Here is a 115,343-nt window from a genome sequence, read left to right on the forward strand (position 1 = left end):
ATGGCCAAATTAGAACTAGCGACTCTGCTTGATAAATATGACTTGATACAAGAGAAGTTCGTAGAACTTGATAATAAGATTGATAACCTAATTGAACATATCCCTGGCGTTCAACAAATGTTAGCTATTAAGGGAGTAGGGAGAGATACGGTTGCCGGCTTCTTTGCGGAAGTTGGAAATCTTCAAGACTATAATCACCCTAGACAAATCATAAAGCTAGCTGGATTGAGCTTGAAGGAGAACACCTCTGGCAAGCATAAAGGACAAACAAAAATCACAAAACGAGGTAGGAAGAAGCTGAGGGCTCTCCTCTTCAGGGTTTGTATGATCATAGTCGCGAAGAATTCGGCCTTTAAAGCATTGCATACCTATTATACTCAACGCCCGGATAATCCACTGAAGAAAATGCAGTCTCTGATTGCCTTATGCAATAAGTTAATACGTTTATTCTTTGCCATTGGTAAGAAACAATTTGAGTTTAGTGAAGAGCGAATGTTAAAGGATATTCCTCATATGAGAGCAAACATAGAAGTTGAAAAAGCAGCTTAATTCAGTTGAAACAGTAAAGTAGAAAAGAGTTTTAGTTTTAAAAGTCTCGTACATTTGAAGCACGGATTAGTCAGCAAAGCAACTAAACTTCGGGCAATGACCCTGTGGGGCAGCATGACTGACATCCACCTCATGGAAAGGTTGGACGAAGGAATTTGAGAGCGAAGACTCTGTGAGACATGGGAGGGTTGACCTCCATGAGATATGTGGACATCCACCAGTGCGATCATATTTTTACTCATTTACCATTTTTTGCAAATGCGTGGCTAAAGAGCAACAGTCTTTTTTTCTTCGAAAGCCCAAATTTATCCTTACAAGATAAATCCAACCATAGTAGCGAGCATTTACTCAAAAATAACATTCTATAAAATACTGAGAAAGCTGGAGAAAACGTGAGTTTTCACTTTGTTTATTGAGGGAGTTTAGTTCAATAAGGATTTTCTAAAAATAAAATGCCCGACCGATTTGATATGCTCCCGGTAAGGTAGACAGATTAAAAAATAAAAATCTGTTTGCCTTCAAGGGGAGTTTTTTTTTATGTCAAAAAGAGTGCATTCTTTAGAGGATAAAATCAGGATAATAAAAGCATTAGAAGAAAGAAGTCATTCCATTTCCGAACTAGAATCTATATATAACGTCCATAAAGTCTCCATTTATGATTGGATATATAAATATAAAAAATACGGAGTTGATGGATTAAAAGAATCCTCTACCTGGAGGAGGTTTTCAAAGGAACTTAAGCAGGACGCAGTAAAGGACTATCTTAGCGGCGAATACTCCATTCGGGAGGTAACTAGAAAGTATGAAATTCCTAGTACTTCCACCCTTCGTTGTTGGATAAAGAAGTATAATAGTCATAGAGAATTAAAGGATACGTCAAAAGAAAGGACGAGCTCTATGACTAAAGGGAGAAAAACTACTTGGGATGAAAGGATTCAAATAGTACTTGATTGTCTAGGGAACGGAAAAGATTATCAAGTAACATCTGAGACCCATAATGTCTCTTATCAACAAGTGTACCAGTGGGTTAAGAAATATGAAGATGGCGGAGAAGAAGCACTCAAAGATAAAAGAGGAAGGAAGAAAGAAGAAGTAGAGCTGACCTCAGAAGAGAAAATGCAGCTTCAAATGAAAAAGTTAGAACGAGAAAATGAGCGGTTACGTGCGGAGAATTTATTCTTAAAAAAGTTAGAGGAGATCGAAAGGAGGCGAAAATAAGCCAAGTCCGATTTGAAGATAAGTACATTGCTATTCAGGAGCTTCATCAGGAAGAGAATTTGAGCATTCTTTTACTTTGTGAAATAGCCGGTATTTCACGCGCTGCTTACTATAAATGGCTTAATCGCATACCTACAGATCGAGAACTCCAGAATAGAAAGATTATAGAAGAAATGAAAGCTCTTCAAGAGAAAGTAGATGGAACTTTTGGTTATCGACAAATGACGTTACATATGAATCGGAAATTTGAAGAGGACATCAATCATAAAAGAATCTATCGATTAATGGGAATCGGAAATTTACGCTCGGTTATTCGGATAAAGAAGAAATATTCATACAAAAGTTCTACCCCTCAGCATGTGGCAGAAAATGTACTAAATCGCGATTTTACAGCAGAAAAGCCTAATGAAAAATGGGTTACGGATGTCACTGAACTTAAATATGGGGCAAAGAAGGCTTATTTAAGCGCCATTCGTGATTTATACGATGGATCGATTGTTAGCTATGTCCTCGGGCATTCCAATAATAATAAACTTGTATTCAAGACACTTGACCAAGCTACAGCACTTTTGAATGGAGAACGCCCTCTTATCCATAGTGATCGTGGATTTCAATATACCTCGAAAGGTTTTAAACGAAGAATAGATGCAGTAAAGATGAAGCAAAGTATGTCCCGAGTGGGCAGATGTATTGATAACGGACCAATGGAATCCTTTTGGGGAACACTTAAATGTGAGAAGTATTATAGGCGTAAGTATAATACATTTGAAGAACTAACTTTAGCGATAAATGAATACATACATTTTTATAGACACGATAGATATCAAAAACGACTAAACGGCCTTAGCCCTATTGAATATAGAGCTAAAGCCGCCTAAATCATTTTTATTATTTCCACTGTCTACTTGACGGGGGGCAGTTCAATTTGGAAGGGCATTTCTTGTTAATTTTGTTTTACAATTTCTGTTCTATTAGGTGCAAGTGGAGGCTGTTCTAACCATTTATTTTTTACCATAATATTAAACCAATTTTTTATAACCATAAGATTTTGTAAAATAGTAGCCTCAAAAGTGGTAACAAGGTCTGTTCGCATGGCTGCTGCAAGACCTGCCCCATGATAGGTTTGTGCATTTTGAAACAAAAATCCCATGTGATACATTAATAACTTATCAGAAAATGGAGAGTCAGTTGAAATTGTCACTTCAGTTTCCAATGATTTTGGAACTGGTAAGTTATCAGCTTGGAGTATTTTTGCGAATGCTTTTATTTGTCCATCAGCAGTATTCTCAGATTCAGTTAAAAATTTTCTTACTTCTTTGGATTCCGCCACCTGGCTGAATGCAATAGAAAGGGTTTTAGCCATAACACTTTTTTTCAGGTTAAAAGAAATAGAAATGATTTCTGTAGCAGCAAGAGTTCTACCCTTCCCCAAAAAACCGTCTTTGAAATCATTGCTTGAAATATATTGAGGGTGTTCATATGCATAAAATAATGGGTCTCTCTGAAAAAGTCCTTTATCAAGCAATAATTCTATCGTTTGGTGGTAAAACTTTTTCGCATCGTTATCACATGAGTCGTAAAAATCCCTTAGGTCTTTTCTAACAGAAATGCTTAATGCAGTGATATGCCCAAATAATCCATGTAAAGTCATTACATGTAAATAATTTATGCAGAATGCATCTGAAAACAATCTCTGTTTGCCTAAATACAAGTCGGATTCATTAAATCCAATTGGAACAGGAAACCCCTCATTCTCAAAAAAAGCCATAATTTGTCTCTTTTGTTTTTCGAATGTCTTGATAGCATCATTAAAAACCGCTTTTATTGCTTCATCTTCAATAATTGAGTACATATATTTATTTACTACATCTATCGCTGTTCCGCTTACATACTCGCCCCACAAAGAACCAATTTCGGAAGATGTCAATTTTAATTTTTCGGTTTCCATATTTTCACCTCCCTTGTATTATTTCCTTATTTTAGAAAATATATGATTTTCTGGTTTTTAATGTGAGAAAATAATTTTCTTATGAATTAACGAATACGATACTCTAAAAAAGTTATTACTGATATTAGTTGTATGGACAAATTAGATTGTGAAGAAGTGTACTTAAAGTAAAGGGGGCGTTTGTTCAACAGTGGGGTTTGCTGCTGCATTCAGTTAGAGAAGCGGTAAAGGTGAAAAAGGGATTATGTATCTAGTTGTCGAATTGTTTAATTTACATAATCAAGCTGTTCATTTAAGGTGCTTCGTTTACGGTCCGAGTTGTTCATCTTAGTCGGAAACGACTAAAGTAAAAATTAAATTAATAGAAATGAAAGAAGTGAAGGTTTTGATTGAATATAAATGCCTCCATCATGTAAGTCTTACTGTCACAAATTTGAAAAGAGCAAAAGATTTCTATGGGAATACTTTATGTTTAAAAGAAATACCTCGTCCTGATTTTGATTTTGCGGGTGCCTGGTATGAAATAGAGGGAAAGCAAATCCACTTGATAGTCGATCCATCTTCACAGACGATTCGGCAGGATAAAAGCTTATCCAGCAGAGAAGGTCACTTTGCTCTTAGAGTCGAGAACTACTATGACACTCTTAGATGGTTAAAACAAAATGAAGTTGAAATCATTGAAAAACCGTACGGAAAAAGTGGATTCGCTCAAATTTTCTGTGCAGACCCAGATGGTAATTTGATTGAACTAAATGTTGACCAAAAAGATTTACAAATAAAAAGATAAAAGGCTTCCAATACTGGAGGCTTTTCTTATTGAAGTAACGAAGCAGGTTAGCTGAAGAAGGAAATGTTTAATTTGATATTGAATTAATAAGAAGCAAATGATTTATGGTGAAGGAGTTTTATCTAATGCAGAATGTTAGATATTTAATTGAAACAAAGAAACCTGGTGGATGAATCGGATATAAAGTTGACAGAGGAAAAGTTAGGAGCGATTTTTCCCAAACAATACAGAGAACTTTTTAAGCTAGTAAATAATCCCGAATTCGGTGAATGGATTCTCTATCCTATTCAAACCCCAAAAAATGCTAAAAAGACTTGGGATGATGTTGTTAGACAAAATAAGGAAGTAAGAGATGAAAGAATGTCTGAAGACCTTATTTCAATTGGTGATGATGGTTCGGGAGATAAACTGTGCTATAAAAAAATAAACGGCAAAATGGGCGATACCATTTATCTGTGGAATCACGAAACGACAGAATTAGATGAATATACATCTAGTTTAGAGGAGTTTATTATTCTAATTTCTGAAGAAAATGATGACTTTGATGAAGAGTAAAAAGTAAGAACTTTGTTGAGCAAACGGGGACAATAGTTAAAGATGAGATCGCTGCGGCGGTCTTTTTACTTGTTCAGCTAACGGGCAGTTTAATTGAAGAAGATGAGAATCTAGTACAAATCTGATTTGGAACGCATATTTATCGAAAAAAGTCTCCAATCTAATTATGTCTTCTCAAACAAGAAAGGTTGGGATATATTTGTCGTACAATTGGAGTCCAGATAACAACTTATCATGGAGAGATGAACATGCTGCGCACTTTTAAGATGTTCCATGGCGGCAACGGAACGACGCCGGTTGATAGTGGGTTACCCCTGCAGGGAATCTTCTATGGTTTGAAGGGTGAAAGCAAGCTCGAATGGAATAGGTATCTTGGCCAAGGTGAGCCATGGTGGCACTCGGCGAATGAGCGTAATTGGGATTTCAAAACTGGAAACTTGATTCACAATGACTTCGGTAATATTTATGCGCATCATGTGTTTGGATGCGGTGATGGTGAAATCATGGCAGTCCGCCCGAACGGGAATCTGCACTGGTACCTCTACCTTGGCAATGGCGAGGAAAATCCTTCAGGGTCCCTTGGCTGGCATCCCAATTCCGGAAATGTAATCGGCAACGGCTGGCATCACTTCCGCCATATCTTCGTTCGTCCATATTCAGGACGTTCCAGCACGGCCCGGCTCGCAATCTATGCTGTCAATGAGTACGGGAATCTGCTCTGGTTTTCATACAATGGCAATGGCGAGGGGCGCAATCCTTCAGGGTTCCCTGGCTGGCATCCCAATTCCGGAAATGTAATCGGCAACGGCTGGGCGAGGTACAGGCACATTCTCGGAACGGGAAGAGACATCTTCGCGATTAATGAATATGGGGATATGGAATGGTTCCAATATAATGGCAATGGCGAGGGGCGCAATCCTTCAGGGTTCCCTGGGTGGCATCCCAATTCCGGGCGTGTGATCAACCCTGTCTGGCCCTGGCAAGACATGAAGTATATTTTCGGAAGCGCAACCGATCTTGGTGGATACGGTAGTGTGATTATGGCCGTTGACAATTATGATAATCTGTTCTGGTTCAAATACACTGGCCAGGGCGAGGGGCCCGACCTTTCATTGTACTGGCATCCGAATTCTGGAAATCGCATCGGCAGAGTACCATTTGTGAAAGCCATCCACAGTGTTGTTGTACACTTTAAGTCCTTATTACCCCTTTCTGTCGAGAGAATGAATTGGATTGAGGAACAGTTTAGAGAGATGCATAATCTTTTCGCACAAGGCGGTATAGCCGTTTACCGAGGTTCAACAGAGGATCTTAGTAATAATCCAAACTTGCAGCATCTTAGAAATATCTACGTGGGCCAATGCAGAAGAAATGAGCCTTCAGCGCAAATAATTGAACTTTTTAACAATCGTAATTATGTTGGTCCTAGTCCTAATGAATTGGTGGTCTATTTAGTTGATAATATAACCACAGACTCTCCGGAGTTCCCTGGAGGATGTGCGGTTCATCCACGCGAAAAGCCGGGAGCGGTCGTAAATAGTAATTTCGGTCCTCAAGGGACCGGCGATGCTAGGAGATTTGCATGGTTGGTGGCTCATGAGGTGGCACACGTTCTAGGGTTAAATCATTCTACAAATCAAGATAACTTGATGTTTGAAGGGTTGAGGTTTACGAATTTTCCACCTAAACTCACCTATACGGACTTCAATCATATGCACGGAAGCCCTTATTGCCGCCAATGCCATACAATAGTCGGGACCAACCAGGTTCCATCCTGTTGCTAAAACGAACTTGCGAGAAATGTTTGGAGAAAAAGACATTTAAAAAGTTTTTTATCTTGGGCAATATTGGTGATTTTTGTTGTTATTTTCATAAAAGACTAATGATAAAAAGTAATAATTGTGAAGAATTATACTTAAACAAACGGGTGCAAGAGTTGAAGAGCAGCAGTGTTTCGGAGGTTCTAATGTTTGGGGAGAGCCTCAATATTATTAAAAGCCCTTCTCTTTATCGAGAGGGGCTTGTTTTATTTTATTGAGCAATTTTACCTTTTGATATTTGCAAATATTGCCCATTGGTAACATTCGTCGTATATCGACCATTAAAATTCTCATTATCTACTATATCGCTTTTTCCAACAGGTCCTGCCATTACTGCTACGTATCCTTGTCCATAACTTTCAATTACATATTGACCTGGAGGAATGTCTACCCCAACTTTATACCATGCAGAATCCTTATAATCTTGAACATTATTTACTATTTCATAAATTTGTTTCGCGCCACTTACACCTAATGTTCCAAAGGCAGCTATATTTATTAATACTCCTTGGGTCTCTATGTTACCTGCATCATTCACGTATACATATCCAAAACTATCAAAGTTTTCATTATCAATAATATTTCCTGCAGGATCCTTTTCAGCATAGTATTTACCACTTCCGGAAAATGAAATAAATGCATACTCACCTGCTGGAATGTCGCCTTTAATATATGATCCGGTATCGAAAGCTTGTTTTAAAGCAAATAACCCAGTTATATTTTCAATCATTTTTTGTTGAGGTGTTTTTTCAGCTTCTTTTTTAGCTTCTTCATCAGCTTTTTTCTTGGCTGCTTCTTCATCAGCTTTTTTCTTGGCTGCTTCTTCATCAGCTCTCTTCATAGCTTCAGCAGCTTCAGCTTTTCTCTCAGCTTCTTTTTTAGCTTTCTGGTCTGCTTCAATTTTTGCTTTTTCTGCATTTTCAGCTTGTATTGCGGCTTGCTCTGCTTTTTCAGCATCACTTTCTATGAAACCGTCAAATACGGCAGATATAATAAATAAGTACCCTATCACTGCAACAACCATTTTCCACTTATTCTTAGAACGAAATCCTAATATTTTGTTATACCATTTCCGTTCAAGGAAAGTTACAGGGATGTCGTGTGATTGTAATTCTTCAGTTAGGTCATTTGAAGCATCAACCTTTAAAGTGAAACCTGTGTTAAATTGATACAAAGTCGAAAGTGCAAACTTATCAACCGTTACAGAAGAAAAATCGTTCCACGAAAACGAATATTTAAGTTCCACTTTTTCTAAAACCTCTTCTTCGCCAGATACTGTTTTCTTAGCAAAATAGATTTCGAATCCCTCAGGTGTTATGAGCATAAATAGCGGCTTGTTTTCAATAGTAACCCTGTAGATCTTATTCTTTTTATAAATCCTCTCCTCAAAATATTTTGCAAGCAATACTTCGTGTGCTACGCTTTTCACTTTCTTTTTTTCTTTTGACATTATGGCTCCCCCTTCTATACAAATTAATAATTCGATAGATATTTCCATTTACCTGCAAATTTCAAATCTGTGACAAAATATCCATTAATAAAAGCCCTTATCATTCGAGAGGGGCTTTCTCTAATTCTTTTACCTGTTCAGTCATATCTTTTAAGTTGCATTTTACCTTTACAATCTCTCCACCAAAAGGCATTTCTCTTTTAATTATTTTCACCATTTTTCCATTGGTGTCAAAACTTAAAAGTTTTGACACTAAAAAATGGAAGTGATAAAATAAAGGTATCGAATGGTGTCATAACTTATATTCATAAGTGAGGTGATAAAATTGAAGTTTGGGTACTGCCGTGTTAGCACTTTAGGACAGGATTTGGAAGTACAGATAGAAAGGTTGCAGGCAGAAGGCTGCGATAAGATTATCGAGGAAAAATTTACTGGAACAAAGTTGGAGAGACCGAAATTTAGTAAATTACTTGAAGAGGTAAAAGAAGGGGACACTTTAGTAGTAACTAAGCTAGATCGACTAGCCAGAAATGTCCGAGAAGGAATTGATGTGGTTGAGGAATTATTCAACAAGGGTGTTCGTGTACATGTATTAAACGTGGGGTTACTCGAAAACACAACCATGGGAAGGTTCTTCCTGCAAACGATGTTAGCGGTAGCGGAAATGGAAAGAAATATGATTGTAGAACGAACCCAGGAAGGGAAAGCATTAGCTAGGCAACGTGAGGATTTTAGAGAAGGTCGACCGAAGAAGTTTAAAAAGGCACAAATAGAGCATGCGCTGAAGCTCCTGGAAACAAATTCTTATAAGCATGTAGAGGATATTACGGGGATTAGTAAAAGTACGTTAATAAGAGCTAGGAAACGTTAGTTGTAGTTGAATCAATATAGCGGGAACAGAGCAAAAAAAGGTCGACCATCATGGTCGATTTTTGATTTGAGGCATATAATTACAACCATTTGGTGGCAGCATCTATACACCATATAATAATGGTTTGAAATTCCGTTTCCCATTGAAATTACGGTCGCGGGAGTTAGGAATCCAATTGCCATGGCTGTTGCAGCCCTCGTTATTGAACTAACGAAGCAGGATAGTTGAAGAGGTTTATGGAATTTTTAATTATAGTTAGCGTTATATAGTTCATAAAATGTTTATTAAACGATGAAAGGAGAATGATACTAGTGGAAAAACCAAGGTTTAAAGATACAGGAAAAGGAATTTACCATTTTCTTGATTGTGTACTTGTAGAATGCCCCCGCTGTCATCGTTGTGCTAAGATAATTGGAAATCCACGGAAATACTATCCAAAGTTGGTTTGTGAAATGTGCGGTTTAACGCGTTCTAAACAATCTGTAAATATCGGATCAGAGAAGTATGGTGAATTTATCTTATGGTTAAAGACGGATTGCTGTGGTAATACTCTTTGGGCTTATAATGAAGAACACCTCGACTATTTAGAGAGTTATGTCTCAGCGTCCTTAAGAGAACATATACCTAATATTAATAATAATAGTTTGGCGAGTAGACTTCCTAATTGGATAAAGAGTGCTAAAAACAGAGAATCTATTTTAAAGTGTATTCTGAAACTAAGACAACGATTGAATTCCAAGTGAATTCCTTTTTTCACTACCATGAAAATTAACTTCTGTTAGAACCGAAAAATGGCAATACTTAAATAAACGCAGCTCATTCATCTTTTTAAAAGGGGAGAGCGTCTGATCTTTGGCGGTTATATACTTGTTTAATGGATTAGGAAGCTTCTGTTATTGTAACCGAATAGCCTAAGTTTTCTAGCCTACGAACCGAATGGCGTACAATAGATACCTGTCTTTGTTTATCAAAGTAGTCTTCGCCTAAGTCTACATACATTTCTTTTCTAATTAACAGGTAATATGCAATCCGCAATATTGCATGTGCAACTACTATTGCTGCTCTTTTGTTTCCTTTTCGTCCTGCTGTTCGTCGATATAGTGCACCTAGATAGTTTTTAGAACCTCTCACTGATTGAGCTGCTTCAGTTAATGCTGATCTTAAATACTTATTTCCTTTTTTCGATCTAGTTGATTTTCTTTTTCCAGCACTTTCGTTATGTCCAGGTACGAGAGCTGCCCACGAACAAAGATGTGCCGCAGTTGGAAATTGTTTTTTAACATCAGTACCGATTTCAGCTAGAATTTGTTCAGCCATTCTTCTGGCGATTCCAGGTATCGAATCTAGTCTTTCAATATCTTCTTCATAAGTGCTAACTCGTTCGGCTATTTCTTGATCTAGCATTTCAATTTGCTCAGTTAGAAAATCAATGTGGGTTAAAATCGTCTTGAGCATTAAGCGTTGATGTGGGTTTACATAGCCCTGAAGTGCTAATTCAAGTTGTTCTTTTTTCTTTTTCATTGTACGACGAGCGAAGTTTGCTAGTTTCTCAGGATCATCTTCGCCATCAGCGATAGCTCGAAGCATATCCTTTGAGGAAACCCCCATAATATCAGAAACGTCAGAGCCTAGTTTGATGTTGGCTCCTTCTAAAACTTTTTGAATCCGATTATGTTGTCTTGCACGTTCTTCTATAATACTACGGCGATAACGAACAAGTTCTCGCAGCTCTCTTTGAGTTCGATTTGGAATGAAACTCGCTTTGAGTAGACCATGGCGAAGAAGTTGTGCAATCCATTCGGCATCTTTAACGTCGGTCTTACGACCTGGGAGTGCCTTCATGTGTTGGGCGTTTACAACTAGAAACTCAATCCCTTCAGATTCTAGTAAGTTGACTATAGGTTTCCAATAAACACTCGTGCTTTCCATTGCTACATGTGTACAACCATGTTCTTTAACCCAGTCGATTAACTTGAGTAGAAAAACTGTTTTAGTAGAAAACGTTTGAATCTCCTTTCCATCAGGTGTCATAATACACGCAGTGATATTATCTTTATGAACATCCATACCACATGCTCTTTCAATGATTACATCCATTGAAATTCTTCCTTTCTAGGCTTATAAATTGGAGGCTGGTGCAACAATCAGAATAAGGATTAATCTACCATGAGTGCTTCCCGTAAGGGAGCGACAGTTTGTGGTGCACCGTGGTCGTTGGAGTCAGACTAACGGATGGGCTCTATGGCACCATAGTACATCGACCTTCCTCTCCAGCCTTAGGACAAGTATGGACGGATTCAATACATTTTCATTCTTTGTGGTGAAGAGCTGTTTTTTAGTGATTCATGGATGGCTAACGGGTAGCTTTAGTTGAAGAAAGACAATCAATAAATGGTCTTTTTTTATTACTGTTCAGGTTCACCCTTGTTCGTAAAAACCTGCTGGTTCTGAATGGGGTCCGTAGAAAGCCTTATTGCAGTGATATAATTAAATAAATCTTATTTAAGGAGACTTATAGTTTTGGATGCAAAATATATTAAATTCTACGAATTTGGCAGTCCTAAAGATGTGTTAAAAATTGAATATAAAACTATTCAACCACCAAAAGACAGTGAAGTTCTTGTTCGAATGCTGGCACGACCTATCAATCCTTCTGATTTAATTCCAATCAGAGGGTCGTATGCTCATCGAATCTCTTTACCTAATATTCCTGGTTATGAAGGAGTAGGTATTGTAGAAGATGTAGGTCCTTTCGTTTCAAAAAAACTTATTGGTAAGCGAGTTTTGCCTTTGCGCGGGGAAGGTACATGGCAAGAATTTGTTAAGACATCCGCAGAATTTGTCGTTCCTATCCCTGATTCGATTGATGATTTTACGGCATCCCAAATGTATATTAATCCCGTTACAGCGTGGGTGGTTTGTACGGAGGTTTTAAAATTAAGATCAAATAATGTTTTATTGGTGAACGCATGTGGTTCATCGATTGGGCATATTTTTGCTCAATTATCAAAGATTTTAGGTTTTCGATTGATTGCAGTAACGAGAAATAATAAATATACAGAGGATTTACTTCATCTCGGTGCTTCTTATGTGATAGATACCTCTAAAGTTTCGCTGCATGAAACAGTTATGGAATTAACAAATGGAAGGGGTGCAGATGCTGCGATTGATTCCGTTGGCGGTTCATCTGGAAACGACTTGGCTTTTAGTGTCCGACCTAATGGGAATTTTATAACCATCGGTCTTTTATCAGGAATACAAGTAAATTGGGCAGATATTGTAAATCAAGCAAAGGTGAATGCGAATATATTTCATTTACGGAATTGGAATAAAAATGTCTCAGCAGATAAATGGCAAGGAACGTTTAATCATCTAATTAGGCTAGTAGAAGACAAGAAATTACGCTTGATGATGGTAGATTCTAAGTATGACTTGTCGGATGTAAAAAAGGCTATTGAGGTTGTTGAATCTTCTAAAATCACTATAGGGAAAGTATTTTTAACAAGCAATTGAGTTATACTTGTTCAACTAAGGGACAGGTTAGTTGAAATATTAACTTCCTAATGATTCTATTAATGATCGGTCATTGTTTGGAATATATTGAGAATACCCCTAAATAAGATCAATAAAAGGAGTGAGGATAGATGCTAACTATTGTCATGCAAGTATTTTTAGCATTATTTATTTTAGTAGGAGGATTCATAAAACTTTTACGTATGCCGTTTCAGGTTGAGCATTGGCGGCATTATCAATATCCATTATGGTTCATGTCTGTAATAGGATTGATTGAAATTATTGGAGCAATAGGTATGATTAGTGGTATATGGATTAGCTACTTAACGGTTGGATCAAGTGTATTATTTGTACTCCTCATGTTAGGAGCCATACATTCTCATATTTTTCGAGCCCATCAATCAATTGTAATGATTATTCCTGCGACGATCTGTTTAATACTATCTATTGTATTGATTATTAAAAACATAACCTTAGCTTAAACTTGTTCACAATTTTGGGGAAGATTAATAAAAGACTTACAGACTACTCTTCTATTATAATATTATGTTATTTCCTCCTGTACATTAAGAGGGGCTTTTGGTTCGGTACTTCAAAAATGACAGTGTCGCTTTTTATTTATCGAGAATCAGTAAAGATTGCGAGACTTTATACTTAAACTATCTAGGGTTCAATAGTTAAAGTGAGACCGCTGCGGCGGTCTTTTTGCTTGTTCTGCTAACGAGGCAGGTTAATTTAATTAAATTTAAAACCAAACAATATTATTAATCGTCTAATATTTGAATAGGTGCTATTAGTAATTTTGCAAATACATACCAAGAAAGAACAATGGAGGAGAAAATGTAAAAAGGAATGAAGGTTGTTATTAGTTTGAGTTTGGTGTTTTATTTATTCGCATTGGTAGTTCTATTATTCTTTGGTACAAGAGGTTATATATGGACAGATTTGACATTGATAGAATATATCAAGAGTTCTTCAAATTTTGTTCCATTTAAAACAATAAGTACATTTATTAGGGTGTTTTTTGACGGAAGTATGAATATGGATATACCAATAAAAAACCTAGCTGGTAATTTTATTATGTTTTTACCAATGGGTATTTACCTCCCTTACTTTATAAAAAGAATAAACAAAGCAAGTGTATTTTCAATTTCAATGATTATATTATTATTTGTAATTGAAGTAACACAATTGGTTATAAGAAGAGGAAGTTTTGACATTGATGATTTTATTCTTAATATGTTTGGTGCTTTGATTGGATTTGGAATTTGGAAAACAAAATTTGTTCAGAAATTACTAAAATAGCATTTTCAACTAACGAGTGCGATGCTTCAATTTAACGAAGGATCGCATTTTCTTTATTCAAGTAAACGGGCAGGTTAGCAGAATTAGAAAGGAATTAGGGACTAAATTAGAAGTTCATTTAAAAGCGAAAATAGGAATAACCAGTCCAAAGCGGACTGGCTGCTATTCTAGTGCGTGATACATTCAGCGTTTTTGGTTGTTATTTAAAATTTCTTCTCTCTTTTGAACCTACTTTTACTCATTTGTTATTTTTAAAAAAAAGCAGGAGAAAAGTCTACATCCTCTATCCAAATACCTGCTTCTTTCTGCTTGTCATGCTTTATCCATACATCACCATTTTGAATTTCGTCTTGTCTGCGTAACCATGTGAGATAGGAACCAACAGACTGGGGATCTTCATCTAACTCATTTTCTTTTGGAAATGTGATTTGTTTTTGATTGTCTGATCCTATATCTATTTCATATAGAGATGTGAACATTGTAGGGACTGGACCTTCTTTCCACACTTTGTTTTCCTGTGACCGTGCGACAATCACTTTGGAAGGTGTCCACCATTCCAAATCTAGGTCTACATACCCTTTAGGTGTATATTCAACCTGTTTGGTGAATGCCTCTATTTCAGCAATTTTTGTGATCTTATTCTCAACAAAAAAACGTCCTTCTCCTGAAATATAAGCTAATTGGTTTGATTGTGGAGCCCACTTAAACCAGTCACTAAATCCTAACATCCTACCAATATCTTTGAACACTTTTCCATCTGAAGATAAAACACATAAAGGATTACTGTCCATAGCCCAAGAAGGTGTTGGGGTGCCAAGAAAGCTAATCCACTTTCCGTCATGACTCCACTTAAAGTTACCTACATCAACGGCGAATAAATCATTTTCATCGATTCGGATTGAGTACAAAAGGACCGCCTTTTTCTCATTTAGATTCATATCCTTTGGAATTCGATACAACTTAATTGGCTCCCAGCCTGTTGGAAGACGGTTAGAGCTAGCAGAAACAATAAACTCTCTCCCATTTGGATACCACTCAAATCCACTAACTCCTAACGACACATTTTCAAATCCATAAGGTCTGTCATCTTTTGTCTTTGTAACGTTTAGTACCCATCCTGATATGTATGCTAGCTCATTTGCAACAGGGGACCAATTAAAATAAGAAGTCTGAATGCTATGATATGGTTCGTAGTTTTCTTTCCTTTTTGTATCATAAACCCACAGGTTAGACTTCTCTCCCTTTTCATCACCGTCGATATACGCAATAAATCTTCCATCATAGGACCACTGTGGTGAATAGACATATTTATCTTTAGTAAGCTGTATTTCTTGATTTCCCTCTTTTATCCATAACTGGTGATTACGAACAAACGCAGCCTTCAATGACACTTCTGACTTTGTCACAGTTGAGTAATGAAAGAAGAAAAGCATCAAAGATAATAAAATTTTTATTGGCACAACAATCCCTCCTGCTCCTGCATTATTTAGCCTTTTACCTTTATTGATACTAGCATTCGTTTTAAGGTGGGTTCGCCAAATCAAAATAAACAGTGATATTCAAGTTGAACAAAATAAACAGATTATCTCTATTTTGCAAAAAAATGAAAAAGTTAAATGATGACGGAGGTGTAAGAGAATGGACATGAGGAGTTTTATTTTACATGGAGATATTCTCTCGGTTGAAGTTAAAATAAACGGAAGTGATTATAGGTTAGGTGTACAATGGAAAGCACCTACAAAGCCTTATGGTGATACTTGGGTATTAAAATCTTATGCTAACGTGTTGACTGGAGAAAAGGATTTATCAGAGGATAAAATCGCAGAGTTTTTAGACACTATCAATGCTAATTGGAATTGGAATATGGATGATTTTAAAAAATAGATTACTGAAATAACGGGTAGCAATTGTTGAAGAATGGGGTTGCTGCGGCGATCCTTTTTGTTCTTGAACTAACGTGCAGGATAGTTTAATAAGAGGTGTAAAGATATATGTTAAAATTGTAATAAAAAAGGGGGAGATATGGTGAAATTTTATATAGCATCTAGCTTTAAAAATATAGAAAAAGTTAGATATGTTAGTAAAAAGTTAAAAGATAAAGGATTTATCCATACATATGATTGGACTGTAAATGGCAACGTAACAACCTTGGAAGAACTAAAGGCGATTGGTCAAAAGGAGAAAAATGCTGTAATAGAATCTGATTTTGTTGTAGTTTTATTACCAGCAGGAAAAGGAAGCCATATTGAACTAGGTATTGCTATTGGGAATAACAAAAAAATTTATCTTTATTCACCAAACAAAGAAGTAGACAACCTTGAAACAACTAGTACATTTTATCAATTACCTGAAATTGAAAAGTGCTTTGGAACCATAGATGAGTTGGTAGATATTATAGACTTAAAATCAAAAATGTTATTAAGCTAACGGATACGAGAGCTGAGGAACCAGCTGCCATTTCGGTGGTCATTTTTCATATTGTGGTTACTGTGAACAGTAAAAGCCAGGAAGTGGTTCCCTGGCTTTTACGTTTGTAATCCTAATTATTCATTAGGCAATCAGGCATAGTAGCACATTCGGAAACGCCCTTAGTCATTTCCTTGGCTTTTTGTGAAATTCCCTTTTCTCCCATTTGGGCACAATGGGCGACATCACTTCCAGCAGCAAGTGCTGAGCTGCTAAATGCCAGAACAACTAGAAACCCAGTAGTTGCAATGATTTTCTTCATCTTGATTCCTCCAAATTGTTATTTACAAAGATGATTATAGAAAGAAAATGTCCAAAAAGTTTGCAGAAAAAAAGAACAAATTATGACTTCGAAGGATGAAATATGTCATTGAGATTTTAAATCAGTCCTCGAAAATGAGCGAGTTCTTGGTCATCAAACCCATTACCAATTATTTTTAAATTATTTAGCTCTTCTTGAGAGTAATCACGTGTCTGGCTAAAGTCTAAGCCAAATTTGATAAAAAATCCTTTGGAGTTGTAATTAGGGCTTTTTTGACGAAAAGTTTTATTGACAAGTGACGCTAATTGGTAATACTATATACTAGTAGTCAGTAATACTAAATATCAGTAACACAAAATACCTGTGTTACAGAGTACTGAAAAAATATAGGTAAAATATAAATGGAGGTAAAGAATGGAAAACATCACTGAAATGCTGAAAGGGGTGCTTGAAGGTTGTGTGCTTGAAATCATCAGCCGTGGCGAAACTTACGGCTATGAAATCACGCAACAGCTGCGAGAACTTGGCTTCACTGATGTGGTTGAAGGCACAGTTTATACGATCACCATGCGGCTTGAGAAAAACAATCTGGTGGACATCGAGAAAAAGCCATCCACTATGGGACCGCCAAGAAAATTTTACACACTAAACTCAGCAGGTCAAGAGCAGCGTGAGATTTTTTGGAAAAAATGGGATTTCATCTCAAGCAAAATTAACGAACTTAAGACTAAAAAAATAACAAAAGGAGAGAAGTAAAATGAATATTTTTGAAAAAATTATCGGAAGTCTGGATGACAAGCGGGAATGGAGGGAGATGGAGGCACGTGCGAAGGCACTTCCAAGTGAGTACCGCAACGCTTACAAAGCTATCCAAAAATATATGTGGACTGCTGGTGGTGGTCCCACCGACTGGAAGGACAGCAGCCGTATCTTTGTCGGCATTCTCGACCTCTTCGAGGAAGGAGCAGCGGAAGGCAAGAAAGTCATTGACCTTACGGGAGAGGACGTGGCTGCTTTCTGCGACGACTTGGTGAAGGATGAGCAAACATGGAAGGACAAATATCGTAAGAAGTTGAACGATACGATTGGTCGTGGCTAACGGTGAATTCCAAGTGGAGTTTCGCCTAGCATCGACACTAACCACGCAAACCGTCACTGGGGACGACTTGGCTCCCTTTCCGACGAAATAGTGGCTACCGCTAAAACGTATGTCGACAAGTATCGTGAAGATTTGAATCAACGTATCATGAAGCGATTGGAAAAAAGTAAATTCAATAGATAATTTCGACTGAATAGCTGGTTACAAATGAAATGTGTCACCTTCACTATTCAGTTATATTTTTAATCCAGTAGTAAGTAATACAGAATATCAGTCAGACAGAGTAGTGAAGTATAGTCGATCTAGCGCCTTGCTGCGCTTATTAAAAGGAGGAAAAAAGTATGAGCAATGCAGCGATTTCTGTAAAAGGGTTAAAAAAATCCTTTAAAGATAAGGAAGTCTTAAAGGGGGTGGATTTTGAGGTGCGGCGTGGTGAAATTTTCGCCCTGCTGGGCTCAAATGGAGCGGGCAAGACGACGACGGTCAACATCCTCTCGACGCTGATGAAGCCCGATGGCGGCGAAGTCGGTATTTGCGGCTTTGACGTCCAGCGTCAACCGGATCATGTTCGCCAGAGCATCAGCCTGACAGGACAGTTCGCAGCTTTAGACGGCATGCTCACAGGAAGGGAAAACCTGATGATGATCGCCAAGTTGCGAGGAGTTTCCAATCCCGCTCAAGTCGCTGACAATCAGCTAGCAAGATTCAGCCTGACCGATGCGGCCAACCGGCGGGCGGATAAGTATTCCGGCGGGATGAAGCGCCGGCTTGACATCGCCATGAGCCTGATTGGGACGCCAGAAGTCATTTTTCTCGACGAACCGACGACAGGGCTTGACCCCGAAGCGCGGATTGAAGTCTGGGATACCGTCAAGGAGCTTGCCGGCGGAGGCACGACCATCTTGCTGACGACCCAGTATCTGGAGGAAGCCGAACAGCTGGCTGACCATATCGCCATCCTGCATGGCGGAAAAATCATCACGACCGGTACCCTTAAAGAACTCAAAGAGATGTTCCCGCCAACGAAAGTGGAGTATATCGAGAAGCAGCCAACATTGGAGGAAATTTTCCTCGCGATCATCGGCAAAAAGGAGGATATGTAAATGAAAAGCAAAACAGGGGTAATACTAGGACGATTAATGCGCAACATCATGCGCAGCCCGGATACGATTATTACGGTGGCGATTACGCCGATTATGATGATGCTGCTGTTTGTCTTCGTATTTGGCGGCGCCATAGAGACAGGTGCGGATAACTACGTCAATTATTTATTGCCGGGAATCTTGCTGATGGCTATCGCTTCCGGCGTCGCTTACACTTCCTTGCGGCTGTTTAACGATGTAAAGAGCGGACTGATGGCGCGTTTCATTACCATGCCCATCAAGCGCTCATCGGTATTGTGGGCTCACGTGTTGACTTCGCTTGTTTCCAATGCGCTTACTGTCGTGGTGGTTATCCTTATAGCGCTCTTGATGGGCTTCCGTTCCAGTGCTGGTATCCTGGATTGGCTCGCAGTAGCTGGGATACTCGGGTTGTTTACGCTGGCGCTGACATGGCTGGCGGTCATTCCCGGATTGACAGCGGGGTCTATGGAAGGGGCGACAGCCTACTCGTATCCGCTGATTTTCCTGCCGTTTATCAGTTCGGCCTTTGTCCCTACCGAAACCATGCCTAAAATTGTCCGTGCGTTCGCTGAGAACCAACCCGTGACTTCAATCGTGAATGCGATTCGAACCCTCTTGTATGAAGGGTCTGTTGGCAACGATATCTGGATCGCGCTTGCCTGGTGCGTCGGTATCATGGTCATCGCTTACTTCTTCGCCAGTAAAGCATTTAAACGACAGTTAGGGTAAGTACACCATTAAGGGATTAGCCCCTATCAATAGTCAGCCCCTACGATGAATGCATTTGCTCCGTTATAAGTTATTTTATTCCATCTTATCCAATGAAATGATTTCCTTGGCAAAGGGTAGTTGGGAATGTAAATGAGTTATGAGCGAATATAAAAATCTCTGTTTCTTAATGAACAAACGGAACAGTATTTCTGAAATAAAAGTTAAGTATGTGAAGAAATGTAATTAAAGTAACGGGGGCGTTAGTTCAATATGAGTTATTTGATAACCATTTCTATATTTAGAAGTTAATCACATATACTAGTTTGAGTCACAGAAGTTTATTTTCAAGGTAGATCAACAGAATGGCTCAGCTTAATAAGGATGCCAAATTATAGAAAATGTTGAACTTTGCTCATTTATCACTTATCATTTGACTATATAAAAGCATAAATCGATTGTATAACCTCATTGATATGGTATGAGGGTCTCTACCAGGAACCGTAAAATCCTGATTACGAAAAAAATGTATTTTTTACATTTTTCTTCGTAATCAGGATTTTTTTTTGAAAAATCAACTTATTTTAATGTTCAAAAACGATTTAGGAGGAAATTAAAATGAAAACAATTTATGTTAACGCTACTTTTTTTACTATGGATAAGGAGAATCGAATCTTTAAAAACGGTATGATGGTTGTACAAGATGAACTTATTTCCTATATAGGCGAACGTTCTGAAGAGCTACTGACGGATGTAGACCAAGTAGTCGATCTTGCAGGTAAATGGGTTATGCCTGGTCTCGTGAATACCCATTCTCATATTTTAATGACTCTTTTACGTGGTATTGGAGACGATATGCTGCTAAAGCCTTGGCTTGAAACTAAAATATGGCCAATTGAAAAACAATTTACAACGAAGATTGCCTCAGTGAGTGCACAACTTGGCATTTTGGAGATGTTAAAGTCGGGAACAACTACATTCTCAGATATGTTTAATCCTATCGGTATTGAACCGAGCGCTGTAATGGAAACAATTAGTGAAACAGGAATTCGTGGAGCCTTTTCTTATTCGATTTTTAGCTTCGGCACAGAAAAAGAGCAGAAAATGAATCTTATGAGTGCAGAGCAGTTTTCTAAAAACTATAAAATGTTTGCTGGTGGGCGTCTAACAACTATGGTTGCACCTCATAGCCCTTATGCTTGTACCCCGGAAACACTTATAGAAACCGCTCGAATTGCAAAGGAAAATGAGTTAATGATACACATCCATGTATCAGAAACTGATTTCGAAATCTTAGACATCGAAACTCGTTATGGAAATCGACCTGTCGAGCATCTTCGCAAATTAGGTATCTTTGATCAACTAACAGTAATGGCTCATGGTGTAATACTTAACGATGAAGAGAGAGCAATTTTAAAGCAATATGATGTACGAGTTGCTCACAATCCAATTAGTAATTTGAAGCTAGGTTCAGGTATTGCGGATGTTGTTAGTCTTTTACAAGCTGGGGTTAAAGTAGGTATTGCAACAGATAGCACAGCTTCTAATAACAATCTTGATATGTTTGAAGAAGTTAGAACTGCTGCATTACTACAAAAAGGGATTTATAAAGATGCTACTAAATTCTCTGCACAAACTGCGTTAACCTTGGCTACTCGGGGTGGGGCTGAAGTCATTGGTATGGAGCATACGGGCTCTCTTGAAGCAAATAAGAAGGCAGATTTTATAACAATTTATCCTTATGATAAGGAGCATCTACAACCAATTAGTACAGCATATTCACATTTACTTTATGCGGCACGCGGAAGCGATGTATGCGATGTCTATATTGATGGGAATGCAATTGTAAAGAACGGCAGATGTTTAACGATCGATGAAGAAAAAGTGATCGCAGAAGCAAATCGCCTCCAGAATACACTAATTAGTAACTAAATATTTACTTATTATCATTTTTCTGTAAGTGACGGTGGACCTTGCTTCGTAACCATATATAACACATAAATTCTTAGAGGTTCTTCGACTTGAAGAACCTTTCCATTTCTTATTAAACTTCATCTTCCTCTAATTATCGAATAGATAGGTCAATTAATAAAATATGATTAACATCTCAGTCTACAGTAAACTTTAAGTTAAAATAATGATTGATCTGCTACCGCAACTTTTTTTAATCGGGTAGTTTAGTTGAACAAGTAAAGTTTGTCAATAAATCATTACGATATAAAATTAAATTTTCTTATTCAACTAACGCATGCGTTAGCTCAATAATGATTTCGCTGCTTCGGCAGCCTTTTTTCGTTGTTTCACTAACGGTTGCAGTTTAGTTGAATAAGGAATCATAAAAGGAGCTTGACCTGGATTATTATGAAACCAATTGCTTACTAAAAACGTAAATAAGGCTAAGGAGAACTAAACAAAGTGAGGTGTTACCATTGAAAATTGACAAATATAAAATGGAAACATCAAGAGGGAAGTTACAATATAATATTAGTGGGAATGGGAAACCAAATATAGTTTTGATTAACGGTGGTTCGGGACCAATAGAAGGTTGGATGAAAATAATACAAAAAATTTCAGAATCATCATCAGTATTTTCATATAATCGATTTGGTGTTACTGGTAGCGATAAACCGAAAGAACCCCAAGATGGGTTAACGATTGTTAGAACTCTACGTGAAGCATTAACAATAGCGGGATTTGAACCTCCATTCATTTTAGTTGGACATTCGCTAGGTGGCTTATATGCAAATTTGTATGCCCGACTATACCCAAACGAAGCAGCAGGTATTGTCTTCCTAGAATCCAGTCATCCGAGAGATTTAAGTCTTAATGAATATCAAGGTAGAACAATAAAGGCAATTAATAAGGTATTCACAATGTTTGATTCCTTGTCTTCCCATAAACAATTGAATGAAGTTAATTTTGTCAAAGAAACTGTGAATCAAATTTATCAATTAGACGATTTTCCTGAAATACCTGTTTATGTAATTACAGGTGGACAAGAAAATCGAATGATGCCAGAGGAAGTTAGAAAAAAGCGACTAGAAAATCAATTAGAATTACTATCGTTGTCACGAAATAGCAAACATATTGTTGCAGAAAACAGCGGTCATTTCCCGCAATTATCAGAGCCAATGGTAGTCATTGATACTATTAGGGATTGTATTAAGCAAATAAATAACCTATAACTATTTAATTTACAGCGGTGGAAAATATTTCTGTGTCTAGAATCTTTTCAAAAGATAATGCAGTATTACACTTAATTTAACGGGTGCAAGAGTTAAAGATGAGGTCGCTGCGGCGATCTTTTTTCTTGTTGTGTTCGGTGCAGGTTATTTCAATAAAAAATAAACGCCAATTAAACTTTTGGCGTTTATTTTTTATTGAAGACTCACTAATTTCTTTGTGCTAATGTACCTAAGATTCCTTGGCACGATATATAAATTTTAAAAGCATATATCTCAAAAAAATTCCAATCAGTATTCCGAGGGGTAATGACAACATTGGTAACCAAATAGGTCCGAGTAACATTCCGTATACTTTAAATGTTGCTGAGTAAATAAGCCCTACTGTAACTAAATAAGCGGAAAACACGAACGGAAGAAACGCTAAGGATACTTTTTTACCGTTTGCATCACTATAAGCATCCCATATCGCAAAAAAATAAAGACAAGGATAAAACATCAACCATTGGTAATTCGTTTGTCCAATGGCTCTTTCAATTTCCCCATGAAAACTCAGAATAATTACATCATTAAAGTTGGATTGGACATTAATCAATATTTCTAATCCAATCAAAAGTAATCCCTTGAAAAATTTCTTGTTCAGAATTTGAGCAAACCCAGGTAAAGCAATACTCCAAAGGATTTTTTCAAGCTCATCTTTTGTTATCATTGGTATTCACTTCTATCACTTTTTCTTTTACTATTTTATATCTATTTAGGGAGGGGGTAGTTCTTACATCCCTCTATCAAAATTTCTTCCAATTTTCTTCAATGAATTTTTCCAGGTAAGTTTATTTTCCTAAATACAACATTGAAATATTCTAGCTAAAGGAAATAATAATATTACAATAATTAGATCAAATTGGTAAATTACGGGAACCCATTTTCGGATATTGTATCATTTGTAGAGCAAAATAAAGAAGAAAAAATATAGGAGGAATGCCGCATGCCTGATAAAGCTGCAATAACTTCATCCGAACTAGGAGTTCTATGGCTTACATACCAAGAGAAAACGATGATTTTGCGAATGCTTGAATACTTTATTGAAAAAGCTGACGACGAAAAAGCCAAAAAAATCATGACTGATGTGTACAATGAAATCGACATTTATGTTGGCAAAATAACAAACATTTTCAAAAGTGAAGGGGCTGTAATCCCAGTGGGGTTTACTACTGAAGATGTTAACAAAGATGTACCCAAGTTATATGATAATGGTTTTGACATCATGTTTGTACGGTTACTAAAAGAAATTAGTATGGGGTTGCATACACTAAATATAAACATGGTATATCGTGAAGATATTGTCATGCTTTTTAAGGAACTTACCGCAATTACCCAAGCATATTACAATTCTTGTACACAATATTTGATTGAAAAAGGGATGTTGGCTAGGGCTCCATATGTTTCTATGCCCAACTCAGTTGAGTTTGTTAAAGAAACAAACTATTTGGGTGGACTTAACCCATTTACTAAAATTGGTAACAAGAGAACCTTAAATACGGTAGAGGTTGCTTATATTTTTCATGGTATTGAATCAAATGTGACTGGGTTACAAATGATTACTGGTTTTGCTCAATGTGCCAATAAATCAGAAGTGAAAAAATTTTTTACAAAAGGTGCAGAACTCGCCAAAAGTATTATTAAAGAGATGAGTGAAACATTTTTAGAGGATGGGATTCAAATTCCTTCCCCCTCAGGTGGAAATGCGACTCGTTCAACAGTTCCTCCGTTTTCCGATAAGCTCATGATGTATTGTACCAGTCTGTTTTGTAGTTTTTCTATGGGAGGCAATGCCTTAGGAACTGCTTTTAGTTTACGGAATGATTTGGCAGCAAAAAATACTGCTTTTACTAAAGATATTTTCGAATATGCCCATGAAGGTGCAAAGATTATGATTAATAACGGATGGATGGAAGAACCGCCTCAAATGGTAGAACGAAAAGAAATAATTAATAAATAAAAAGTTATGGAAAAGTCACGATTTGCTCATGACCTTTATGCAAATAGTTAATAAGAACAAGCATTAGGTAGTGCGTTTGCAAATAACATCTGAGTTTCTTCTTCAACAAAAGGGTGCGATGTTTTGACATGGCATCGCCCTATTTTAGTTTGATTAACGAAGCAGATTGTGAAGTGTTGTACTTAAAGTAACGGGTGCAAGAGTTAAAGATGGAATCACTACGCCGACCCTATTTTAAATGGGCTGGTAATTCAATGGAACGAATTTGTGGTCCTATCAACAAAATAAAAAGGTCGGTTAATAATTAACCTTCCTTCTATGTACATATTCAATTAGGGTTTAGGTTTTTTGGATTTTGTTAGCGGATTGTTTACTCAATTATTACGAAAGAAGAACCGGTGGATACATTGGCACCGGAATACTCAAAACTATCAGTGGTCTTACCAGCAACGGTTCCGGAAACCAAGACATTATTGTAATTTTTGAAAGTACCCTTAGAAAGTTTGATGTACTGGTCGAAATCGATCTGTACATTTTTATCAGAGTATTTAGAGGTAGAATAACTCTTTGGATTGAATGCCCAGGCAAGATTGATAGACTTAGTACCGGCTGGAGTTTCATCGCCATTGCAATTTCCTTCTTCATCGCAAGTGAAATCAACTTTATAAACATCTACTGTCGTATTAACTTTAGCCATACCTTTGTTAACGTCAAAAATCGCATTGGTGGCTGGTACTATAGCGCTGCCATAATAGTATTCGTCTTTTTCATAATCGTAGGTTTGGTAATAGAGGATGTAAGAATCCTTATCTTCAAAGTTAGTAGAAAGGTCTACAGAGGTATCGAAAGTACCTTCTGAACCATAGAATGAAGCACCTTGAAAAGAGCCTTTGTATACAGAAGAATTGCTTTGCGCCATTGCTGGCAGAGCCATAGTCAAAAGAAACACAACCGTCAGAATCAATACTTTCACTTTTCTCATTATAAACCTCCAGATATTGGGAACCTAAACCTTGTCCTAATTGTACAATATGGAAGTAAAAGTGTACTCAGTAATCGTTCGACAATTTTTACACTTTTGAGAAAATTTTTATCTATTCTAGTGACTATTCATCTTGAAAATCATAACTAATTAAACTAACGGGTGCGTTTATCCAAGAAGGACTAACGCTTCTTTTTGTTGGCGTGCCCAGGCAAGCCGTTAATTGCTAACTGGTGGAAGTCCAGTCTAGGTAAGAACCAAGTCGCCTAGTAGCTGACAGGCAGCTGGTGGAGTAATCCTAAGGTTGAAGCCCTGTGCCAGCAACTTTACAGGTTGTAACATAAAGTGAATCCTGCCGCCTCGTCAAGAGCAACCTGGAAACAGGACAAGGAGAAGTCGAGCCTTGCGACAAAGGGCGAAGACCATGGAAGGTGTGTAGAACTTGGAACAACACTCAAGAATCTCTCGGGGTATGGGGAACGACATGTAAAGAAAGTAAGTTTCGGAACTGGGGAGACCCTACTTTACCCTTACGGTTAAGGAAAGAGAAAGCCTATAAGCAATTGCGAAATGGTGGACTGTAAAGAGGGAGTCGGAGGAGGTCATAGTACCAATGATTATCATGACAACACAACATGATGTAGGGAAGGACCTCTACTTTGTTCATGTGTTTAAAGGAGGTAAGAGTAAGTGAATGCTATGAAATTAGCTAACTACACCGATGTAAAAGCTCAAGAACTTTGGAAAACACTATATCTATGTGCCAAGGAGAATCCGAAACGTAAGTTTCATGCTTTATATGATAAAGTTTATCGACCTGATATATTACTAGAAGCCTGGAAGCGTGTAAAAAGAAAGAGAGGTAGTGGAGGAGTAGACGGACAAACGATTGAAGAAATCGTTACTAACTACGGGGAAAGAAAATTCTTAAATGAGCTGTATACTCAGCTAAAAGAGAATAAATATAATCCAAGCCCTGTACTAAGAACGTATATTCCAAAAGAAAATGGAAAGAAGAGACCATTAGGGATTCCGACTATAAAAGATAGAGTGGTACAAATGGCAACAAAGTTGGTTATTGAACCGATATTTGAAGCTGATTTTCAAGAATGTTCTTTTGGTTTTCGCCCAAAAAGAAATGCACACCAAGCAATGGCTAGCATAAGAGAGGCAAGCAAAAGAAGTTCATGGGTAGTGGACGTTGATATTCAAGGGTATTTTGACAACATAAACCAAGAAAAGTTGTTAAAATTAATAGAACAGAAAATCAATGACCGCAGAATCCTAAAGTTAATTCGAAAATGGCTACGTGCTGGGATAATGGAGGAAGGTAATGTTAGAAATCCCCTAACGGGGACACCACAAGGAGGAGTGATTTCTCCTTTACTAGCGAATATTTATCTAAATACATTGGACAAGCTCTGGTTAAAGAAATTCCATCACCTAGGAGAACTAGTTCGTTATGCAGATGATCTTGTAATATTAACAAGAACAAAACAACAAGCGATTGAGAGTATACAAGTATTACAGGCTATTATGAAAAAGCTAGACTTGACTATTAATCGGGACAAATCAAGACTAGTCCACTTGTTTGATAATAAAGAGGGGTTCGATTTCCTAGGTTTCCACAATCGTAAATTCGAAGTACATAATAAAGGGGGAAGACCCTTTTACGCTATGGCTCATATTCCGAAGAAGAATGCCATGAAAAAGATGAGAGCAAAGATAAAGGCATTTACAGAGCCAAGAACCAAGTTATATTTAGACATTAAGGAATTGGTAAAAGGATTAAATAGAATACTGCAAGGGTATAAGAACTATTACAAGATTTCACCAATCGCATTTAAGTGGCTAAATCAGATTGACTGGTATGTGCTTGAAAGGCTCACACTCTTTTACAATAAGAAAAAGAACAACAGAAGAAAACATGGTAACTTAAAGACTATTCAGGATGAAGTAAATTATTTAATCGTAAAGCTAGCACGGAATTAACCGTAAAGCACAAGAAAGAAGAACATCGGAAAGCCGTATGAGGGAAAACTTCACGTACGGTTTGATGAGGGGGAGCTGAAATTAAATGAGGATAGCGTAAGCTATCTCATTGAAATCAGTTCTCTACTCTACAACTTTATTGAAGTAACGGGTCAGGATAGCTGAATAAGAAAATTCAAAGAAACATAGTATCAGATGTGGTAAAATATGTTATTAGTACAAGCTAGAAAATCTTAGGAGGTTTTATGATGAAAGGGAAAATAGTTTTGACTACTGTTTTTGCAGGAGCTTTAGCATTATCAATCGGTTTTACGAAAGACCTGGAAAGCACAAAGGTATTCGCACAAACTGAATTATCAAAAGGAAAAATTGGACAAACAGCTACTAAAAACGGCGATCAATACAGAGTCATTTCAGTTGAAGAGCAAAATCGTAGAGAAGGTTCCGTAGCTGAAGGAAAAAGTCTTACCACAAATATTTCAGTTGAAAAACAGAATATGGTGGAAAAGAGTTCAGCTAAACAAGGTTTTGTTCCACAAGAAAATGGAACAGGTTTCTATTTTACTAAAGTAAATTAGAATTAAAGCTCTACTATTCACCAAGGAGTGCATGATGTAACAAAGGAGCTGTCAATTATGACAGCTTTTCTTGTTTCACTAACGTGGCAGTTTAGCTTAAGAAGATTCACTGTATCTTTTAATTGGTTTATTATGGTAAATTCGATTTATAGAGGAGGAGAGCACAATTTCAAAAGAAAAATTAATCAGCTTTATTGTGGTAGGCTTTATTTTAGTCATTGGCGGACTTGTTATGATATTTTCAAGTGTTAACCTTGGAACATCAGTTGCAGACTCATGGTTAATAAGTCGTGGTGGGGCAGATACAGGTATTTACCAGATTATTCTTAAAGGCTATATAAATAACTTTTTAGTAACTGGAAGTATTTTATTTGGATCTGGATTGATGGTAGTTATCTTAATCTTTTATAAGTTTCAAAACATGAAAGGAAAAACTATCTAATAAAATGTCTTTTTTTAAGAAAGTGCTTTACTTTAAGATGAGGTTGCTACGGCAGCCTTATTCTTATTGTGCTAACGAAGCAGGTTAATTTAATAAGGATTATTTTTTAAAATAAAATTATAAATGATAACGGGGTGGTAGAATGCTTGAAAAAGAAATACCTGAACATCTGAAAAACACATACAGTCTACTAACAAGAGCTTTTCCTAATGGTGTAACTGAAAGTCAGTATTTGCATATATTAGGGATTTTGTATGAGCATATGTCAGATAGAAATTTATCTGAAATTGTTTCTTTGTTTACAAATAAAAGTTCTAGCGTAGTGAAGAATGATATTTACAAAGTCAAAGCCAATAATAATTTATTAATGAATAAAGGTAAGACAGAAGATATTTTAAAAGTATATGGTTTTATGGATTGGATAAACGAAGATTGATTAAAATGATAGCCGCTTGTTGTTCAACTAACTGGCAGGTTACTTGAAGAAGGATTTATTATGAGCGTTGCAGAATATGAATCCCAAGACCATACATTTGGGGGTAATTTTGTGAATAAGGACCAATTAGAAGTTATTAAGGTAGGGAGTTTAGCGGTAATAGCAATCAGCTTAGTAATAATTGCTTGGAAAATGGAAAAAGTGGTGAAATTGCTGCACGATTTAGTTATTGTGTCAGGAAATCAATAATAAATGCCTTACATCTAACAGGGCTTGAGATGGAGTGGAGTTGCGGCGGAAGCTCTTTTTTGTTGTTCAACAAACGTGGCAGATTAGTTGAATAAGAAAGGATAAATTTCTCTATTGTTACTAAACCTCTTTAATTTTATAGTATAATTTACTCCATACTACAAAATTAGAAATTTAAGGAAGTGTAAAGGTTTGAAGGAACGTATAATAACGGGAATTATTATGGCGATTTTATTTTTAATTCCTTTTTACTTAGGGAATTATTGGTTTTCAGCTTTTTCCTTAATTCTAGCAATATTAGCCTATAATGAATTTACTGCGATTATTAAAGTTAGGTTTAGGATTAAATGGTTAGTAGGTCTTATAGGAGTTATTTTTTTATTTTTACCTCTTTTTAATTTTGGTATTGAACAGTTACAAATTAAAGTCCTGATTGCCCTTGTTCTCTTTTTTATTACAGCGACTGTTTTTAATGAGGAATTTTCAATTGATAAGGCAGGGGCATTACTAATTGGTGTTTTATATATTGGATTTGGGTTCGTATCATTAGCAGAAGCACGAATAGATAAAGGAGTATTTTGGACGTTATCTATATTACTAACCATTTGGACAACTGATTCAGGAGCTTATTTTATAGGAAGAAAATATGGTAAAAGGAAACTTGCTCCAAAAATTAGCCCTAATAAGACCTTAGAGGGTGCAATAGGAGGTATTGTAACAGCAATTATTATTGGAACAGTTCTCCAATTTACATTAAACCCCTTTTCAAGCTACTTTGAAGCTTTAATTATAACTATAGTTGTATCTATTGCGGGTCAAGTTGGTGACTTGGTTGAATCTGCTCTAAAACGTAATTTTGGTGTTAAAGATTCGGGGAAAATATTACCTGGTCACGGTGGAGTTTTAGATAGGTTGGATAGTTGGATTTTTGTTTTTATCGGACTGTATATAATTGGTTTGATATAAGAAATAAGAAAATTTATCTTTAACTAACAAGGTGCTTGAATTAAAGAAGGCTAGGTTGCTGCGGCAGCCTTTTTTTGTTTGTTCCACTAACGGGCAGGTTAGTAAAAGAAGAATAATTCACCAAATAAATAATGATAATATGGTTGATATTGTTGTTTTTTAATAATGAGGTGTTCCTCTTGGTGAAGCTATTTATAGTGACAGTTATATTAGTTCTTTTAGTTGCCCTCAAAATGCCCAGAAAAAGAACTAGGCACGAGTTACTAGCTACAATACAGTTTGCATTGTTAATGAATTTTGTAACTGATTTGTATCTTGATTTAAAGTATAAACTTTACTTGTATTTTAATAAAGAACAAATAGAGTGGTTGTACCTAGTTGTAGTCCTTGGTGAGATTGCTGTACTGGTTATTATTTTTAATTATTTTCCCCTGAAATCTAATGCCATTAAGAAATTTATATATATCTTGGGATGGACCTGCATTCTTGTATTACTTGAATTGTATGCAGTTTATATTAGAGTTTTACATTATGGTGAATGGAATATAATCTATTCGGCGGTGGTTTATTTTATTTCAATGTACATCCTTTATTTCGTATTAGACTACACGGCGGATAGAAGAGAAACTCAGTAATAAAGTCGCAATTTCTTCTTGAACTAACTGGGTGCTTTCCTTCAAGAAGGAGAATAGTTTATATTTATCGTTTTAACGGGGGATTTTAATGATAGATATTGAACGGTTGATTTTAGAAACTTTTATTTATGAAGAGAATACTATTTTTCACGTTGAAAACTTTTTAAAGCATAAAAATATAAAATTAACGAGGAAAGAAATAAAGGAACGGCTAAACGATATGCTTCAAACTGGGTTTATAAAATTTCACGATGACCCATCAAATGGACAAGTAAAGTTTATGGATAGTAGTGATGAATTTGAGGAAGACTATTGGTTTGTTCTGACTGAAAAAGGAAAACGTAAATTATATTTTTAAATCCTTATTATAGTAAAAGTGGCGATGCTTCAATAATGGAGGATCGCTATTCTTATTCAAGTAACGGAACAGGTTAGTGAAATAAAGGGAAAAAGTTAATGCGAATAGAATAATGTAGGATAATAAATATGAGGTGTGATTTTTAATGAAGACTACTGATTTGTGTGAAGCCTGTAAAAAAAATGAAATTAATGTGGTAGAATCGTCCGATGACCCCGGCCATCCTTATAAAGTTTGCAATCAATGTCACGAAAGGCTATTAAAATATTCATTACGACCTATCGAATGGTACAACCTGGCAGTTATCCATTCTCCTAATCAACCTTTATTACACGATGATCTTTACGATGAAGACGGAGAGGCTTGTCAACCAGAAGAAGATGTTATTGTAACTAAAAAAGACAAAGCACCAACTTTAAAAAATGTTCAAAATGATTTGGAATCTTTATTGGACTTTTCTATAACGAGGTGGTTTCTTGAGGATGATGTAATAAAAGCCCTCAATAAACACGATAACCAAATGACTTTGAGTTCAGTAAAATCCAGGTTTTATGAAACAGAAAACTACGAAATAAAATCAAGAATGTTGGAAATTGTAGCTGATGTTTTAGGTAGCTCAGCTTCGGAATGGGTAAGGGAACTTTGGAAGAATTATGACGAAAATTTACTATATCCAATTTCTTGGGCAACAGCCAGCAGTTTACCAATCGAAGAGGGATTAAATAATGTATTTGAGAAATTGAAATTGGTAAGTGAAAAAGAAATGCCGATAGCCGCTTTTACCAGCCTATACCGTTTCCGTTCCAACGTTATCCTTGATTGGATTGAGTCAACTTGCACAATTTTTAACGATAATTGGGGAAGGTTGGCAGCGGTATGTTTTCCTACCTGGGAAAGAATGAAATCTTGGCTAAACGGAGGAAGACCTTTAAGTTTAATTGCACTTGATACAATGGAGAACTGTGTTAAAGGACATGGAGACTATTATGTTAAGCAACTTTCTCCTAAGATACTTGGAACAGTCAAAAATGAGGTTGAACAAGTATTAAATGGTTATTATCAAAAAGATGGTGTTCCTCGTGTCAAAATGAAAGTAGAAAGAATAACGGAGAACAAAAAAGAAATATTTGAATTCAATCGAATTATTTTCATTAAACGAGGTAATTTGTGAAGAACTGTACTTAAGCTAAACCAGCTAATAGTTTGTCAACATTTTTCAATAAAAAGATTAATAATCTCATGATATACTAAAAATGTTCATGCCAAATAACCTTCCTAAATTCTCTTTTTGGAAGGTATTGTTGTATTTAGTTAGATATAGGTCCTATGCTATATCTTGGAAAGTGGTTCTGCTTTTTAGTAAGGCATAAATCCAATGTAAGAGTTTGTTTACACAAGCAATAATGGCTACTCTAAAGGGTTTTCCTTCTTCTCGTTTCTTATCGTAAAACTCTCGTAGTCTTCTATTGCGTGGAATGATCTCATCCGTCGTTTTCTTTTTACGGGAATCCCGAATTCCACTTTGAACAGCCATATACAATGCGTGGCGAAGCCTACATGAGCCACGTTTGGTTATTCGGTTTACTGATGCAGTAAACTTTCCAGAAGAGTACACACTAGGATCTATTCCAGCGAAGGCAACTAACTTCTTGGCATCATTAAACCGATCTATCTCTCCGATTTCAGAAATAATCGTTGCAGCGATTTTCTCTCCGACTCCAGGGATAGATTGAAGGATCTCATATTCTTCAATTTCACTAGCGAGGGCATCTATTTCATTCGCAATATTGGATAGATGCTCTTGGTATTGAAGAACAATCTTAACCAAGATTTCAAGGTTAAAAATATGACTATCGTAGAGATTGTTTGAAAAGGATCACGAATAGCTGCTTCTCTTAACTTCTGTGCTTTTTCCTTTGCCCATGACTCCGAACGACTCATGCATAACGAACTTATCTTATCAGTTAATTCTTTTTCACTTACATTTAATACTGCCTTAGAAGTAGGGAATTCTAGTAAAGTAAGCAAAGATACCTTTGAATAGAGGCTTCCAAAAACCCCTCGATACTCAGGAAAGACCTGATCAATTAAGGAATGTAGCTGTATCTTTGTTTTTGCTGATATTTCTGCAATACTCTCTTGTTGCCTTGTTAGATTACGAAGGTTTAAGAGTTGAATACCACGCTTCTTGTAAGGCTCTAGGTCCTCTTTATAAAACAGTTCACAAAGATGATAAGCATCAATCGCATCAGTTTTTACCTTTCGGAGGCTTGAGCTTTTGGCTCTATGTGAGATAAGTGGATTAACGATGATATAAACATAATTTTGTTCCGCTAGAAACTGAATTACGGGAATATGATAGTGCCCAGTTGATTCTAAAACGACCGAAGGTTGATAACCATCAGCTGCCTTTTCCACCTCTTGAAGGAATTCTAATAAACCTTCTAACCCTTTAAGATCATGTTTAATACTAAAACTCTTACGATATGGTTTACCTTTATCTAAAAATGCTTGAACTTGGCTTTCTCCTTTTGATACATCCAGACCAATCACTGGATTCATTTTTATTTCTCCTCCTCCTAGAAATACATATTAGTCGGTATCCCCTAAAGCTGCTTGTAATGTCATAGGTTCGCTTGTTAAACGGGATCATGGTCCCAACCAGCCTGAAACATGTTTATACAAGTAGGGGGTGAACAGTTTAGCTGACGGGATCTAGTCCCACGGGGGCGACGTTCTACCCCGACTACCGTAATCATATGACCATATAGAAAAAGGTCAACCAGAAAAATCTGGCTACCCTTATATTACGAACGGGTGCTTATGTTAAAGGCGGGATGGCAGCAGCGGTCCCATTTTCTTACTGTGCTAACGTGGCAGGTTAGTGAAAGAAGGAGAGTCTAGTCGAAACGTAGAAATTATTATCAATATGTTCTAAGAATATGGTGATTTTAATGACAGGAAAGAAACGTAAACGAATCAAAATTGGGGATGTATATGCTATTCCTTTACCTAATGGTAAATATGCTTTTGGAAGAATATTTAAAGATGCTGGCATAGGTATTTATAAATATATCGGAGTAAGTATTGATGATATTCCAAGGGTTGAGGAGTACCAATTTATTGTTGGTGTATATGAATATGTACTAAAATCAGGAGTTTGGACATTTGTAAAATATCGCCCTTTTAAAAGTGATGATGAAGCATTTCCACCTCCTTCTTGTATCGTTGATAACATCTCAGGTGAATTTTCAATTTACCATAAAGGGGAAATCCGAAGTGCAACTAAATTGGAATGTGAAGGTTTAGAAGTAGCGGCAGTTTGGGCGGATAATCACATCATTGATAGGATTATGGGAGTTGATAAGTGGCACAAAGATGATGAAAAATAATTTTCCTTTTTCAACTAAGGGTACTTATGCTTAACGTTGGGGTGACTACTGCGCTGCCAGTTTCTTGTTGTGCTAACGAAGCAGCATTCCTGTAATGAATGAAAATGAGGTTTGAATAAAAAAGAACCTCTTGGTAGAATGAGAGAGTCCTAAAGCTGGCCAGCAAAAATGGACAATCCCCAATACCAGGAGGTCTTAAAATGAATTATAACCAAAATGAAAAGATTGCTCAAATTACTTCTCAGACTCTTATTATAGGCGTGGATATTGCGAAATTCAAGCATGTCGCACGAGCACAGGACTACAGAGGAATAGAATTCAGATCACCTTGTTATTTTGAGAATACCAAGCAAGGATTTCAACTGTTTCTCGTGTGGATCTTTCAATTAAAGAAAGAACAAGTAATGGAAAAAGTAATAGTAGGTATGGAGCCTACGGGCCACTATTGGCTAAATCTAGCTCATATATTAAAAGAAAATAATATAAAGTTTGTCGCAGTAAATCCTTTACACCTTAAGAGAAGTAAGGAACTCGATGATAACTCACCAACTAAAAACGATGTGAAAGACGCTAAAGTCATTGCCCAGTTGGTCAAGGACGGGAGATATGCTGAACCAACGATTCCACAAGGTGTTTATGCAGAACTCCGTGTGGCGAAAAAATACGTGATCTCCTAACTGATGATCTTCAAACGGTGCAAGGCCAGATTCACAACTGGCTAGATCGGTATTTTCCTGAGTTTTTAACCGTCTTTAAGAGTTGGGAAGGAAAAGCAGCCTTGCAATTTTTAAAGCTAGGAGCCTTACCACATGAACTGATTCATTTCACTGATCAGTACTTATTGGATCATTTACGAAAAGCAGTTAGTCGAAGTGTAGGACTAAACAAAATAGTAGAGTTGAAACAAGCAGCTAGAGAGTCCATCGGACTGTGTCAAGGTTCTAATATGGCCAAATTAGAGCTGGCCACTCTGCTTGATAAATATGACTTGATACAAGAGAAGTTCGAAGAACTAGATGAGAAGATAGATAATTTAATTGAACAAATCCCTGGTGTCCAGCAAATGTTAGCCATTAAGGGAGTGGGAAGAGATACTGTTGCCGGCTTCTTTGCAGAAGTGGGAGATCTTCAAGAGTACTCGCACCCTAGACAGATCATAAAGTTAGCTGGATTGAGCTTGAAAGAGAACACTTCTGGAAAGCATAAAGGGCAAACGAAGATCACAAAAAGAGGGAGGAAGAAGCTAAGAGCTCTCCTCTTCAGGGTGTGTATGATTATGGTAGCGAAGAACTCGGCCTTTAAAGCGCTGCATGCCTATTACACGCAGCGTCCGGACAATCCTCTAAAGAAAATGCAGTCTCTGATTGCCTTGTGTAATAAACTAATACGCATATTCTTTGCGATTGGAAAGAAACAATTTGAGTTTAGTGAAGAGAGAATGTTAAAGGATATCCCTCATATGAGAGCAATCATAGAAGTTGAAAAAGCAGCTTAATTTAGTAATAAAAGTAGAGTAGAAAAGGATATTTAGTGTTATGAGTCTCGTACATTTGAAGCACGGATTAGTCAGCAAAGCAACTAAACTTCGGGCAGGGATCCTGTGGAGCAGCATGACTGACATCCACCTCATGGAAAGGTTGGACGAAGGAATTTGAGAGCGAAGACTCTGTGAGGCATGGGAGGGTTGACCTCCATGAGAAATGTGGACATCCACTAGTGCGGTCATAATTTAACTCATCCACCATTTTTTGTAAGTGTGTGGCTAATGAGCTATCAGTCTTTTTGCTTTAAAAGCCCAAATTTATCCTTAGGAGATAAATCCAACCATAGTAGCGAGCAGTAACTCTATAATTAACATCCTATAAAATACTGAGAATACTGGAGAAAACGCGAGTTTTCACTTTGTTTATTGAGGGAGGTTAGTTCAATAAGAAATCACAAAAGTAATGAGCATTTACTTTAAAATAAGATTAAACGGAGGTTGAGATGCGAAAAGTTTATCTAGATAGAACAGAATTAACTGGAGCCATAAATGTAAATTTAAAAGATACCGAGGTTATACCAGCAGGTACAACAATTTATCCTATGAGTGTTTATCATAAAAATGAGGAGTATCAAAAATATGCTAACGATTATGATATTCAATTTATCTTTGACGATGATATTCCACATTTAGAATTTTATACGGTTCCATATGTAGATATTATGGCAAAAGATAGTAAAGGTGGATTTATCGGAACTGTTGGTCAACAATGTGATTTGAAAAGTAACGCACCAATTTGTTATATCAATAGGCATTTAGAGTGCTTGATAATTTCTGAAAACGGAGAAGATTTTCTGAGTAATATAGGATCGTGGCAAGACAACTTGAAACCCTATGGTAAAATTACCGTTTATCGTTCGAAAGCAGAAGCAGAAATGGAACTAGAATTTATCGATTTGTCTGTCTGATAGTCCTCCATCATTTTAAATTCATATTGAACTACCATGAAAATTAACTTCTGTTAGAACCGAAAAATGGCAATACTTAAATAAACGCAGCTCATTCATCTTTTTAAAAGGGAGAGCGTCTGATCTTTGGCGGTTATATACTTGTTTAATGGATTAGAAGCTTCTGTTATTGTAACCGAATAGCCTAAGTTTTCTAGCCTACGAACCGAATGGCGTACAATAGATACCTGTCTTTGTTTATCAAAGTAGTCTTCGCCTAAGTCTACATACATTTCTTTTCTAATTAACAGGTAATATGCAATCCGCAATATTGCATGTGCAACTACTATTGCTGCTCTTTTGTTTCCTTTTCGTCCTGCTGTTCGTCGATATAGTGCACCTAGATAGTTTTTAGAACCTCTCACTGATTGAGCTGCTTCAGTTAATGCTGATCTTAAATACTTATTTCCTTTTTCGATCTAGTTGATTTTCTTTTTCCAGCACTTTCGTTATGTCCAGGTACGAGAGCTGCCCACGAACAAAGATGTGCCGCAGTTGGAAATTGTTTTTTAACATCAGTACCGATTTCAGCTAGAATTTGTTCAGCCATTCTTCTGGCGATTCCAGGTATCGAATCTAGTCTTTCAATATCTTCTTCATAAGTGCTAACTCGTTCGGCTATTTCTTGATCTAGCATTTCAATTTGCTCAGTTAGAAAATCAATGTGGGTTAAAATCGTCTTGAGCATTAAGCGTTGATGTGGGTTTACATAGCCCTGAAGTGCTAATTCAAGTTGTTCTTTTTCTTTTTCATTGTACGACGAGCGAAGTTTGCTAGTTTCTCAGGATCATCTTCGCCATCAGCGATAGCTCGAAGCATATCCTTTGAGGAAACCCCCATAATATCAGAAACGTCAGAGCCTAGTTTGATGTTGGCTCCTTCTAAAACTTTTTGAATCCGATTATGTTGTCTTGCACGTTCTTCTATAATACTACGGCGATAACGAACAAGTTCTCGCAGCTCTCTTTGAGTTCGATTTGGAATGAAACTCGCTTTGAGTAGACCATGGCGAAGAAGTTGTGCAATCCATTCGGCATCTTTAACGTCGGTCTTACGACCTGGGAGTGCCTTCATGTGTTGGGCGTTTACAACTAGAAACTCAATCCCTTCAGATTCTAGTAAGTTGACTATAGGTTTCCAATAAACACTCGTGCTTTCCATTGCTACATGTGTACAACCATGTTCTTTAACCCAGTCGATTAACTTGAGTAGAAAAACTGTTTTAGTAGAAAACGTTTGAATCTCCTTTCCATCAGGTGTCATAATACACGCAGTGATATTATCTTTATGAACATCCATACCACATGCTCTTTCAATGATTACATCCATTGAAATTCTTCCTTTCTAGGCTTATAAATTGGAGGCTGGTGCAACAATCAGAATAAGGATTAATCTACCATGAGTGCTTCCCGTAAGGGAGCGACAGTTTGTGGTGCACCGTGGTCGTTGGAGTCAGACTAACGGATGGGCTCTATGGCACTCTAGTACATCGACCTTCCTCTCCAGCCTTAGGACAAGTATGGACGGATTCAATACATTTTCATTCTTTGTGGTGAAGAGCTGTTTTTAGTGATTCATGGATGGCTAACGGGTGCTTTAGTTGAAGAAGCCAAAAGGACCTAAATGGTCATTTTTATATTTGGTAATAAAATACGAATTTCATTTATTGTATTGGAAATACTATCTGTCGAGGTGAAATAAATGAGCAGATTTAAAGTTGTGTTTGAGAATACAATCCAAAGTGGTGGGTTTTCATTGGAGCAGTATTTGATAACATTACATCAAGAAAAGATATGTTGGATTCATTTGATGGTCATGATGATTACGAGTTGGACATGAGGTTATTTGAAGGGGAGATTCAAAAAGTTAACCGATTGTTGGAGAGCTAAGGCTCTCTTTTTATTTATAAAATAAAGATTATATTTTCTTCTTCAACTAACGTAAGCAGGTTAGTGGAAGAAGGAATGATATAATTTGGTATTAATATGTATAATTTGAGTATCAGTTCAAGGGGCTACAAAATGATTCAAATAAATAAAAAGTCTGGTACTGTTATCATTGTTATACACGAAATTTATGGAATTAACCAACATATGAAGAGTTTTTGTGAATTACTATCAAAACAGAGTTTTGATGTCATTTGTCCAAATTTTTTAGAATCAGAGACACCTTTTGATTATTCTCAAGAGGAAGATGCTTACTGTAATTTTATGGAGAATGTAGGATTCACTCAAGCTATACATAAAATAAAAGATATATTATCAGATGTTAAAGATGAATACAAAAAAATATTTATCGTTGGGTTTAGTGTAGGGGCAACTGTTGCTTGGTTATGTAGTGAGGAAGAATGTGTCGATGGAATAGTTGGATACTATGGTTCACGTACTCAGGATTATGTAGAATTAACACCACAATGTCCTACAATACTATTCTTTCCGCAAGAAGAACAATCATTTAATGTGGACGAGTTAATTTTAACTTTAGATAAAAAGAATATCGAATTACATAAATATAACGGAACACACGGATTCAGTGACCCCTACTCTCCAAAATATAATGAAAAATCTGCACAAAAAGCATTTAGCGAATTGGTGAATTTTATTGTGAAACATTAATTAAATTAACTAAGGTGTTATTAAGCTAACTGGGTGCTTGAGTAAAAGAAATTAAGAAGGCTGTTGCGGCAGCCTTTTTCTTATTGTGCTACCATGAAAATTAACTTCTGTTAGAACCGAAAAATGGCAATACTTAAATAAACGCAGCTCATTCATCTTTTTAAAAGGGAGAGCGTCTGATCTTTGGCGGTTATATACTTGTTTAATGGATTAGGAAGCTTCTGTTATTGTAACCGAATAGCCTAAGTTTTCGTACAATAGATACCTGTCTTTGTTTATCAAAGTAGTCTTCGCCTAAGTCTACATACATTTCTTTTCTAATTAACAGGTAATATGCAATCCGCAATATTGCATGTGCAACTACTATTGCTGCTCTTTTGTTACCTTTTCGTCCTGCTTTTCGTCGATATAGTGCACCTAGATAGTTTTTAGAACCTCTCACTGATTGAGCTGCTTCAGTTAATGCTGATCTTAAATACTTATTTCCTTTTTTCGATCTAGTTGATTTTCTTTTTCCAGCACTTTCGTTATGTCCAGGTACGAGAGCTGCCCACGAACAAAGATGTGCCGCAGTTGGAAATTGTTTTTTAACATCAGTACCGATTTCAGCTAGAATTTGTTCAGCCATTCTTCTGGCGATTCCAGGTATCGAATCTAGTCTTTCAATATCTTCTTCATAAGTGCTAACTCGTTCGGCTATTTCTTGATCTAGCATTTCAATTTGCTCAGTTAGAAAATCAATGTGGGTTAAAATCGTCTTGAGCATTAAGCGTTGATGTGGGTTTACATAGCCCTGAAGTGCTAATTCAAGTTGTTCTTTTTCTTTTTCACTGTACGACGAGCGAAGTTTGCTAGTTTCTCAGGATCATCTTCGCCATCAGCGATAGCTCGAAGCATATCCTTTGAGGAAACCCCATAATATCAGAAACGACAGAGCCTAGTTTGATGTTGGCTCCTTCTAAAACTTTTTGAATCCGATTATGTTGTCTTGCACGTTCTTCTATAATACTACGGCGATAACGAACAAGTTCTCGCAGCTCTCTTTGAGTTCGATTTGGAATGAAACTCGCTTTGAGTAGACCATGGCGAAGAAGTTGTGCAATCCATTCGGCATCTTTAACGTCGGTCTTACGACCTGGGAGTGCCTTCATGTGTTGGGCGTTTACAACTAGAAACTCAATCCCTTCAGATTCTAGTAAGTTGACTATAGGTTTCCAATAAACACTCGTGCTTTCCATTGCTACATGTGTACAACCATGTTCTTTAACCCAGTCGATTAACTTGAGTAGAAAAACTGTTTTAGTAGAAAACGTTTGAATCTCCTTTCCATCAGGTGTCATAATACACGCAGTGATATTATCTTTATGAACATCCATACCACATGCTCTTTCAATGATTACATCCATTGAAATTCTTCCTTTCTAGGCTTATAAATTGGAGGCTGGTGCAACAATCAGAATAAGGATTAATCTACCATGAGTGCTTCCCGTAAGGGAGCGACAGTTTGTGGTGCACCGTGGTCGTTGGAGTCAGACTAACGGATGGGCTCTATGGCACCATAGTACATCGACCTTCCTCTCCAGCCTTAGGACAAGTATGGACGGATTCAATACATTTTCATTCTTTGTGGTGAAGAGCTGTTTTTAGTGATTCATGGATGGCTAACAGGTGCAATAGTGAAAAGGCAGCAGAAGTTTTCCGTTGCCTTTTGCCACCATTTCTAAAAATAATTTCTATGAAATAAAACCTAAATCATTTTGGAGATACGCTTCCCCAAGATAAACTTTAGTAGTTGGCATTTCAAGTTTACTCTTTTTAGTTTTTCTTTTTTCAAAATCCTCGATTTTGCCTGACTATAATCTTTATCAGAAATGGTTCTTGCGGAAGTTGAACACTTAAAATGATATCGATCTGCTTCCTGGACACTATTTTCTTTGAATCAATATTATAAGATGACTTGATACAAGAGAAGTTCGTAGAACTTGATAATAAGATTGATAACCTAATTGAACATATCCCTGGCGTTCAACAAATGTTAGCTATTAAGGGAGTAGGGAGAGATACGGTTGCCGGCTTCTTTGCGGAAGTTGGAAATCTTCAAGACTATAATCACCCTAGACAAATCATAAAGCTAGCTGGATTGAGCTTGAAGGAGAACACCTCTGGCAAGCATAAAGGACAAACAAAAATCACAAAACGAGGTAGGAAGAAGCTGAGGGCTCTCCTCTTCAGGGTTTGTATGATCATAGTCGCGAAGAATTCGGCCTTTAAAGCATTGCATACCTATTATACTCAACGCCCGGATAATCCACTCAAGAAAATGCAGTCTCTGATTGCCTTATGCAATAAGTTAATACGTTTATTCTTTGCCATTGGTAAGAAACAATTTGAGTTTAGTGAAGAGCGAATGTTAAAGGATATTCCTCATATGAGAGCAAACATAGAAGTTGAAAAAGCAGCTTAATTCAGTTGAAACAGTAAAGTAGAAAAGAGTTTTAGTTTTAAAAGTCTCGTACATTTGAAGCACGGATTAGTCAGCAAAGCAACTAAACTTCGGGCAATGACCCTGTGGGGCAGCATGACTGACATCCACCTCATGGAAAGGTTGGACGAAGGAATTTGAGAGCGAAGACTCTGTGAGACATGGGAGGGTTGACCTCCATGAGATATGTGGACATCCACCAGTGCGATCATATTTTTACTCATTTACCATTTTTTTAAATTCGTAGCTAAAGAGCAACAGTCTTTTTTCTTCGAAAGCCCAAATTTATCCTTACGAGATAAATCCAACCATAGTAGCGAGCATTTACTCAAAAATAACATTCTATAAAATACTGAGAAAGCTGGAGAAAACGTGAGTTTTCACTTTGTTTATTGAGGGAGATTAGTTGAACAAGTGTAACGAAAAGTCTTACTGTTTTTATGTCGATGTTTAAACCATATTGCGACAAAAAAGGAAGCGCCACTTAGACGCTTCAAAGAAGGAGAGCACCAATGAAAATCTATTGGTCTAGATAATTTTATCAAAAATTTCAGCTAAAACAGGTAATACCTAAAAAACTAAGGAAAGATTTACCTTGATGATCGATTCTTCATTCTTTAGCAGTATCTTTTATTACCCGTTCAATGATTGGATTCCAAATCCATCCTGTAATCTTTACTACTATGCTTGTTAAACTTCCTAGTATCGAACTGCCTAAAATATCCAAAGGGTAATGTTGTCCCATCCAAATTCGAGAGAATCCTGTTAGAATAGCGGCAAGGTACATCATACTACCTAAGAAACGCTTATAAAAAAACAGAAGTTGCCGCCGCAAATGCTAGAGTGGTGTGTTTACTTGGAAATGAAGAGCTCTTTTTGATGGAAATGGGGTAATAAATGAATCCAAAGATTCAAAAAAGGGCGTGGTTTAAAATAAAACAGTTTAATCAAATTATTTAAAACCAACGATAATCCAATGGAAATGATAGTAAATAAAGTGATTTTTTGTGTGAGTTATTGCGAAACCACATGAAGATTAATATAAATAGAAACAAAAACGAACTTTTTGAGAGAAGTTGATCACCAATGTGTCCCAAAGCTGATAACGACCAGCATTTTCATTAATCCTCTTAAATATCCTGTAGTCCATATAAATGTCTCCTTCGTCCCTATTCTTATATCAAGTGTAGTTTAGCTGTTTAAAAACGATTTATGTGTAACTCACCAAAACGGGTTAGGAAAGATGAGAAGTTTAAAGCCTTGCTCTTATATAGAGTGTCATCATATTGTTTTTTTAATATATATCCTTACAAAAAATTATGTAGTTCATCCATCTGTGCAGCTTCCTAATAATCTTTTCCAGTTATACTTAATACCTTTTATACAGAGAATACACCTGTAGCTCACTATCAAAAAGGGAGGAATGAAAAATGACAGTAGGAACTCAAGTAAGCCAAACTTTAGCTGGATTAAAAAGTGCACAAGCTAGCTTAGAAACATTTGCTTTAGGGACTGAAAATAAGCAGGCAAAACAGTTGTACCAAAACGCTGCTCAACAAACTCAATCAATTATTGACAGCTTAGAGCCCCGTCTTCAACAGATTCAAAAAGAAGAACCTCAATACAATCAGTGATGTATTTTTCTTGGGGTTAGCATTATGCTAACCCTTATCAAATTAAATTTACTATAAAATTCCCTTACTTCAATAAAAATTCTAATTTAAGGGGGATAAGGATGACTGTATATTCTAACGTAAAACAATGTTTAGCCTCGATTAATGGAATTGAAACACAACTATCAAATTTTGCATTAAATTCCCAGGATGAAAAAGCTCAACAAGCATTTCATCAGGCGATGTTATTAGTAGGAGAAGTAAAAAAAGAGCTACAAATTCGAGTTACAGAACTCGAATTTCAGGAACCTCAATATAAACCAACTTAAAGTTAAAGGTGATGAATGTGCCAGACTGGATTGATGTTTTAATACGAGGAATTTTGTGTATAGTCGTATTATTTATGATGACCAAACTATTAGGTTCAAAACAGATTGCTCAGCTTTCCTTTTTTGAATATATCTCAGGGATTACTATCGGGAGCGTAGCTGGTGAAGTTATTACTGGGTTAGACAAAAATATTTCACATGGAGTAATCGTAATTTTACTTTTCGGTGGTGTAACTTATGCTGTAGACTTTTTTTCCTTAAAAAGCAAAAAATTTAGAGATTTTGCTGAAGGAAAAGCAAATGTTTTTATTAAAGATGGAAAAGTTATGGAAGATAGTTTAAAAAAAGAACATTACACCATTGATGATTTAAATGCCTTACTTAGGAGAAAAAATGTATTTAAAGTTGCCGATGTAGAGTTCGCAGTCTTAGAACAAAACGGTGATTTAAATGTTCTTTTGAAAAAAGAAAACCAACCACTAACTCCCAAAGATTTAAATATAAAGGTTGGAAATGAAAAGGCACCTCAAACAGTCATTATGGATGGACAAATTTTAGATAATTCTCTTGAACAAGCAAAACAGACCCGCCAATGGCTTAATATAGAATTAGAAAAACTCGGAGTAACACTTGATAATGTATTCTTGGGACAAGTAGATTCTTATGGACAATTAACAATTGATGTTTATGATGATAAAATCAATGTCCCATCGCCCCAACTACAACCATTATTAATGTCTATGTTAAAAAAGAGTCAGGCTGACCTGGAATCTTTTGCATTACAAACGGATGCTGAAAATACAAAAAAAATGTATATAGAAACTTCCAAAAAGATACAAGAAGCAATCGATTTACTTACACCTTATCTGAAAGGGTAAAAATACATGTAAAGGAAACATAATCACACTTCATATGCAAGATTGTGAAATATTGCACTTAAACTATAGGGTGCAATAGTTAAAGATAATGATCGCAGCGGCGGTCATTATCCTGCCCCGTTAGTTCAACAAGAACACTGCTAATGCAATAAAAAATATCATATAGGCAAACCTAACCATATAAAAATATGGGAGTGGTTGCTATGAATAAAGTCGTGCTAATGTTATTCACTTTATTTTTTTTAACTGCTGGAAATGCTTCGGCTACTAATGTTACAGAAGTAGGAGGCGAGAAATATGAAGTAAAGGACCAAGCTACAAAGATGTTTATATATGACACAATGCAGGTATGGGTGCATCACAGCTTAGTGGATTATTACCATAATAAATATCAGGCAGACTCCATAAGTTTGGGAGAACTTAAACCTGAAGGAATACGTATTTGGATAAAGCAGCTTGGACCAAGTGAAAACGAAGGAATATACACCCATCTTATAAAAATCTCTTTACAACGTGATGAATTGATTATTAATAATAAGAAAAAAATAAAAACAGAAGATACTTTTTCTTATGCGGTTAATGCAAACTTACTCTCACTTTGCCCTGAATCTGGTAAGTCTGAAAAGGAATTTAAATTAATCAATTCTTATCATAAAGTGCGGCCGTAACTGGTGGCACTTTTATTTATTAAAGTTTTAGACAAAAGTTAATGATTAATACGAACATATTGAGTAGTAAATGGCATCTGTTCCTACTCACCACCATCGCCATCATCAATCTCATCTCCACCATCATCATTATTAGTATCGAAAAAATCGTTGATTTTGTTGATAATAGTTGTATCTTTGTTATCTAAATTGTTTCGATGTAAAAAGTCTCCGAGAGAACGGTTTAAAATATCTGGTTCCATTAACACTTGAAGCACTTGTAACAAATCCTTTTGTCGAAGGGGATTTATTTATGGGAGACTTACTTGCACAAATCTTAAAAGTCGATAAGGCTTCTGGAATGAGAATGAAGATTTATTATTTGAACTAAATGAAATAATTTCTTTAGAAAATCAACAATAAAAACACTTAGGTATTACAATTGAACGTGTAAAGCTGATTTCCGAAGAGTTATGTGAAGAAGAGGATCAACAATAACTTTTCCTTGTTAAATTAACTTTGTGCAAGAGTGTAAGAAGGGCTGCCATCAAAGGCAACTTTTGTTATTGAACAAACGGAGAAGGTCGAGTAAAAGGTATGAAATACCCTTCACTTTAGTGCATCATTTGACTAATTTTGCAAAAAAACCTCTCTAAATCCCTGTCAATTTAGGAATTTCAGAGAGGTTTTTAGCTCTTCGAAAAATATTTCTGAGTACCTTCACGTATTTGTTTGGGTAAGACACGATCAAGCTCTTCATTTAACCATGATAGTGTTTTACTACGCAAGTAATCACGCATTTTTTCTTCTGCAGAGAGCATAACTAAATTGATAGTGCAAGAAGAGGGGGCTGAACAGCAGTTTTCTCTATACAAATATCCATTGTCTTTAATATTTTTGCATTGAAAAATAGGTTTAGGACCTTCAATTGCTTCAATTACATCCCAAAAGGAAATATCTTCTGGGGACTTCAATAACCTATATCCTCCCTTTACACCAGGTACAGAACTTACAATGCCAGCCTTAGATAATTTACCAAAAACTTTTGAAAGAAATGTTTCAGAAAGACCTTGGAATTCTGCCAAATCCTTTATCCCAACACTTTCATTGGAAGGAACATCGATTAAATAAACCAGACAATGTAAAGCATATTCAACTCCGACACTATACTGCATATAAACTCACCTGCTTTTAATTTTTAAGGGTATCAAATTGTATCATAGGAATATTTAGAGTGTTAGTCAAATAAAAGGGTTCTCATTTTGGGAAAATCATATTCAATTGACAAAAATAATTATAGCGTTTATTATAGACAATATTAATCGGCGATTCCATTAGTCTTTAATTGGAACCTAAAATTCATTTTAAAGGGGAAATAAAAATGAACAAAACACTTATTATTAACGCACATCCAAAAATAGATGATACTTCTTCAGTTAGCTTGCAAGTTTTTAACTACTTTTTGAAAGCTTATAAAGGATTAATTCAAGATAGCGAAGTAATTGAACAGATTAACTTGTACAGTGATGTAGTGCCGATGATAGATAAAACGGTTTTAAGTGCATGGGAAAAACAACGAAAAGAACAGGAGCTTACTGACCAAGAACAAAAAGTAACGGAGCGTATGTCCGAGATCTTACAACAATTTAAAAGTGCAAAAACGTATGTCATCGTTTTACCTCTGCATAATTTTAATATTCCATCAAAGTTAAAAGATTATATGGACAATATCATGATCGCACGTGAAACTTTTAAATATACTGAAAATGGCTCAGTGGGTCTACTTAAAGACGGACGAAGAATGCTTGTCATCCAAGCAAGTGGAGGAATCTATACAAATAATGATTGGTATACAGAAGTTGAATATTCTCACAAATACCTGAAATCAATGTTTAATTTTCTCGGGATTGAAGATTATCAAATCATTCGTGTACAAGGAACTAATTTATTAGGGCAAAATGAGGTATTACAAAAAGCATATAAAGAAGTTGAGGAAGCTGCTTCAAGATTAGCACCTAAATTAATTCTGTCTTAAAGGAAAAGAATAATAAGGAGGTCATTGAATTGGAACAACGAGTTGATTATTACAATGTAGCACCAGAAGCACTTAAAATAATGATGGAAATGGAGAAGTATACGAAAACAACTGGTATAGATCGGAAAGTTCGTGAACTTATAAAAATACGGGCTTCTCAAATAAATGGGTGTGCATATTGTATTAACATGCATACAGCAGATGCTAGAAAAATGGGCGAAACGGAGCAACGTTTATATTGTATCAGCGCTTGGAAAGAGTGTGAATTCTATACAGAAGCAGAAAAAGTAGCTTTAGAGTTAACTGAGCATGTGACATTGATACCGACTATGCGTGTACCTGATGTATTGTATAATCGTGTGCGTAGACACTACACAGAAAAAGAATATTTGGACCTTATTATTCTAATAAACCAAATAAATAGTTGGAACAGGATTTCAATTTCTATGGGAAATATTGCAACTTTAGCGATATGATATTAATATTTCTTTTTAATAACCTGTTAAAACTGAATGTCGATTTCACTGTGTTTGGAAATAAGCGGAGAATTTCCGTTTATCTTGGGAAATACCCATATTTCCTTAAAAATAGATTTTCCGCTTATCTAATCTAAACCTTGGGATTTTGTCTTTTTTAAAGCAGTTAACCGGAATATCTCCGCTTATATCGGCTTCTTAAGCTGCCTCTATAAACATTAGCCGGAAATTTTCCGCCTATTTATTCTCAGCACTACAGGAAAATCAAACAATGAATAATAACAGAGCCGTTAATAAAAATACCCTATCTATGATGATATGGTATTTTTATTGTGAACTGCACCCGAATTGTTGGACACTTTCTACACAATGAGGGGTATAGTTTTTTATGTCAATTTTAATGGAATTAACAATGAAAAAAGGTTGCTAATGCCGTGTCAATTTTGCCAACTAAATTTAGTAGTTGTCTTTTCCTGATACCTGTAAGAGGGGAAGTCAAATTCGTGTATATTTTGCAAGTTTTCTAATCAACTTAAGAACTATACAAATTAGAAGAAGGTGTAGTATGGCAAAAAAATGGTATCGGTCATTATTCACCATCATTTCATTAAGCATGGTCTTTATTCTAATGTCTTCCTGCGGTCAGTCACAAAGAATAGATGAAAATGATAGTACGAATAAAACTCCTCGCGAGGTTTTAGGTTTTTACACTGAACAGGAAGGATCGTTAGCAGGTTCTCAACCTACAGTTAATTCACATTTCACTAATTTAAGTATCATTGCACCCTTTTGGTATAAACTCGATGATAACCGACCAGGTCATCTTATTGAGTCGGTTACAACAGATCATAAAAAAATGGTTATTCAGAGTGCTCATGAAAAAAAACTTAAGGTATATATGGTTGTACATAATCTCTTTTATGAAACCGTAGAAAAGGGCAAGCAGGTAGCGAGTAATGTACTCATCAACGATAGTAACCGCAATGTTTTCATTCAGAACTTACGCAATGAAATGAGTCAGTTTAAATATGATGGTATTAATATTGACATGGAAAATTTAAATTTGACTGACCGGGATTCCTTTAGTCGGTTGATAAAAGAATTATCTGATGCTTTGCACCGTGATGGAAAAGTAGTTACGGTTTCAGTCCCGGCAAACACAGGTGATTCCCGTGCTAATCCCTGGTCACCGTGGTTTGATTACGAAAAACTTGGTCGATATTCAGATGGGTTAATGATTATGACATACGATGAACACAATCCCAGAACAACACCTGGGTCAACAGCATCAGTCGATTGGACAGAAGCAACGATTCATTATGCTTTGAAACAGGGGGTACCACCTTCAAAAATTTTACTTGGTATCGCAGGTTATGGATGGGACTGGGATACCACAGCAGACAAAGCCGTGTATAGCTCCTATGCACAGTTAATGGATCATAAAAAAAAATATAAAGCTAAAGTTATATGGGACTCCCGTTCGCAAACACCTCATTTCAGCTACGTTGATAAAGATCAACATAACCACCAGGTATGGTTTGAGAATAGTCATAGTCTCCGGTTTAAGCTAAACCTTGTAGAAAAATATAACTTACGGGGAATCGGTATTTGGCGGCTAGGTTTGGAAGACCCAATGTACTGGTCGATTATACCCGAGAAAATAAAAGTAAAAAAGTGATGGTATGGTCTCAAAAATCTATTGAGATGGCTGCGGCGAATCGCTTTTACTTATTGCACGAAAGAAGCAGGTTAGCACACAAGAAGGACTTATAGAAATGAATAGAGAATTAAGAATTATTACCGCATTTAGGAGTTGAGAGGAATGAATATTTTAATAGAAGAATTACCCGAATATGAGGTTGCGTTTTTCAGACATGTTGGAAGTTATTTTGAACCAAATGGGGAACATTGGGGAAAATTATTAAATTGGGCAATAAATAATGGACTCTTACCACCTCAACAATCTTTCATAGGAATTTCTTTAGATAATCCCGATTTAGTAGAAGGTCATAATTGTCGTCACGATGCCTGCGTTACTATACCTGATGGTTTTGACAAAGAAATACATAAAAATATGCGATTTAGAAAGTTAGATGGTGGGAAGTACGCTTTGTATCAATATTATGGAACTCCTGGTATGTTGAATATTGGATATAAATGTATGTATGAAGAATGGTTACCTAATAGTGACTATGAACCTGATTACGATAGACATAACCTTGAATTTAGTATGAATAATCCTGCTGAAGACCCAGAAGGGAAATCTAAGGTTCATTTATATGTACCCGTAAAAAAAAGAATATCTTGAACTAATGGGTGCTTTAGTCAAAGTTGATGATCGCTGCGGCGGTCTTTTTTCTTTTTGTTCAAACGTGGCAGGTTAGTGAAAGAAGAACATAATAAACACAGTGTATTTGGAAAACACTAATTTTTAAATACTCAACGTTTTAGGCGGTTCAAATGACCAAAAGGTATAAGACTATTTTAATTATGATAATAACAATATTACATTTATTTTTGGCTGGAAAATAAAACCTTTACATTTTCACTAACGGAGAGCTTTACTTCATTAAGAAGTAGAGCCTTTTCCTTATGCAAGTAACTGTGCAGAATAGTTAAAGAAGATATTAAAAAAATTATTTAATAACCGAGGGGAAATTTATGAAAATAATTACTATTGGCATAATAATGGTTGTTGTTGGATGTAGCATTTTAGGGTGGCTAATTAAAGAAGCCTACAAAAATAATAAGGATGAAAGTACAAAAAATAAAATTCTGTATTTATTATGGATAATATTAGGTGTCTTACTAGATACAAGTGGATTAATCATTATCTTTGGTCTTATTTTATTAGGAGTTCTTTTAATAATCTATTACCCACTCTTCAACTAACGAGTGCGATTGTTCAATAAGAGTAGTCGTTTTTTCTTATTCAAGTAACGAACCAGGTTAGTTGAATAAGAAGAACTGGGCTGTTTTCGTAAGAATGAGATGGAGCTCCTTTTTTTGCTAAAAGGCAGATCAATTCAATAAGAAAACCCTTCCAAACAGTAGATTCAATGACAACTTTGGTGTAAAATTACACTAAGTGATTTAGGTGATATTTTGGGGGGAGTTAATTTGGTAAAAAGGAAAAATAATTTTTACAAGGGGTTCTTCATTTACCTTGTTTTATCTATACTACTAAATTTATTGTTTATGTTTTTATTAAAAAAACAGGCAGAACACTTAGCATCTGACCTTTTGCATTTAATCCCCACTAGTATATTCAATGCAATAGTAGAAGCAATTTCACCAATGTTTCCCGACATACTTTTCCTTCTACCGATTGGTTTAACTGATGCAATAATTGGCGGATTTATTGGTTTAATAGTAGGTGGGTATCTTAGGAATAAATCAAAAGGAATCATATACACTTTCCTAATTATATCCTTTGCTATTTTTGAATTTTTGGATGTGAAATTTATTCCCTTATTTACGACCTAAATAGAACATTCTAACGGGTAGCGATGCTTCAATAAACGAAGGGTTGCTCTTCTTTATTCATAGTCAAATGATTGATCGGCTTGATTTTGATTATACAACTAGAGATTTTAATGAAAATGATGTTAATTCATGGATTAAGCAAGAGGCTAATACTTTTTTAAGGAATAAACTATCTTCAATAATCTTCAGCAGATAGTATAGTAGGATTGTTTAATAAACAAAATGCATATATTATTAATGAATTCTCTACTACTTTGGAAGATTAAAGGCGGATGCCATATGTTACTATTTGACCACATTCCTTGGTATTCAATTTTCATGTGGGTTATAGTGGTTTTTGTCCTGATACTTGTAAATGAAATGGCTCGTAGGAGTACATGGACCACGCTATTTTTGTTCTTAGTAATTCCAATTTTACTTGCTATTTTGATTTGGCCAAAAACGGCAGGTAAAGGTTCGAATATCGGAACCTGGTTTAACTACATAAAAGTTTGTTCCTCTTTAGTGGGATGCCTAGTTTTTTTAGCAATAAGATTCATTAAGGGACTTAGTAAAAATAAATATATGTTGATACTCCCAGCAATTATATTAATGCTGAATATCCTTTTTGCTATTATTCGTGATTTTCAAGTTTACCACTTACATGGGGTGGTAAATGGAGTTATGATGGTGGGCGGACCTTGGAACATCATGAATGGAATCGCAGGTATTTTAAACATTTTAACTATTTCAGGTTGGATGGGCATTATAATCAGTAAAAATAAATATAGAGATATGGTTTGGCCAGATCAATTGTGGTTCTGGATTATAGCATATAATTTATGGAACTTCGCCTATGTTTATAATTGTGTTTCTGATCATTCTTACTATGCGGGTGCTGCCTTATTAATGTCGTCTGTGATTCCTGCGTTTTTAATAAAAAATGGAGCGTGGCTGCAACACCGTGCACAGACTTTGGCTATTTGGATGTTATTTATAATGTCAAATCCAGCATTTGTAGAAGATTCAAAATTCGCTGTACAATCATCCCATAATAAGGGAGCTCTTTGGCTTGTAAGTTTCATTTCACTAACAATAAATATTATAGTTTTTACTTTTCACATGTATACGATTTTGAAAAATAAACGGAATCTTTTAAAGGAGGAGGTTTATATAGAATTATCTGCTTATAAAAATATCGTGGAAAGTAATAGAGATTCGGATAAACTTCGTTAAAATTATTTAAATATTCAGATAGAAAATTGTTAATCAGAATTTACAGTAATCTTGTGTACTTCAACTAACGGATGCGCGCCTTGGAAGAAGGGCATCGCTTTTCATATTCGACTAACGAAGCAGTTTAGCTGAAGAAAGGATATGCATAGAAGCATATCCCTGACTGTTATTTATAAGTTTTTTCAATAAAAAATACCGTATAATACTTTACCAAGCCAAATCGTAAGTAAAATCCAAATCATAATGAATAATACGGCAACAAACCAGTTTTTGGGCTTACCACTTTTCCTAATTTCTTCTGCCTTTTCTCTGTTCTCTTCAATAATGTAAGATGGTATTAATTTTAGTGCGAGTGAAATGCCCAAGGGAACAATAATTAGGTCGTCTAGATATCCCAATACAGGAATGAAGTCAGGAATCAAATCGATTGGACTAAAAGCATAAGCAACAACACAAATAGCAACCAATTTAGCGTACCAAGGTACTCTATTATCTTTGTATGATAAATAAAGAACAAATAAATTTATTTTTAGTTTTTTTGCGTAGCTTTTTAATTTTGTTAAAGTATTTTCTTGTTCCATCTAACTCCCCCTTGTTAGTAATAATTATAAAGTAAAATAAGAGAGAGATGAAACAATTAATTGGGTTAGTGCTTGTTCAACTATCGGGCAGGTTAGTTGAACAACACAAGACCTTATCTCGATATTTTTTTGAAAGTATTATTCTTTAAGAATAATACCTAACGGGAATGAAATAATAAAAAGTAATAAGCAGTAAAAGAGGTTGATTACTTTGCTAAATAAAATAGTATTATGGACTATATTAATTGCTCCATGGTTCACATTATTTTTAGTTAAGAAGGAAAATATAAAACGCTTTATGCCTGCAGCAATGTGTGCCTCCTATTTAATGATCATTTATAACGTGGTTGCCAATAATCAAAAACATTGGGTAATTAATGAGACGATTATTCCGTGGTTAAAACCTTTATTTGTTTCTGGTGTATTTGGTGCTTTTCCAGTAATAACTTTATGGGTTTTTGATTATGCTTATGGAAATTTTCGGAAGTATCTTGTTACTAACATCATCATAGATTTCATGTTTGCTGTTTTTCCTATACATTATTTGTTTCAAGAAGTATTAGGAATCTATGAGCTAGTTAACATTACTCTATGGGGGCGTTTTTTCCTATTTGTCTTTTTTTCCATTGTTATTTATGGTTATTATAAGTGGCAAGAGGATATGTTCCATTCAAAACCTAAAAGAACGTAATACTAATCCCGATTTAGGTGACATTAGTTTAGAGGAACAAAAAATAAGCCCTCAATGGAGGACTTTTTTTGATTAACTACTTTTATTTTTTTATTAATTCATCAAGGCACAAGAAATACACTTAAATAAACGGGGGATTTTAGTGGAAGAAGGAATTAATGCGAGTTGAAGAAGGGAATTAAAAAGAGGATGCAGTGCATACTGTATCCACATTATTCCCTAGTATTTCTCCGTGAAAAGTCCAACTCTTAATTCGATCTAAATCTAAAAGTCTTTAGTTATATCATACTTTAACAATTGTCGATGTTTATAAAATTTCTCAAACACAATACCCATTAAATAGAAAAATAACAAACCAAAACAAATGTGAATGAGTGTAAACTTAACTCCAAAAGAAGCAAATTCATATACAATAACCGGTAATTTTGCAGTTGTCCAAACTCCTAAAAAAAATACAATATAGCGTATGCTTGCTCCTTTTTTTAATAAAAGTGCGGCAATCGGAAAAGCTACGTAGAGGGGACCAACTGCAATTACTCCTAATATTAGGGAGAACAAAATGCCATAGATGCCGGAGTTCCTCCCCATATATCTAATTAGTGTTTCTTTCTCCACCCATTTATCAAGCAAACCTATGAATATTAAGACAGGAGGGAGTAGAAACAGCATATCTAAAATGCTTTTACCTGTTAATTGAAATGCTTTCCATCCCACCGATTGGTTTATAAAAGTAAGGATAATGAGCCCAAATAATAAAATGAAAAAGAAACGATATCTTATTAATCCATTCATCCCATCACCACCCAAATAATATATGAAAATAATAGAGACATTAACACTGCAGATGCATTGCGAGAATAGGCAAAACTTCGCCCAAATATCTTTTGTTCCATTGGTAAAGTTGTGATTCCTACTGACATTAATGTAGACATTAATACAGCTACTTGAGGGAGTCCTGCACCATTTTGGACTAATGTATGTCCAAGAGGAAATACAACAAAGCTTGGAACTAATGCAATAGATCCAATTAATGCTGAATAAACAATACCAGTCAATCCAGATTTTTCTCCAATGATTGAAGAAATTAAGGATGGAGTTAATATTGATAGTGATATTCCAACGAAAAGCATAATTGATAACATGTCAGGAATAATATTACGAAAGCTTTTCCATGACTTTAATAGAGCATCTCTTGTTTTATTTCGATCTTTTTTAAAAGAAATACTTAGAAGAATAATAGCCATCGCATAAAGGATAGTACCATTAATCATGATTAGACTCCTTCCATTCTTTGTATTTATTTAAGAAAAATGATAAATTCTTCATTTTTTCTTCAATATCTATTTGAAAATCTTCTAATTTTCTTTTTCCAACTGTAGTAATTTTGTACATTTTTATCAGCTTATCTTGATTAGATGTGTCCAAATAAGACTCAACAGCACCTTCTTTCTCTAATGTTTTTAATGTGCGATAAAGAATGGCACTATCAATTGGATTGATGGGAAGCGCTTCTTCACATTTCTGCAGAAGTCTCCCACCATAGCTATCTCCCTCTGTTAAAAACAGCAGAAGAAATGCACCTGTATGTCTCCCTGTATGTTTCATGAAATATATAACCTCCTAATTTAAATGTAAAATTTCTTCTGGAAACACCTTACTGTTAATAACAGTATACTGTTAATAACAGTATTATGCCTCTGACAGTATGTCCTTTTTTTGAAATTTTTTTATTCAATTTTTCAGTTCAGTTTTGTGTAGGGTTAGTTGGATGGTGACTTGATTTAGGACTTGAAGTGCTAGCGGCATAAAATTTTTCAGGTGGAGTCCTTGGTTTTTTTATTTATAATTTAATAGATAGAAAAACACTCCAATACGAGATGCAAGTGAAACAATAGCTTGAATTTAAACTTTTATACTTAACAATAAGTAAACGATCACTTATACTACTCGGGGTTGCCAGCATGTTTTATAGACAAGGGTAAAACAACAGCCATTGATAATTCGTTCTATCAATGGCTGATTGGATATGGTCGTTAAAGCTTAACATGATTCTAAGTTAAAATTTAATTGAATGTTAATTAATATTTTTAAAGAAATGAAAAGTAATCCTTTAAGAAACTTCCCGTTTAATATTTGAGAAATTCCTGGTAAAGCAATACTCCAAAGGACGCTTTCAGTTGATTTGTTTTCTTCATTATATTTCCCTCTAAGTATTAGCTAATTTATCATGGTCCACTACTTTTGGTGGTTGTTCCATCCAACCATAATCGATCATTATGTTTGCAGCGTCTTCTGTATATTTTAGAACTTCCCCTAAAATTCGGAGGTAATTTGTAGATAAATCACGTCTAGAACTTGTTGACAAGCTTGTTCCGTAATATCCAATGGCGCCGGCGGCTAGTGCATTTACATGAAACATCATTAGTTTATCGGAAAAAGGGGAAACCGTTGAGTTTAATACTTGGTTATCCCAAGACACAGAAGCAGGAAGGGAATTTTCAATTAAAACAGAACTATAAATTTCAATATGCTTTGAAGCAATTTCTTTTCCTCTTGCCATAAAGCGACCCACTTCTTTTGATTTTGCCACTTGACTAAAGCCAATGAATGTTGCCCTAGCTAACACATTTCTTTGAAGATTAGCATAAAGATTCGTTATTTCTGGCGTAGTAAGTGATCTACGATCTCCAAACCAACCGGTTAAAAAATTTTGTTTTCCAATAAAATCGACATTTTTGGGGGTCGTAACATATGGTGCTCGTATATAGAGACCTTTAGATAGTAAAACATCTCTTGTTTTTTTGAGAACTTTCTTCGAATCATCAATGCATGTTGAAAAATAATCATATACATCCGAACGTGTTGATAAGCTTAGCGATATGCTATATGCATTTAAACCTATTGAACTCCATTGTTGAAGATAATAAAGAAAATAAGGATCCGAAAATAATCTTGGAGCTGTAGTATCAACATCTTCCTCTTCTTTAAATCCATAGGGAATGGGAAATTCATCACCGTTAAAGATTAATGTTAGTTTTTTTATGTGTGCCTGTGCTAACTCTAGTGCATGTTCTACTAAAGGACGAATCTCAGGATCCTCCGCTTTTTCCAAAAAGTATTTAAGGACACAAATTGACAGGCTATCACTCATATAGGCAGACCATAGCTGTGATATTTCAGCTGACGTTAGTTTAATGTTATTTTCACTTTGCATAAGAGGCTTCCTCCATTAATTTGAAATGCAATCCTCATGTTATGTTTCCTAATAATGTAATTAAATATTTATCCATATGAATGCCAATATGAAAGATTATACTTAAAGTAACGTGTGCAAGTACTTCAGATACAGCTGTCATTTACTGGTGGCTGTTTTTTATTTTGCTAACGGGGCATATTAGTTGAAGAAGGTTTGATATCACTTTGTGTCAATCCATATTATTTTGGAAATTTGATTACAATAAACATAAATTACAAATTATAGGATGAAAAAAATGAAAAAAAATACGGATAGATTAACTTCACCAGAAATAGCAAACTTGTGGACCCATTACATACGTGAGACAATGGGTATTTGTGTGATCAAGTACATGCTAAGGACCATTCAAGACTCTGAGATAAAGAACTTTTTTCAAACTGCCCATAAACTTGGTCAAACCCATCTAAACAAGCTGAATGAATTATTTATTCAAGAAGATTTTCCAGCTCCTAAAGGGTTTAATGAAGAAGACGTTAATTTGGGTGCTCCTCCTTTGTTTACTGATCTTTTTTGCTTAAATTATATTCATACTATGTCCATGCACGCAGCGCAGTCTTACAGCCTTGCTTTTACTCTTTCCATTCGTCAAGACATTAGAGATTTCTATTACCAATGTAATATTAACACTATGAATTTATATAACGAATCCTTGGCGATTCTTGTGAAAAAAAATCTTATTGATAAACCCCCATTGTATTCAACACCAGACAAAGTTCATTTTATCAACAATTTTGATTATGTAACGGATTTATTTGGTAATAAAAGAACCATGAATACTCTTGAATGTGGAAATATATATTTTAATTTAGAAAAAAGTGCCATTACAAAAGGATGTCTTATTGCCTTTAGACAAGTGTGTAAAGATAAAGAAGTAAGTAGGTTTCTAGAAAAGTGTATTAATGCAGCTAATAAACACATTGGCATTTTTTCGAAATTATTACTAGAAGAAGACCTTCATATACCTCGTACATTTGACTCAGAAATAACAAATTCAATTGTAGCACCCTTTTCTGATAAACTAATGTTGTTTCATTCAGGATTTTTATTTGCTGCTGCTATATCCTATTACGGTACTGCTGCGATTTACAGTATGAGAGCAGATATTGCAACGCTATGTGAAAAAGCAATTTTAGATGATCTCCTTGTTTATGGTAGTTTTGGTAAGTTAATCATTAAAAAAAATTGGATGGAGCAACCTCCTTATGCGAATGACAGGAAAATCATAAATAACTCAATAATGTAAAAAATAGAGATAAAGTTGGAGCTGCCATTTTGGCAGCTCTACTTGTTCCACTAACGAACAGGATTATGTTAAAATCAGTTGAAAAAATAAGGATTGATTAGGTTGGTACATGTAAAATTTGGGGATGTTTTTGAAATTGTAACACCTAATGGTATCGAAGGGACAAAAAGACAATCACTCTACATCAATGACAGGCGCCAACAACTGTGAGGAGTGGTGCTTTTTATTTTGTTTAAATCAAAAAATAAATGATACTAAATACTCTCATTAGGAATACTAGGAACCTAAAAGGAGGTTTATAAAAAGTGCATGATCTAGATTTACACCATATTTTCGAACTTGGACTGATATTGGTTATGATCGCAGCCGGTATTACTGCCATCGCCAAAAAATTAAAGCAACCTTACCCAATTGCATTAGTAATTGTTGGGACTCTTATAGGTCTTGTTAACATTCCAGCTTTGGATCCATTAAAGGAGTTTATTACAGAAGGTGAAGTTTTCAATTTTGTCATTATTACGTTGTTCTTGCCTGCATTATTAGGTGAAGCGGCTTTAAAGCTTCCCTATTCCCAATTAAAAGAGAATAAAAAGCCCATTCTTGCTCTAGCTTTTGGGGCAACTCTTTTATCCTTTCTCATTGTCGGTTTTTCAACGATGTGGCTTTTTGGTTTTTCGATTCCAACAGCGTTTGTTTTTGCGGCTTTAATGAGTGCCACTGACCCTGTAAGCGTTATATCCATTTTTAAAAGTGTGGGTGTAAACAAAAGGCTGGCAATTGTTATTGAAGGAGAAAGTTTATTTAATGATGGACTTGCGGTTGTACTTTTTAAAATTTCCGCATTTTATTTACTTACTTATATTGATCTTGGAGTTATAGGTGTAGGCCATGGGTTATGGGAATTCATTAAGGTAATCTCCCTTGGGCTAATCATTGGCGGTGCATTAGGATATGGTTTCTCAAAATTAACCAGTTACTTTGACGATTATCCATTGGAAATCATCTTTAGTATTATTCTATTTTACGGTTCATTCATACTGGCTGAAACCGTACATGCATCAGGTGTAATTGCTGTTGTGGTTGCTGCTCTGATTTTTGGAAATTACGGAGCGAAAATTGGAATGAGCCCAACGACGAAGTTAAATATAAATAATTTTTGGGATGTTACAGCACTGCTAGCCAATTCAATCGTATTTCTGATGGTAGGGTTGGAGATAACCAGGATTAACTTAACAGATAAATGGGGGTTAGTTTTTCTCGCCATTTTTATCGTACTAATTGCAAGAAGCTTTGCCGTATACATAAGCCTTTTATTCATCAAGAATTTCCCAACCACTTGGAAACACATTATCAACTGGGGAGGTCTGAAGGGGTCATTATCCATTGCTCTTGTACTAAGTCTTCCACGTAATTTTACAGGGTGGGAGGAAATCTTAATTATTGCGTTTAGTGTGGTATTGTTCTCTTTAGTGTTTCAAGGACTTTCAATAAAACCTCTATTATCGGTTTTAGGGGTTAATAAAAAGGAAGAAGGGTTTAAGGAATATGAAGAAATTATAGCACGGGGGCATAGATTCGAAACAGCTATAACAGAAATACAATCAGTCAGAAAAAAATTGTATATTACAGAAACAGCATCGAAAGAGATTATTACACAATACGAACAAGAACTTTTAGTATTACAGAACAAAATGGAGATAATTTTTGAGAAACATCCCAATCTAAAAAAAATACAACAAACCATCTTACAAAAATATGCATTATACGCACAACACGAAGCCATTGAAAAGTTGGAAAAAGAGGATATTATTTCAAATGAAGTAGCAGAAAACGAACACAACGAAATTACTGACAAGCTAGTGAAATTAGAAGATTTACCCTAATATGTCGAATAAATCCCTAGTACATTAGCTAGTTGGGGAAATATGTATTTTATTTCGTTACTGGAGAATCGTCACCTTTTCTGCTTACTACAAATTCAATTTATAAACGTTAAACCTTGAGTGAACCATAATGAGAGAGTATGCATGATTCTTTTGGCGGTATAATTTTTTATAAAAACCCTTTTAGACCTTATATCTATTCAGTACCTCTTTTTGGTGTTATAGATATAACATTTTTTACCTAGTTATTTAAGGGAGAGTTTATATTATGAAATTGTTTAAAAGAAACATGTGTAACAGGGTTGGCTGTTGTGGATACGGGAACAACCTTTACTTTATTTGGAGAAATTGTTCTCCTCTGTTTGATTCAGATTGGTGGTTGGGGATTTATGACCACAGGAATTTTTATGTTTATTATCTTAGGTAAGAAAATTGGATTAAAGGAACGTTTGTTACTGCAGGATTCATTAAACGTATTTACACTTGCAGGAGTAGTACAATTATAGGTTAATAAAAAGAAAATCATAAAATAAAGATGATTGCAGTAACAACTCCAAAAGATGCAGAAATAAGTAAAATTCTCATTGAAACAATTTCTGCCTTTGCCACTGTTGGTTTATCAGCAGGTTTAACTTCTGATCTTTCACCAGAAGGAAGGATATTGATTACCATCATGATGTTTATTGGGAGGCTTGGTCCTTTAACCATGGCTTTTGCTCTTTTGAATACTCGCAAAGAATCCAAGGTGAGATATGCTGAAGAAAAAATATTAATTGGATAGGGAAAGCAGAGATAAAGAATCTATTCAGTAATCACAACTGCAAGGTCATCATGTTGAATGACAAAATCACCTGGAGGATTAACATGAGTTTTCTCTCCTCTTTTTATACCAACTAACATTTTATTTTTTTTAAAAAAAAGATTACATGCCTCATAAAATTGTTTGCCAACTATCCCATCGACAGGTTCACAGGTTAAGAGGTGGTGGTTATCAGAATCACGAATTACGTTCAAGATGGAAACCATGGTAGAGTGAGATTCGAGACTGTTAAGTATAAGAGAGCTTGTAAGGACATTGGATTGGATAATCTCATCTGCTCCTGCTCTTCTTGCATTGTCCACTTGTTCAGAGGTAAGAATCTCTGCGATGCAGCGAATAGTTGGGTGTGTTCCTTTTATCGCTAACAAGGTAATAATAGTATTCATGTCTGCATACAATTCGTTTTTATTTTGATCAGCAGTTATCACTACACATTGTGCTTGTTGAATGTTTGCCTTTAATAAAATGTCGTCTAAATTGGCACGACCTTTTATAAAATGTACATTTTTGTATTCAGTTGGCATAGCTTCCAATGTTTCATCAATAAGAACCACTTTTTTAGATTGATTCTTTTTATACATGGAAGCAATCAATTCTTTGGACCGTTCATTCCATCCGATTATTATCATGTGTTGATTCCCCTTAAAAAAGAGTTTTCCTTCAATATAGGCTGCTTGCATTGTTACAGCAACTGTAGCCAAGCTAACAAAGTAAGACGAGACTATAGCAATCCCTACTACCATAAGGATAATTCCTGTAATTCTTCCCGCAACTGTTTCTGGAACATAATCCCCATATCCAATAGTTGCTGTTGTAACAACTGCCCACCAAATTCCATCAAAAACAGTAGGGAAGTTATTTGGTTCTATTAAATGAATGATGTATCCAAAGATTATTATAATGAATGAAGCTAACAAAAAAATTCTTACGACAACGGGTAGTCGTAAAAACTTACCTAACCAATGCTGGATCATCTTTTCCCACCTCATAAAATTCATTCACACTTCATTATTTCCGAATTTTCCATTATGCATAATAACAAAGTTGATATGTTTTGAAATACATTTTATTAATACCGGTAAAAGGTTTTAATTAATTAAAATCTAATTTGTTGATTATGGTAATGAATGATTTATTTATTGGCAAAATATATGGTATGAATTAGCAACTGGGGGAAATCGGTATCAGGAGCCAGCCTTTTTTAGTTTCTATTTTTCGACATTTTTCTGCGTTCTAAGAAGTGTAAAAAATACATAAAAGATTCGAATCATAAAATGTTTGTTGATTTTATTGACTTTACCATTCATTAGCCGTTGCTAGAGAGTATATTAATTTTTATTAAGTTGAGAATTTGTCAAATCTTGACCTTTTTTTTAGCTTTATTAATTTTTGAATTATTTGTAAAATATAAAAAAGTCAAATAACATTTGTAGAATATCGAAATGAAATTGGATTTATTAGTTAAGTGAGAATTATAAAAAGGGGAAAGATCAAAATGTACAAGTATACAATCTATGTAACACATAACGGTAAAGTTTATCAAACCAACGTAATCGCTACAAAAAACCAAACAGAAGAAGAAGTTTATCGTATAGCAAAGGAACAAGTTCTTAAACAATGGGATAATTAAATTAGGGATCCTGGGATTAAAAGGATTCGAAATGGAATTTCAACTTGAAGAATAGATTATTGGATAGCTCCCTTTATCTGAATATCCCCCTACCAATAGCGGCTTGGGCGGATTTTATGAAAAATACTAATCATATATAAATATAATAAGAGGAGTTGGTGGGTATATGATGAATACTAATAACCTTACTATAGAGGAGTTGGAAAGACGTATAGCTCATTTTGAGGAACGTCTTACGGATTTTATTATTACAGACGAACAAAGAGAGTTAATCAAAGAATGCTTAAGGGAACTAAAGAACGCTAAAGAGCGCAAGGCTTCCTAAACCTTTTCAATAAAATAATCCAAATAAATTAAGTAATAGAAGTTCCAATACCATCACTTTCGTGTTTAGCTTACTTCTTCTGTTCTGCAAAATCCTTCGGGTAATAGAGTGCGTTACGGTGTTATTGAACTTATGGGTTCAAAAGTGGAACTTGGGGCTGCCATCAAAGGCAGCTTTTGTTATTGAGCCAATGGGGCAGATTAGTGGACTAAGAGGGGTAAAAATCCAGCTTTCTTTTTACGTCGCATTTGAACCAAAATGCGACGTAAGTTGGTTGAAAGTGAATATGCTAAAAAAAGAGAATTCACGCAGGGTTACTCTTCTTCAACTAAAGGTGCAGTTTAGTGCAAGAAGGATTAAGGGTTTTACATAACGAATAAGTTTGATTTAAAAGATATAATTTATCTCAGGTAGTTCGCTTAATACGAAGCGAACTTATTTTTTTGGAGGTAATTGGAAATTTTATGTTCAAATAAATTTAAAAAAGGGGGAGTAATGTGAGTAAAAAGCAGAAAACCATTTTTGTTGTTTCATTATTGGTAAACGCACTTTTAATAGTTTGTTTGGTTATTGGATACATGAAAATGAGTTTAGTTCATAAAGAATTATTTTACTCAGAAGTGCAATATAAACTAGTTGAACTTGATGGTCTAGTAGAATATCAAAAAAAGAATGATTGGTCTGAACCCAACTTAGTTACAACTCAATTAGGTGATGTTTTAAATGGATTAGATGTAGCAACTAATAATGGTAAATACTCAGGTTGGCTTTCAAACGATGAGCGAATGACTATGGAGTGTCTGGATAATGCGTTAAGACAATATCCTCACGATGAATTGTATAAATTCAGGGTATTAACGCAGAGTGACAAAAATGATTTTGAAGATTTACAATCAAAACTTCAAAATGTGGGTTTTGGAATGAATATGACAATCAACAACGATTGGAAATCCTTCATCGATAAGTCAGGAAAACTGTTGGCTCTTTTAGAGAATAATTAAGTAGCTATTTATATTGCTGATTATAATGTTAATATTGAAAAAAAAGGTGTGCAATTCGCACTCCTTTTTTTACTGTTATTTTAACTTTTCTCCCCATCAACCGAACCCGTTAGTTGTCGATTCAATGCTCTTTTTAATGGAATGATTGAGCCAGTAAACAAATGGATAAGGGCACTTTGTGAAGGGTTGTACTTAAACTAAACCAGCTAACAGTTTGTAAACATTTTCCAATAAAGAGTTTAATAATCTCATGATATACTAAAAATGTTCACGCCAAATAACCTTCCTAAATTCTCTTTTTGGAAGGTTTTTGTTGTATTTAGTTAGATATAGGTCCTATGCTACATGTTTATACAAGTAGGGGGGTGAACAGTTTAGCTGACGGGATCTAGTAGTCCCACGGGGGCGACGTTCTACCCCGGCTACCGTTATAATAAAACCATATAAACAATGGTCAACCAGAAATATATCTTGCTGACCTCATAATACGAACGGGCGCTTTACTGGAATAGGACTATAGAGATGATCAAACTTTTTTATAAAAGATGATTCAATAAATAGAGAAAGAGCGTGTTTTAATCAATCTCTTTTTCAAAACACGCTCTTTCTTTTCTTTATAAGGTTATTAGTATCAATTTGATCAAACATTATTCTAAAGCTATATGAATGATAGATTGGTTGATGAGGTCTGTTAAGGCTTCAATTCCTTTTGGCAACAAATGGACACCGTCTGCTGCAAAATATTCTGGATGGTCAATAGCTTCAGAATGCCAATCAACCAACGTAACATTCTCATACTCTTGAGATTTTTTATATAATGCTTGATTCACGTTGTCTTCCCATGAGCGCGGTACACGGGTATTGACTAAATAAATATGAGCCTGCGAGAAAGCGCTGAGTAATGTGTCCATTTGATGATTAGTAAAATAACCATTTGTCCCCAGTTGAATGATGACTGCTTTATTTGGATGATTAAAATCTGCATAACCAGGGGCTAATTTGATAGCCTGTGAAACTTGTCTGCCAATTTTTGCATCAATCGTTATGTCAGGAAATAATTCTTGCAAGCTTGGAGCAATATCTATCATAACAGAATCTCCAATGGCCAGTATTCCCGTATACGGTTGATTTAGAGATATTTCATTTGTATCATTTTTCTCCTTTTGGGTTGTTTCTTTGTTCTGTTCGGTTCCTTGTATAAAATCTTCGCCATGATCTTGATCGGAAGGATTTTTCTCGGATGCAGTGCTTTCCTGATTCGTATCGTTATTTTTACTGCCGGAAGACGCTTCACCCTTTATTTTTATATTAGCTGGATATGACGCCATTGCATACTTATGTTCTTCACCTTCTACCACACCCGTGATCCCGGTAATAAACACCAGAAGGGCTAAAGGGATGAGCCCCGTTACTATTTTTCTGCCAAAAGAAAAGCTACTCCACTTTATCCTATTGATGACAAAGTACCTCAGAAAAAATGATCGGAATCCATGTTTTCGAATCGGCATTTCAATAATACGATAAGACAGTTCCGCAATGATGAATGTAATGGCTAGTTGCAAACCGACACGCCAGTATGCAGGATTTCCTATTTCATAAACGGGAGTGCTAATCACGATCACTGGGTAATGCCAAAGGTAGATTCCGTAAGATCTTGTACCTATCCAGCGTAGAGGTTTCCAAGCGAGTAATTTCCCTAAAAAGCTTGCTGGATGACAAACACAAGCGATCAGGATCGCAGCATTCATACAAATCAGGACCATGCCTCCTCTGTACAAAAACACCTGATATTCATCTACAAACAATACGAAAAAAATGAAGATGACCAATGAAATGATACTTGTTATATTCAGTGTATTGTGAAGCTTGACAGAAAGCTTTTTGGACGAGAGTCTCTTCATTGGCCAAACAAGAGCCAACCAGCAGCCAATCAACAGTTCAAATGAACGGGTATCGGTCCCATAGTAAACACGACTGGGATCTGTCCCGGGTTCATAAAGCAGACCCATTAACATGGCAGAACAGATTGCACCGCTAAAGACATAAATCGCAAACTTGCTTTGCTTATTACATATGTATAGACCAATTGCCAACACAATCGGCCAAATGATATAAAATTGCTCCTCTATTGCTAATGACCATAAATTCTTCAATGGTGAAGGGGAGCCAAAACTATCAAAATATGAAACTTCATGAAAGATAAACCACCAATTGCTTGTATAAAAAATAGAAGAAAGTGCATCTCCTCTTACTGTATGAAGAAGTTCTTTGTTAAATAATGTCACCCAAACGATAGTAACCAAAATCATAACATATGCTGCTGGAAGTAGACGCTGCATCCGTCCAATCCAAAAATCACGCAAATTAATTGTAAATCGCTGTCCTTGTGCCGGCAACATAATAGACGTGATTAAGTATCCTGATAAAACAAAAAAGATATTTACTCCGAGGAACCCTCCTCTAGCCCAGCTGAAGTTAAAATGGTAAGCCATGACAAATAGTACTGCTAAAGCTCTAAGTCCATCCAATCCATGGATATAACGGTGATTTTGTGTCTTGCCTGACATAATCTACTCCTCCAATAATCTGTACTGCTCCTCATGCGTGTCATGATTTTTAAAATTAAGGGAGAGGAGCAAAAATCATTCCCTGAATAGACGTGACCACCCAATCATTTAGTTTCATAAAAAAGATAAAAAAATAATAACACAGACTATATTTTTGAAAGCAAACTATTCAACATCGTTTGTTTAAAGAGATAAAATAGAGTGGCCAAATTTTAAACCCAGAATTTAATTTTTTAGGTGGGCCGAATTCTGGAATATGCGAATGAAACTTTTTAGTGGCGTTTCTTCGTCTAAACTTCGAACAGCTTATAATAATAAAATGTAATTTTGCAAAAAGGGGCTTTTTAAACGAATGAAGAAAAAAGATGTGAATGAACTATTCGTCACCTGTATGAATGATCACAAAGAGGATTTTTATCGTTTGGCGTTCAGTTATGTGAAAAATCAAGAGGATGCATTGGATATTGTCCAGGAATCAATAAAAAAAGCACTTATCTCTATCGAAGCGATTCAAAAATCTGGATCGATCAAAAGTTGGTTTTATAAAATTGTCGTTCGTACGTCGATCGATTTTTTAAGAAAGCAAAAGAAAATCACCCTTGTAGATGATCAAACGATTGACTTTTTAAGTCATGGAAAAGAAGATGCATACAATGACATTGATCTTTACAATGCTTTGGATGAATTACCCATTCAGTACAAAACCGTAATTATTCTGCGTTTTTTTGAAGATTTAAAATTGGAGGAAATCGCGGAAATTATAGATGAAAATATTAATACTGTGAAAACACGGCTTTACAGGGGATTAAAATTATTACGCATCATCATCACTGAGGAGGAGTTAATATAATGGATAAGAAATTGGAAGCTTTAAGAATAGAATATAAGAATACTCCTATCCCCGATGATTTGGATTTCATCGTGAAAAAAGCCCTCCAGCAAAAAAAGAAAAGAAATGTGAACAAGATGAAGCGTCTTATTGGGATCGGAGCAGCGGCACTGCTATTCATCACAGGAATAAATGCGAGTCCAAAACTTGCAAATGCCTTATCAGAAGTGCCTATTGTTGGCTCGCTCATCAAGGTGTTGACTTTTACAGAATTTAAAGTAGATGAGGGAACGGCCAAAATGGAAATAAAAGTACCTGCCATTACGAACATGGAAAATAAAACATTAGAATCCACCTTGAACAAAAAGTACCTGGCAGAAAGTAAAAAACTGTACAATGATTTCATGGCAGAAATAGAGGAAGTAAAGAAAAATGGCGGAGGTCATTTGGGTGTAGAAAGCGGTTATGATGTCAAAACCGACAATGATCAAATTCTTGCTGTGGGCAGGTATGTTGTAAGCACCGTGAATTCTTACTCAGAATATACGTATGATACGGTCGACAAGAAAAATGAACTTTTGATAACCTTACCGAGTTTATTTAAAGATGATAGCTATATGAACCTGATAAACGAAAATATAAAGGAACAGATGAGGAGTCAAATGGATAGAGACCCCGACAAGTTTTATTGGTTGGATGATAAAATGGGTTTTAAAACCATTGCCAAAGACCAAAGTTTTTATATTAACAATAAAGGAAAACTTGTTATCGTGTTCAATAAATATGAAGTCGCGCCAGGGTATATGGGCGTTTGTGAATTTACCATTCCGACCGATGTGATTGCCAATGCATTAGCCAGTAAAGAATATATTAAATAGCGGAATTAAAACGAAAATTCAGGGCTTGATCCCCTGAGTTTTCGTTCGTTAGGCTTTCCCGCCAATCTTTACAATCTTGATAAAAAATAAAAAAACCTCGATCTTGTTTAAATAGATAAGGGCTTTTGGAAGGAAAACGAAGATTTATTATTTGAATTGAATGAAATAATTTTTTAGGTAGAATTAGATGAAATTTATAGCAATTATGCTGAAGAAGTATTCAAATTTCTAATGTGTCTTTGTCGGAAGAACTAACACAAGAAACTTTCTATCAAGCTGTAAAATCTATTGATAGATATAATGGTGAATGTAAAATAGCAAAGCACTCCTATTATAAACATCTTGAATGTAACAAGAAACAACAAAGACATATGTTTCGAGACGAGACATTGGGTTACTTTTTACAGAGCTAAGACAAAATTAAGGGAAAGGGATAAGGAAAAAATGGGCAATAAATGCAACATAGTGAGAGATTTACTCCCATCTTATATCGATAACTTGTGTTGCAAAGATAGTATAGTTTTTATTGAGGAACATATGAATTCGTGTACCGAATGTAGAGAAGTATTAGAAAGTATGAAAAATAATGTTGACCTTAATGATGAAATAGACGAAGTGTATAAAGTGGAAGTAAAAAGACCATTTCAAAAAGTATCTATGTTCTTCAATGGTCAAAAGAAAGGGGGAGAGCACAATTTCAAAAATTCTAATTCAATAGCTATCGAATCACATCTTGAGTTCTTCTGGTGGCATGGAAGTGATTTAGATGATAAAAATTTACAACCTTATCCGATCAGGAATTTAATAAAAAACTATCTAAACGGAAAAAACGATGTTTGGTGGGAGAGTTCGTTAAACTTAGAAATTGATGATTCAAACAGAAGTTAAAATTTTCTCGTTAAGCTAAAGGCAGCATTCATTCAATAAGGGATGCTAATTGCAGCTAAAAAATTGATGTTGCTACATTACCTTAAATTGATTGAAAATATATCATGATAGCCAAGCACCGTCCTTTCTCTACATTTTGTAATAGGGGAAGGGTGGTGTTTTAGATGGGAATTACACCAAACGGACCTTGAAAGAAAAAATTGTAACGTTATATCTTCTTTTGTAGAAAACTACCAACTAGCACATTATTCATGCTAAAGTGAACAAAACATATCTGAGGAGGAAGGGTAATGCAGTATATTGATAGTTTCGGTTGGAGCTTAAATATAATTCTAATGATTTGTTTTGTTATAGCATTATTGGCACTAATGAGAAAACCGAGAGAATACCGAAAAAACAGAAAGAAGAAAATGTGAAGAAATGTACTTAAATAAACGAGGGTATTTAATTTTCTTGAACAATAATTTAATAATAAGATAATTGGGTATGAAGCACTCTCCCATCTTGGTAATTTTCATTCAAGGGATGTTATTTCGTGGATGGAGAATCAAGTTAAATTTCCTGTAGACGGTTGGGACGAACTATTCGTAAGATCAAATTTTTCGTGGTTTGACTTAGAAAGGTGGGCCTCTTTAGAAGAGAAGCATGAAGCAACTGCAATTCATGCATTAGAAATATATGCCCAAGAGAAGCTCGAAAATAATGATTACCCTTATGTTATATCAGGTCTCCCGTCAAAATCGGAATTTATTGATTTTCTTGTTAAATTACGTGCTAAACAAGTTTTAAAAAAGCGAATTCTACTCATAGAGATTGTTATACAAAACATAAATATATTTTATTAAGTTTATGAAACATTGTACTTAAACAAACGGGTAGCGGTTTACCTTTTTTTAATAGATTCTATTATATCAGTAGCCAAGGTAGGGCGTACGGGTGCGTGGGACAATAATCCCGTCAACTGAACTGTCCGCCCCCTATTGTAGAAACATGGTTGAGACTGGTTGGGCACATTTCGTATAACAAGCGAAGCTATGTATACTTCAAGGTGGAATAGAGGTTACTGGTAACTAATGAAAGACCTTCCAATAGAAGTGAGGAAGGTTATTTGGTGTGAGTATTTTTAGTATAGGATTAATTTTTTTGTATTTTAATGGAAAATATTTACATCCAATTAGCTGGTTTAGTTCACAAGCTACCAAAAAGTTTTTAAAAAGTGGCTCAGTAAGTGAACTGATCAGTTTTATTTTTATTTGCAAAACATTTTGTAGAAAACGTCTTAAATGGTTGTTTTGAACTTGTCTACATAAAGTAAAAGTTAGTATTACAGTTATAAAGTAATAGAGGTTTTAACAATAAAAAATCAGTTACTTATTACAATCCCTGGGTGGTTCCTCGGGCTTATTGTGCTCTTCCATTTTCCTGAATTGAATATCATCACTAATTTTCTTTTCATCCTGGTTTTTCAATGCGAGTACTGCCGCCTTCCCGTCACTGGGCGACCCATCTGAAAAATACATAGGAAATAGTGAGAAAAAAAGAATATAAAATGAGAAATAGGTAAACTGAGACCAAAAAACTGACTTATTTAGAATTCCTTGAGAAATGAGGGCATGAACCAGAAAAATACTTATCAGGTTGAATAAAGACCCACCAAGGTATACTAAGGTGTTCGTGACACGGTTATCATGCCTTAACGATTTAAACTCGCAGGCCCCATTCCAGAAGTAATATTTCCTCACCTCAATATTCCAAATGGAAAATACCATTGGCCCGCATCCGATTATGATTTTTTTCTCTAATCCTCTGAAAAGCGTAACGAAAAAAATATGCCCGCTTAAATGGATTAGAGTAACGAAAGGCAGAATTACGAAAAAAGAGATTAGAAATTTTATTATGTCTGCAAATCCAAACATGATGATCCTCCTAAAATATCTATGTAGGAAATGTAATTTCGTATGAGTAAAGAACATTAATTTATGTACCCGGTAAATAAAGATTGTAACTAGAAAAAATTTGCAGTGCTGGATACATAAACGTTTTATTAGAAAACAATAAAATGAATGAGTGTTTGGGTTGAAAACTTTGAAATGTTCGCTGGAGGATAAGTAATTCAATGATCAGACTTGGAAGTTGTCGATTTTCGTATGGAGGAGTCATTTGTTTTTTATAGCTAGAATATAGATATAGATATATTAGACTCTAAACTACGATTAAGGTGGATTCGAAATGAACAAGAGAGTTCTATTTGATTTTGAAATCGAATTTACGAATGGCGGTGGAATTCAAGGCCAGGAATTCCGTCTTGATATTGATGGAGATGATATTTCAGACGAAGATTTAGCTAGGTATATAGTAGAAGATATGAGATTATTAATGGTTGGTAAAGTAAAGATTCTTAACAAGAAAATCATAAATGAAAAGCATAAAAGAAGACCTGCTGACGACGAAATATAATTTATTGTACTGTACTTTAGGCTGCCAAATGAGGCAGCTTTTCTTTTTGATTAACTATGCATGTTTTTTCCTTAATATGGATTTATATGATGAGTTAGAAAAAAATACATCGACCAAGGGTCAGGATATAAAACTTGTAAAATGGGAGTTTAATAAGAAGAACTGGGCTGTTGTCGTAAGACACAAACAATGCAGTATAGAGGAGAGATTAACAAAATTATTTATGAATGATGACCCTAGTACCAATCGGAACTTGAGATGATAATTCTAAAACATCATGATTAAACATTCTAATACAACCGTGAGAAACGCTTTTACCTATGGATGATGGATTGTTTGTACCATGAATTCCATAATGAGGTCTTGATAATCCCATCCATAAAACCCCAAAAACATGTCTGGGAGGATTTTGCTGCTTATTTATAATGGTGTAAGTGCCAAACGGTGTCGCAGTTAACATTTTCCCAGTAGCAATGGGATAGGATTTTAACAGTCTGTTCCCTTCATACAATCTTAATCGGTGTTTTGATGTTGATACGTCAATCCATCTCGCCAAGAAGATCAACTCCATTTTTTAATAATGTATGTAGTAACTCAAGCCTTTGTTATTTAACAGTGATTGATTGAAGAAAATTGTATGGGAAGTAACAGTACGTTGGGATTACATGCAATAGCAGAGAAGCGCTTGTTAACCAACGTGTGCATAAATCAAAAAGGATTAATGCACACGTGGATAGAGCTCTTCTTGTGCTAACGGAACGGAGCAGTATTGTTTACTAAGATTGGGGCAAAATTTAATTATGTTTAGTCTTTCTATCGCAGCACTAAAATTAAAAAGTATTAGAAATACTAAATGGGCATTTTTTTAAAATTTTTAAATAATCAATATCGATAAATGTTTATTTTCATTCATTTTGAAAGAAGATTCTAAAAGCATGGTGAAAGGAAAGAATTATCTATGGAAACAGATAAATCGCACTTAACAGCAGCGGAAATGGGAAAACTTTGGGTAGTTTATGTAGGGAATACCATGGGAAAATGTGTACTTAGTCACTTCGTTAAACATGTTGATGACACTGATATTAAAAGGGTATTAGAAATTGCTTTAGGTTTAAGCAAAACCTATATACGAGAGATTAAAACGATATTTCAGCAAGCCGACTTTCCAATTCCATTAGGATTTACCGATGATGATGTGGACTTAGAGGCACCAAAATTATTTTACGATGAATTTTATCTTTATTATTTGCAATATTTAGGTAAAGCAGGGATGAGTATTTATAGCGTTGCTATTCCTTTGGTGACAAGGAAAGATGTAAGGGACTTTTTTCTCAATAGTCTTAGTGACACAGCCAAATTGATGAGTGATGTGAATGACTTGTTACTATCAAAGGGAAAATTAATGAATTCACCAATCATAACAACACCAGAAAAAGTAGATTTTGTTAATAAACAAAATTTCTTGAGTGGTTTTTTTGGTAAAGTTAGACAACTTCAAGGATTGGAAATTGCTCATCTATACGGAAGTATTAACAACGATGTTACTAGTAAAGCCCTCATTCTTGGATTTATTCAGGGAACAAGAAATGAAAACGTTAAAAAGTATTTAGAGCGTGGAAAAAATATTAATCAAAAGCATATCGAGCTGCTTTCGGACAAATTAAATAAAGATAGCATTCCTTCGCCCACACTGTTAGACCATTTGGTAACGGCATCAACCATACCGACATTCTCAGATAAGCTCATGATTTATCATAAAATTGATATGTTCTCAATGAAAATTAGAGAATATGCAAATGGTTTGTCACTTAATGGAAGAAAAGATATTGGTATCTTATTTGCAAAATGTCAATCAGATGTTGCATTTTATGTAGAAGATGGAGCCAATATTTTGATAGACCATGGATGGCTGGAGCAACCTCCAGAAGCACTTGACCGAGACAATTTATCTTCAAAAGAATAATACCACGGCTTTATTTGATCGTTATATAACTGCACAAAAAGAGGCTTCATTCAATACCTTATGAGTAGCCTCTTTTTTATGAAGGGTTTAAAAGATTGTGTACTTATTCACTTAAAGTAAAGGGTAACTGAAGCATGTTAGTTGATGAAGCGTTGTACTTCCGTAAGTAGATTAATTCAAGAAGGAGCACGCAAGATTAATGTAGAATACACATAGTATGATATGGAGGGAGGGCTTATGGATTTAGAAATACATAGTGATTTTACGAAGGTAAATCTTGATGAAATGAAAGATATCTATGTTTCTGTTGGGTGGACAAAGCATTCAAATGAGATGATTAAACAAGTATTCGAAGCAAGTAATGTCTTTGCCTTTGTTACTTTAAATGGTCGAGTTGTTGGATTTGGAAGAGCTATGAGTGATGGAGTTTTTAATGCTGCAATATACGACGTTTTAGTACATCCAGAGTTCCAAAAACAAGGGATAGCGAAAAGAATAATGGAGTATTTACTTGCCAAACTAAGTAAGGTTTCGTGTGTTCACTTAATCTCAACAACTGGAAATGAAGACTTTTATAAGAAACTCGGATTAAAAAAGACAAAAACAGGAATGGCTAGGTACCTCAACCCGATTCTAGCTAGTGAGTATTTAGAATAGTTTTTTTCTTTTTATTCTGCCAGGTGTATTGATCAAGATCACTAGCTGCTTCGGCGGCTTTTTAGCTTGTTCCACTAACGGGGCAGAATAATTCAACAAGGATTAAAACTTATTGGCTGGGTAAGTTCATTATAAGATACATGCAATCAAGGAACAAATAATAAAAACTTAATCCAAAGGAAAAGGAGAAATGAAAAATGTCAATAGCAGTCATATACGGGGGAACCCGTCATAATGGAAATTCGGAGTTGCTGACAGAATACGTCATTCAAGAATTAGCTTCAGAAAAAATTCACTTAAGAGATTTTAATATCCAACCAATAATAGACATGCGTCACTCGAAAGATGGTTTTCAGGACAGAAATGATGATTATAATTCTATAATCGATCGTATACTCCCACATGACATATTAATTTTCTCTACCCCCATTTATTGGTATAGCATGTCAGGAACAATGAAAAACTTTATTGATCGGTGGTCCCAAACCTTAAGGGACCCAAAATATCCTGATTTCAAGAATAAAATGTCATCTAAAAAAGCATATGTTATAGCTGTTGGAGGAGACGAACCTCATTTTAAAGGACTGCCTATGATTCAGCAATTTAATTACATTTTTGATTTTATGGGAATTGAATTTGCCGGATATATTATTGGAAATGGAAACAAACCTGAGGAAGTACTTCAAGACAAAGGTGCGCTTTTCGCAGCTACTCAAATTCGAAATAAAATAACTGAAAAAAATGAAATTAATGGTTTATAACATGGAAGGAGTCATTTGTTTTTGATACCTAGAATATAGATCGTTTAGACTCTAAAAACTACGATTAAGGTGGATTCGAAATGAACAAGAGAGTTCTATTTGACTTTGAAATCGAATTTACGAATGGCGGTGGAATTCAAGGCCAGGAATTCCGTCTTGATATTGATGGAGATGATATTTCAGACGAAGATTAGCTAGGTATATAGTAGAAGATATGAGATTACTAATGGTTGGTAAAGTAAGGATTCTTAACAAGAAAATCATAAATGAAAAGCATAAAAGAAGACCTGCTGACGGCGAAATATAACTAAACTGAAAAAACTTGCTATTTTGAAATTCCATTGGTTGCTCGGATTGTCGGCGTTGCTGATGCATTTGATTCGATGATTTCCAAACGCGTTTATAGAAATCAATTGGATTTGAATTTTGCGCTTAATGAGATTCGCCAAAAAAAGGGAACACAGTTTGATCCAGAAGTGGCGGACGCTTTCCTCAGCATTTTTGAAGAAAAGGCTATAAAAATGGAGCGCACGGCTATGAATTTAGTGAAATCACACAAAAAAACATAAACTATATCAAAATCGCTTTAAGCGTTGTTAACAAAATGGGATAAGAAATCAAACTCTTTTCCCATTTTGTTATGATTTTTATCATGTAACATAATGACGAAGTATGCGGATACATTACATATTTTTTGGGAGGATTAAAGTCAGCTCTGTCTGACTCAAGGGCTCAATCAGACAGATCCAGCTATTCCTTGGTGCAAGGCTGTCAAAATCAAGGGTACATACTGAAAAAAATAGTAACCTTTTCTTACAATGTTGGCAGTTTAAGAGAAGAAAGAAAGAAGCATAATATTTTTTAGAAAGAATTGACAATTTCGCTGTATTAACCATATAATACACCTATACTGTATTAATCATATAGTACACTTTAAGTGTATGAACCAATTAATACATACACGAAACAGTGACTTCAAATGTCATATAGGAGTTGTTTCCATGAATGTAAATTTTAATAATCGTGACCCAGTGTATTTGCAAATCATTCGTTATTTTAAAGAGAAAATTGTCAATGGTGAGCTGACGCCTGGAGACGAAATTCCATCGAGACGGGAGCTGGCTGGTAGGATGAAAGTGAATCCTAATACCGCGCAGCGGGCGTATAAGGAAATGGAGGAACAAGGGTTGATCTATACAGAGCGGAATCATCCTAGCAAGATTACAACAGATACAAAGATATTAAGTAAAGTGAGAGAAGAGTTGATTTTGGAAGCAGTAGATACATTTGTGACATCTGTCCGTTCCATTAATGTACCAGTGGATGAACTGCTTGATCTGGTTAGAGCAAAGTATACGAGTAACGATGACAGGGGGCGTGACCATGATTGAAGTAAAAGAGGTTGAAAAGAGATTCGGGCGAAAGAAAATATTAAAAGGAGTGTCTTTCACAGCTAACAAGGGTGAAATTACTTGTTTAATAGGGATCAATGGAGTCGGGAAGACGACCATTTTAAATGCCATTATGGCGCTTACCCCCATTCATAAAGGACAGATTCTGATAGATGGAAAACCGATTGATAAATATACATTCGAAAAAATCACCTTTATTCCCGATACGATTACCATGATGCCGCATATGACCATTGCAGAGGCGATGGAGTTTATGAAAGACTTTTATACTTGTTGGAATCAAGAGCGGGCAAACGAATTATTAGGATTCTTTCGATTAAATCTAAGCGAACGAATTTCCTCCTTATCAAAAGGAAATACAGCAAAGGTTAATCTTTTGCTTGGGTTAGCATTGGATGTGGATTATGTCTTAATGGATGAGCCATTTTCAGGAATAGACATCTTCAGCCGAGAGGAAATTGCCAATGTGTTCACCAGTCATTTGATTGAGAATCGAGGCGTCATCATTACAACACATGAAGTAGCAGATATTGAACATTTAATAGATAAGGTTGTTTTACTAGATGATGGAAGGGTTACCATGGAATTTAACGCGGAAGAGGCGCGTGAAATGGAAGGGAAGTCTGTCATTGATGTAATGAGAGAGGTGTATCAGCGATGAAAAATTACTTGAAACTCGTAAACTTTGAATTTAACCGTATTGCGAAACTATTTGTAGTCCTTCTAGGGATCACATTGGTATCACAGATGGCAGGAGTGTATGTGGTATCAAAAAGTTATCTAAACATAATGGATGAAAAACTCTTTAAAGAGATGATGTCACAAGCACAGTTTTTAGAAAGTTTTGGATATATGAGCTTTGCGCAGGTCGTAAGAAGTGTATGGTTCGTGGGTCCAATCGCGTTATGTATCGCTGGTGTCGCATTCTACATATTTCTTATTTGGTATCGGGATTGGGTTGGAAAAAACACTTTTATTTACCGATTATTAATGCTCCCAACAACAAGATTAAATATTTTCTATGCAAAGATTACTACGATCCTGCTCATGGCATTTGGGTTAGTCGCCTTTCAACTCATTTTGCTGCCAATCGAGATGCTGGTGATGAAAGGCATGGTACCTAAGGAATTTAGGGTGGATATGAGTGTGAAAGACATTTTAATCGGTATGCCTGAATTGAATATCATTATTCCAAGCACTGTGATGGAATTGATTTTATATTATGGAGCGGGAGTGATGGCTGTTTCTGTTCTATTTACGGCAGTCTTAATGGAAAGAAGCTTTAGATGGAAAGGGATTTTTGCCGGTCTTCTTTATAGTGCGGCTGCTGTCGTTGTACTGATCTTACCCTTACTAATACAAGAGTTTGTTCTTAACGGTTTCTTTTACCCGATTGAATTGCTGGTGCTGGAAATTCTAATGGGGATAATTGTACTTGCAGCATCTATTTGGATGAGTGGATTCTTATTAATGAAAAAGATCACCATATAAGGAGTGCGTAATATGAGGAAATATTGGAAATTCATTGCCATTATCGTGGTTATTGTGCTTAGCATTGGAACTTTTTATGTGAACGCTGCTTTGTCAGCTGAACAATATCCGGAGTTTGTGATTGAAACACAAAGCGGTGATGCGGAAGAGATAAAATCATTGGTGTTGGATGGATCCTATTCAGATACTTCCACTATGAGTTATGTAAGTACGAATGTAAAAATTACGGGGGAAGGATCTCAATATAATAGAGGTTCATTTCTAGATAGGGTAATTGGTCAGCCTGCCACGGTGATTAAAGAGTTACAGAAAGACTATCATTCTTTTATGCGCGGCAAAAATGCAGCGATTAACTCATTTTTTGAGGACAATCGGTTTCTGGCTTATGCGGATGTAAATGACCTGAGTTCATTAACGTCGCGTGAATTTAAGTTTGATATCTCTGTGTTAAACAAAGAGGATGATAACATCAACTCCTTCACGTTGGAAGTTCCAGATGATGAAGGATTAGATTATCTTGTTGTGGAAGATGTACAGTTATCTAAGGGTTGGTTATACCTGATTACCCATAACATGAAGAGAAATAATGAAAACTATTATGGTGAAAAACATATCTACTCCATAGATATGGCCAATCAGAAAATAAGCAGCCAAGAAGCCATTATTCAGGTTCCAGAAGAGCAAGGGGAAACCTATATCGACGTACAATTCATTCGAACAAGCCCGACTAAATCATATGATCAGCTGATTATGATCAAAACGGAAATACAAAATATTGAAGATGAAGAATCCAAACGGGAAAAAGTAATCAACCAGGAAGTCATTTCCTATGATTTAACAACAAAAAAGAAAGAAAAGATTAATATACCCGATTTGCAAGTAGATCAGAACCAACTGAGCTTCTTTGATGGTTCTACCGTTTACTTCATGACATTAGACGGGCAAGAGCTTGCTGTAACTCCTTATAGTTTGGTAGATAAGCAAGTTGGGCAATCATTCAGGATCCCACGAACAGGTGAAGAAGGTTTTGCGTATGCTCAAATGACAACCGTAAAAGACGGAAAAATCTATGTTGCTACCTCACAAATGAATGCAAAAATCAATGCGGATGTAATCGTTGCAGACGCGCAAACAGGAGAAACCCTTTTCAAAGGTCAATTAGCTTTCAAAGATTCATCGGAAGAACAAGGAAATTTCGAATTATACCTCCATGAAATGTATGTGGAATAAGGGAGAGGAGTAAATCCCTCTTTCTAGAAAAGAGGATACGAATGTGGAACAAGCAATCTTTCCAATCAGGTTTGACCAAAGGATCAATGAACAAAAAGTAAATGAGCTCTATGTGGAATATAAAAAGAAAGTGTACAGTCTTGCTCTTTCCTTTGTGAAAGACCAATATCTAGCCGAAGACCTTTCACATGAAATTCTTGTTAAATGCTACTTAAACCTTCAAAAGTTTAACGGAGATTGTTCCATACATTTTTGGGTGAATCGGATTGCCAAAAATCATTGTATCGATTTTTTAAGAAAAGCAAACCGTCGCTCGGATGTGCTTCATGAAGATATAGAGCTGCTATGTAATAGTAATGAAGTTCGTACACCTGAATCTGAGGTTTTAACGAAATGTGATAAAGAAGAACTAAGAAACAAATTAAGTCAGCTGCCTTCAAAGTACGAAGAGGTCCTAACACTCTACTACTTTAAGAATCAATCATTAAAAGAAATTCAACATCATTTAAATCTAAATCTATCAACCATCAAAACAAGACTATTTCGAGCCAAGCGGATGCTGAGAGAGATGTATTAGGAAAGCACGTGGAACCATAAAAGAGGAGATTTACTGTTATGTCAAAACTTTAGTTTCAGAAAACCCTTATGGACAGGAAGGTTCCTGGCACTATTAATGGTGAAGATGGGAATGCGCCGCATTCACATCTTTTTATTATTTACTCAAAAGGAATTTCTTTACATTTTCGTTAAGCATAATTTATAATTTGAATGAAGAATTAAGATAATTTATAAATTTCTTGAATAGGAGGTGTAAGGAAATGCTTAATGGTTTACGTTTTATAGTTAATTGGATCGTAGAAGTTCGTTATATGTCTAACGGGAGCAGTGTGCCCTTTTTTAACTATACAGTGATGAATCAACCATAAGTTTTCCTTACCCATCTTTGATTTTAAATTAAAAGCCGTGGGCAGGTTTAACTTGCTCACGGCTTTTTGCACGGAGTAAAAGCATTAGAAAAGAGATTAGTGAGCGTGTTCTTTTCTAATGCTTTAAAAAAATAACACTGACAGTATAGATGTCAGAGAGAAATGAGGAAATGAATTGAAAATGAGTTTAGAGGCTTATCGAAAAATGGATCGTAATATTTGGATTCGGTTTATCGGGGAATCAATTAATGGTATTGCGATGATGATGTTAATGCCATTTTTCGCCTTATATATGAGTGATAAGGTCGATCATTTTTGGCAAGTTGGTGTTGTGATGGCGATGGGGCCAATTGCCGGTGTGCTTGGTTCATTAATAGGCGGAAAGCTGGCAGATCAATATGGCAGGAAGCCTATTATGATTGTTTCAATGGTTGGAAATGGTTTGGTTATGCTTGGTTTTATTTTTTTCGATGGTTTCTATCCTTTTTTAGTAATATCGAGTTTTTTTGGGTTGTTTAATTCACTTTTTCATCCTGCAGCTTCAGCCATGGTCGCAGATGTGACGGATGAAGAGGGAAGAACGGAAGCATATGGTTTGCTGCGAATGGGACACAATATTGGAGCAGCCATTGGTCCATTACTTGGAGCATCCGTTGTGTTTTTATCAAAATCTGTTATTTTTATCATTGCTGCTTCATCCGTTTTTGTTTATTCCATTTTTTTAGCACTCTTGCTTTCAGAAACATTACCAAAAAATAAACGAAATAAGGTAACGAAAGATCTTGATGAAATAGAAAAATTGCCATCTATTTTTACGGTACTTGTTAAAGATAAAATTCTATTTTTCTATATTCTAACGGGTATTGTAATTTCGATGGGATTTTCACAAACGGAAGGGATGCTTCCGCTTCATTTTGATCAACAATTGCCGGCACTTTCCGATGCCCAAAATCCTTATCCTTATTTAATGGCTTTCAACGGAACACTGGTTGTTTTCTTCCAATTTGCGATATCGAGATGGGCAAGTACGCGCAAACTTGGAAAGGTCATGCTTTATGGTTCGGTTTTATTCGGTTTTGGGCTGCTGGCAGTAGGATGGCTGCCAATCTTTTTTACAAAACTCCAATTTTCCTATTGGAGTATCCTTTTCGTTCTTATGATTATCTATGGAATATACACACTAGGGGAAATGCTCTTATCTCCGGTCCAAATGACATTTGTAGCCAATATTGCACCTGAACATTTACGGGGCACTTATATGGGGGCAGCAAGTCTCCAGTGGATCGTCGGTAGTGCATTCGGACCCATTTTTGCCGGTTTTTTGCTTGATGAACATCTTGGTCAGGTTCTATTTACGGTTCTAGGAATAGGTTGTATTGTTGCAGGTATTATTTATTTATCACTTGATAAATGGGTTTCCGAAGCGAAGGAAAAGAATCAGACTCTTCATGTTAAAAAGGAAGTTACAGCAAGTAGTACGAATTTAACATAGCTTTATAAAATCAAATTATTAAAACGGGTGGTAGTAATGAGCAGAATGCATGACAATGAAATGGACGTTAATCTAAGTTTTGTTAGAGGGCTAATTAATGAGCAATTCCCTGAATTCTCGATGTTACCGATAACTCCAGTGAATTCAGTTGGGACGGTAAATCATGTCTACAGGCTGGGGGAAGAGCTTTATATTCGCCTGCCCAGGGTTAAGGAGTGGGCAGATATAGAAAAAGAGTGGAGTTGGATTCCCTATCTTGCTCCCCACTTGACACTTAAGATACCCGAACCTGTTGCTTTAGGTAAACCTAATGCCTCATACCCAGTAAACTGGGCAGTTTACAAATGGATAGAGGGCAATCAGTATTCCGATGAGTTAATTCATGACGAAGGAGAAGTTGCAAAGGATTTGGCGGATTTTGTAAATGAGATGCACTCAATTGATGTGCCAGATGATGCGCCTAGGGCAGGGCGATTACCTTTGCTTGAGTTAAATAAAAGAACATTAGAATGTATTGATGAGGCAGATGCTCTGCTGGATAGAGACAGAGTATTAGCGGCATGGGAAGATTCATGTAAAGCTTCTGTTTGGAATGGTCATGCAGTATGGATTCATGCTGATTTACTTAGAACAAATCTTTTGGTTCATTCCGGACGTTTAGATGCGGTCATCGACTTTGGCGGAGTGGGAATTGGAGATCCGGCGTTTGACCTAATACCTGCTTGGACTGTATTCAACTCAAAAGGGCGGAAAGTCTTTCAAAATTCCATCCATGCCGACAAGGATACATGGCTTCGTGCCCGAGGGTATGCACTTCACCAGGCAGTACTTATCATTCCATACTATCGAGTAACAAACCCACAATTTGTTACTCTGGCAAAAAGAACGCTGAATGAGATATTGGCGGACCTTGATACTGGAAAATAAATAATAGTCGCCTTACGACCAAAGGTATCGAACCAATAGGTAGGAACAATGAGAGGTTAATGCTGGTTTAATATGTAAAAAGAGGAGGGTCCCAAGTAGGGTAATCCTCCTTAGTGCTATTAATTTGTAGGACAACCAAAGAACGTTAAATCAACCTGGACTGTAATGATGAAGGAATAAAATCTGGATTAGGCGAATAAGTCATAATGATCACGGTTTTGTTGTATTCTCAAATTAAAATAATATCTTTTTTGAAATTGTTTGAGGATTATTGTGATCGTCACCCGAAAATTTCGGATTACCCTGCCATGTTGGAGAGTATTAGAAGCTGGAGAGAAAGGTATGTCCAATATGGAAGGGACCACTTGGATTTGGTTTTTACCTTTTTAAGACCGATTAATTTATACTATAGTCAGATTTTTTCTTGTCTTTTAACTTTGAAAGATTACACTAAACAGTGAGGAGATTAGTTGTATGCAAGTTGTAACCAAAATGTTTTTAGAACAACTCGACATGCATTGCCATGAGAATGAATGGTTTGCATCCATGGATCAGGCGCTTCATGGAGTCATCGCAGCTGAGGCAGCATGGACAAATTCGGGAATCAGCAATTCGATTTGGCAGATTGTCAACCACTTGATATTTTGGAATGAAGACGTAATCCATCGAATTAAGGGCACAGAGAATGCGCATAAGGCAGAAGACAATGAAGAAACCTTTGGAAATCCGGGGGATCCAGAAGACGAAATTGGGTGGGCCCAGACAGTGCAGCGCCTTAATGAAGTCATGAATAAATTAAAAACGGTCATTGCGGACCTTGACGATGAAAAGTTAAAAGCTCCGTATGCAGCTAACAGGTACTCTATTGAGCGTTTACTCAGCAATATCATGATGCACGATACGTATCACCTCGGCCAAATTGTTCTGTTGCGAAAGTTGCAATCCTCTTGGAATGGCGTTGATCGGTCCTAAAGCACCATAATTCAGCGACCTTCCTCGCCCAGCAGAAGAAGTAGAAGATATGAGATTATTAATGGTTGGTAAAAACAAATTCCTTATTTAAGTAAGGGGGCGTTGATCCGCGAAGGATTAACGCTTATTTATGTTGAAATAAATACACAATAAAGATCTTTAGAATTATTAGGAATGGAGGAAAAAGGATGGGTGCTTGGGGTACTGGCTTATGGGAAGATGATTTATCTTGCGATATTCAAGATGAATGGAATGAACTGATGGATGAAGGGGTAAGTCCAAGAAAAGCTACAAAAATCATTCTTAAATCGTGGCAGGAAGAATTTTCTGATTATGATGATGAAGAAGATAAACAGGCAGATGAATCAATTTTGTACATTTCTCTCGCAGGTCTTCAAATGAGGCATAGGGTACTGACTGCTTCAATTAAAAAAAAGGCGATAGATCTAATTGAAAAAGGTGCAGACCTTACTCTATGGGAGGAAGGCGATGATGAAAGTTATCAGGAAAGAAAAAAGATATTAGACGAGTTTAAAAATAAATTAATAAATACAAAGTCTAGTCTATTTTAATTTTAGCTTAAGAACTGTAGAGAATTTTAAATAGTTGCCCTAGTCTTTATTCCTAAAAAAAGATTGTTAGATATTTTACTAAAACTAACCGGGGCAAAAGTCAAAAATCGGAGCTGCCAATGTTGGCAGCTCATTCTTACACGATACGTTCTGGAATTACCATTTCTTTTAATCAATAGAATCTACGTCTTCTTCTTCTTTCTCTGTCAAATTCAAAGCTTCTTCTTCGCTCAATATCAAATATAAATACAAATGGGAAAAATAGTTTTCTTCTAAAGTCATTACGAAAAAATCGATTTCTTCGGTCAAATCCGAAAAATGGCATTTCATTCACCAGCCGTTCATTACAGAAGTCTATATAACAAAGGGACAGAAGACCTTTACCTGTCATTTGGTTCTATACAATTTAGTAACCTATATAAGAAGCTCCAACAATAATAAGGAGAATGAACAATACAACAATCAAAGCAAAGCCAAATCCATATTCTCTTTCTTCACCCATTGATATCAACTCCAGATTTTACTAAAAAAAGCGGTTTACATATTAACACCAACTGGAAAGTACGATAATTAGCAGAATAAACAATACAACAATCAGTACAAAACTACTGCCGTTATAGCCACCACCATAGCCATAACCTCCGCCACAGCCGAACCCAAAGCCCATATCTTCACCACCTCTTGGAAAATCCGTGAAAAAATATTCCTTTTATATATATTTCTTAAGACAAGAATCGATTGGACATTTACCATGTGTTAAAACAAAATCAGCAATTTCCTCATCTAGGGTATTTATATACTCGTTTTTTTGTACAAACATCCACACTTTGGTACAAAACCAATCATAGATTATCTAAATGAGGAGAAAAGAGAGGAGAGGAAGTCATAAGTGAGAAATAAAAACAAACAAAAACAAAAGCCGGAAGACGATAAAATCGAGGAAGAACAGATCATCCCTATAGAAAGATACGATTTAGTTCACAATTGGAAAATCGTCATGCAATTTAATTTTGCTTTATATAAAAACAAAGATGAATTTGTAATCATTGATAATAAGGATGAATATATAGCTCGGTTTAGCATCACCAGTGCAGGGGAAATAGAATTCAGAAAAAAGTCACATGACTTAACTCCAAAGATAAATTTTTATAATAAAACGATTAAGATACCTATTATTCTAGCTCATGAAAAGTAATAAAATATTTTGACCTGTACCCCAATAAAAGAGAGTAATCCTGAAAAAGCAAGCATTAAAGGTCAAGCTGCCCCATTCTTGGTGGCTTCTTTTAATTGAACTTATGGGTAGAGAACTTAAGGTATGGGATGTCATACAGACAGACGGAATTTTTCAACTATCGCGGCAGCATAGTTAAACAAAGGTGATTGTTGTAAAATATTACATATCCAAACATCCTTTATATACATTAGCAGGAAATTCTCCGCCTATGAATTCTCATACCTATACGAAAATCAACAATAAATAATATCAGAATCTTTGTTTAAGTAACAAGGAAGTTTAGTGGAATAAGACTCGATTCCAATTAGAGGAAATAAATGGAGTGGAGGAGAATGAATATAAGTAGTTATTAATGACTGGGGGATATGGGATGGAATTTAAATACGTTAAGAAGAATTTTAGAGTAGTAGGTATAAAAGGCAGTGGAGCTTTTGTTGATTTTGGCACTGAAGTTCCAAAATTAGCCCAGCAATTTCTGAACCGATTAGATGAAATTGAAATTAGTTCTGGTACAGAAATTGCCCTATTTGAACCCAAAAAGGATGAAAACCATCAGGAAGGCAACTTTATAGTAGGGTTAACGGTGAAAGATCCTCTTGCAGAACTTCCAATGGGGATGAATTATATAGAAACGGATCAAGATTATGTCACGACTAGGGGGAATATTAAAAATATCGGAAACCTGCATGACCAATTATTGAGATGGTCAGCAGACCAAGGGTTTAAAAGGAAACTAGAGTGCTATATTGTTGAGACCTATCATTCGATGGAAAATGGTGAGGAGGAAGTCGAAATATATTTACCAATTCTTTTAGGAGGCTAAACATAAATAATAAAACTCGAACAATTATTACATTTGTAAGTAGTTTTTTTATTATTGCTCTTGGTATGTTTAGAATACTTACTGAATCCCTTACTTTTACACCTTTATTTGTTGCATATATTATAGTCATTACTGGATTAATTGGAGTTATTGCAAACGGAGTAAAACTAAGAAAAATAAAAGTTTAATACTTGTTTTCCATTACTGGTAAAAGAGTCATAAGAAGATCGTTTCGGCGGTCTTAGTGACAGAAAGTACGGAGCCAGCAGAGTTAAATTTAACAAACGTTGTAAAATAATGTATTTTATAGTATAATAAAAATACCATTATTTGAATTTTCAAAAAATAATGAAAGGGGTTGTTTTATGTCAATCATCGCTTACTTTTTCTGGGGAATACTATTAGCCTTTGTACTGTTTGGTGTATTCTTCGATAAATTATTTCCAAACCGAGCAAATTTTATTGAAGATCAAAACAAATCCACGAATCAACAATTAAACGAAAATGCTGCGTTGAACCAAAAGAGCACAAATGAAATTGGTTCAACTTTTATACCTTAATTATATTGAACATTATTTTTAGTAAAGATAAATCCTAAATAGAAAAAGTGACCACTAAAAAAACAATCAATAGGCTGATGAGCGCTGCGGCGGTCATTTTTTTAATGATGTAAACTGATTATCCCTGACGCTGCCGCCTTAAAAGGCAAGGGACCGATTTATGTCATAATCTGGCCATTTAAATCGTAAAAATGATATAAGGATTGTATTTTCCATTCCGTGAATAAATCTTTTAACCTTAACAACTTAGATCATTTCCTAAAAAGGAGGCGTGTTTGGTGAAATCGATTGGAATTTTAGGCGTAGGTCAAGCAGGTGGGAATATAGCGGAAATTGCATCAGCTTTGAATTTTCCAACAGCTCTCATTAATACGAATCAACGAGACGGTGTTGTTAATACTCGGGTAGAAAAAAAGTTTTTTGTTCCAGGATACAATGGAGCGGGGCAAGACCGTTCATTAGGATTACGGGCGTTACAAGAAAACTATAAAGAAATTATTGATTTTGTTATCAGCTCCTTTAAAAACATTAAGCTTCTATTGGTCGCTTTTTCTACAGACGGAGGCACAGGTTCTGGGATGAGTCCGATGTTGATTGATTTGTTGATTGATCAGTTGCCTGGTGTTAGAGTAGGGGCCATCGCGGTGATCCCTGAACGTAATGTATTAGCGGGAAATCGCATTAATACTGCGGAGTGTATCGAAGAACTTTCCAATATTGAAGGCATTTCTTCTGTCTTTCTTGTCGACAATGATCAAATGCGTAAGCAGAAACCACAATCGAGTAAACACGAAATATACCTTTCTGCTAATCTTCAAGCCATAGAGGCGATTAACCATCTTCTTAAAATCACGAAGAAAAGTTCATTCTTTGGCAATTTTGATGAAACCGACCTTATGAATATCCTTGGATCCAGAGGAGTAACGATGATTTCTTCTGCGCCTATTACGGATGCGAAAAATACCTCGGAAGTCTCTAAAAAAGTCCAGGTCTCATGGGAGAACTCCATTTTCTGTCCTGTCGAATCACAAGGGGTCATCCGGGCTGGGCTTATTTATGAGGGACCAGAGAACATTTCAAAGCTGATAAATGTACCGTCCATCTTTGAAAGGGTGGGGGAACCGCTGCAATTATTTGAAGGAACGTATATCACAGAATCTGACCCTACGATCACGACCATTCTTGCCGGACTATCCTTCCCAACTCGCCGGATGCTCTCTGTCGAAGAATCAATAGAAAAGAACAAAGAACGATTACAGAATCTCGTAAAAAAGGAAAATACCCAAAATTACGAGTCAGGAATCCGGTGGGCATCCAACTTAAAAATGATGAAACAGGAAAGAAAGCCAGTGTCTATTACTTCCAAGTTAAATAAGTATCAAAAGAAGTAATTAGAAGCTTATTCAGAATGTAACATCCATGTTGAGTAAAAGGAAACACAATTGGAAGACGAATCCGATGTGTTTCCTTTATTATCATCTGCGAACTTCTTCCCCTCAAATTTCTCTTCAACCAATTCTTAAAATTTAATGGAGAATTTAAGTATGAAGCAATAGGATTTTTTGAATCATTTATAAAAGGTCAATCCCTCATAAACGGTAGGTTTCACCTACCTGAGGGTTGACCTTTATTTTGTTTTTGTTCAATTTAGTTGTGATAGCAAGTGACGTGGTTCTGCTTCTAAAAATAATAAATTAAGTATTTTGAAAATTCTTGACTTAGCAACATCTTAATAAGATAATATATAAAAAACAACAAAATCACACAACAACGTTCAAAACACCTCGGTAAATTTATTATTATTCTTTATTTTGTATATTATTTCCCTTTAGTAGGGCTATTTAATTGAAAATGATGGTGAGTAGTCATCCATCAAATTAACCATTTGTGGTATTAATTTTTTTATGGAGGTAAAAGAATGTATAATGAAAAAAATTTTCCAGAGAAAGCTTTAGTGTTTCTCGGCTTTGCATTTATTCCTTTGTTGGCATTTTTTCTTGTGAAAGTGCTTCCATTTTTGATGGGAGTAATCATGACTTTTACAAATTGGGATGGGATATCAACCTCCATTGAGTTTAAAGGTCTAGAAAACTATGTTGAGGCCTTTAAAGATCAGGAATTTTGGCATTCACTTTGGATTACCACAAAATATGTTTTTTTGTGTATTGTTTTAACGAATGTTTTGGCTTTTAGCCTCGCTTTACTGGTTACAAGCGGTATGAAAGGGCAGAATTTTTTTCGACTCGGATTTTTCACTCCAAATCTGATTGGTGGTATCATCTTAGGATTTATCTGGCAGTTTGTTTTTTCTAGAGTAATAGTTTATGTCGGAAAGGATTTGGGCTGGGATATTTTCTCTCAATCCTGGCTGGCTGATCAGGATAAGGCGTTTTGGACTCTTGTGATTGTTGGCGTTTGGCAAACCTCAGGTTATATGATGCTCATCTATATTGCAGGCTTAACCGGAATATCATCCTCTCTCATTGAGGCAGCAACAATTGACGGTGCTTCAAAATGGAAGGCGCTTACTAGAATCAAAATACCATTAATGATCCCTGCTTTTACCATTAGTGTTTTCTTAACATTACAACGAAGCTTCATGGTGTATGATACCAACTTATCCTTGACGGGCGGGGGACCATATCGCTCTACCGAATTCATCGCGATGCACATTTATAATGAAGCCTTTTTGAATCAAAACTATGGACCTGGCCAGGCAAAAGCATTTGTGTTCTTTATTATTGTTGCAATTATTGCCATAACACAAGTTAGAGTTATGAAAAAATTGGAGGTAAATTCATAATATGAAACTCAAAGGCCTTCCTTTTTTAATTCTTTCGTCCATATTGTTTATTATTTTCTTTTTTCCTTTTGCCTTAATAATCTTAAATTCTTTCAAAAGTCGTTTAGAAATTGTCTCAAATCCTGTTGCATTGCCAAAAGTATTTTCCTTCGATAACTACATAAAAGCCTATGAGGCTATGAACTTTTCCACTGGTGTAGTCAATTCATTCTTGATTACGGTTGTTTCACTGGTATTGATTATCTTCTTCGGGTCGATGTTGGGGTATTTCCTTGTGCGATGGAACAATAAATTCAATACTATTATCTTGTTCATGATGGTTTCTGCGATGATTGTACCTTTCCAATCCATCATGATTCCATTGGTTAATATTTATGGAAATTTGGGTTTACTAAACAGTAAATGGTCTTTATCCTTTTTTTATTTAGGATTTGGTTTGAGTATGGCCACATTCATGTATCATGGGTTTATTAAAGAAATTCCGATTGAACTAGAGGAAGCAGCACGGATTGACGGGGCTTCAAGATTTAAGGTTTTTTGGTATGTTGTTTTTCCATTGTTAAAACCTATTACCGTCACCATCGCGATTTTGGATTCACTATGGATTTGGAATGACTTCTTATTGCCATCGCTTGTTCTAATCAGTGAAGAGACAAGAACATTGCCATTATCTACATTCTATTTCTTTGGCCAGTATACTTCAGATTATGGTTTAGCGATGTCAGCATTGGTATTGTCAATCATTCCAATTATTATATTTTACTTATTAATGCAAAAACAAATTATCAAAGGTGTCATAGAAGGTTCTATTAAATAGTTTACTAACATAAGGGATAAACCATGTCCGGTCAGACTTAACAACTACCACTTTACTAACTAATCTATTAAAGACTACCTTCAAGATAGAGAAAGGCATGATCGTTTTCCTTAAATTTACACGAAAAATTCCAAGCCAGTTATAGAGAATTGAGACAAAGATAAACAATTATAAAGGAAAAAGAGTCAGTTAGGAGAGAATAAAATGGCGAATCAAATTGATATAAAAGAATTTATTCTACATGGAAGAGATCAAGCAGAAAAGTTACTTCTTGGAAATGGAAGCGAACTGGGATTATTAGGTTCAAACCGAGCCTATCAACAGGTTTGGGCCCGTGATAGCATGATCTGTGGATTAGGCTTATTAATTTGCGAAGATCAGAATGGTCCTTATATTCATCGCCAATCACTTGAGACATTAGGGAATTTTCAGTCACCATTAGGCAAAATTCCACACAATGTTGGTTTTACGAATGTGTTAGATCCGGCTCTCATTGCCCACGGTGGTAAATTAGAATCAGAAATTCAAGAGAAACAGGCAGTTGAAGATACGATTCATGCTGGTTGTGTGGATGGAAATACGTGGTATATAATTGGCCACTACATGCATTTTCTAAGCAAACAGGACGTAGCCTTTCTGAAGAAGTGGTGGGCTAGTTTAGAAAAAGCCTTATTATGGCTGCGTTATCAGGATTCGAATGAATGCGGATTATTAGAAGTTCACGACGCGATGGATTGGGCAGATTTATTTGCGAACCGTTATAACGTTTTATATGACAATGTATTGTATTATGCAGCGTGGAAATGCATGGGACTCTTAGCGAAAGCCCTTGAAGAACCAGCTGATTTCTATCTTGATCATGCCGAAGATGTGAAAAAGAAGATAAATATTTTACTTTGGGTTGGTCCAGAGGAGCCTTATGACGAAAATTGGGTAAAGGAGAATCGGAAAGAATGGCTTTATCCGTTGAAAAGGGTCAATACTGAATTTGTTGAACGCCCATTCTATTTACCCTACATGGGTTTTCGTGAATACGCAGACCGATTTGATACATTAGGTAATATTCTCGCGATCGTGTTTGGAGTTGCGGACCAACAGAAAGCGAATAAAATTCTTGATTATATTGAGGGTTGTGGTCTTAATCAACCGTATCCTGTACAGGCGCTTTATCCCGTTATTCGTGAAGGGGAAAAGGATTGGCGGGATTACTATCGGGTTCGAAATTTAAATCTTCCACATCATTACCATAATGGCGGGTCATGGCCGTTTATTGGAGGATTTTATGTCTCAGCCTTGGTAAAAGCTGGGAGGTTTGAGGAAGCCCAGTTCCAATTAGCAAAGTTAGCCGAAATGAATAACCGTGGTAAGCAGGAAGAGTGGGAATTCAATGAATGGTTCCATGGTACCTCAGGTAAGCCAATGGGATATAGCGGACAATCTTGGTCAACAGCCATGTTCATTTATGCCGTAAATGCAGTTAAAGAAAAGCGTCTTAACTTGTTTAATTGTGAAAATTATTGGACGCTATAAAAAATTTATAAATTGGAATTAAATCAATGGTTCTGCCCTTAATAGCGTTCAGAGAAAATCGAGCGGGTACGTTATGCTCAAGAACTCAAAGTATTCTTTCCTTAGGTGTTAGCATGTTCTAAAAAAAATATTGTTCTGTTTTCCAGGCAATAGCAGGACGGAATTTGATACAATGTTTGTTGGGAAGTCAGGTCAGCTTGGCAGATTAGGTTAAAATAATGACTTTTTGGACAGAAATTCAACCAGTGCTTTCTTCCTGTGTATGCATTTCGGAGAATATTAAAATGGGGTAGTTCGGAACCCTGGAAGTTTTTGAAATGGCCAATCATCACCTGAAGGAAGAGTAGAAGGAGAGAAATTAGGTGTTAGTTGCAGAACGTAGAAATACAATAAAACAACTTCTATTCAAAAAAGGAAGTGTGAAAGTTTCTGAATTAGTTCAATTATTTAATGTTTCAGAAGAAACAATTCGCAGAGATTTAAATGAGTTAGAGTACCAAGGATTAGTTGAAAAGAATTATGGTGGTGCCATTCTTATCGATCAAGGAATTGTTAATGAAACCATTCCCCATGTTGACCAACGAAAATATCAGTACTCTGAAGAGAAGGACTCCATTGGAAAACGCGCTGCGGAATTGGTAAAGAGTAAGCAAATCATCATTTTTGATGCAGGTTCCACTACTTGGTATGCAGCAAGTCATCTGAAGAATGTTGAAAACATTACGGTCATTTCGAATGGAATAAACATTGTCGAAGAATGCAGTAAAAATGAAACCGCATCTATCCACTCTCTTGGCGGTGAATTAAGGCGTAACTCCATGAGTGTTATTGGGCCCCAGGCACAAAGTGAATTATTAAAATACAATGCGGACATAGTATTCCTTGGAACGTCTGGTATTTCTTTAAGACATGGATTTACAAGTTCAGATTTATACGAAGCTGAAATAAAGCAAGCCATGGTATCAGCTGGAAGGAAAATTGTGATGTTGGCCGACCATAGTAAGCTAAACAAGGCTGGTTTGGTATCTTTTTGTAATTTTGATGATGTGGATCTTTTAATTACTAGTGAATTAGCGGATCAGGAAGTTGTAAAAAAACTTAGAGCAGCAGGTTTAGAAGTAGATCAAGCTCCTTTACTAAACCATTGAAATTTTATTAGCTAAAGGTCCTAAATAAACATAAAAGCTTCTTTTCAGTCATGCATGGTTTATTAGGACCTCTTATGCTGATTCTTCTTTAACATCCCCAATCACCCCATTTCAATTTTACTAGTTTTGTGGAATTTAGACTTTTGAAAAAAATAGTTATTGTTTTTATTTTTAAAATTTTCTAAATATTAATTGACTTGTATAATCTTCTATAAGATAATGTAAACAAACAACACAAACCCAATAAAAACCACAAAAATATTCTGAGTTATTTGTAATTTATGTGTTATTTTCACGTTTATAATGGGGTTGTGTTGGGTGATTGCTTGAGCCATTATTACGAGTAGGTCAAAATGCAGTTCAGAAAATAGTGGAAGATAAGATTAAGAATTTCTTAGGCAGCGACAATAATGCATTTTTATAGTTTTTTTAGATTGATTGCATCAGGATAGTTAAATCTGGTGCAAGATTTTTTTAGTTACCATGACAGCGTTTCCATAATGAAAGTTACTACTTACTAAACTAGTAACTTTCTTGGAAATATCGACACTTTGAAAAGGGGGAGATCCTTTACAACTTCATACCTAGGTGAAAACGAATATAAACTAGTTATATCAAATTGGAGAGGGGTTACTACCATTGAAGAAGATGTTCTCTACACTTTTAGCATTGATAATGATATTTGTTCTTGCTGCATGTAGCGGAGGTAATGACAAAGCTAATTCTGACGGTAAAAAGTCAGATAAGGTAAAAATCTCTGTCCTAATGGGGAAACCGGAAATTGCTCAGCAATTTGAAGAGATGATTAAAGCCTATAACTCTTCTCAAGATGAGGTAGAAGTAACGTATATTCCACTCGCTGGACAAAATGCATTTGAAAAGATGTCAGCCTTATATGCCTCTGGTAATCCACCAACCATCATTCAGATGGGGAAAGAATTCTTTACCTTAAAGGATAAATTACTGGATTTATCAGATCAAGAGTGGGTTGAACATGCTCTACCTGGAACAACAGATATGGTAGTAGATAACGGCAAAGTTAAAGGTATGCCCGTTACAGTAGAAGGATTTTCTTTACTTTACAATCAAGAAGTATTAGATAAAGCGGTTGGTGGTACATTTGATCCCTCTACAATCAAAACACGCGACCAATTAAAAGAAATCTTTGACAAAGTTGCAAAAGTTGATAGTGTTGACGGTGCAGTTCATATTTCTCCTATGGATTGGTCATTAGGAGCACATATTTCAAATAAAGCTTTCACGAACCAAACGGATGATCGCGATATGCGCCACCGATTCCTAGAGGAATTGAAAGCAGGAAACGTTGATTTAGGTAAGAATGAAGTATTTACTGGTTGGTTAGATACATTTGATTTAGTAAAAGAATATAATGTTGAAAAAGATGCACCTCTTGCGCCAGTGTATGATGATGGTCCTTTAGCATTAGCAACAGGTAAAGTTGGGTTTTGGTTTATGGGTAACTGGGCGTTACCACAATTGAAAGAAGCGAATACTGACGCTAATTTCGGCTATGTTTCATTCCCAATCAGTAATAATCCTGAGGATTATGGAAACTCTCAAATTTCTATCGGTGTTCCTTCCTATTGGACCATTGATGCGACTAAGTCAAGTGATGAAGAAAAAGAAGCGGCTAAGAAGTTTTTAAATTGGATGATGATGACGGAAGAAGGACAAGATTGGGTAGTAAATAAATTTAACTTCATTCCTGTTTATGATAACTTCCAATCGGAACCAACCGATTCATTGTCTAAAGCATTAATGAGTTATATGAAGGATGAAAAAGGTTTAGAGATGATGAATAACTACTATCCACCAGATGCTTCTAAAAACATGGGTGCAATCATGCAGAAGTTCTTGGCTGGTGAAATTGATAAAGCTGGACTAGAAGAAGAATTTGAAAACTATTGGAAAAATGTAAAATAATGGCATTCTAACACAATCTTAGGTCTATAAACCCCCCTTAAGTCGATATATTCAAAATTGAATGTATGTGCAACTTAGGGGGGGTTTATTATTATTTTAATCGATGGTAAAAGGAGTGATATTTTGAATACCAACCAAAATCATGTAATTGCGATTGATATTGGAGGGACAAAAACATTAGTCGGAATAGTGGATCAGACCGGAAGTATTCTTGTGCAGAAAAGGATGCCCACCAATATTTCTTTACCTATGAAAGAGCATATTCGAACATGTATGGTACTAGCAGAACAATGTTTGGATGATGTAGACCTATTATTAAATGATATGTCAGGAGTGGGGTTTTCTCTTCCTGGAATAACAAATTCTTCAACGGGAGTGCTTGTTAATGCACCTTTTGCAGGTTGGAGGAACGTCCCTGTGAAAGAGTATGTTCATGAAATATGGGCTGACATCCCTATAGAAATAGACAATGATGTGAATGCATGTGCAGTCGGTGAATGTTTATTTGGAAAAGGAAGGGATATCAATAATTTTTTATGGATAACCATTAGTACTGGAATTGGTGGGGCATTAGTCATAAACCGTCAAGTCGTTTCCGGAGAACAGATGATGGCCGGAGAAATCGGCCATATGAAAGTAGAGTGGGAACAGGGAAATCTTTGTGGATGTGGAAATAGAGGATGTTTAGAGGCACATGCCTCAGGGACGGCCATAACGAAGAAAGCAAAGGAGTTATTAAAAGGCGATTGGCAAAAGTCAACTTTACAAGACTTCCTTCAACAACATCGTTTAGAAATTCATTCTGAATCCATGGCGATGGCAGCAAAGGATGGAAATATTGAAGCGCTGCAATTATTTGAATGGGCAGGTTACTATTTGGGCAAGGCTTTTTCCTATGCCGTTAATTTATTTAATCCTGGAGCCATTATAGTTGGTGGTGGCGTTAGCCAATCATTTACTTTATTAGAACCACATATAAAAAAGGTGTTACAGGACTCGGTCATAGGTGAGTTTAATAAACAAGTTCCAATTTTACATACAGGGCTAGGATATGAGGCAGGGCTCATTGGAGCAGCCAGTTTGATTTGGTATTCAAAAAAAGGAGAGGTTGATTATATTGAATTTTAATATATTTTACGATCGTTACAAGGAAGAGTTTATCGAAACAATAGAAAAACTTGATGTAGACTTTTTAGAAACATTACTCTATAAAATGAATGAAGTGCGCATTCAAGGAAAACAAATATTTGTTTTAGGGAACGGTGGCAGCGCCACATCCGCATCTCATTGGGTATGTGATTTCTTAAAAGGTGTGAATTTTAATAGTTCGAAACGGTTCAAAATTTATAGTTTAACAGATAATAATGCTGTTTTTAGTGCTCTAGGGAATGATTTTTCATATGATGATGTTTTCGTGGAGCAATTAAAAAACTATTTGGAGAAGGGTGATCTAGTCATTGGAATGTCTGTTTCTGGTAAATCACCTAATTTAGTTAAAGCGCTCCAATATGCAAGAGAACAGGAAGCGACAACCATTTCTTTAATCGGAGATTTTTGTGGAGAAATGGGAGATCACTCAGATTATACACTTGTCATACCTTCTAAGAATTATGGAATTGTTGAGGATTGTCATATGTATATTGCACATACTATTTCACAGCATATCTACCAATTAAATGCCGATTTGGTGAAATAGTATGCAGTCGCACTTCATGATATTGAACTAATTGGAGTAACCTGTTTTGAATGTTTAAATAAATCCTCTGATGGTAAGGATATTTTTAGGTTTGAGCAAATTTGCAGAGTATGATCCTTACCGAAAAAAACGCTGGTTTATAGACTAGCGTTTTTTCGAGTCCTTTTTATTTTAATTTATAAATATACTCCTGTTCAGCCTGATTGATAATATTTAATGAATTGGTAAAAAATACAGATTAGGAAAGGAGGGATTGCGAATGTTTGTTAAAAAGTGGTTACCAGGATTGGTCGTTTTGCTTGCAATGATTGTGGGTGTGACAACTTCAGGTTTACATGGCGTATTTGCCGAATCCCGTGTTGCAACACAGCCTATCGAGACAGTGAAAGCAATCGAGGTCGAGTTGCACGATAATTACTTTAATCCAAAAATCATCACGATTCCCCATGGAAAACCGACTACGTTGATATTGAAAAACGTAGGTCAGAGAGAACACACCTTTACTGTAAAAGAACTTAGAATTGACGAGGAAGTCCAGCCGGGGAAAGAAAAAACCATTACCGTAAAACTTGAAAAGCCTGGTACATATGAGCTGATATGTAGTTACCATTCAAATGAAGGAATGGTTGGTAAGGTAATAGTCAATTAACAAGCAGGGCCAATTTGGCCTTGCTTGTTTACTAGGCAACGTTAACTTTTATGTCTTTGGAAGTTACTTTTTTGTCAGCCGACTAGTTACTTTCTATGGATACTATGTCCAAGAAGGAAATTAGTAAAAAGTGGAGAATATTGAATGAGGTACCAGATAGATGAGAGGGGAAAATGATGAAGGGTTTTACCTTATTGGGGTTATTCTAATGAGCATAATTGGTTTTGTTACACAATTTTCATCAGATAATGGTAAAATTATTCACTATGAGTTTGTACACCAAATGAACAGTGCATGAATCTATTACAAAGGGGAAACGAATATGACAATGACACATAACGGGTTTTCACTTGAACACCGTGAAGAACTACTCAGTATTTTAAAAGCACGTTTTGAGAAAAACATGGACCGACATAAAGGTCTTGTATGGGCTGAAGTACAAGCTAAGCTCGAAGCAAATCCTGATAAACTGTGGTCGCTGAATGAAATGGAAGGTACTGGCGGCGAACCAGATGTGGTTGGCCATGATCAAGAGACAGGCGAATACATATTTTATGATTGTTCCGTGGAAAGCCCTAAAGGCCGCAGAAGTCTTTGTTTCGACCGTGCAGCACTGGATTCAAGGAAAAATCACAAGCCAGAAAATAGCGTGATGGATTTGGCTGCCACAATCGGCATCGAACTATTATCGGAAGAACAATACCGAGAGCTGCAGGAACTTGGGAATTTTGATTTAAAAACATCAAGTTGGGTGCAAACACCAGATAATATAAGAAAACTTGGCGGGGCACTCTTCTGTGACCGTCGCTATGATACTGTCTTTGTATACCACAATGGAGCAGAATCCTACTATGCGGCAAGAGGGTTTCGTGGCTTGCTAAGAGTTTAATATTACATTGACATTTACATTTGGAAATCGGCTTACAGAGGATTACTTTTTGGGAATGAATGAACCAAAGCAATCATAATAAAACATTAGGGGTGTTTGAATACCTCTAATGTTTTTTTTATCCTTTCATAGTAAAGGCAGGAGAGGGTGGAATGGAAGTTCCAAGCAGCGGTAAACGCAGATATATGCCCGGAATAGATGGTCTTAGAGCTATAGCCGTTATAGGAGTGATACTTTACCATCTGAATATACCTTGGTTTCAGGGTGGATTTACAGGTGTAACAGTATTCTTTGTTTTGTCTGGTTACTTGATTACAGACCTCCTCATCGATGAATGGAACAAAAACGATAAAATTGACTACATTCACTTTATGATTAGGCGTTTTCGCAGACTTGCTCCTGCTTTACTGAGTATGATTTTTATCGTTACCTTACTGGTTATCTTCACAAATCATCCATCGTACGAAAAATTACGCTCCGATTTACTTCCATCGCTGCTCTATGTTACAAATTGGTGGTACATTTTTCATGAAGTATCCTATTTTGATCGTTTTGGTCCAGCTTCACCTTTTACTCATATATGGTCACTGGGGATTGAGGAGCAATTTTATCTTATATGGCCGCTGCTGGTGATTCTTGGTTTTACATTTTTAAAAAGAAAAAGGTTTCGGATTTTGGCTATTCTTTTAGGAGTTGTTGCTTCTGCTTGGTTAATGGCATTCCTCTATGTACCGGGAGGTGATCCTTCTCGTGTGTATTATGGAACCGACACAAGAGCATTTTCACTGCTGCTAGGAGCAGTACTTGCGTTCGTTTGGCCAAGTCAAAAACTATCTAAGACTTTACCACGGCATGCCAGTATGGTCCTCGAAATGGTAGGAGTATTAGGCTTGTTGATGATCTTGATAAATTTTAGTGTTATTTCAGAATTTGATTCGTTTCATTATCAGGGAGGCATGCTCCTATTATCAATGATGACAACTTTAGTGGTTGCGGCATTGGCTCATCCTGCTAGTAAGCTGGGGAAATGGCTAAGTGTAAAGCCTCTGCGATGGATTGGGGTTCGTTCGTATGGAATCTATTTATGGCATTATCCGATTATTATCCTAACTACTCCGATTGTTAATACAGATGGAATAAATCTTTGGAGAATCATCTTACAATTAGGTGCTACCATGATAATTTCAGCTTTATCCTACCGTTTTGTGGAAACTCCGATAAGAGCTGGGAGAATTAAATACATTTTCTCTGCCTTGAGGAATCGAACCATTATTCAGCAGAGGATGGTTGTGGGAAGCTGTGCTATCCTATGTGCTGCACTAATAGGAATACTATTTGTATTTGCTGGAAAATCAACGGTTATTGTGACGACGAAAGCCCCCTTAACAATAGAAACATTACATGAGATTGAATTCGACCATGATCCGAATCTAGAGTCTGAACCTGAACCAGAGCCAGCTCCAGTCCCAGAACCTAATTTGAAAACGATTACGGTAATTGGTGATTCCATTTTCTATGATGTTGCTCCATTCTTTAAAAAGCAGTATCCAGCGACGGTTATTGATTATCGTGTCGGCCGGCAAATGTCTGAAGTGCCAGAGGTCATTACGCACCTTGAGGGAAGCGGACAATTAGGAGAATATGTGATTATTCAACTTGGCACCAATGGATCTTTTAGGAAAACAGACTTAATAAACGTCATAAAAGGTCTGGAAAATAAAAAAGTGTATTTAATAAACTGCCGCGTACCACGTGTCTGGGAATCAACCGTGAATCATACATTAGAGGATATTGTTAACAGTATGCCGAATACTGTTCTTGTAGATTGGTATAGTGCCAGTGCAGGTCATCCTGAGTATTTTTCAAATGATGGTGTTCATTTAACGAGAGCTGGCGGTGAAATATATGCAAATCTACTAATAGCTAAATTAGCAGAGTAATTCGTTTCCGAATTAGTCTGCTTTTTTTAACTATTCTAAACTGGGCGTTGAGGGGTAGTTGTCGAAACGGTCGAAAAATGTCGATATTTGTATTTTTTTATTTCGAACCATTTCCATATATTTGGAAAACATAATAAAACAATACAAAGCACAAAGGAGATTTTCATGAGGAATCTTGCAGCTTTATTTTCCATGCTTATGCCAGGATTTGGCCAACTCTATAATCGACAATTCCTAAAAAGCGTCTTTCTTCTCTTTGTTGAACATTATGATAATGTCATGGGAAGAATCAATACTGCCATACATCTAGATTTTAACGGCTTTCATCAAAAAGCGTTAGAGGCAGCCAATTTTCAATATTTGTTATTTTATCCTGGATTTTATGCCTATACGGTTTGGGATGCCTGGTATTTCGCAAAGCCAAATGCCGACAAAACTAAATCTGCCATCCCCTTTTTGATAGGAGGTTTTCTTGGTGAATTTGGTGCCATCTTTTCTAGTCGATTACCCATTCCTACACTAATGGTCGGATTGCTCATGGTTATACCAATGATTACAGGAATGATTATCTTAAGAAACCAATAAAAAGGTTCAACTTAAGAAGATTGGGATATTGTGGGATCATCTTTAAGATTCTTTTTTACATAATCTAAACGGCTGCGTTTTGTGGGTAAGGTAATCGTTACAGTTGTAGCGATGTTTGGAACACTGTGTATTTCAAACAGCCCATTGTGATTTTGAATTATTTTCTTGCTCACCATCAGCCCTAAACCGGTTCCCTCTGTTTTTGTAGTATAAAAGGGGGTACCTAATAAAGGAAGATTTTCCCTCGAAATCCCCACACCGTTATCAATCACCGAAATAACCAGATTATCATCTTTGTGTTCCATCCGAATCCGAATGGTTCCACCTTGCGATAGGGCTTCGATTGAATTCTTAATCAGATTGGCAATAACTTGCTTAATTTGGTTTTCTTCACATTTAATTAAAAAATGATTTCCAATAAACTCTGGAAAAATTTCAATATTATTAAGGATTGCCTGTGTATTTAAGAGGGTAATCACATTTTTGATACTTTGTGAAATATCCGTTAAGGAATGTTGAACGATATGTGGTTTAGAAAGGACCATAAACTCACTCACGATAAAATTAATCCTGTTAATTTCATCGATCATAATCCTAGAATATCGTTGATTAGATTCAGTATCGTTATTTTCAGCCATCATTTGCGTAAATCCTTTTAGTGTGGTTAAAGGGTTTCTAATTTCATGTGCTACTCCGGCTGCAAGTTCCCCCACCAGGGATAGTTTCTCAGATTCTCTTAATTTTTTCTCATGGTTATTTAAATCCTTCATATGTTCAATTAGTTTTTTATCCAGGAAGGCACTAGATAATAACATAATCAATACGACGAAAATAGCGGGGACACTAATAAAAGAACTCAAGGTACTTGAACTCACTGTGTAATAAGCATTGGAATGGCTGTGAGATAATTGAAAGTGAAGATTCGTTCCCCACATCCCAATATAATGCATGCCGGCGATTCCAATTCCCATTAGGATACTGCTTAAAACCCGACACTGAAAATTCATCGAACGGTGATGGTTAAAAAAGAAAAGTACCCATAAAGAACCGAATGCAGCAGCAATAGCAAAACATACCGACAAAAACACGATTGCCGGGTTATAGTCGATGAAAAAGGCCGGATGCATGGCCTTCATCCCTAAATAATGCATACCAATGATTCCTCCGCCCATTAACAGACTCGAGAGAAGGAGTCTAACGTGATTTGATTTCATCATGAAGAAGGCGAAACCCGTACCTGCAATCGAAATCAACAATGAAAGCAAGACCATCCTCACGTCATACTCACTATGACGGGGCATATTCATCGCAAACATGCCAACAAAGTGCATGGTCCAAATCCCAATACCCATTGCAATCGCGCAGCCTAATAACCAAAGATTGTATTTAAAATTTTTAAAAATAATCATTTTCCAGCGAAGATCTAACGCTATATATGAAAAAAGAATTCCTACAAGAATGGAAAAAATAAACCAGTAATCGTTATAGTTCCAGATCATATTATGAGTCATCATTAACACTTCCATATAGTGATATTTCTACCATGATTCACTTTTAAGCTGTTTATTATAACGAACCAAATGGAAAATAGGAAATTTTACCTAACTAGCCTATAAACTTGTTCAAGAAATTACGGAGAATAGTAGAAAGCCATCCTCATTTGAGAATGGCTGCAGTAAAAATATTCGGAACGAATTGTAATATGCAGTATTATTTTTTTTCTACTTTCACTAATCCTTTTCCAAAATTATCTTTTTCGAAATAGCATATGACAACATCACCGACTTGAATGTTTTCATTCAAATCGATGCTTTCAGCAGAAAAGACAATCTTCGTTCCATCATCATTTTGCCCGTAATATTGGTCCTCTTTAATCTCGTTTATTTTGTATTCAACCGTTATGTATTCAGAATCTTCATTGCCTTGATTGGTAACAGGAGTACTGGTTTGTGATTTTATAATCACTAACACCAGTAATATTGATATGAGTATTCCAAGGATGATTATCTTTTTGAACATGATACTAACCTCCCATTAAGTATTTTAAGAGATGATTAGGAAATGTACATCCTACTATTTTCCTTTATTCTTGGATATGTAACCATTTATTATCAAATACAATGAGGAACGTTATCATTTTATCAACTAAAATACGAACATTATTTATATTTGTCCATAAATCGTTCGACTAAACGCGAACTATCTATTAGAATTATTAAATATTGTTCATATATTATTGATTAACTAAGATGATGTTGTTATACTATTCTCAGAAATATGTTATTGTAATATATCTAAAAATTCATTATAATTCTATTTGTTAGAATTTAATGGATAGGGGATGCCATTAAGAGATACATAGGAACAAACCATCATGTTTCTATGTACCGGAGAATGCAAACAAGTGGGAGGGGTACTTCTATGAAAAATTTATTGAAAAAGTGGAATCAAATCAGTCTGGTTAAGCAAATATCAATTGGTTTATTGATTGGTATTATCCTTGCTGTCGCGGTTCCCGATGTTGCAAAACCAGTAGTGATTTTAGGTTCTTTATTTGTCGGAGCATTAAAGGCTATTGCACCAGTATTGGTACTATTCTTGGTGATGTCTGCGATTGCACAGCACAAAAGCGGCCAGCAAACGAATATGAAATCGATTGTTCTCCTATATCTATCAGGCACATTTTTTGCTGGTTTCATAGCTGTTATTGTTAGCTTTATTTTTCCTGTTAGTATTACCCTTACAAAAGGCGCAGAGGATATGGCGGCTCCAGGTGGTGTTGTAGAGGTTCTAAAAACATTACTGTTAAACGTTGTAGCTAACCCAGTCAATGCGATTGCGAATGCCAATTATGTAGGTATTTTAGCTTGGGCAATTGTCCTTGGATTGGCTTTAAGAAATGCACCTGATACGACAAAAACGATGATTACTAATTTTTCTGACGCCGTATCGAAAATGGTCACATGGGTCATCAAGTTAGCACCTTTAGGGATCATGGGTCTAGTGATTGACTCGATCACAACAAATGGACTTGAGTCTCTATTAAGCTATGGAAAATTACTTCTTGTCTTGATTGGCTGCATGCTGTTTGTTGCTTTCGTTGTCAATCCACTGATTGTATTCGTGAACGTACGTCAGAATCCTTATCCACTTGTTTTTAAGTGCGTTAAGGAAAGTGGTATTACTGCATTCTTTACACGCAGCTCAGCTGCTAACATTCCGGTAAACATGAAATTATGTGAAAAACTAAAATTAGATAAAGATACTTATTCTGTATCGATTCCATTAGGTGCAACTGTCAATATGGCTGGTGCAGCTGTTACGATTTCAGTTTTAACTCTTGCAGCTGTTCATACACTTGGCATTCAGGTGGATATTCCTACAGCCATCCTCCTAAGTGTATTATCAGCAGTATGTGCATGTGGTGCTTCTGGTGTTGCCGGCGGTTCACTTTTATTGATCCCGCTTGCTTGCAGCTTATTCGGAATTCCCAACGATGTAGCGATGCAGGTAGTTGGAGTAGGGTTTGTCATTGGTGTTTTACAAGACTCCTTTGAAACAGCACTTAACTCATCAACAGATGTTCTTTTCACAGCAACAGCTGATTTTAAGAAAAAGTTAAAAGAAGGTAAGAAAGTCGATATCAAAAATGTAGCATAACATGTAGTGAATCCCTTTTGTGGTGACAGGCAGAACCTGTTTCTACAAAAGGGATTTTTTATGTACAGATGTATAAATTTTTTATTTATGTATGTACGGAATTCTAACCTTAAACGTATGTTTTAGTAAGAGGCAAAGCGTACAAATAGGGGGTAAATTTCTCAATGTTTATACTTGGAATAGTTTTTATCATTATCGGCGTTTTTTTTATTATAGACCCAACATTCATTGGGTTAATTTCGGAAAGATGGAAGTCCAATGATGGTACAGAACCGTCTGACATGTACCTTTGGACTACACGTTTTGGCGGAATGATTTTAATCGTTGCTGGGATTGGGATGGTTATTGTTGCGCTACTTTAACAAAGTTGTCATTATCTTAGCACCACAAATTACCATCGCAGAAGTATAATTAAAGTATAAGATATGGTTAATTTGAGAGGATGATAAAAATGTTAACAGATTATTCAAGAATCGTTGTTGCATATGATCATTCGGAATTAAGTAAAAAAGCTTTGAAAATGGCCATGAATTTAGCAAAGCAGGATAAACTGATTGAATTATTAGTGGTTATGGTCATACAACCTGAAAGACCCATGGTATACTCTTATGGTTATGCATTCGAGGCCTACCATCAAAAGCAGCGTGAGGAAGTAAAAGCTGTACGTAATGAACTTGAGCAAGAATTGAAGCTGCTGCCAAATAAATCAAGAACCTTTGCCATTGAGGGCACACCAGGTCATATGATTGTGGAATTTGTGAAACAAAATGACGCCGATCTTGTTGTGATGGGTAGCAGAGGATTAAGCGGACTGAAGGAACTATTTTTAGGAAGCGTTAGCCACTATGTCGTACAAAAGGCACACTGTCCTGTTTTTATTGTGAAATAACTAGATGAAAAAAGCTGTTGAAAATGTCCAATAAGAGCGATCTGAATGCTTTATAGAAACGTTTCATCCATTTTGATATATAATGAATGGCGTATGTATTGGCATACGTCATTTTCTTTTGGAAAAATGAAGGACCCGTTTTGCTTATTCAAGTAACGAAGCATGCCAAATGAATAAAAACATAAAATTTTGTAAAATGAGGAAACCTAAATGTAATTGTTTTTAGGAGGTTGAATGGATGGATTTGTCCTTTATTTGGAAGTCATTTTTATTAATCTTAGCAGGTATTTTTTTATTAAGAATAGCTGGAAGAAAATCTATATCCCAAATGACCCTTGCTCAAACGGTTGTTATGATTTCTTTAGGCACCATTATCGTACAACCGATTGTAGAAAAAAGTATCATAAGGGCTATTATTGGTGCGGCTATCTTTGTAGTTTCGATCGTAACTTTGGAATATTTAGAACTAAAATTTAATTTTATGGAAAAATTTATTACAGGAAAATCTAAAATTGTGATTCAGAATGGAACATTGAATATACAGAACTTAAAAAAGTTACGATTAACCGTTGACCAATTAGAAATGAGGCTACGAAATCATGGAATAACGAAAATGGAGGATGTGAAAACTGCTACGATTGAACCAAATGGATTACTGGGATACGAATTAAATGATGACGCGAAACCTTTAACGGTCGGTGAATTCAAGAAACTTTTAGCTTCGCATTCTTCTTTCCTTCAAAATGTTGACCAACAGCAGCACTCACCTTCAGAGAAGGGAGATATTTTCGGGGAGATACATCATGCTACTACACAAAACCATCCAGATTATTTAAATTAAAGTGTTTAAACAGGAGGTGAAGAGATGCATTTTATAAAAGATACGCTGATTGTATATGGCAGGATCGTAACCATACTCCCACTTTTATTATTTTTTACCCTTTATATGGGAAAAAGATCGATAGGGGAATTACCTGTTTTTGATTTTTTAATCATTATTACTCTTGGAGCTGTTGTAGGGGCAGATATTGCGGACCCAGCCATTGAACATATTCATACGGCTACAGCAATTGTTGGTTTAGCCCTCCTTCAAAAGCTGATATCCACTATTACGCTTAGATCAAGAAGGATTGGAAAAGCCCTCACCTTCGAGCCAACCATTGTTATTATGGATGGTGTTTTAATGGTTAAGAATTTACGGAAAATCCAATATTCTTTAGATAATATCCTACAGATGCTGAGAGAAAAAGATGTTTTTGATATTTCAGTAGTTAAATTAGGGATTATAGAAGCAAATGGTAAGATTTCAGTATATAAAAAACCAAATAAATCACAAGTGATACGTGAAGATGTTGGGATAGATACTACTACGGAAACAATGCCATACCCCGTTATCATTGAAGGGAAAATTGACCACAACACCCTAAGCGAACTAGGTACGAACGAATCTTGGCTAATGGAGCAGCTCCAAATGAAAGGGATTAAAAAAGTTGACGACATTTTCTTTGCATCGCTAACCTCCGATTTAAAGCTGCACCTATCTCCTGTAAATAAGGATGCCCCTAAATATATAAACCATTAAAGGATTTGTGAATCTATCCGAGTATTGTTTTTCATAACGTCATTAATTTGGAAGATATACAGCGGATTTATCATCTAACCAAAATTTCAGAAAAGAACCTCGCCAGTTCTATGACGAGGTTTATTTTTTTATTTGAGTACTAAAGGAATAAAATCTGCATAGCTGTCTAGGTGAAAATCAGCGTCGATGTTGCGATTTTGAAAGGCAACAGTCTTAATTCCTAATTGTCTAGCCGGAAGTAAATCCAACTCTCGGTCACCGACGACTAAATCGATGTCGTATCTTTTTAAAACAAATTCATAAGAAGAGGGATGAGGTTTCCTGTTAAATCCCTGTTCTTCTACAGAAACGACTTCTGTAAAGTATTTGGTTAATGAGTATTTTCCAAGGAGGTAGTTGGCAGATTCTCGATCACGGTGAGTCACAATGATATTGTTATCAACGGCAGCTAACACGTCTTCTAAATGATCAAACGGCTTACTGTTTTTTGAATATTTTATATCTAATTGTTTATACTCGGCACGTCGATCTTCATCGATTCCAAAGTGCTTAAAAGCCGTTTTCGAATCGACTTTCAGCCACCGTAACACCTCTTCTCGATCAAGGTCACGCTGACTTAACGCAACAAAACCCTCCACTAAAGCTGGATATGTATCAAAAAGTGTTCCATCAAAATCCCATAAAATGTTCAACATTCATCCCCTCAATTCTATTCTTTATTGGAAAATGATCCTCAAAAATATTACTTTATCATTATCCTTTGCATAAGACCAGTAATCCTTTCGATGGATTAAAAACTTTACATATTGAATCTTGTAGACTATGATAAGAAATAATTATATAAGTTTTAACCTACTAGGGGTGCCCCAATACCGGGCTGAGAGAAAAACGTACGTTTTTTAACCCTTTGGACCTGATCTGGATGATACCAGCGTAGGAAAGTAGCCAAGTGAAATTACCCTTTTCTCTAACTATTAAGCCAGGTCCAATCTTATTGGATCTGGCTTTTTTATGTTTTTAGATTAATAGGGTTACTGAAAAATGGGGGTACTGAAATGAATCATAACGATTTAAGCTCTATTTTACAAAGGGTAAGAGATGAAAACCCGCTCGTACATAATATTACCAATGTAGTTGTCACTAATTTTACTGCTAATGGACTACTATCACTTGGGGCTTCCCCTGTGATGGCTTATGCTCCAGAAGAAGTAGCTGACATGGTTCGTATAGCTCGGGCCCTTGTCCTTAACATCGGGACATTAAGCCGGGAAGTAGTCGGCTCGATGATATTAGCGGGAAAAACAGCTAATGAGCTGGGTATTCCGGTCATCTTTGACCCTGTTGGCGCAGGAGCCACTCTTTTCCGCACAGAAATGGCACAAAAAATAATCAATGAAGTAAAAGTCTCTGTTATTCGTGGAAACGCTGCGGAAGTCGCCAATGTTTTAGGGGAAAAGTGGGAAATCAAAGGTGTGGATGGCGGTACACATCAAGGAAATACGATCGAATTGGCCGTAACCGCCGCACAACAGTTGAATACCACTGTCGTAATTACTGGGAAAGACGATGTACTGACAGATGGAAAGACAACGTATTTGGTATCCAATGGTCACCATCTCTTAACAAAAGTGACAGGAACCGGCTGTCTGTTAACCTCTGTAATCGGCGCCTTTGCAGGAGTGGAAAAGGACCTGCTGCTTGCTGGATTATCGGCGCTAACCTTTTATGGAGTCGCTGCAGAAAAAGCATTCGAGAAGGCGGGGAAATTGGGACCGGGGAGTTTTCAAATCGAATTTTTAAATCAACTTTCACTTGTTTCTTCTGAGGATCTTCATCAATTTGCGTCATACAAACAAGTATAAGGAGTGGACACCATGAAAAAAGCATTAACGATAGCAGGTTCTGATAGCGGCGGTGGTGCAGGAATTCAAGCCGATTTAAAGACTTTTCAAGAATTAGAGGTTTTTGGAATGTCGGCACTAACAGCAGTTACGGCCCAAAATACGTTAGGGGTTCAAGCCGTATATCCGATGACACCTGAAGCCGTAAGTAAACAAATCGAGTCGATTGGCGAAGATATGGGGACAGACGCAGTAAAAACAGGAATGTTATTTAATGCTGAAATCATCAAAGCCGTTTCTGAAAAAATAGATTACTACCACTGGCAAAATCTCGTGGTCGACCCCGTTATGATTGCAAAAGGCGGGGCGTCTCTGCTCCAGAGTGAAGCCATTTCGGCATTGAAGCAGTATTTGTTACCACTTGCAATGGTCATTACACCTAATATTCCTGAGGCAGAGGTACTAACAGGGATCTCCATTCGAACAAAGGAAGATAAACAAGAGGCTGCAAAACGGCTTTTTGATTTAGGCGTTAAAAATGTAGTCGTAAAAGGCGGTCATGATGAAGACACTGATGTATCTGTAGATTTTTTATATGACGGCAAAGACTTTTCTACCTTTACGAGTAAAAGAATTCCGACCAAGAATACGCATGGAACAGGCTGTACATTTTCCGCAGCTGTAACGGCAGAACTAGCCAAAGGTGCCAGTGTTTATGAAGCAGTAACAAAAGCAAAGCATTTTATCCAGGCGGCGATTGAAGATCAACTGCTGATTGGTCAAGGCCATGGACCAACGAATCATTGGGCATATCAAAAAAGAGTAGGAGCGATAAGGTAGGTGAGCAGGTTGAATTTTCGCAATCGTGATTCATTAAGAGAGGCATTGAAGGTTTACTTTATTATGGGCAGTCCAAACTGCACCGGCAATCCCGATCGCGTTTTGCAGGAAGCTGTTGAAGGAGGAATCACCCTTTTTCAATTCCGTGAGAAAGGCAGCGGAGCTTTAACAGGGGATAAAAAGGCCGAACTGGCCAAAGAACTACAGCAAATATGCAGAGAGTACCAAATACCTTTTATTATTAATGACGATATTGATTTGGCGATTGCACTTAACGCAGACGGTGTACATATCGGTCAGGAGGATGAGCCGGTAGCTGAAGTTAGAAATAAGATCGGCCACGATAAAATCATTGGCGTTTCTGTACATAGTTACGATGAGGCCATTACCGCGCTTAGGGGAGGAGCCGATTATTTTGGGATTGGCCCCGTTTTTCCAACGAATACAAAAGAAGACGCCAAACCTTCAAACGGAACGAAGCTCATTGAAGAACTGCGGAACAAAGAATTTAGTATTCCAATTGTGGGAATTGGCGGAATCACTGCGGAAAACGCAGGGTCTGTTATCAAAGCGGGTGCTGACGGAGTATCAGTCATTACCGCGATCAGCCATGCACCTTCTGTTTCTGAAGCAGTTAAAGTGTTAAGAAAAAGTGTTTTAGATTTATAGTCTTGATTGGATTGTTATTGGGAAAAAGTTTATTCGTGCCCGTAATCACTGATTTTTTGTGGTTACGGTAACGAATAGCTACTATTAATGCCCGTTACAGCTACTATTTGCGGAATACGGTAACGAAACCCCACTATTCGTGCCCGCCAAAACAAATATATGTGGTTTGCGGTAACGAATTTAGCAATTCACAAATCCAAATGTAATTTACCAACAGTACGATTTCTATTAAAATTTCATACTAGCACTGGGGGAGCCGCAACTGGCTGAGATTAGACTATAAAAGGTCTTAAACCCCTGAACCTGATCTGGGTAGTACCAGCGTAGGGAAGTGAAGAATACATCCATAAACTGTGAACCATAATGGATAAACGGTGATCCCCCAGTGCTTATAAAAACTTGGAGGGATTTTTTTTATGAGAAAAACACACAAACTCACATTGACAGCGATGATGATCGCGATTGGCACACTCTCGAGTAACTTATTTTTTATCCCGATTGGTTTCACCAAAGTGTTTCCGATCCAGCATTTCTTGAATGTTTTGTCTGCCGTCCTATTAGGACCGGTTTATGCCGTTGCCCAGGCATTATGTGTCTCAATCTTACGAAATATCATGGGGACCGGTTCAGTCTTTGCATTTCCAGGAAGTATGGTGGGTGCGTTATTGGCAGGGCTTTTCTTTATGAAAACCAGAAAGATTTACATGGCCTTTTTCGGAGAGGTTATCGGAACGGGAATTCTTGGCGCAATCCTTTGCTACCCAATCGCAACACTTTTAATGGGTCAGGAAGCAGCAGTGTTTGGCTTTATTCCGCTATTTATTTTCAGCTCGATTGCGGGTGCACTTATTGGGGCCATTATCCTTTCTGTCTTTTTAAAGAAAAAAGTAGCTGTATTTACTCAAAATGGAACGACATTGAAATAGAAAGGAACGACCATCATGGAACAGCAGCAAATCATAAATCAACTATTTACGACCATACAATCTGATTCGCTATCAGAAGAAGAATTTAATCAAACCGCCTTACAACTATTCACTTATCAGTTCACAAATAACCTTCCTTTTCGGAAGTTCTGTCAGGCAAAAGGCAAGACCCTCCGGACGGTGAAATCATGGAAGGACATTCCAGCAGTGCCGATTAATGCATTTAAAGAGGTTGCTCTTACCTGTACGCCTCCAGAACAAGCGGAGAGTTACTTTATGACAAGCGGTACCACCAAGGGTGTGAAAGGGAAGCACTATCATCCGACGTTACAAGTGTGGACTCTTTCAATGAAAACCTATTTTAAACAGCGTTTTATGAAAGAAACTGAAAAAATCCGAATGGGTATTCTATTCCCGACGGAAGAGGAAATGCCAAATTCCTCATTGGCTCGGTATTTAGCACTTGCTAAGCAAGAGTTCGGCACGGAAGAGAGTCACTATCTGTTAGGGGAAAACGGGATTGATATCGAGAAGCTTATTCAAGAATTGGAGCATGCAGAACGTTCAGGTGAGCCTTATGCATTATTAGGGGCCTCGTACAGTTTTGTTCATCTGTTCGAAGAACTAGCGAATATCGGCCGCAGCTTCCAATTGCCGCCTGGTAGCAAGATTTTAGATACAGGCGGATACAAAAATCAGTCAAAAGAATGGGAACTGGATGATTTCTATCATGAGTTATCAAGGGTACTAGGTGTTCCAAGAAAAGAATGTATCAATATGTACGGTATGACGGAGTTAAGTTCACAACTCTATGATTCTGGTAATGAGCAGGTTCCATCTGTAAAGTCCGGTCCTCATTGGCTGAGAACGAGAATTATACATCCGTTAACAGGTGAGGAAGTGGCCGACGGGGAACGAGGGGTAATTGTCCATAGTGATCTCGCAAACTTCAACTCTGTCACGACTATTTTAACCGAGGACTTAGGCATGAAAGTTTGTGAGGGGTTCCTTCTCTTAGGCAGGGTTCAAGGAACAGAGGCAAAGGGCTGTTCACTTGCTGTTGAGGAATTTATTAAAGCAGCCACGGGTCCAATTTGATGAGAGAAAAAGTTGGATATCTCCCCGATATTGGGGAAGAAGCAGTAGCTTCCAAAATTCTTACCTTTACAAACAAAGGTGAGACGCTCGAGGTTGAAGCCCCTCTCCTTACAATCGAGCAAATGCAACGGGTCTCAGAAAAGGTTAAACAAGCTAGTACTGAAGTATTAAAAAACATGAGTATTATCGAGATTATTTCGATCATCGACACCGCCATAGAAGTCCTGCTCGACCGGAATTCAACCTATCGGAAAAAAGCAGAAAGAATGCTGCCAATCGTTACGGGTTACGATGAAGAAATGATTCGCTTGGGACTTACATCATTCTTAAAAAAGTTTCGCAAACATGAATTGCAGCGCTTCGTGGTGGATGACTTAGGCAATCCTTTGCTACTGGATGATTTTCAACCTCGTGTAAAGAGAGGTTTTTCAAAAGCAGTGGGACCTGAATTAATTCTTCATGTTTGGGCTGGAAATGTACCAGCACTTCCGTTATGGAGTCTCATTTCAGGGTTATTGGTTAAGTCTGGGAACATTGGCAAGGTATCGAGTGCGGAGCCTTTGTTTGCTGGATGGTTTGCACAGGTTTTAGTGGAAGTTGCTCCTCAACTCAAGGATTGCCTAGCGGTCGTCTGGTGGAAGGGAGGAGATGAGGAACGAGAAAAGGAGTTTTTTACGTATCCGGATGTGGTGGTCGGTTATGGAAGTAATACTTCACTAGAATCCATGAGTCATAGAATCCCTGTCACCACACGTTTCCTGCCATTCGGACATAAAGTCAGTTTTGGAGTAATCGGCAGCTCCGCACTTGACTCACGAAAAGCATTAACCACCGCTCATCATGCCGCATTTGATATGATCCAATTTGATCAACAGGGCTGTTATTCCCCGCATATTTTCTATGTTCAAAATGGGGGAAATGTTTCACCCGAGGAGTTTGCGCAGTATCTTGCACAGGAACTTGAAAGCTATCAAAAACGATACCCAAGGCGCATTCTTACTCTAGAAGAAATGACTGCAAGCATCCACTGGCGTAACCAAGAAGAAGTGTCTTCTTTTACCAACACTACAAAACAAGTATTTGGTCAAACTGACAATCATTGGACTGTTGTTTATGAGGAGGGTGCAGCATTCACCCCAACTTGTTCAAATCGTTCGGTGAAAGTCATTGCTTTTGATAATATAGAAGACATTTTGCCAAACATTCAGCCCTATCGCAAATTCTTACAGAGTGCAGGTGTGGCGGCAGCTCCGAAGGAACTGTTTCAATGGGCTGAAAAATTAGGGAATGTAGGCGTAACACGAATTACTGCTCTAGGTAAAATGACTTCTCCAGAATCAGGGTGGCATCATGATGGCAGGTTCAATTTACTAGATTTCGTTCAAATGGTTGATATAGAGCATTCAGCAGAAGAGTTTGCAGAGAATTTTGCAGCTTATATCGATTAGGAGGCATGAAATGGCTTATTTGAGTTTACAAGACGTGACTTACAGTTATGCAAAAAATAATGTGATTGTCGATGCCGTAAATCTGGATGTTGAAAAAGGAAAGTTTCACAGTTTACTAGGTAAAAGCGGCTGTGGAAAAACGACGTTATTAAAGCTGGCGGCAGGATTAATAACCCCAAATGAGGGTTCCATTCTGTTTCAAGGTGAAAGAATAACACCTTCAGAAAAGATTGGCTTTGTGTTTCAAGCACCAACACTATTGGAATGGAAATCAGTAATCGATAATGTTCTTTTACCCATATCCCTTAAATATAAAGTGACAAATGAACATGTCGAAAAAGCCGAATCATTATTAAATTTAATGGGGCTATCTCATTTAAAAAAGGAATACCCAACTCGTTTATCGGGCGGACAGCAAAGTAGAGTATCCATAGCAAGAGCGCTAATTCAAACGCCGGCCATGCTTTACATGGATGAGCCTTTTTCGGCACTTGATGCCATCACAAGAGAGGAGCTTCAAGATGATTTTCTCCGGCTTTGTGAACTCCATCAAATGACGGTATTATTTGTTACCCATGATATTTCAGAAGCAGTCTATTTATCAGACAGGATTGCAGTTATGGATAAAGGTAGAATCATCGAAAATTTTTCAGTCGAATTACAAGATCGGTTTACAACCGATATTCGATATTCTGGACAGTTTAGTCAGCTTTGCTTGGAAATCCGGACTGCCATTAGTGGAGGATTAAGATGAAAAAAATATCAATTTATTCCTGGTTATTGTTCATCCTGATTCTATTACTCTGGGAAATGCTAGCCAAGCAAATGTCCGAATTAGTTCTTCCGGCACCGACCGTTGTGGTCGCTACACTGATAGATGGATTAACGAGTGGTTATTATTCTCCTCATATCATTCGGACGAGTTTAGAGATTATCATCGGACTTTTTCTCGGGAGTTTGTTAGGTATCATTACCGGCATATGGATGGGCGAAGTCGAGTTTATCCGTAAACTATTGTTTCCTTACGTCATTGCTAGTCAGGCTGTTCCCAAACTCGCACTGGCACCATTATTTATTCTATGGTTTGGTTTTGGAATGACTTCAAAAGTTGTGATCACGGCATTAATTTGCTTTTTCCCGTTAATGGAAAACACCGTTACCGCAC

General features: G+C 36.2%; 121 protein-coding genes, 11 pseudogenes and 3 riboswitches (2 of these 135 only partly in view). Of the genes and pseudogenes, 105 read left to right on the forward strand and 27 right to left on the reverse strand.

Annotated elements, in window-relative coordinates; all coding sequences use genetic code 11:
* A protein-coding gene (locus tag QNH29_RS15115) for an IS110 family RNA-guided transposase (protein WP_283860226.1) crosses the window boundary here: on the forward strand, positions 1–549 show its end. It extends 747 nt beyond the left edge of the window; the window shows 549 of its 1,296 coding nt (coding positions 748–1,296); its start codon lies off the left edge, out of view; the stop codon is at positions 547–549.
* Positions 550–1,086: 537 nt separating this feature from the next.
* Positions 1,087–2,645, forward strand: a protein-coding gene (locus QNH29_RS15120) for an IS3 family transposase (protein ID WP_283860227.1) whose coding sequence is annotated in 2 segments (ribosomal slippage) — positions 1,087–1,729 and positions 1,729–2,645 — 1,560 coding nt in all. Because the reading frame shifts where the segments join, the coding sequence is not laid out codon by codon here.
* 65 nt (positions 2,646–2,710) lie between these two features.
* Here the strand turns inward: QNH29_RS15120 and QNH29_RS15125 are convergent.
* Positions 2,711–3,715, reverse strand: a complete 1,005-nt coding sequence (locus QNH29_RS15125; RefSeq protein WP_283860228.1) for a DUF3231 family protein — start codon at positions 3,713–3,715, stop codon at positions 2,711–2,713.
* A 367-nt stretch (positions 3,716–4,082) separates the two neighbouring features.
* Between QNH29_RS15125 and QNH29_RS15130 the strand changes: the two genes are divergently transcribed.
* The 3 genes and pseudogenes from QNH29_RS15130 (at position 4,083) to QNH29_RS15140 (ending at position 6,841) form a co-directional block, all read left to right on the forward strand.
* On the forward strand, positions 4,083–4,502 hold the full coding sequence (locus tag QNH29_RS15130) for a VOC family protein (protein ID WP_481858727.1): 420 nt from the start codon (positions 4,083–4,085) through the stop codon (positions 4,500–4,502).
* Positions 4,503–4,627: 125 nt separating this feature from the next.
* Positions 4,628–5,057 (forward strand): annotated as a pseudogene (locus QNH29_RS15135) (SMI1/KNR4 family protein).
* Positions 5,058–5,305: 248 nt separating this feature from the next.
* Positions 5,306–6,841 carry a matrixin family metalloprotease gene (locus tag QNH29_RS15140; RefSeq protein ID WP_283860229.1) on the forward strand — a complete coding sequence of 512 codons (1,536 nt, stop codon included), beginning with the start codon at positions 5,306–5,308 and terminating at the stop codon, positions 6,839–6,841.
* 247 nt (positions 6,842–7,088) lie between these two features.
* On the opposite strand, the gene QNH29_RS15145 is transcribed toward QNH29_RS15140, so the two are convergent.
* Together QNH29_RS15145 and QNH29_RS15150 are read right to left on the reverse strand one after the other, a co-directional pair.
* On the reverse strand, positions 7,089–8,327 hold the full coding sequence (locus QNH29_RS15145) for a hypothetical protein (RefSeq protein ID WP_283860230.1): 1,239 nt from the start codon (positions 8,325–8,327) through the stop codon (positions 7,089–7,091).
* 100 nt (positions 8,328–8,427) lie between these two features.
* The gene (locus QNH29_RS15150) at positions 8,428–8,580 is read right to left on the reverse strand and encodes a hypothetical protein (protein WP_283860231.1); all 153 of its coding nucleotides are present in this window, start codon (positions 8,578–8,580) and stop codon (positions 8,428–8,430) included.
* Between the two features lie 72 nt (positions 8,581–8,652).
* Here QNH29_RS15150 and QNH29_RS15155 point away from each other — a divergent pair, with 72 nt between their 5' ends.
* Positions 8,653–9,198 carry a recombinase family protein gene (locus tag QNH29_RS15155; protein WP_283860232.1) on the forward strand — a complete coding sequence of 182 codons (546 nt, stop codon included), beginning with the start codon at positions 8,653–8,655 and terminating at the stop codon, positions 9,196–9,198.
* A gap of 311 nt (positions 9,199–9,509) precedes the next feature.
* Positions 9,510–9,941, forward strand: coding sequence for a hypothetical protein (locus QNH29_RS15160; RefSeq protein WP_283860233.1), 432 nt, complete (start codon positions 9,510–9,512; stop codon positions 9,939–9,941).
* Positions 9,942–10,077: 136 nt separating this feature from the next.
* Here the strand turns inward: QNH29_RS15160 and QNH29_RS15165 are convergent, their stop codons facing one another.
* Positions 10,078–11,295: an IS110 family RNA-guided transposase gene (locus QNH29_RS15165; protein ID WP_283860234.1), complete on the reverse strand. Its 1,218-nt coding sequence runs from the start codon at positions 11,293–11,295 to the stop codon at positions 10,078–10,080.
* A gap of 423 nt (positions 11,296–11,718) precedes the next feature.
* On the opposite strand from QNH29_RS15165, the gene QNH29_RS15170 reads away from it, so the two are divergent.
* The 3 genes from QNH29_RS15170 (at position 11,719) to QNH29_RS15180 (ending at position 14,016) form a co-directional block, all read left to right on the forward strand.
* Positions 11,719–12,711, forward strand: coding sequence for a zinc-dependent alcohol dehydrogenase family protein (locus tag QNH29_RS15170; RefSeq protein WP_283860235.1), 993 nt, complete (start codon positions 11,719–11,721; stop codon positions 12,709–12,711).
* Between the two features lie 131 nt (positions 12,712–12,842).
* On the forward strand, positions 12,843–13,193 hold the full coding sequence (locus QNH29_RS15175; protein WP_283860236.1) for a DoxX family protein: 351 nt from the start codon (positions 12,843–12,845) through the stop codon (positions 13,191–13,193).
* Between the two features lie 370 nt (positions 13,194–13,563).
* Positions 13,564–14,016, forward strand: a complete 453-nt coding sequence (locus QNH29_RS15180; protein ID WP_283860237.1) for a VanZ family protein — start codon at positions 13,564–13,566, stop codon at positions 14,014–14,016.
* Between the two features lie 251 nt (positions 14,017–14,267).
* On the opposite strand, the gene QNH29_RS15185 is transcribed toward QNH29_RS15180, so the two are convergent.
* Positions 14,268–15,476, reverse strand: a complete 1,209-nt coding sequence (locus QNH29_RS15185; protein ID WP_283860238.1) for a translocation protein TolB — start codon at positions 15,474–15,476, stop codon at positions 14,268–14,270.
* A 178-nt stretch (positions 15,477–15,654) separates the two neighbouring features.
* Between QNH29_RS15185 and QNH29_RS15190 the strand changes: the two genes are divergently transcribed.
* Both QNH29_RS15190 and QNH29_RS15195 read left to right on the forward strand, forming a co-directional pair.
* Entirely contained in the window at positions 15,655–15,900 is a 246-nt protein-coding gene (locus QNH29_RS15190; RefSeq protein ID WP_283860239.1) for a hypothetical protein, read from the forward strand.
* A 138-nt stretch (positions 15,901–16,038) separates the two neighbouring features.
* On the forward strand, positions 16,039–16,443 hold the full coding sequence (locus tag QNH29_RS15195; protein WP_283860240.1) for a TIR domain-containing protein: 405 nt from the start codon (positions 16,039–16,041) through the stop codon (positions 16,441–16,443).
* Between the two features lie 112 nt (positions 16,444–16,555).
* On the opposite strand, the gene QNH29_RS15200 is transcribed toward QNH29_RS15195, so the two are convergent.
* Positions 16,556–16,744, reverse strand: a complete 189-nt coding sequence (locus QNH29_RS15200) for a hypothetical protein (RefSeq protein WP_283860241.1) — start codon at positions 16,742–16,744, stop codon at positions 16,556–16,558.
* A gap of 414 nt (positions 16,745–17,158) precedes the next feature.
* Here QNH29_RS15200 and QNH29_RS15205 point away from each other — a divergent pair, with 414 nt between their 5' ends.
* The 7 genes and pseudogenes from QNH29_RS15205 to QNH29_RS15235 all read left to right on the forward strand — a co-directional run bounded on the left by QNH29_RS15205 (position 17,159) and on the right by QNH29_RS15235 (position 22,860).
* Entirely contained in the window at positions 17,159–17,500 is a 342-nt protein-coding gene (locus QNH29_RS15205) for a PadR family transcriptional regulator (RefSeq protein WP_283860242.1), read from the forward strand.
* 1 nt (position 17,501) lies between these two features.
* Positions 17,502–17,843 carry a DUF1048 domain-containing protein gene (locus tag QNH29_RS15210; RefSeq protein ID WP_283860243.1) on the forward strand — a complete coding sequence of 114 codons (342 nt, stop codon included), beginning with the start codon at positions 17,502–17,504 and terminating at the stop codon, positions 17,841–17,843.
* Between the two features lie 52 nt (positions 17,844–17,895).
* Positions 17,896–18,026 (forward strand): annotated as a pseudogene (locus QNH29_RS15215) (DUF1048 domain-containing protein); the annotation flags it as partial.
* 158 nt (positions 18,027–18,184) lie between these two features.
* Positions 18,185–18,946: an ABC transporter ATP-binding protein gene (locus QNH29_RS15220; protein WP_283860244.1), complete on the forward strand. Its 762-nt coding sequence runs from the start codon at positions 18,185–18,187 to the stop codon at positions 18,944–18,946.
* Positions 18,947–19,696, forward strand: coding sequence for an ABC transporter permease (locus QNH29_RS15225; RefSeq protein ID WP_283860245.1), 750 nt, complete (start codon positions 18,947–18,949; stop codon positions 19,694–19,696). It begins immediately after the preceding gene.
* 417 nt (positions 19,697–20,113) lie between these two features.
* A riboswitch (purine riboswitch) is annotated at positions 20,114–20,213 on the forward strand.
* Positions 20,214–20,293: 80 nt separating this feature from the next.
* Entirely contained in the window at positions 20,294–21,607 is a 1,314-nt protein-coding gene (locus QNH29_RS15230; RefSeq protein ID WP_283860246.1) for an amidohydrolase family protein, read from the forward strand.
* A 518-nt stretch (positions 21,608–22,125) separates the two neighbouring features.
* The gene (locus QNH29_RS15235) at positions 22,126–22,860 is read left to right on the forward strand and encodes an alpha/beta fold hydrolase (protein WP_283860247.1); all 735 of its coding nucleotides are present in this window, start codon (positions 22,126–22,128) and stop codon (positions 22,858–22,860) included.
* Between the two features lie 229 nt (positions 22,861–23,089).
* On the opposite strand, the gene QNH29_RS15240 is transcribed toward QNH29_RS15235, so the two are convergent.
* Entirely contained in the window at positions 23,090–23,566 is a 477-nt protein-coding gene (locus QNH29_RS15240; RefSeq protein ID WP_283860248.1) for a hypothetical protein, read from the reverse strand.
* A gap of 276 nt (positions 23,567–23,842) precedes the next feature.
* Between QNH29_RS15240 and QNH29_RS15245 the strand changes: the two genes are divergently transcribed.
* Positions 23,843–24,856 (forward strand): DUF3231 family protein, encoded by a 1,014-nt coding sequence (locus tag QNH29_RS15245; RefSeq protein ID WP_283860249.1) that lies wholly within the window; start codon positions 23,843–23,845, stop codon positions 24,854–24,856.
* A gap of 370 nt (positions 24,857–25,226) precedes the next feature.
* On the opposite strand, the gene QNH29_RS15250 is transcribed toward QNH29_RS15245, so the two are convergent.
* Positions 25,227–25,838, reverse strand: coding sequence for a hypothetical protein (locus tag QNH29_RS15250; protein WP_283860250.1), 612 nt, complete (start codon positions 25,836–25,838; stop codon positions 25,227–25,229).
* A gap of 699 nt (positions 25,839–26,537) precedes the next feature.
* Here QNH29_RS15250 and ltrA point away from each other — a divergent pair.
* The 9 genes from ltrA to QNH29_RS15290 all read left to right on the forward strand — a co-directional run bounded on the left by ltrA (position 26,538) and on the right by QNH29_RS15290 (position 32,665).
* Positions 26,538–27,830 (forward strand): group II intron reverse transcriptase/maturase, encoded by a 1,293-nt coding sequence (gene ltrA, locus QNH29_RS15255; protein WP_283865585.1) that lies wholly within the window; start codon positions 26,538–26,540, stop codon positions 27,828–27,830.
* 245 nt (positions 27,831–28,075) lie between these two features.
* Entirely contained in the window at positions 28,076–28,408 is a 333-nt protein-coding gene (locus tag QNH29_RS15260; RefSeq protein ID WP_283860251.1) for a hypothetical protein, read from the forward strand.
* A 196-nt stretch (positions 28,409–28,604) separates the two neighbouring features.
* On the forward strand, positions 28,605–28,850 hold the full coding sequence (locus QNH29_RS15265; RefSeq protein WP_283860252.1) for a hypothetical protein: 246 nt from the start codon (positions 28,605–28,607) through the stop codon (positions 28,848–28,850).
* A gap of 142 nt (positions 28,851–28,992) precedes the next feature.
* Positions 28,993–29,286: a hypothetical protein gene (locus QNH29_RS15270; RefSeq protein WP_283860253.1), complete on the forward strand. Its 294-nt coding sequence runs from the start codon at positions 28,993–28,995 to the stop codon at positions 29,284–29,286.
* 60 nt (positions 29,287–29,346) lie between these two features.
* Complete coding sequence (locus QNH29_RS15275) at positions 29,347–29,535, forward strand: hypothetical protein (RefSeq protein WP_283860254.1); 189 nt, start codon at positions 29,347–29,349, stop codon at positions 29,533–29,535.
* Between the two features lie 192 nt (positions 29,536–29,727).
* Positions 29,728–30,501, forward strand: a complete 774-nt coding sequence (locus tag QNH29_RS15280; RefSeq protein ID WP_283860255.1) for a phosphatidate cytidylyltransferase — start codon at positions 29,728–29,730, stop codon at positions 30,499–30,501.
* A gap of 233 nt (positions 30,502–30,734) precedes the next feature.
* Entirely contained in the window at positions 30,735–31,136 is a 402-nt protein-coding gene (locus QNH29_RS30450) for a CBO0543 family protein (RefSeq protein WP_481858836.1), read from the forward strand.
* 88 nt (positions 31,137–31,224) lie between these two features.
* Positions 31,225–31,494, forward strand: coding sequence for a hypothetical protein (locus QNH29_RS15285; RefSeq protein WP_283860256.1), 270 nt, complete (start codon positions 31,225–31,227; stop codon positions 31,492–31,494).
* Positions 31,495–31,639: 145 nt separating this feature from the next.
* The gene (locus QNH29_RS15290) at positions 31,640–32,665 is read left to right on the forward strand and encodes a hypothetical protein (RefSeq protein WP_283860257.1); all 1,026 of its coding nucleotides are present in this window, start codon (positions 31,640–31,642) and stop codon (positions 32,663–32,665) included.
* Positions 32,666–32,818: 153 nt separating this feature from the next.
* Here the strand turns inward: QNH29_RS15290 and QNH29_RS15295 are convergent.
* Positions 32,819–34,056 (reverse strand): annotated as a pseudogene (locus QNH29_RS15295) (IS110 family RNA-guided transposase).
* A 392-nt stretch (positions 34,057–34,448) separates the two neighbouring features.
* Between QNH29_RS15295 and QNH29_RS15300 the strand changes: the two are divergent.
* From QNH29_RS15300 to QNH29_RS15310, 3 genes and pseudogenes are all read left to right on the forward strand, one after another.
* Positions 34,449–34,886 (forward strand): Imm26 family immunity protein, encoded by a 438-nt coding sequence (locus tag QNH29_RS15300; protein WP_283860258.1) that lies wholly within the window; start codon positions 34,449–34,451, stop codon positions 34,884–34,886.
* A 200-nt stretch (positions 34,887–35,086) separates the two neighbouring features.
* Positions 35,087–36,381 (forward strand): annotated as a pseudogene (locus tag QNH29_RS15305) (IS110 family RNA-guided transposase).
* Positions 36,382–36,872: 491 nt separating this feature from the next.
* Entirely contained in the window at positions 36,873–37,337 is a 465-nt protein-coding gene (locus tag QNH29_RS15310) for a hypothetical protein (protein ID WP_283860259.1), read from the forward strand.
* 95 nt (positions 37,338–37,432) lie between these two features.
* Here the strand turns inward: QNH29_RS15310 and QNH29_RS15315 are convergent.
* Positions 37,433–38,705 (reverse strand): annotated as a pseudogene (locus tag QNH29_RS15315) (IS110 family RNA-guided transposase).
* 372 nt (positions 38,706–39,077) lie between these two features.
* On the opposite strand from QNH29_RS15315, the gene QNH29_RS15320 reads away from it, so the two are divergent.
* Positions 39,078–39,215 carry a hypothetical protein gene (locus QNH29_RS15320; protein WP_283860260.1) on the forward strand — a complete coding sequence of 46 codons (138 nt, stop codon included), beginning with the start codon at positions 39,078–39,080 and terminating at the stop codon, positions 39,213–39,215.
* 182 nt (positions 39,216–39,397) lie between these two features.
* Positions 39,398–39,991 carry a dienelactone hydrolase family protein gene (locus QNH29_RS15325; protein ID WP_283860261.1) on the forward strand — a complete coding sequence of 198 codons (594 nt, stop codon included), beginning with the start codon at positions 39,398–39,400 and terminating at the stop codon, positions 39,989–39,991.
* A 202-nt stretch (positions 39,992–40,193) separates the two neighbouring features.
* Here QNH29_RS15325 and QNH29_RS30455 read toward each other — a convergent pair.
* A pseudogene (locus tag QNH29_RS30455) lies at positions 40,194–41,397 on the reverse strand (IS110 family RNA-guided transposase).
* Positions 41,398–41,945: 548 nt separating this feature from the next.
* Here QNH29_RS30455 and QNH29_RS15340 point away from each other — a divergent pair.
* A pseudogene (locus QNH29_RS15340) lies at positions 41,946–42,455 on the forward strand (transposase); the annotation flags it as partial.
* 628 nt (positions 42,456–43,083) lie between these two features.
* Here QNH29_RS15340 and QNH29_RS30460 read toward each other — a convergent pair.
* Positions 43,084–43,623, reverse strand: a pseudogene (locus QNH29_RS30460) (undecaprenyl-diphosphatase).
* 280 nt (positions 43,624–43,903) lie between these two features.
* On the opposite strand from QNH29_RS30460, the gene QNH29_RS15350 reads away from it, so the two are divergent.
* The 4 genes from QNH29_RS15350 to QNH29_RS15365 all read left to right on the forward strand — a co-directional run bounded on the left by QNH29_RS15350 (position 43,904) and on the right by QNH29_RS15365 (position 45,961).
* Positions 43,904–44,107 carry a DUF1657 domain-containing protein gene (locus tag QNH29_RS15350; protein ID WP_283860264.1) on the forward strand — a complete coding sequence of 68 codons (204 nt, stop codon included), beginning with the start codon at positions 43,904–43,906 and terminating at the stop codon, positions 44,105–44,107.
* Positions 44,108–44,208: 101 nt separating this feature from the next.
* On the forward strand, positions 44,209–44,415 hold the full coding sequence (locus QNH29_RS15355; RefSeq protein WP_283860265.1) for a DUF1657 domain-containing protein: 207 nt from the start codon (positions 44,209–44,211) through the stop codon (positions 44,413–44,415).
* 17 nt (positions 44,416–44,432) lie between these two features.
* A complete protein-coding gene (locus QNH29_RS15360; RefSeq protein ID WP_283860266.1) occupies positions 44,433–45,293 on the forward strand; it encodes a DUF421 domain-containing protein in 861 nt (286 codons plus the stop codon).
* A 203-nt stretch (positions 45,294–45,496) separates the two neighbouring features.
* Positions 45,497–45,961, forward strand: a complete 465-nt coding sequence (locus QNH29_RS15365; RefSeq protein ID WP_283860267.1) for a hypothetical protein — start codon at positions 45,497–45,499, stop codon at positions 45,959–45,961.
* Between the two features lie 83 nt (positions 45,962–46,044).
* On the opposite strand, the gene QNH29_RS15370 is transcribed toward QNH29_RS15365, so the two are convergent.
* Positions 46,045–46,203 (reverse strand): hypothetical protein, encoded by a 159-nt coding sequence (locus QNH29_RS15370; RefSeq protein WP_283860268.1) that lies wholly within the window; start codon positions 46,201–46,203, stop codon positions 46,045–46,047.
* Here QNH29_RS15370 and QNH29_RS30465 point away from each other — a divergent pair.
* Complete coding sequence (locus QNH29_RS30465) at positions 46,131–46,331, forward strand: contact-dependent growth inhibition system immunity protein (protein WP_481858728.1); 201 nt, start codon at positions 46,131–46,133, stop codon at positions 46,329–46,331. The two genes, QNH29_RS15370 and QNH29_RS30465, sit on opposite strands and share 73 nt — an antisense overlap.
* 298 nt (positions 46,332–46,629) lie before the next feature.
* Here the strand turns inward: QNH29_RS30465 and QNH29_RS15375 are convergent, their stop codons facing one another.
* Positions 46,630–47,115 (reverse strand): RrF2 family transcriptional regulator, encoded by a 486-nt coding sequence (locus QNH29_RS15375; protein ID WP_283860269.1) that lies wholly within the window; start codon positions 47,113–47,115, stop codon positions 46,630–46,632.
* 206 nt (positions 47,116–47,321) lie between these two features.
* Between QNH29_RS15375 and QNH29_RS15380 the strand changes: the two genes are divergently transcribed.
* The 7 genes from QNH29_RS15380 (at position 47,322) to QNH29_RS15410 (ending at position 53,152) form a co-directional block, all read left to right on the forward strand.
* On the forward strand, positions 47,322–47,975 hold the full coding sequence (locus QNH29_RS15380) for an FMN-dependent NADH-azoreductase (protein ID WP_283860270.1): 654 nt from the start codon (positions 47,322–47,324) through the stop codon (positions 47,973–47,975).
* A 29-nt stretch (positions 47,976–48,004) separates the two neighbouring features.
* Positions 48,005–48,451: a carboxymuconolactone decarboxylase family protein gene (locus QNH29_RS15385; RefSeq protein WP_283860271.1), complete on the forward strand. Its 447-nt coding sequence runs from the start codon at positions 48,005–48,007 to the stop codon at positions 48,449–48,451.
* A gap of 565 nt (positions 48,452–49,016) precedes the next feature.
* Complete coding sequence (locus tag QNH29_RS15390) at positions 49,017–50,129, forward strand: glycosyl hydrolase family 18 protein (RefSeq protein ID WP_283860272.1); 1,113 nt, start codon at positions 49,017–49,019, stop codon at positions 50,127–50,129.
* Between the two features lie 144 nt (positions 50,130–50,273).
* A complete protein-coding gene (locus QNH29_RS15395; protein ID WP_283860273.1) occupies positions 50,274–50,759 on the forward strand; it encodes an AraC family transcriptional regulator in 486 nt (161 codons plus the stop codon).
* A 353-nt stretch (positions 50,760–51,112) separates the two neighbouring features.
* On the forward strand, positions 51,113–51,343 hold the full coding sequence (locus QNH29_RS15400) for a hypothetical protein (protein ID WP_283860274.1): 231 nt from the start codon (positions 51,113–51,115) through the stop codon (positions 51,341–51,343).
* 228 nt (positions 51,344–51,571) lie between these two features.
* Positions 51,572–51,937 (forward strand): hypothetical protein, encoded by a 366-nt coding sequence (locus QNH29_RS15405; protein ID WP_283860275.1) that lies wholly within the window; start codon positions 51,572–51,574, stop codon positions 51,935–51,937.
* Positions 51,938–52,216: 279 nt separating this feature from the next.
* Positions 52,217–53,152, forward strand: coding sequence for a DUF5692 family protein (locus tag QNH29_RS15410; RefSeq protein ID WP_283860276.1), 936 nt, complete (start codon positions 52,217–52,219; stop codon positions 53,150–53,152).
* 182 nt (positions 53,153–53,334) lie between these two features.
* On the opposite strand, the gene QNH29_RS15415 is transcribed toward QNH29_RS15410, so the two are convergent.
* Positions 53,335–53,733: a YkvA family protein gene (locus tag QNH29_RS15415; protein ID WP_283860277.1), complete on the reverse strand. Its 399-nt coding sequence runs from the start codon at positions 53,731–53,733 to the stop codon at positions 53,335–53,337.
* Positions 53,734–53,944: 211 nt separating this feature from the next.
* On the opposite strand from QNH29_RS15415, the gene QNH29_RS15420 reads away from it, so the two are divergent.
* Positions 53,945–54,424 carry a hypothetical protein gene (locus tag QNH29_RS15420; protein WP_283860278.1) on the forward strand — a complete coding sequence of 160 codons (480 nt, stop codon included), beginning with the start codon at positions 53,945–53,947 and terminating at the stop codon, positions 54,422–54,424.
* Between the two features lie 264 nt (positions 54,425–54,688).
* Here the strand turns inward: QNH29_RS15420 and QNH29_RS15425 are convergent, their stop codons facing one another.
* From QNH29_RS15425 to QNH29_RS15440, 4 genes are all read right to left on the reverse strand, one after another.
* Entirely contained in the window at positions 54,689–55,216 is a 528-nt protein-coding gene (locus QNH29_RS15425; RefSeq protein WP_283860279.1) for a permease, read from the reverse strand.
* A complete protein-coding gene (locus QNH29_RS15430; protein WP_283860280.1) occupies positions 55,213–55,695 on the reverse strand; it encodes a hypothetical protein in 483 nt (160 codons plus the stop codon). The genes QNH29_RS15425 and QNH29_RS15430 overlap by 4 nt, the downstream gene beginning before the upstream one ends.
* Entirely contained in the window at positions 55,688–56,029 is a 342-nt protein-coding gene (locus QNH29_RS15435) for a PadR family transcriptional regulator (RefSeq protein WP_283860281.1), read from the reverse strand. Before QNH29_RS15435 ends, QNH29_RS15430 begins: the two co-directional genes overlap by 8 nt.
* 601 nt (positions 56,030–56,630) lie before the next feature.
* Positions 56,631–57,638 carry a DUF3231 family protein gene (locus QNH29_RS15440; RefSeq protein ID WP_283860282.1) on the reverse strand — a complete coding sequence of 336 codons (1,008 nt, stop codon included), beginning with the start codon at positions 57,636–57,638 and terminating at the stop codon, positions 56,631–56,633.
* A gap of 277 nt (positions 57,639–57,915) precedes the next feature.
* Here QNH29_RS15440 and QNH29_RS15445 point away from each other — a divergent pair, with 277 nt between their 5' ends.
* The 4 genes and pseudogenes from QNH29_RS15445 to QNH29_RS30475 all read left to right on the forward strand — a co-directional run.
* A complete protein-coding gene (locus QNH29_RS15445; protein WP_283860283.1) occupies positions 57,916–58,923 on the forward strand; it encodes a DUF3231 family protein in 1,008 nt (335 codons plus the stop codon).
* 305 nt (positions 58,924–59,228) lie between these two features.
* Positions 59,229–60,806, forward strand: coding sequence for a cation:proton antiporter (locus QNH29_RS15450; RefSeq protein ID WP_283860284.1), 1,578 nt, complete (start codon positions 59,229–59,231; stop codon positions 60,804–60,806).
* A 302-nt stretch (positions 60,807–61,108) separates the two neighbouring features.
* A complete protein-coding gene (locus QNH29_RS30470; RefSeq protein ID WP_481858729.1) occupies positions 61,109–61,312 on the forward strand; it encodes a hypothetical protein in 204 nt (67 codons plus the stop codon).
* Positions 61,313–61,356: 44 nt separating this feature from the next.
* Positions 61,357–61,587, forward strand: a pseudogene (locus tag QNH29_RS30475) (potassium transporter TrkG); the annotation flags it as partial.
* Between the two features lie 20 nt (positions 61,588–61,607).
* On the opposite strand, the gene QNH29_RS15460 reads toward QNH29_RS30475, so the two are convergent.
* Positions 61,608–62,600: a potassium channel family protein gene (locus tag QNH29_RS15460; protein WP_283860285.1), complete on the reverse strand. Its 993-nt coding sequence runs from the start codon at positions 62,598–62,600 to the stop codon at positions 61,608–61,610.
* 521 nt (positions 62,601–63,121) lie between these two features.
* Here QNH29_RS15460 and QNH29_RS15465 point away from each other — a divergent pair.
* The 4 genes from QNH29_RS15465 to QNH29_RS15480 all read left to right on the forward strand — a co-directional run bounded on the left by QNH29_RS15465 (position 63,122) and on the right by QNH29_RS15480 (position 64,582).
* Positions 63,122–63,256 carry a BA3454 family stress response protein gene (locus tag QNH29_RS15465; RefSeq protein ID WP_283860286.1) on the forward strand — a complete coding sequence of 45 codons (135 nt, stop codon included), beginning with the start codon at positions 63,122–63,124 and terminating at the stop codon, positions 63,254–63,256.
* Between the two features lie 166 nt (positions 63,257–63,422).
* On the forward strand, positions 63,423–63,581 hold the full coding sequence (locus QNH29_RS15470) for a hypothetical protein (protein ID WP_283860287.1): 159 nt from the start codon (positions 63,423–63,425) through the stop codon (positions 63,579–63,581).
* Between the two features lie 118 nt (positions 63,582–63,699).
* Positions 63,700–63,954 (forward strand): hypothetical protein, encoded by a 255-nt coding sequence (locus tag QNH29_RS15475; RefSeq protein WP_283860288.1) that lies wholly within the window; start codon positions 63,700–63,702, stop codon positions 63,952–63,954.
* Between the two features lie 124 nt (positions 63,955–64,078).
* A complete protein-coding gene (locus QNH29_RS15480; RefSeq protein ID WP_283860289.1) occupies positions 64,079–64,582 on the forward strand; it encodes a hypothetical protein in 504 nt (167 codons plus the stop codon).
* A 647-nt stretch (positions 64,583–65,229) separates the two neighbouring features.
* Here QNH29_RS15480 and QNH29_RS15485 read toward each other — a convergent pair.
* A complete protein-coding gene (locus tag QNH29_RS15485) occupies positions 65,230–67,149 on the reverse strand; it encodes an acyltransferase family protein (protein WP_283860290.1) in 1,920 nt (639 codons plus the stop codon).
* Between the two features lie 352 nt (positions 67,150–67,501).
* Between QNH29_RS15485 and QNH29_RS15490 the strand changes: the two genes are divergently transcribed.
* The 7 genes and pseudogenes from QNH29_RS15490 (at position 67,502) to QNH29_RS15515 (ending at position 72,201) form a co-directional block, all read left to right on the forward strand.
* Positions 67,502–67,999 carry an RNA polymerase sigma factor SigV gene (locus QNH29_RS15490; RefSeq protein WP_283860291.1) on the forward strand — a complete coding sequence of 166 codons (498 nt, stop codon included), beginning with the start codon at positions 67,502–67,504 and terminating at the stop codon, positions 67,997–67,999.
* A complete protein-coding gene (rsiV, locus tag QNH29_RS15495; protein WP_283860292.1) occupies positions 67,999–68,856 on the forward strand; it encodes an anti-sigma-V factor RsiV in 858 nt (285 codons plus the stop codon). The genes QNH29_RS15490 and rsiV overlap by 1 nt, the downstream gene beginning before the upstream one ends.
* A gap of 444 nt (positions 68,857–69,300) precedes the next feature.
* Positions 69,301–69,405, forward strand: a pseudogene (locus QNH29_RS30480) (zf-HC2 domain-containing protein); the annotation flags it as partial.
* Between the two features lie 27 nt (positions 69,406–69,432).
* Positions 69,433–69,744, forward strand: coding sequence for an NUDIX hydrolase (locus QNH29_RS15500; protein ID WP_283860293.1), 312 nt, complete (start codon positions 69,433–69,435; stop codon positions 69,742–69,744).
* 290 nt (positions 69,745–70,034) lie between these two features.
* Positions 70,035–70,160: a hypothetical protein gene (locus QNH29_RS15505; RefSeq protein WP_283860294.1), complete on the forward strand. Its 126-nt coding sequence runs from the start codon at positions 70,035–70,037 to the stop codon at positions 70,158–70,160.
* 123 nt (positions 70,161–70,283) lie between these two features.
* Complete coding sequence (locus QNH29_RS15510; protein WP_283860295.1) at positions 70,284–70,589, forward strand: hypothetical protein; 306 nt, start codon at positions 70,284–70,286, stop codon at positions 70,587–70,589.
* Positions 70,590–71,973: 1,384 nt separating this feature from the next.
* On the forward strand, positions 71,974–72,201 hold the full coding sequence (locus tag QNH29_RS15515; protein WP_283860296.1) for a cyclase: 228 nt from the start codon (positions 71,974–71,976) through the stop codon (positions 72,199–72,201).
* Between the two features lie 217 nt (positions 72,202–72,418).
* Here QNH29_RS15515 and QNH29_RS15520 read toward each other — a convergent pair whose 3' ends face one another.
* Entirely contained in the window at positions 72,419–72,757 is a 339-nt protein-coding gene (locus tag QNH29_RS15520; protein ID WP_283860297.1) for a L,D-transpeptidase, read from the reverse strand.
* A 402-nt stretch (positions 72,758–73,159) separates the two neighbouring features.
* On the opposite strand from QNH29_RS15520, the gene QNH29_RS15525 reads away from it, so the two are divergent.
* The 14 genes and pseudogenes from QNH29_RS15525 (at position 73,160) to QNH29_RS15585 (ending at position 84,604) form a co-directional block, all read left to right on the forward strand.
* Positions 73,160–74,164 carry a DUF3231 family protein gene (locus QNH29_RS15525; protein WP_283860298.1) on the forward strand — a complete coding sequence of 335 codons (1,005 nt, stop codon included), beginning with the start codon at positions 73,160–73,162 and terminating at the stop codon, positions 74,162–74,164.
* A 237-nt stretch (positions 74,165–74,401) separates the two neighbouring features.
* Positions 74,402–74,821: a GNAT family N-acetyltransferase gene (locus QNH29_RS15530; protein ID WP_283860299.1), complete on the forward strand. Its 420-nt coding sequence runs from the start codon at positions 74,402–74,404 to the stop codon at positions 74,819–74,821.
* Positions 74,822–75,018: 197 nt separating this feature from the next.
* Complete coding sequence (locus QNH29_RS15535; RefSeq protein WP_283860300.1) at positions 75,019–75,582, forward strand: flavodoxin family protein; 564 nt, start codon at positions 75,019–75,021, stop codon at positions 75,580–75,582.
* Between the two features lie 80 nt (positions 75,583–75,662).
* Positions 75,663–75,889: pseudogene (locus QNH29_RS30335) on the forward strand (cyclase).
* Between the two features lie 34 nt (positions 75,890–75,923).
* Positions 75,924–76,151, forward strand: a complete 228-nt coding sequence (locus QNH29_RS15540; RefSeq protein ID WP_283860301.1) for an HD-GYP domain-containing protein — start codon at positions 75,924–75,926, stop codon at positions 76,149–76,151.
* A gap of 432 nt (positions 76,152–76,583) precedes the next feature.
* Positions 76,584–76,973 carry a GntR family transcriptional regulator gene (locus QNH29_RS15545; protein ID WP_283860302.1) on the forward strand — a complete coding sequence of 130 codons (390 nt, stop codon included), beginning with the start codon at positions 76,584–76,586 and terminating at the stop codon, positions 76,971–76,973.
* Positions 76,966–77,655 (forward strand): ATP-binding cassette domain-containing protein, encoded by a 690-nt coding sequence (locus QNH29_RS15550; protein WP_283860303.1) that lies wholly within the window; start codon positions 76,966–76,968, stop codon positions 77,653–77,655. Before QNH29_RS15545 ends, QNH29_RS15550 begins: the two co-directional genes overlap by 8 nt.
* A complete protein-coding gene (locus tag QNH29_RS15555; RefSeq protein ID WP_283860304.1) occupies positions 77,652–78,485 on the forward strand; it encodes a hypothetical protein in 834 nt (277 codons plus the stop codon). The genes QNH29_RS15550 and QNH29_RS15555 overlap by 4 nt, the downstream gene beginning before the upstream one ends.
* A gap of 12 nt (positions 78,486–78,497) precedes the next feature.
* Positions 78,498–79,715 carry a hypothetical protein gene (locus QNH29_RS15560; RefSeq protein ID WP_283860305.1) on the forward strand — a complete coding sequence of 406 codons (1,218 nt, stop codon included), beginning with the start codon at positions 78,498–78,500 and terminating at the stop codon, positions 79,713–79,715.
* 43 nt (positions 79,716–79,758) lie between these two features.
* A complete protein-coding gene (locus QNH29_RS15565) occupies positions 79,759–80,292 on the forward strand; it encodes an RNA polymerase sigma factor (protein ID WP_283860306.1) in 534 nt (177 codons plus the stop codon).
* Positions 80,293–80,816: 524 nt separating this feature from the next.
* Entirely contained in the window at positions 80,817–82,133 is a 1,317-nt protein-coding gene (locus QNH29_RS15570; RefSeq protein WP_481858730.1) for an MDR family MFS transporter, read from the forward strand.
* Positions 82,134–82,169: 36 nt separating this feature from the next.
* Positions 82,170–83,060: an aminoglycoside phosphotransferase family protein gene (locus QNH29_RS15575; protein WP_283860307.1), complete on the forward strand. Its 891-nt coding sequence runs from the start codon at positions 82,170–82,172 to the stop codon at positions 83,058–83,060.
* A gap of 474 nt (positions 83,061–83,534) precedes the next feature.
* Positions 83,535–84,032 carry a DinB family protein gene (locus QNH29_RS15580; protein ID WP_283860308.1) on the forward strand — a complete coding sequence of 166 codons (498 nt, stop codon included), beginning with the start codon at positions 83,535–83,537 and terminating at the stop codon, positions 84,030–84,032.
* Between the two features lie 188 nt (positions 84,033–84,220).
* Complete coding sequence (locus tag QNH29_RS15585) at positions 84,221–84,604, forward strand: MarR family transcriptional regulator (RefSeq protein ID WP_283860309.1); 384 nt, start codon at positions 84,221–84,223, stop codon at positions 84,602–84,604.
* 406 nt (positions 84,605–85,010) lie between these two features.
* On the opposite strand, the gene QNH29_RS15590 is transcribed toward QNH29_RS15585, so the two are convergent.
* Positions 85,011–85,106, reverse strand: a complete 96-nt coding sequence (locus QNH29_RS15590; protein WP_283860310.1) for a YjcZ family sporulation protein — start codon at positions 85,104–85,106, stop codon at positions 85,011–85,013.
* 42 nt (positions 85,107–85,148) lie between these two features.
* On the reverse strand, positions 85,149–85,271 hold the full coding sequence (locus tag QNH29_RS15595; protein WP_179600764.1) for a YjcZ family sporulation protein: 123 nt from the start codon (positions 85,269–85,271) through the stop codon (positions 85,149–85,151).
* Positions 85,272–85,493: 222 nt separating this feature from the next.
* Here QNH29_RS15595 and QNH29_RS15600 point away from each other — a divergent pair, with 222 nt between their 5' ends.
* The 15 genes from QNH29_RS15600 (at position 85,494) to QNH29_RS15670 (ending at position 101,225) form a co-directional block, all read left to right on the forward strand.
* Entirely contained in the window at positions 85,494–85,799 is a 306-nt protein-coding gene (locus tag QNH29_RS15600) for a hypothetical protein (RefSeq protein ID WP_283860311.1), read from the forward strand.
* Between the two features lie 412 nt (positions 85,800–86,211).
* Positions 86,212–86,664 (forward strand): GyrI-like domain-containing protein, encoded by a 453-nt coding sequence (locus QNH29_RS15605; protein WP_283860312.1) that lies wholly within the window; start codon positions 86,212–86,214, stop codon positions 86,662–86,664.
* A gap of 365 nt (positions 86,665–87,029) precedes the next feature.
* On the forward strand, positions 87,030–87,224 hold the full coding sequence (locus QNH29_RS15610) for a hypothetical protein (RefSeq protein WP_283860313.1): 195 nt from the start codon (positions 87,030–87,032) through the stop codon (positions 87,222–87,224).
* A 278-nt stretch (positions 87,225–87,502) separates the two neighbouring features.
* Complete coding sequence (locus tag QNH29_RS15615; protein ID WP_283860314.1) at positions 87,503–88,615, forward strand: FtsZ/tubulin family protein; 1,113 nt, start codon at positions 87,503–87,505, stop codon at positions 88,613–88,615.
* A 527-nt stretch (positions 88,616–89,142) separates the two neighbouring features.
* Positions 89,143–90,027 carry a carbohydrate ABC transporter permease gene (locus tag QNH29_RS15620; protein WP_283860315.1) on the forward strand — a complete coding sequence of 295 codons (885 nt, stop codon included), beginning with the start codon at positions 89,143–89,145 and terminating at the stop codon, positions 90,025–90,027.
* A 1-nt stretch (position 90,028) separates the two neighbouring features.
* Positions 90,029–90,844 carry a carbohydrate ABC transporter permease gene (locus tag QNH29_RS15625; protein WP_283860316.1) on the forward strand — a complete coding sequence of 272 codons (816 nt, stop codon included), beginning with the start codon at positions 90,029–90,031 and terminating at the stop codon, positions 90,842–90,844.
* A gap of 204 nt (positions 90,845–91,048) precedes the next feature.
* On the forward strand, positions 91,049–92,374 hold the full coding sequence (locus tag QNH29_RS15630) for an amylo-alpha-1,6-glucosidase (protein ID WP_283860317.1): 1,326 nt from the start codon (positions 91,049–91,051) through the stop codon (positions 92,372–92,374).
* 362 nt (positions 92,375–92,736) lie between these two features.
* A complete protein-coding gene (locus QNH29_RS15635; RefSeq protein ID WP_283860318.1) occupies positions 92,737–93,522 on the forward strand; it encodes a DeoR/GlpR family DNA-binding transcription regulator in 786 nt (261 codons plus the stop codon).
* A gap of 648 nt (positions 93,523–94,170) precedes the next feature.
* Entirely contained in the window at positions 94,171–95,466 is a 1,296-nt protein-coding gene (locus QNH29_RS15640) for an ABC transporter substrate-binding protein (RefSeq protein ID WP_283865647.1), read from the forward strand.
* 123 nt (positions 95,467–95,589) lie between these two features.
* Positions 95,590–96,594: an ROK family protein gene (locus tag QNH29_RS15645; protein WP_283860319.1), complete on the forward strand. Its 1,005-nt coding sequence runs from the start codon at positions 95,590–95,592 to the stop codon at positions 96,592–96,594.
* The gene (locus QNH29_RS15650; RefSeq protein ID WP_283860320.1) at positions 96,584–97,162 is read left to right on the forward strand and encodes an SIS domain-containing protein; all 579 of its coding nucleotides are present in this window, start codon (positions 96,584–96,586) and stop codon (positions 97,160–97,162) included. The genes QNH29_RS15645 and QNH29_RS15650 overlap by 11 nt, the downstream gene beginning before the upstream one ends.
* Positions 97,163–97,421: 259 nt before the next feature.
* Positions 97,422–97,811 (forward strand): cupredoxin domain-containing protein, encoded by a 390-nt coding sequence (locus QNH29_RS15655; protein ID WP_283860321.1) that lies wholly within the window; start codon positions 97,422–97,424, stop codon positions 97,809–97,811.
* 322 nt (positions 97,812–98,133) lie between these two features.
* Positions 98,134–98,700 (forward strand): DUF4256 domain-containing protein, encoded by a 567-nt coding sequence (locus tag QNH29_RS15660; protein ID WP_283860322.1) that lies wholly within the window; start codon positions 98,134–98,136, stop codon positions 98,698–98,700.
* A gap of 152 nt (positions 98,701–98,852) precedes the next feature.
* On the forward strand, positions 98,853–100,640 hold the full coding sequence (locus QNH29_RS15665; protein ID WP_283860323.1) for an acyltransferase family protein: 1,788 nt from the start codon (positions 98,853–98,855) through the stop codon (positions 100,638–100,640).
* 165 nt (positions 100,641–100,805) lie between these two features.
* Positions 100,806–101,225, forward strand: coding sequence for a hypothetical protein (locus tag QNH29_RS15670; protein WP_283860324.1), 420 nt, complete (start codon positions 100,806–100,808; stop codon positions 101,223–101,225).
* Positions 101,226–101,236: 11 nt separating this feature from the next.
* Here the strand turns inward: QNH29_RS15670 and QNH29_RS15675 are convergent, their stop codons facing one another.
* Entirely contained in the window at positions 101,237–102,724 is a 1,488-nt protein-coding gene (locus QNH29_RS15675) for an MHYT domain-containing protein (RefSeq protein WP_283860325.1), read from the reverse strand.
* A gap of 211 nt (positions 102,725–102,935) precedes the next feature.
* Positions 102,936–103,244 (reverse strand): hypothetical protein, encoded by a 309-nt coding sequence (locus QNH29_RS15680; protein WP_283860326.1) that lies wholly within the window; start codon positions 103,242–103,244, stop codon positions 102,936–102,938.
* A gap of 402 nt (positions 103,245–103,646) precedes the next feature.
* Here QNH29_RS15680 and sstT point away from each other — a divergent pair, with 402 nt between their 5' ends.
* The 5 genes from sstT (at position 103,647) to QNH29_RS15705 (ending at position 107,356) form a co-directional block, all read left to right on the forward strand.
* Positions 103,647–104,885 carry a serine/threonine transporter SstT gene (sstT, locus tag QNH29_RS15685; protein ID WP_283860327.1) on the forward strand — a complete coding sequence of 413 codons (1,239 nt, stop codon included), beginning with the start codon at positions 103,647–103,649 and terminating at the stop codon, positions 104,883–104,885.
* 164 nt (positions 104,886–105,049) lie between these two features.
* A complete protein-coding gene (locus QNH29_RS15690; RefSeq protein WP_283860328.1) occupies positions 105,050–105,247 on the forward strand; it encodes a DUF6199 family natural product biosynthesis protein in 198 nt (65 codons plus the stop codon).
* 89 nt (positions 105,248–105,336) lie between these two features.
* On the forward strand, positions 105,337–105,774 hold the full coding sequence (locus tag QNH29_RS15695) for a universal stress protein (protein WP_283860329.1): 438 nt from the start codon (positions 105,337–105,339) through the stop codon (positions 105,772–105,774).
* Between the two features lie 238 nt (positions 105,775–106,012).
* Positions 106,013–106,615 (forward strand): DUF421 domain-containing protein, encoded by a 603-nt coding sequence (locus tag QNH29_RS15700; protein WP_481858731.1) that lies wholly within the window; start codon positions 106,013–106,015, stop codon positions 106,613–106,615.
* A 24-nt stretch (positions 106,616–106,639) separates the two neighbouring features.
* A complete protein-coding gene (locus QNH29_RS15705) occupies positions 106,640–107,356 on the forward strand; it encodes a DUF421 domain-containing protein (RefSeq protein WP_283860330.1) in 717 nt (238 codons plus the stop codon).
* A gap of 128 nt (positions 107,357–107,484) precedes the next feature.
* Here the strand turns inward: QNH29_RS15705 and QNH29_RS15710 are convergent, their stop codons facing one another.
* Positions 107,485–108,051, reverse strand: a complete 567-nt coding sequence (locus QNH29_RS15710) for an HAD-IA family hydrolase (protein ID WP_283860331.1) — start codon at positions 108,049–108,051, stop codon at positions 107,485–107,487.
* 152 nt (positions 108,052–108,203) lie between these two features.
* A riboswitch (TPP riboswitch) is annotated at positions 108,204–108,313 on the forward strand.
* A 98-nt stretch (positions 108,314–108,411) separates the two neighbouring features.
* Here QNH29_RS15710 and thiM point away from each other — a divergent pair.
* The 8 genes from thiM to QNH29_RS15750 form a co-directional block, all read left to right on the forward strand.
* Positions 108,412–109,218 carry a hydroxyethylthiazole kinase gene (gene thiM / locus QNH29_RS15715; RefSeq protein ID WP_283860332.1) on the forward strand — a complete coding sequence of 269 codons (807 nt, stop codon included), beginning with the start codon at positions 108,412–108,414 and terminating at the stop codon, positions 109,216–109,218.
* A 12-nt stretch (positions 109,219–109,230) separates the two neighbouring features.
* Positions 109,231–110,037, forward strand: a complete 807-nt coding sequence (thiD, locus tag QNH29_RS15720; protein ID WP_283860333.1) for a bifunctional hydroxymethylpyrimidine kinase/phosphomethylpyrimidine kinase — start codon at positions 109,231–109,233, stop codon at positions 110,035–110,037.
* Positions 110,038–110,046: 9 nt separating this feature from the next.
* On the forward strand, positions 110,047–110,706 hold the full coding sequence (gene thiE / locus QNH29_RS15725; protein WP_283865649.1) for a thiamine phosphate synthase: 660 nt from the start codon (positions 110,047–110,049) through the stop codon (positions 110,704–110,706).
* A gap of 239 nt (positions 110,707–110,945) precedes the next feature.
* Positions 110,946–111,053: riboswitch (TPP riboswitch) on the forward strand.
* Positions 111,054–111,122: 69 nt separating this feature from the next.
* Positions 111,123–111,632, forward strand: coding sequence for an energy coupling factor transporter S component ThiW (gene thiW / locus QNH29_RS15730; protein WP_283860334.1), 510 nt, complete (start codon positions 111,123–111,125; stop codon positions 111,630–111,632).
* Positions 111,633–111,647: 15 nt separating this feature from the next.
* Positions 111,648–112,730 carry a LuxE/PaaK family acyltransferase gene (locus QNH29_RS15735; protein ID WP_283860335.1) on the forward strand — a complete coding sequence of 361 codons (1,083 nt, stop codon included), beginning with the start codon at positions 111,648–111,650 and terminating at the stop codon, positions 112,728–112,730.
* Entirely contained in the window at positions 112,730–114,178 is a 1,449-nt protein-coding gene (locus QNH29_RS15740) for an acyl-CoA reductase (RefSeq protein ID WP_283860336.1), read from the forward strand. The genes QNH29_RS15735 and QNH29_RS15740 overlap by 1 nt, the downstream gene beginning before the upstream one ends.
* Positions 114,179–114,188: 10 nt before the next feature.
* Positions 114,189–114,932 (forward strand): ABC transporter ATP-binding protein, encoded by a 744-nt coding sequence (locus QNH29_RS15745; RefSeq protein ID WP_283860337.1) that lies wholly within the window; start codon positions 114,189–114,191, stop codon positions 114,930–114,932.
* Positions 114,929–115,343: the 5' portion of an ABC transporter permease gene (locus QNH29_RS15750; RefSeq protein ID WP_283860338.1), read on the forward strand. It continues 329 nt past the right edge of the window; 415 of the gene's 744 nt are visible here — the first part of the coding sequence; the start codon lies at positions 114,929–114,931; the stop codon falls past the right edge of the window. Before QNH29_RS15745 ends, QNH29_RS15750 begins: the two co-directional genes overlap by 4 nt.

Origin of the sequence: Neobacillus sp. DY30, assembly GCF_030123065.1 — a bacterium.
In the GTDB taxonomy this organism is placed as follows: domain Bacteria; phylum Bacillota; class Bacilli; order Bacillales; family Cytobacillaceae; genus Neobacillus.

Excerpts from the sequence above, each read along its gene's own strand:
- QNH29_RS15125 (WP_283860228.1), bottom strand. The coding sequence starts at position 3,715 with ATGGAAACCGAAAAATTAAAATTGACATCTTCCGAAATTGGTTCTTTG.
- QNH29_RS15130 (WP_481858727.1), top strand. The coding sequence starts at position 4,083 with ATGAAAGAAGTGAAGGTTTTGATTGAATATAAATGCCTCCATCATGTA.
- QNH29_RS15140 (WP_283860229.1), top strand. The coding sequence starts at position 5,306 with ATGCTGCGCACTTTTAAGATGTTCCATGGCGGCAACGGAACGACGCCG.
- QNH29_RS15145 (WP_283860230.1), bottom strand. The coding sequence starts at position 8,327 with ATGTCAAAAGAAAAAAAGAAAGTGAAAAGCGTAGCACACGAAGTATTG.
- QNH29_RS15165 (WP_283860234.1), bottom strand. The coding sequence starts at position 11,295 with ATGGATGTAATCATTGAAAGAGCATGTGGTATGGATGTTCATAAAGAT.
- QNH29_RS15175 (WP_283860236.1), top strand. The coding sequence starts at position 12,843 with ATGCTAACTATTGTCATGCAAGTATTTTTAGCATTATTTATTTTAGTA.
- QNH29_RS15180 (WP_283860237.1), top strand. The coding sequence starts at position 13,564 with ATGAAGGTTGTTATTAGTTTGAGTTTGGTGTTTTATTTATTCGCATTG.
- QNH29_RS15190 (WP_283860239.1), top strand. The coding sequence starts at position 15,655 with ATGGACATGAGGAGTTTTATTTTACATGGAGATATTCTCTCGGTTGAA.
- QNH29_RS15195 (WP_283860240.1), top strand. The coding sequence starts at position 16,039 with ATGGTGAAATTTTATATAGCATCTAGCTTTAAAAATATAGAAAAAGTT.
- QNH29_RS15200 (WP_283860241.1), bottom strand. The coding sequence starts at position 16,744 with ATGAAGAAAATCATTGCAACTACTGGGTTTCTAGTTGTTCTGGCATTT.
- QNH29_RS15205 (WP_283860242.1), top strand. The coding sequence starts at position 17,159 with ATGGAAAACATCACTGAAATGCTGAAAGGGGTGCTTGAAGGTTGTGTG.
- QNH29_RS15210 (WP_283860243.1), top strand. The coding sequence starts at position 17,502 with ATGAATATTTTTGAAAAAATTATCGGAAGTCTGGATGACAAGCGGGAA.
- QNH29_RS15220 (WP_283860244.1), top strand. The coding sequence starts at position 18,185 with ATGAGCAATGCAGCGATTTCTGTAAAAGGGTTAAAAAAATCCTTTAAA.
- QNH29_RS15225 (WP_283860245.1), top strand. The coding sequence starts at position 18,947 with ATGAAAAGCAAAACAGGGGTAATACTAGGACGATTAATGCGCAACATC.
- QNH29_RS15230 (WP_283860246.1), top strand. The coding sequence starts at position 20,294 with ATGAAAACAATTTATGTTAACGCTACTTTTTTTACTATGGATAAGGAG.
- QNH29_RS15235 (WP_283860247.1), top strand. The coding sequence starts at position 22,126 with ATGGAAACATCAAGAGGGAAGTTACAATATAATATTAGTGGGAATGGG.
- QNH29_RS15240 (WP_283860248.1), bottom strand. The coding sequence starts at position 23,566 with ATGATAACAAAAGATGAGCTTGAAAAAATCCTTTGGAGTATTGCTTTA.
- QNH29_RS15245 (WP_283860249.1), top strand. The coding sequence starts at position 23,843 with ATGCCTGATAAAGCTGCAATAACTTCATCCGAACTAGGAGTTCTATGG.
- QNH29_RS15250 (WP_283860250.1), bottom strand. The coding sequence starts at position 25,838 with ATGAGAAAAGTGAAAGTATTGATTCTGACGGTTGTGTTTCTTTTGACT.
- ltrA (WP_283865585.1), top strand. The coding sequence starts at position 26,538 with ATGAAATTAGCTAACTACACCGATGTAAAAGCTCAAGAACTTTGGAAA.
- QNH29_RS15260 (WP_283860251.1), top strand. The coding sequence starts at position 28,076 with ATGATGAAAGGGAAAATAGTTTTGACTACTGTTTTTGCAGGAGCTTTA.
- QNH29_RS15270 (WP_283860253.1), top strand. The coding sequence starts at position 28,993 with ATGCTTGAAAAAGAAATACCTGAACATCTGAAAAACACATACAGTCTA.
- QNH29_RS15275 (WP_283860254.1), top strand. The coding sequence starts at position 29,347 with ATGAGCGTTGCAGAATATGAATCCCAAGACCATACATTTGGGGGTAAT.
- QNH29_RS30450 (WP_481858836.1), top strand. The coding sequence starts at position 30,735 with ATGCCCAGAAAAAGAACTAGGCACGAGTTACTAGCTACAATACAGTTT.
- QNH29_RS15285 (WP_283860256.1), top strand. The coding sequence starts at position 31,225 with ATGATAGATATTGAACGGTTGATTTTAGAAACTTTTATTTATGAAGAG.
- QNH29_RS15290 (WP_283860257.1), top strand. The coding sequence starts at position 31,640 with ATGAAGACTACTGATTTGTGTGAAGCCTGTAAAAAAAATGAAATTAAT.
- QNH29_RS15300 (WP_283860258.1), top strand. The coding sequence starts at position 34,449 with ATGACAGGAAAGAAACGTAAACGAATCAAAATTGGGGATGTATATGCT.
- QNH29_RS15310 (WP_283860259.1), top strand. The coding sequence starts at position 36,873 with ATGCGAAAAGTTTATCTAGATAGAACAGAATTAACTGGAGCCATAAAT.
- QNH29_RS15320 (WP_283860260.1), top strand. The coding sequence starts at position 39,078 with ATGAGCAGATTTAAAGTTGTGTTTGAGAATACAATCCAAAGTGGTGGG.
- QNH29_RS15325 (WP_283860261.1), top strand. The coding sequence starts at position 39,398 with ATGATTCAAATAAATAAAAAGTCTGGTACTGTTATCATTGTTATACAC.
- QNH29_RS15350 (WP_283860264.1), top strand. The coding sequence starts at position 43,904 with ATGACAGTAGGAACTCAAGTAAGCCAAACTTTAGCTGGATTAAAAAGT.
- QNH29_RS15355 (WP_283860265.1), top strand. The coding sequence starts at position 44,209 with ATGACTGTATATTCTAACGTAAAACAATGTTTAGCCTCGATTAATGGA.
- QNH29_RS15365 (WP_283860267.1), top strand. The coding sequence starts at position 45,497 with ATGAATAAAGTCGTGCTAATGTTATTCACTTTATTTTTTTTAACTGCT.
- QNH29_RS15370 (WP_283860268.1), bottom strand. The coding sequence starts at position 46,203 with ATGGAACCAGATATTTTAAACCGTTCTCTCGGAGACTTTTTACATCGA.
- QNH29_RS15375 (WP_283860269.1), bottom strand. The coding sequence starts at position 47,115 with ATGCAGTATAGTGTCGGAGTTGAATATGCTTTACATTGTCTGGTTTAT.
- QNH29_RS15380 (WP_283860270.1), top strand. The coding sequence starts at position 47,322 with ATGAACAAAACACTTATTATTAACGCACATCCAAAAATAGATGATACT.
- QNH29_RS15390 (WP_283860272.1), top strand. The coding sequence starts at position 49,017 with ATGGCAAAAAAATGGTATCGGTCATTATTCACCATCATTTCATTAAGC.
- QNH29_RS15395 (WP_283860273.1), top strand. The coding sequence starts at position 50,274 with ATGAATATTTTAATAGAAGAATTACCCGAATATGAGGTTGCGTTTTTC.
- QNH29_RS15400 (WP_283860274.1), top strand. The coding sequence starts at position 51,113 with ATGAAAATAATTACTATTGGCATAATAATGGTTGTTGTTGGATGTAGC.
- QNH29_RS15410 (WP_283860276.1), top strand. The coding sequence starts at position 52,217 with ATGTTACTATTTGACCACATTCCTTGGTATTCAATTTTCATGTGGGTT.
- QNH29_RS15415 (WP_283860277.1), bottom strand. The coding sequence starts at position 53,733 with ATGGAACAAGAAAATACTTTAACAAAATTAAAAAGCTACGCAAAAAAA.
- QNH29_RS15425 (WP_283860279.1), bottom strand. The coding sequence starts at position 55,216 with ATGAATGGATTAATAAGATATCGTTTCTTTTTCATTTTATTATTTGGG.
- QNH29_RS15430 (WP_283860280.1), bottom strand. The coding sequence starts at position 55,695 with ATGATTAATGGTACTATCCTTTATGCGATGGCTATTATTCTTCTAAGT.
- QNH29_RS15435 (WP_283860281.1), bottom strand. The coding sequence starts at position 56,029 with ATGAAACATACAGGGAGACATACAGGTGCATTTCTTCTGCTGTTTTTA.
- QNH29_RS15440 (WP_283860282.1), bottom strand. The coding sequence starts at position 57,638 with ATGCAAAGTGAAAATAACATTAAACTAACGTCAGCTGAAATATCACAG.
- QNH29_RS15445 (WP_283860283.1), top strand. The coding sequence starts at position 57,916 with ATGAAAAAAAATACGGATAGATTAACTTCACCAGAAATAGCAAACTTG.
- QNH29_RS15460 (WP_283860285.1), bottom strand. The coding sequence starts at position 62,600 with ATGATCCAGCATTGGTTAGGTAAGTTTTTACGACTACCCGTTGTCGTA.
- QNH29_RS15465 (WP_283860286.1), top strand. The coding sequence starts at position 63,122 with ATGTACAAGTATACAATCTATGTAACACATAACGGTAAAGTTTATCAA.
- QNH29_RS15470 (WP_283860287.1), top strand. The coding sequence starts at position 63,423 with ATGATGAATACTAATAACCTTACTATAGAGGAGTTGGAAAGACGTATA.
- QNH29_RS15485 (WP_283860290.1), bottom strand. The coding sequence starts at position 67,149 with ATGTCAGGCAAGACACAAAATCACCGTTATATCCATGGATTGGATGGA.
- QNH29_RS15490 (WP_283860291.1), top strand. The coding sequence starts at position 67,502 with ATGAAGAAAAAAGATGTGAATGAACTATTCGTCACCTGTATGAATGAT.
- rsiV (WP_283860292.1), top strand. The coding sequence starts at position 67,999 with ATGGATAAGAAATTGGAAGCTTTAAGAATAGAATATAAGAATACTCCT.
- QNH29_RS15500 (WP_283860293.1), top strand. The coding sequence starts at position 69,433 with ATGAAAAATAATGTTGACCTTAATGATGAAATAGACGAAGTGTATAAA.
- QNH29_RS15505 (WP_283860294.1), top strand. The coding sequence starts at position 70,035 with ATGCAGTATATTGATAGTTTCGGTTGGAGCTTAAATATAATTCTAATG.
- QNH29_RS15510 (WP_283860295.1), top strand. The coding sequence starts at position 70,284 with ATGGAGAATCAAGTTAAATTTCCTGTAGACGGTTGGGACGAACTATTC.
- QNH29_RS15515 (WP_283860296.1), top strand. The coding sequence starts at position 71,974 with ATGAACAAGAGAGTTCTATTTGATTTTGAAATCGAATTTACGAATGGC.
- QNH29_RS15525 (WP_283860298.1), top strand. The coding sequence starts at position 73,160 with ATGGAAACAGATAAATCGCACTTAACAGCAGCGGAAATGGGAAAACTT.
- QNH29_RS15530 (WP_283860299.1), top strand. The coding sequence starts at position 74,402 with ATGGATTTAGAAATACATAGTGATTTTACGAAGGTAAATCTTGATGAA.
- QNH29_RS15535 (WP_283860300.1), top strand. The coding sequence starts at position 75,019 with ATGTCAATAGCAGTCATATACGGGGGAACCCGTCATAATGGAAATTCG.
- QNH29_RS15545 (WP_283860302.1), top strand. The coding sequence starts at position 76,584 with ATGAATGTAAATTTTAATAATCGTGACCCAGTGTATTTGCAAATCATT.
- QNH29_RS15550 (WP_283860303.1), top strand. The coding sequence starts at position 76,966 with ATGATTGAAGTAAAAGAGGTTGAAAAGAGATTCGGGCGAAAGAAAATA.
- QNH29_RS15555 (WP_283860304.1), top strand. The coding sequence starts at position 77,652 with ATGAAAAATTACTTGAAACTCGTAAACTTTGAATTTAACCGTATTGCG.
- QNH29_RS15560 (WP_283860305.1), top strand. The coding sequence starts at position 78,498 with ATGAGGAAATATTGGAAATTCATTGCCATTATCGTGGTTATTGTGCTT.
- QNH29_RS15575 (WP_283860307.1), top strand. The coding sequence starts at position 82,170 with ATGAGCAGAATGCATGACAATGAAATGGACGTTAATCTAAGTTTTGTT.
- QNH29_RS15580 (WP_283860308.1), top strand. The coding sequence starts at position 83,535 with ATGCAAGTTGTAACCAAAATGTTTTTAGAACAACTCGACATGCATTGC.
- QNH29_RS15585 (WP_283860309.1), top strand. The coding sequence starts at position 84,221 with ATGGGTGCTTGGGGTACTGGCTTATGGGAAGATGATTTATCTTGCGAT.
- QNH29_RS15590 (WP_283860310.1), bottom strand. The coding sequence starts at position 85,106 with ATGGGTGAAGAAAGAGAATATGGATTTGGCTTTGCTTTGATTGTTGTA.
- QNH29_RS15595 (WP_179600764.1), bottom strand. The coding sequence starts at position 85,271 with ATGGGCTTTGGGTTCGGCTGTGGCGGAGGTTATGGCTATGGTGGTGGC.
- QNH29_RS15605 (WP_283860312.1), top strand. The coding sequence starts at position 86,212 with ATGGAATTTAAATACGTTAAGAAGAATTTTAGAGTAGTAGGTATAAAA.
- QNH29_RS15610 (WP_283860313.1), top strand. The coding sequence starts at position 87,030 with ATGTCAATCATCGCTTACTTTTTCTGGGGAATACTATTAGCCTTTGTA.
- QNH29_RS15620 (WP_283860315.1), top strand. The coding sequence starts at position 89,143 with ATGTATAATGAAAAAAATTTTCCAGAGAAAGCTTTAGTGTTTCTCGGC.
- QNH29_RS15625 (WP_283860316.1), top strand. The coding sequence starts at position 90,029 with ATGAAACTCAAAGGCCTTCCTTTTTTAATTCTTTCGTCCATATTGTTT.
- QNH29_RS15630 (WP_283860317.1), top strand. The coding sequence starts at position 91,049 with ATGGCGAATCAAATTGATATAAAAGAATTTATTCTACATGGAAGAGAT.
- QNH29_RS15640 (WP_283865647.1), top strand. The coding sequence starts at position 94,171 with ATGTTCTCTACACTTTTAGCATTGATAATGATATTTGTTCTTGCTGCA.
- QNH29_RS15655 (WP_283860321.1), top strand. The coding sequence starts at position 97,422 with ATGTTTGTTAAAAAGTGGTTACCAGGATTGGTCGTTTTGCTTGCAATG.
- QNH29_RS15660 (WP_283860322.1), top strand. The coding sequence starts at position 98,134 with ATGACAATGACACATAACGGGTTTTCACTTGAACACCGTGAAGAACTA.
- QNH29_RS15665 (WP_283860323.1), top strand. The coding sequence starts at position 98,853 with ATGGAAGTTCCAAGCAGCGGTAAACGCAGATATATGCCCGGAATAGAT.
- QNH29_RS15670 (WP_283860324.1), top strand. The coding sequence starts at position 100,806 with ATGAGGAATCTTGCAGCTTTATTTTCCATGCTTATGCCAGGATTTGGC.
- QNH29_RS15675 (WP_283860325.1), bottom strand. The coding sequence starts at position 102,724 with ATGATCTGGAACTATAACGATTACTGGTTTATTTTTTCCATTCTTGTA.
- QNH29_RS15680 (WP_283860326.1), bottom strand. The coding sequence starts at position 103,244 with ATGTTCAAAAAGATAATCATCCTTGGAATACTCATATCAATATTACTG.
- sstT (WP_283860327.1), top strand. The coding sequence starts at position 103,647 with ATGAAAAATTTATTGAAAAAGTGGAATCAAATCAGTCTGGTTAAGCAA.
- QNH29_RS15690 (WP_283860328.1), top strand. The coding sequence starts at position 105,050 with ATGTTTATACTTGGAATAGTTTTTATCATTATCGGCGTTTTTTTTATT.
- QNH29_RS15695 (WP_283860329.1), top strand. The coding sequence starts at position 105,337 with ATGTTAACAGATTATTCAAGAATCGTTGTTGCATATGATCATTCGGAA.
- QNH29_RS15700 (WP_481858731.1), top strand. The coding sequence starts at position 106,013 with ATGGATTTGTCCTTTATTTGGAAGTCATTTTTATTAATCTTAGCAGGT.
- QNH29_RS15705 (WP_283860330.1), top strand. The coding sequence starts at position 106,640 with ATGCATTTTATAAAAGATACGCTGATTGTATATGGCAGGATCGTAACC.
- QNH29_RS15710 (WP_283860331.1), bottom strand. The coding sequence starts at position 108,051 with ATGTTGAACATTTTATGGGATTTTGATGGAACACTTTTTGATACATAT.
- thiM (WP_283860332.1), top strand. The coding sequence starts at position 108,412 with ATGAATCATAACGATTTAAGCTCTATTTTACAAAGGGTAAGAGATGAA.
- thiD (WP_283860333.1), top strand. The coding sequence starts at position 109,231 with ATGAAAAAAGCATTAACGATAGCAGGTTCTGATAGCGGCGGTGGTGCA.
- thiW (WP_283860334.1), top strand. The coding sequence starts at position 111,123 with ATGAGAAAAACACACAAACTCACATTGACAGCGATGATGATCGCGATT.
- QNH29_RS15735 (WP_283860335.1), top strand. The coding sequence starts at position 111,648 with ATGGAACAGCAGCAAATCATAAATCAACTATTTACGACCATACAATCT.
- QNH29_RS15740 (WP_283860336.1), top strand. The coding sequence starts at position 112,730 with ATGAGAGAAAAAGTTGGATATCTCCCCGATATTGGGGAAGAAGCAGTA.
- QNH29_RS15745 (WP_283860337.1), top strand. The coding sequence starts at position 114,189 with ATGGCTTATTTGAGTTTACAAGACGTGACTTACAGTTATGCAAAAAAT.